The following is a 115,343-nucleotide window of genomic DNA, read 5'->3' as shown; positions in this document are numbered from 1 at the left end:
GCATACGGAGCATTTATTAAATCAGCTATGCAGGAAATTAGCGATTCACCACAATACCAAAATGTTCTTTGAGGGCCGTCCGTGCGGCGTGATAACCACTCATCCCATGCACACCGCCACCGGGAGGTGTTGACGACGAGCAGATATACATATTTTCCACGGCAGTACGATAAGGGTTCAATGCCAGGATCGGTCGGCTATACAACTGTGTAATATCCATTATTCCACCATTGATGTCACCACCAATGTAATTGGGATTGTATTGTTCAAGCTGCGCCGGAGATAAGGTGTGCTTCGCCATGATCGTGTCTTTAAATCCGGGTGCAAAACGTTCAATCTGATTTTCGATTGCTTCAGTATAATCATGTGTGCTCCCATTCGGGACATGGCAGTATGCCCAGCCGGTATGCTTCCCATCTGGCGCCCGGCTGGGATCGAAGGCACTCTGCTGCGAAAACAAGACAAAAGGCCTATCGACTTGCCGGCCCAAATGGCCCTGTTTTTCAGTTTCAGCAATTTCAGCATAGGTGTTCCCCAAATGTACAGTAGCTGCCTCCTGACAGCGTAGGTCTTTAAAAGGTGTCTTTTCGGACAAAGCCCAGTCTACTTTAAAGACGCCCATCCCCTGCCGATAGCGCTCAAGTCGCTTGCGATAATGAGCAGAGAACTCCACCCCTTTGAGTCGCAGCAACTGCTTGGGTGTCATATCGCACAGCAGTACCTTGTAGTAAGGAAGTTCGCGGAGGTCGTCCACCCAGCAATTGGTTTGCAATTCCCCGCCTAGAGATTGATAATACTGCAGCAGTGCATTCGCAATGGATTGGGAGCCACCCACAGGAATCTGCCAGCCGTATTTATTACCCACAGCGGATAGCACAATTGCAATAGCAGAAGTTGTCCAATTGGTCAATGGCTGGATACCATGTGCCGCCATCCCGGCCCAAAGGGCCTTCGCTGATGCCGTGGAAAAACGTCCTGCAGTCCAGCTTGCGGGCTGCAGCGCATCGAGGCCAAAAGCCGCCAGCTGAAGGGGATGTTTCGGCAACAATAGTGGCCCCATAATGTCGGTCGCAAGCTCATCCCAATGAATAATGACCTTTTCAACCAGCTGACGATAACGCTCCCCATCCGCCCCCAAACCCTTTATTGTTTCGAGCAGGCTATGATAAAGGATGCCCGTCTCCCCACTTAACAGGGGATGTGCAGCAGCATACCTAGGTTTGACAAAGGATAGGCCAAATGCATCCAGTGGCAGACTTCTGAAAAATGGAGAAGCCATGGCCATGGGATGAATCGCCGAACAGACATCGTGCTTAAAGCCTGGCAGCGTGAGCTCTTTTGTCCGCATACCGCCGCCAATTGTATCAGCACCTTCAATCAGCAAGGTACTAAGTCCTTGCTGCTGAAAGGTGATTGCAGCCGCCAGACCATTTGGTCCGGAGCCAATAATAATTGCATCAAATTTTCGCATAAATTGTGTTTTAACCGCTACTAATCACAACCTGTATTAGGCTGATCTTTTTTTGAACGCTTTGATGAGGTTGAATCTGATTGCGTTTTGTCATGATCCTTTTTTTTACCTGCTGATCCACATGCCACGGTAAATGTCGTTAAAACAAATGCTAAAAGTCCGAGATTGATTAATTTTTTCATATATATGTTATTAGTTTTTAATATCTTCTTCACTAATATGCTCGTTCTCAAAATACTCCCGATACCGTTGTTTCAGCTCCTGACGCTGCGTACTGTCCAACTTAATTTTCGGATCGGTCTGGGAGACTACCGTAGAAACGACTTTGTGTGCCCCTTTTCCTTTTTCAATAAATAATACTGTCGGTGAGGATATTCGCTTAATGGAATCAATGCCCAGCCCATTATAAGGATTTAGAACAGCGTGAAACTTGTTTAGGATAGCCTCATAGCCCGGACTCCCAGCTTTGGTCGTGACGACTTTCCCTTCCTTATCCTTCTCTTTAAGATCCCGGATATCATGAATATTGAGATAATAAATCGCTAGTTTTTCCTCCTCGGCAAATTCCAATAAAGGCTCAATTGCATTGCGCAACCAAGGGCAACTTGGCCAGCCAAAAAGAACAATACCATTTTCGAGTTTAAGGACTTCCTGTTCAGTTGCATAGACAATCCGTGCGCTATCCGAAATATGTACCGCAACTTTATTCGTATTATTCAAGCTTTCAAGTTCATGCTTAAAACGGACAGCATCTTCTTTTTTTAGCAGCAGATGACTATTCTTTACAGCATCCTTTGTGTCGTGTCTGGATTGACAGTTAGTTACATTCAACAGTACGATGATCGCAAAGAGCATGCTTCCAATTAATTTTAAATCTTTCATCTTGTAACGGGTTTTCATTGTATTTTTTGTTAGTTCTTCGATTGCTTGTATTCTTTGATATGTTCTCCCACATCCCATACGCGGGTTCCGGGAGCCAATTCATTGATCAGGCTGCTGGCTATTGCCGAGCGGTAGCCCGAGGCACAATGAACGACAATGATCTTATCCAAGGGGAGTTCGGCAATATGTTGCGTTAATTCAGCTAGTGGAATATTGTGTGCCTCTTTAAATACCGGTTCTGCCTTTGCCTCCGCTACCGTTCGCACATCCACAATAAAATAATCCGTCTGATTCCGGTCAAATGCTGCCTGATCAAATGTTGCTGACTTCTGTCCTTTGTAATCACCATAGATGACAGCCGCTTTTACAAACTGTTCGTAACCGATTTTTGCGAGCTTCTCAAGTTGTAACTGCACTTCCTGTTTCGTGTCAGCAACTAGATAGAAACTTTCTTGTGGTGCTATGAAAGTCCCGATCCAGGACTCAGATTTGCTGCGCTCGGGAATATTAATGGCCTCCGGAAAGTGGGATTGTCTGAATTGTGCAGCCTTACGTGTATCTACTACTTTACTTTCTAAAACTTTCGCCACACTTGCAGCAATAATGGGGATTCCCGACAAGCTAGTGTGTAGTGCAGCAGCTCCCTTGCGGTTCAGTGCTACATTGTAAGGAAAATATACAGGGATGGGCGATCGGTCGCTCAAAATCAGCTGTACAAATTCCTCTTCCGATCGTTTCTGAAAGGCAAAATTCTGTTTTCTTTCTGCGCCAATCGTACTTTGCTTCAGGTCCTTTATCGCATTTCCACAGAATGAGCCCCCTCCATGCGCTGGATAGAGTAGCACATGATCAGCAAGCTTTAAATAGCTGTTGTTGACCGTATGAAAAAGCTGGCGCGCCAGCTTTTCACGCTGTGAAGCCTGTTGGCCAGAATATTCCCGCAAGTCGGGCCTCCCAACCCCACCGATCAGCACCGCATCGCCAGAAAAGATAGCGACATCGCTACCCCTATCTTTTAGCAACACCGAAATGCTATCGGCTGAATGTCCCGGTGTATTGATTGCATGCAGTATAATATGATCAGAGATCTTTAACGTGTCGCCATCATCAAACGTTTGGTGCGGATAAGTTGCTTGCAGCAATTTACTTACATACACAGGTACGTTCTGATCCTGATGAATTTCCAGATGGGAACTCACAAAATCAGCATGCGAATGGGTTTCTACCACCGCTATAATTTTTGCCCCCTGCTCCTTCGCGTAAGCGTAATAAGGAGCTGGATCGCGGGCAGGATCCACAAGTACAATTTTCCTGTCGGCCAAGATTGCATAGGAGAATTGGACTAGGCCCTCATCTTCAAATTGCTTAATGGTATAGCCAAGCTCTTGTTTATCGGTATTCCCAAAACAGGACGCCCCCTGCCCGGCTGAAGCAAGCGTAAACAGGATCGCTGAACGGTGAATAAATAATCTTCTATTCATGATAGTACTTCCTTTAAATCAATTAATATGTAAAGAGTGTATTTTTCATATACCATTCCTTACCGGTGAGATAGGATTCTTTGATACGGTCAAGGGTGATTTCAACGTTGTTCCCTTCAGTATCCAAGCCTTTGAGCTTGATCCGTTCCCTGCTTGGCCGCTCATAAGCCCATTTCAGGATATGCAAACTATCCCCCTTTGCTTTTCCATACAGCGCTTTAAGGCCTACATCCAATTTTTCATCCAAAAGTTCGCGTAGTTCCTTACTAAATTTTTGATTTTTATCGATGAGGTAAAGACTATGATCTAGGGAGTCTATCTCATAATATAAATAACTCTTACCGCCCGCCCTGCCCGTAAACTCGTACGTCTTGAGGACATCGTTCAGTGCGGGGGTACCATTTCCCAGATCGATCGGATTAGCCTTGTTGACCTTATATACCAGTGTCGAGTAGCGCTCAAAAAAGGCTTCGTGCCAGCGCACCGAATCTTCGGGCGAATAAGGAATAACTTTTCCGTTTAACAGAAAGCTCGAAACCTCATAATGCCCTGCTGCCTGTGTCAAACCGGGCAGCACCGGTTCCTTCAGGCGACCTTCATCGTAGAATCGTTCGTACCTAAAATAACCGTACACAAAGATGAACAGCACGACAATCGTAGCCTTAATTCCCAGGTACAGCGGATTGTTCCATTTCCGCAAAAACCTGGGAACATAATAGTAGCTGCTGACGGGCTCGCGCAGGATAAAGAGCTTCCAGATTGCGGGAAAATATTGCAGCAACAAAAACAAAGAAAGCAATACAAAGTATGAACTGTATACATGCACGGCACCATCGTAAGCCAAATTGGCATGGGCGATGTTAAACAGTACGCCGGCATTGATAATAGCCCCTATCACCACCGTAGGCCGAAAGAAGAGCAGGCTTCCGGCGGTGATCTCCAAAACACCTAAGAAGATCTCATACTTATAGGAAACACCGACAATCTGCCAGTACAGTTTAAAAGGTGCATATTCACCAAAGTCTGTATTCAGATTGGCAAGTGATGGAAAAGGCATCTGCATGGGAAAGAATTTGATAAAACCAAATGCAATCAGTCCCAACGCAATACGATAACGTACCAATACCCGTAGCCAGTAGTAAAGCACATCATACTGCTTTACTTTGCTATTTCGCGCCAATATGGTCCAAATAGCAGCGCCGAGTACAGCGATCAGGCCATTGAGCCACCAGGAGGTGTAGGATGCAAAGCCCCACTTGCCACTTTCGGTATCAATTTCAATCCAGCCCGTTCGAGATCCCCCAGCTACAGAGGCCATAAAATCATACAATGAATCAGGGACAAACACCTTCTCATACCAGTCCCAATCCAAGGGAATGACCATGAGAATAAAAAAAATAAATGTAAACCGAAAACCTACTTTTTCCCAGTACTTCCAGTCCCTGTCTTCTTTAGTTGTGAGGGTTCCCTCAATATGTTGAATAGTTACCATAACCTTAATCTAAATTTGAATCGGTTAATAAATACGGATTGGTTTTCTACGGCCTTCATGCAGCAGATATTTTTTGTTCACTTTTTCAAGCCGTACCTGCAGTGTGTCTCCGGACTGATTTGTTCCTTCGAGCAGCAGCGTCCGTTTGTCAGGCCGGTTTACGACAAATGAAAAAGTATGGTCTTGGTTGATCTTTCCGACGAGCTCAATGACTGTCGGCTGTTTTTCGCCACCTTTTTTCAGGCTATAGCCAAAGAATTCACGGCCGCTATTGCCCAGATACTCGTAATTGCGTTCCCTATTAAAGGCGATCCGAGGTTTAAGGCTATCCACTTTTACAGGCTGGTTTCCACGAATGCTAATGGTATTCCACTTTTCGAAAACCACATCCTTCCAACGGATCCTATCGGTCAGTGAATATGGCAGTGTATCCCCCTTCCATACAAAATCTTTCACGTCGTATACACCGGCAGCACCTGCCAGACCTTTTTCATCGGGGAATGGATAATCCGAATTCTTCCAGCTCAAGTAAGCCTGCACACTAAATACTGCGATCAGGAGCAACAACAAAACCTGGAGATAAGGACGGATGATGGCGATCCTGCGCCCGTATACCGGCCAAAAACCGTCGGGAATAGTGGCTGTCTTTTGGATCAGCAGACGGTAAAAACGGGGCCAGTCATAAGCGAAAATAACGATCGCCAATAGCAGTAGGAAAGAGCTGTATACTTGCTCTCCGATCTCATACACATAGTTGACGATCACCACATTGAGCAATACCGCCAGTAGCAACCCTGCGCCAATGACTGCTGTGCGGCGGTTGAGTAAAAAGAGCCCGCCCACAATTTCCAGGGCTCCGATCACCGGCAGATAACCTGCGGTCGCAATGCCATTGGTCAGGTAATAGAGTTTCCAGAGCAGAAAATCGCCGTATTCCGTATGTAATTCACTGATGGTCGGTTCAGGCAATTGTATCGGAATTATTTTCACAAGACCGATGAAAGTCATTGCCAGTGCCAGGCGGTAGCGCAACAGGACACGGAGCCAATAGAATAAGGCATCATCATCAGCTTGGAGACCTTGCTTCAATTGTCGCCCAAAGACCAAAAAGACCAACAATGCTAGCCCGAGGGCAATCGCCCAATTGTAGTAGCCACGCACATCGGTCCCGACCAAGGAGCTTTCGGGGATAAAAGACGTACGATAAGTAGCCAGTGCAAACCAGTTCTCCGGTGAAAACAACTCTCCGAATGATGTACCCTTAAAAAGATTAGGGTCATAAGGAATGCTGAGCAAGATAAAGAAGATCAGGCTGATATATAAGATATTCGAGCGATAACGCTGAAAAAAATGAGTGTCTGTTAATGTGGTCATTTCAATACGATTTAATGGAAAAAAAACAGGTGAACCAACTGATCAATCCAAACCCGGGTTTTGTTGCAAATCTGGATCTATGGATACCTGCGCATAAGGAATCGGAAGCAGCAGCCTATTCACAGAGGAAATATGGAGTACCTGCTGTGCCCGACCTGTTCGCAGCAGATCATACCAACGGTGGTTTTCTAAGGCAAACTCTACCCTATTTTCATCTTCGATGGCCTGTAGCAGTGCCGCGGCGCCGAGGCCAGCCAGCGGTTTGATATTGGCCCGCGAACGTATGGCATTTAAATCAGCCAAGGCTGCGTTCAGATCCCCCGTTCCATTACGCTGGGCCAGGGCTTCGGCGCGGATCAGATAGAGTTCGGCCGTGCGAATCAAAAACGCAGGATCGGTACGGTCTGTCCGGTAATACAGATTGCCAATTAGGATATTCGGGTCTGTCGAAGACGACGTTTTGGATACGAGGGCCGCCCTATCCCCTCCAATATTGGGATCCACCAGCAGATCATAGATCGCTTGTGCCGGTCTTATCCAGGCCGTTCCACCATTGCTTCCGGCCAGCCACTGGCTTGCCTGACCACTGGTATTGTTGATATCATACACCAGTTCGAATACCGATTCTTTGGTATTGGAGGTATTATTTGCGTAAAACGAGCGATAAGGCGTCACCAAACTATAGTTCGTATTGTCGTCGATGATATACGAAGCATATTTGATCGCTTCGGACCAATTTTTTTGATAGAGATAACATCGGGCCAGCAGTGCGCGTGCCGTTTTCTTGGTCGCCCGGATGCGATTGGTTTCATTGGGCAGCAGCTGTTCCGCTTTCTGTAGATCCTGCAGCACTTGTGCATAGGTTTCCGCGAGGGAGCTTCTTTTGACCTGTGGCAGACTACTGGCCGAGGTGGTCGGCTGCAGGACGATCTGTACACCGCCCCAGGTCCTTGCCAGGTCAAAATAGGCCAATGCCCGAACAAAATAGGCCTCCCCGACCAGCTGATTCCGCAACGCTTCGGTAAACGTGTTTGTCAATGCCAGATTCGGGACCTTCGCGATGACATGGTTGGTGCGGTTGATCGTCGCGTAGACTTGATTCCATACGGTGGCAAGCACGGCCAGATCAGATTTAACCGTATGGTTGGTCAAAGTCTGATGAACTGTCTGACTGCCGCGATACTCGATGTTATCAGCCGAAAAGAAGCCCAAAAGCTGAAAGCTGTAGCCATAATAATCGTTTGATCGCAGTGCCGAATAGATACCACGAACAGCAGTTGTGGCCGAACTTTCATCTACAATGGTTACTTCATCCGATACAGAACTCTTGGGCTCCACCTCCAGAAAAGAGCTGCAGCCTGTCAGCTGAAACACGAGTACCGGAAAAAGGAGATATATAATTTTTTTCATGAGCTTAATAGATTAAGATTAATGCTTTATAAGGTGACATTTAGGCCGAGCTGAAAGGTGCGTGGTTGAGGTGGTGTTCCAAAAGAACCTATCCCCTGTGCATTGGGATTGCTGGTCACATTCGATTCCGGGTCGCCGGTGTATTTACTCCACAAAAAGAGGTTGGTGCCCACAAAATACACCCGCGCAGCTGTCAGCCTTGCCTTCTCCACCAGTTCCTTGGGCAATTTATAGCCAAAAGACAGCTGTCTCAGCTTTAGATAGGAAGCATCTTCGAGGTAACGGCTATTTGCATCGATGGTATAGTTCAACCCCACTGATGTCAAGCGAGGTACATCGGTGATATCACCGGGTTGTTGCCAACGGTTCAGCACATTTTTATACACACCACCGCTACTTGGGTTACGCTCCCGGAAATAACGGTTGAGGTTAAGGGCATAATTCCCATATTGAAAACTAAAATCAACGCCCAAATCAAAGTTTTTATAGGTGAACGTGTTGCTTATACCGCCATAAAACTTAGGGTAAGCGTTGCGAAATACCTTCCGCGCCGAAGTTGGCAAAGAGCCATCGGCCAGCTGTCCCTCGAAAACAGCATTACCCGTTTGAGGGTCAACAGATAGCTGCTCGTAAAGCCAAAAGGAATTGAGCGAATAGCCTTCTTTGAGGATGACCCAATCACGGGTATACTGAGTGATCTGTGTCGGCAGTTTTTCCACTTTATTTTTATTCCCTGACAGGTTTAAACTTGTATTCCAGGCGAAATCCTTTGTTTTCACATTGAGTGAATTGATCAGGAGTTCGTATCCTTTGTTGCTGATTTCACCGACATTTGCCCAATATTTGGAGAATCCGGAGATCCCGACGATGGGGCGTTCGAGCAGCAGGTCAGAAGTATATTTATGGTAGAGATCGACAGTGATGGACAGGCGGTTTTTGAATAGGGCCAGATCCAGTCCCAGATCCGCCTGCGCTGTTTTCTCCCAGCGCAGGTCATCGTTGCCCAGCTGGAAAGGCCCCGTAGCTGGCGAAACTTTACCGAAACTATCCGCATATTTTTCATTGCCCGTCCATAGGCCCCGGGCTGCAAAATTGCTGATACCCGCCTGATTGCCTGTCAATCCGTAGGAAGCCCTTATTTTCAGGTCGCTCAGCCAAGTTTGATCAGCCAGGAAAGCCTCTTGGCTCAGGCGCCAGCCCGCCGAGAAAGCAGGGAAATAGCCCCAGCGATTATTTGCTCCAAATTTGGAAGAGCCATCTGCCCGCAGGGTTGCCTCCGCAAAATAGCGCTCCGCATAACTATAGCCTACCCTACCAAAATAAGAAGAAATGGTATACTTGCTCCAGTTATCAGAACCGATAATATTCGCTGCCGAAGAAATCTGTTTGAAGGAGTCATTGGCAAAACCATTTCCTTCTAGATAGTTGTAATCAAGCACATTGCTCTGCAGCGTATTCCCCAAAATACCAGTCAGGCTGTGTTTTCCAAACGTATGCTGATAGGACAAAGTCTGTTCATTGATCCAGGTACCATTTCGGGAAATACCTGAAGTCGCCTGATTATTGTTTGCTATCCCAATACTGGTCTTGCTGTTCCAATATTGCGATTCATCGTATACATTGTAATCGGCGCTGAAACTCGATTTGAATTTCAGTCCTTTCAGAATTTCAATTTCCGCAAAAGCACTTCCGACATAGCGGAGACTTGTGGTATTGACATCATAATTGTCAACCAAGGTGTAGGTATTGTCCGTTCCATTGAGCGATCCATCCGTATTGAAGATCGGAACATTCGTTGCTGAGGAAACCGCCGAATTGAAGAGGCTTACCTGTGGTCCGTCGCCTGTACGTGCCTGATTACGGTAAGTTCTTGAAAAATTATTCGTGAGGCCGATCTTGACGCGGCTGTTGATCTGATGATCGAAATTAAACTTTAGATTGGTCCGGGAGAAATCGATTACTTTAATAAAGGCTTCCTGTCCGGTGTACCCAGCACCAATGTAAAACCTGGATTTGTCACCGCCCCCCTGAATACCAATATTATAATCCTGCAGCTTACCATGTCGCAGCAGAAAGCCCAGGCGGTCATAGGTCGACTGCTCTTCGGGATTACCTTTACCCCCTTCCGAAACCGGACGGTAAGGCCTGTTAGCAAAGGTTTGTTTTAAGGTTGGATTGTCCAATCCGGAATTTATCCACCACTCATTGGCTAAGGTTGCTGTTTCAGGTCCATTTGCAAGTTCAGGTAGTAAAGATTTATTCGCTTCTGCCCAGCCAGCTTGCAGATTGAGGTCAATTTTGGTACGGCTGCCATAGCTTCCTTTTTTTGTAGTAATGATAATCACCCCATTGGCACCGCGGGAGCCATAGATTGCCGTTGCCGAAGCATCTTTGAGCACTTCAATGGATTCGATATCCGCCGGATTGATATCTGTCAGTGGTGAACTGGTCCTTCCGCCGAGACCGATATTCTGGAGTGAGGTATTATTTAAGAATACGCCATCAATAATGTACAGTGGATCGCTGCTGGAGTTGATGGAAGTCGTTCCCCGAACCCGCAAAAAGATACTTTCTCCGGGTACGCCCGAATTTGTCGAGACCTGTACGCCAGGGAGCTTACCCTGCAACTGTGCGTCGAAACTCGCGACTGGAATTTTGTTGACTTCGGCGGCATCGATCTTGGCGACCGACCCCGTTAAGTCCTTTCTTTTTTGGGTACCGTAACCGACGACGACCACTTCGTCCAGATCCGATACTGCCGGCTGCAGCAGCAGTTGGATCTGGGCTTCGCGAGCCGTAATCTTACGGCCTTTATAGCCCAAAATTGAAGTGGAAAAGGTCAAGGGAAGCCGTTGCCCCGTGACAAATTGAAATCTTCCCGACGCATCGGTTTTTACTTGGTGTGTAACACCTTCGAGCTTAATCGTCACGCCTTCAATCGGCTGATTCGTGATTGAATCCAATACTACGCCTTTCAACGTTGCGTTAATGAGCGGCTCCGATTGCTGCGAAAATACAGGCAATAGCAAACCATGTGACAAAAAAATTGTCACGGCGTACTTCCATACGCTATTTTTCATAGGTAAAATTTTAACAGTGAATAATTACAAGTGCCAACGCCAATTGATTACTTGTCAGTAAAGCTGCATTCCAAAGAAAGATTACTTTCTTTTAACCTCAGCTACACATTCGCATATTCATGTCGGAGCAATAGGATTTACAAAAGCGTTGATATACGCTTTGTTGGGAAAGGTTCGAATAAAATCTGTGGTTCATAAATAACAAATTAAATTAAAAATGCTGTTGATTACTCACGGAAGATGCTGCTTTAGGAAGGCCATAAAATTATTTATTGCCCCTATTTTATAAGCTTGTCTCCTAGGTTGATAAACAAATATAGTAAACATAAAATAAAATCTATAATATTAGTAGACTTTATTCTAATTATATGATAGATTTTACAAAGAGCCTTACATAGAAATACGGATTGCAATCTAAGACACCTAAACGCTCTATTAAATTCGCTATGCGATACAGCTCCTGCCATTAAACGATTTAATACAAGCGGATCTGCGATAAAAGTATATAAAGGATAACGCATGCGGAGCATTAGCTGGGTAAAGCTCACTACAACATAGCAAGATAATCACCTGTAATTCAACGGTACGTCCCTGTCGGCATCAGCCTTTGAGCAGACCAGGAGCCATCGTCTTCATAAGGCCGAGGATTGACCCTTCGACTATGCTCGACAGCGGATGTACAGGTTTTGCCGCTGCCGATCAATAGCATACAGCAGACAAGTATTCTCATCTTCTTACCGATCATAATTGCCAGCTTCAAACTTACCGGGAGAAATTTTATAATCCCTGATGGCTCGGTCTAGTATGACATAAATAGAATCTCTATGTTCATCAATACCAGTTAAAATCACCCGATTTCCACCGTCAATTATTTTATAGGCAACCACAAATCTTTCGCGTATTTCTTTTGCTGCCAGTTCATCCGCTTTTGCAAATTCGCGAAGGCGCCGCGCTGTCCGCGCAGGTTTGGCGACATAATCGGCCTCATCTCCCAAGGAAGCTTTCACCTTAGCAGGAATCCAATCGGCTAGTGAAATCGCCGGGCGCTTTTCTTCAGGTCCTTTTGCCGATTTGAGGTAGTTGCGCACACCACCGTCTCCCCCCTCGCCAGCAGTGACGTTCCGCTGATCGGGTATCAGTTTATACTTATCTTCCAGGTACAAATGCTGATTTACCGTATCCACATAATAGTGAAAGGCACGCTGTCCACCGGCGACACCCGATATTTCAAATGTTCGGTTGACATCTCTTTTTGGATCACCGCCACCATTGGATAGATCCAGTTTTAAGGGTTTATTCACTTTAAAAGTAAACGTTGACCATTTTTCAAATGTTGCGGACTGCCAGCGTAGGCTATCGTAAGGATTAAAAGGCCGCAAGACCCCATTTAGACGAAATTCCGTGACCTCATAATTACCACGCAATTCCCGAACACCAGCTGTGGAGGGTTGTTTGTAGGGATCGTACCGAAAATCAACATATTGCAGATAGAAGAAAACGATCAAAAAAATAAAGATAATGATGCCTTTCAACCCGATTCTAATTTCATTTAATCTTCCTTTGAAGCTTGGAAAAAACAAGGCGATACGTGCTGGCTGTTCGCGAATAAATACCTGGTAATAGGGACCAAAATAAGGAACCAGCAGAAAAAGACTTAACAGTACGAAATAAGAACTATACACATGCACACCTCCGTCGTAGGCAAAGTTGACCACGACAATAGCGCCCAGAGCCCCGACTAACAAGGTCGCACCGACAGCCACCGTACGCCGAAAAAGCAACAAGGTACCGGCTGTTACTTCCAGTATGCCAGCAAATACCTGATACCAGGGTACTATCCCAAAGGAAAGCCAAAAAATCTTTTGGGCGGTCAAATCGCCATAGTCCGTATCCAGGATGCCATAAGATGGGTAAGGCATCTGTACCGGAAATAGTTTGGTAAAGCCAAACCCGATGATGCCCAGGCCAGCACGGTATCTAACAATGACATTGAGCCAATAATATAACCTGTTATAACTGCGTTTCTCCTTTTTTAGCAGTTTGGCCAGCCCCGTCCATAGCAAACCCAAAAGGACCGCAAAAAAGAACGTATTTACCCAGATGCTGTACCCTTCCAAACGACTGCCAAAGGTCGTACGCCCAAACCAGCTGACACCCGAGCCAAAACGGCAGATATCATAGAGGTCCCTGTAATCCAGATTAAACCAGTTTATGGCAAACACATGCTTGTACCATAAAGGACTATTCGGAATGGAAATAATGATAAAAAAGATAAAACTTATGCGAAAGGCAATCCGTTGAAGGAGCGTCCATTTCGGTGTAGGTGCAACTTTTGCTCCTACCCTTTCTGTTTGTATTTTTTCAGCTATTTGCATGATATTTCGATTTAAGCTACCGTCAATTATAATTTAAAGCCCAGCCGGTCACGGCCACGTTTGCCAACTTCATAGAGCAGATACTTCTTATTTACTTTCTGAAGAGCTATGGAAAGTGTATCCCCTGTTGAATTGGTGCCATACAGCTGGATATGCGTACTGTCCGGCCGCAGCAGCTGTAGCCGCAGGCTATCGTTTGGATAGGCCGGATTCGGATTTTTCAGCAGGATAGTCCGATTGGGAGCAGTGGTATATCGATAGTATAACCGTCCCCCCACCTGTGTATACTCATAATCCCGCTGTTGGTCCGCCAGGAATTTAGCCGGCGCGGCTGTCTTTATAGCATCATTCATCCGTACACTTAAGGTATTCCATTGTTCAAAAACGACATCCCGCCAACGCTGTTTATTGGCTGGCGAAAATGGGATGGTATCCCCATTGATAATAAATTCGTCCACCAGATACTTACCAGCGATACCTGGTAAGCCCGGTTGCTCTGGGTAATATAGCGATGCCGTCTTACTGACCTCATACGATTTGAAACCTGCGAGACCGATAAATAGTAGCACAAAAAGTAGTTTAAAAATCCAGCGGGAATAGCCCAGGTGTACCTGCGACCAATCGAATTGCCAGCGTTGCGGAGAGGTGTAATCAAATTGGATCACCAGTTGAGCCAACCGTCTGGCATCGTAAAAGAAGATGGGCAGCGTCAACAATACCGTGAAAGCCGAGGCAAGATAATGGCGTCCGCCATAAGCCAGATCAGCGAGAAACACATTTCCATAAAATGGAATGATGATCAGAACGGCCAAAAAGGAAGTTCGCCGAAAGAGCAGCAGCACAGTGGCCAGTAATTCGATAACACCCAAAAAAATGACATATGCAGGTGCTGCAGACAGACTGAGATAAAGCTGTTTCCAATCTTCAAAATAACCATAAGGTGTATTCAGATGGCTCAGTGAAAGTGCTGGTGCAAAAATGGCAAATAGTTTCGTCAGTCCTGCCACAGACAGTATAGCAGCTAGGCGAAAGCGAACGAATATGCGTAGGAAATAGTACAGTGAGGCTTCCCGTCCGGGATCGACACGACCTTTGACAGTCCATAGTCCTGCCACAAGCGCAGCTATGGCAAGCAGCAGAAACCAATCCGCAAAGCCCGATATGTCCCCAAAAAAATGAGGCAAGAAAATAACTAGGTTAAAAAGGTCGCTCAGTAGATATTGCCAGCTGATGCCTAGCAATTGTTGATAAAAATCAACTTGTAAGGGCACACTGAGCAAAAGGATAAAAACAATGCTCAGCCGCAGTAAATATCTTTTCCAAAAGGGAATGCCCGGAAGCGTTTGTATGGTAGTCATGGTATCTGTTTTTTAGCGTGAATAACCTGGGTTCTGTTGCAATACGGGGTCGGCCAACAACTGGCTATAAGGAATGGGCAGCAGCAGGCGAAAATCCTCCTGAATTCCCAAAGTCTGCTTGGCACGACCTGTACGGACAAGATCAAACCAGCGGTGCGCTTCAAAAGCAAATTCCAGCCGGCGTTCATCTGCTATCCATTGTAAAATCTGTTCTTTGGCTGTCGACGAAGGACGCGCGGTCAATGCCGCGCGTGTACGGATTCGGTTGAGGTCCGTCAGGGCCTGCGTATAGTTGCCCAGCTGCGCACTAGCCTCGGCCCGAATGAAAAGAATTTCAGCAATGCGAATGATATAAGTAGGATCTTTGGCCGGATCGCGATAGTAGAGATTGCCATACCACCTCCCCTGATTATCCTTTGCAATGAGCTCACTACGTGCGCCCCCAGTCTCGGAGCTCGTCAACAGTTTGATCAATGCCGCGTTGGGCGCCCATTGCCTTGTGCCGCCGTTGGTTTGTGGCTGCCATTGTGTGCGGTGCGGATTCGGTTCATTGGCACTGTAAAAAAGTTCAAATATAGACTCCTTGGTTTCGGTAAGGTCGTTTTTAAAGAAACTATAATAAGGATTCAGGAGTTCGTAATCCTGATCCGCAGCAAGCACATTCGCATATTGAATGGCCTGTTGCCAATCCTGGCGATAGAGGTAATATCTCGCTTTGAGGGCCAGGATTGTTTTTTTGGTAAAAGCCGTACGGTCGGTGGTATTACTCAGCAAGCCTTCCGCTGTGTTCAAATCTTCAATTACACGCGCATATACCTGATCCGAGTTACTCCGTGCGATCCCCATATTCTCCCCGATCTTGGCAGTCGGGGCCGTGACAATTGGTACACCACCCCAGACCCGGACCAGGTCAAAATAATTCAGCGCACGGATGGCATAGGCTTGACCAAGTATATTTTGCTTGACCGCATCGCTGATATTCTGCTTGTCATAGTTTGTCAAATCCCGGATCACATTATTCGCCCGGTCGATGGACTTATAAATACCGTTCCATGTAGCCGCCAGGGTCGCATTTTCGGCATTGACCTTATGATTGATAAATTCCTGTATCTGTGATTGCGAGCCCGTCCACTCGATATTGTCTCCGGAGAGGTAGGCGATGGATTGATAGTTGACACTGTAATAATTCCGCAAGGCGGCATATACACCGTTCAATGCCGCTTTGGCAGAGGTCTCATCGTTGATCACCTGATCGCCGGCTATGGAGGTGCGCGGGTCTACATCCAAAAAGGAAGAACAGGACGAAAAGAAAACAACGGCCAATAGAAAGAGATAATATTTTTTCATGCTGTAGTTACAAGGTTAGATTAACACCCAATTGAAAACTCCGTGGTTGTGGCGGCGTACCCAGGTCGATGCCCTGTTCGTTTGCCGAACTGCTCGCAGCAGATTCAGGATCCAAGCCAGTGTATTTCGTCCATGTGAATAAATTTGTCGCCTGGACATACAGCCGTAGTTTGGTCAGCGACAGTTTTTCAAGCGCTGCCGCGGGAAGGTTATAGCCCAGGCTTAGGGACCGGAACCGCAGGTACGAACCATCTTCCAGCCATCGTCCGCCCCCATCTTTATAATTGTTGTTGTTTATACCGTCTGTACGCGGTACATCTGTTAGATCACCGGGTTGCTGCCAGCGGTCCAGATTCGACTTAAAGATCACGCGGGCGGCGTCACGTGCACCACCGGCCTCACCAAAAAAGCGGTTGTGGTTATAGATCTTATTACCGACCGAAAAACTCAGAAAAGTGCTTAGGTCCCAATTTTTATATGTAAAATTATTGGTAATTCCACCAAAAAAATCAGGCCATATACTCCCTAAGAGCTGGCGATCATCTGTCGTAATTTTGCCATCCCCATTGACATCTTCATAGACAGCGTCGCCAGTCTGGGAATCCACATAAAGCTGTTTATAGACCCAAAAAGAATACATTGGACTTCCTTCTTTAAATAAAATCAGGTCGCGGCTGCCAAAGTTCATAGACTTGCTTAAATGTTCAATTTTGTTGACATTTCTGGCAATATTAAAGGCCGTGGTCCAGGTAAAGTTGTTCTGTTGTATGTTGGTCGAATTCAGGTTGAATTCAATCCCCCTATTACTTATCTCGGCCGCATTGTTTAAGTAATTGTCATAGCCCGTAGTCCCCGGCAGCACCGCTGTCAACAGTCCGTCCTTGGTCTGTTTATCGTAGTAATTAAAAGCGAAAGACACACGGTTATTGAAAAGAGATGCATCAATACCCAGATTAAACTGCGAAGTTTGCTCCCAGGTCAGTTTCTCGTCGGCCAATTGTTCAGGAAACATTCCAGCTACACCACGGTAAGCGCCATTCACGCCAGACCATAGCTGCCGGGAGGCAAAGGAATTGATCCCGCTCTGATTGCCCGTAATTCCATAACTACTTCGGATCTTGAGGTCATTGATAAAAGAAATATCTTTGAGAAAGTGTTCCTTATTCAGCCGCCAGGCCAGGCCCACAGCGGGAAAGTAGCCCCATTGGTAGCCCTTATTGAATTTTGAGGAACCATCTGCCCGAAGCGAAAAATCGATTAGGTACTTATCGGCAAAACCATAATCAATACGTCCGAAGAAAGAAGCCAAGTTATATTTGTCCCAATCCTGGAAGCTTGTGGTATTGGCCGCAGATCCGATAATTTTAAAATCATTAGAGGCAAAGCCTTTGCCCGTAGCCGAAGTGAGCGAAAATGTGCTGCTTTGTAAGGTATTTCCCAGGAGCAGGCCAAAGGAATGCTGCGTACCGAGGCGCTTGCGATAAGTCAATGTCTGCTCATTGATCCAGGTCGTGGCCTGGCTGATCGCCGATGTTGCTGAACCACTGGGGCTGCCCGCAATCAAAAATTTATTCCAATACTCATGCTCATCATAGTGGTTGTAATCCACACTGAAGGTCGATCGAAATTTCAGGTTTGGAGAGATCTGATATTCCCCGTATACATTACCGATATACCGTAGACTAATGGAGCCTACATCGTAATTATCCAATAGCAGGGTCAAATTATCAAAGCCCGCCCTCCCGACCAGCTCCCCTTGTTCATTGTAGGGCGAAAGGTAGGTTGGCGTATGCAAGGCCGCCTGCAAGATCCCGCCCTGTGGTCCATCTCCGGCCCTTCCCTGATTGCGTCCTGTTCGTGAAATTGCGTTGCTCGACCCTACTTTGAGCTGCTCGTTGATCTTTTGATCCAAATTAAACCGAAAACTTGCGCGGTCAAAAGCGATCGGACGCAGGATGGATTCCTGCTTATTATATCCGGCGCCCAGATAGTAAGTCGTTTTGTCACTACCGCCATATAACGAGAGGTCGGCATTATATACCCCTGCAGTGCGAAATGCCTCGGAAAGTCGATCGTAAGTCTGCTGTTCTGCAGGAAGTCCACGCCCACCTTGAGCCGTTGAGATAAAAGGTTCAGGCTTGCCGATATTACGGTTGTATTCGTTGACCAGCTCCGCATGTTCGGGGCCGGTTGTCAGTTCCCAAAGCTTTGCTGCTTTTGCCCTGCCAGCATACAAATTGACGTCTATCTTGGTAGACTGTCCATTTTTACCACGTTTGGTCGTGATCAGAATGACACCATTGGCTCCTCTTGAGCCGTATAATGCGGTCGCTTCCGCATCTTTGAGCACCTCCACATAGGCTATATCTGAGGGGTTTAGATCAGCGATTGGGGACGTTGCTTTTCCGCCCGTGTTTAAGGTCTGAAGACTCTCGGAGTTAACAAACACCCCATCAATTACATAAAGCGGGTTGTTGTTGGCATTGATGGAAGTTGCTCCACGTAGGCGGATATTTAAAGCCTCGCCCGGCACACCGGTACTGCTACTGACCTGAACTCCGGCCACCTTGCCTTGCAATTGCGCATCGAAACTGCCCGTAGGGATTGTACTCACCTCCTTTAAGTCCACTTTTTCCACTGAGCCGATCAGATTCTTCTTGCCGACCGTGGTGTACCCCACTACAACCACTTCGTCTAGGTTGTCCGACGAACGTTGCAACTTGATCAAGGCCGGAGAAGAATTGACGACCAATTTCATACGCTCATAGCCAACATACGATAGCATCAGCGTAAAAGGGAGCTTCTGACCGGTCACAAAATGAAAGTTTCCCTTTTCATCTGTTTTTACGCTATGCGTTACAGCCTCCAGCTGTACAGTGACACCTTCCAGCGGTTCACCGGAGATAGCATCAACAATTTTTCCTTGCAGGGTTGCATTAATAATAGGCTCACCGGCTATCTGGGCAACTAGCTTGACCGGAATAAAAGCCATAGTGAGCAGGATACAAAACAAAATATGTTTTGCATGCTTGATTTTTTTCATGAATGAGCGTTTAAATAGTGTACTGAATAAGTGCCAACGCCAATTGATCACCTATGATTGTCATCTGCTTTTCAAAAGAACTTGTTGTCTTTTGAAATTCATCGGAAAGCTACTTCAGCGACACATTCGCCCGTTCAAATTCAAGCTATGATCATTAAAAGATTGTTTTTTAAAAGAATACAAGGAGTAAATTATAGTATTCATGCGGTCTAGTTGTTTAATTAGTAACTCTGTTTAATATCGTTGCCAACGCCAATTGATTCAACGGATATGTAAATATAGAAAAGTTAATAATAAATTCTACTAAACTTATAGACTATTTTTTTTATAAGGCCGCTTCTTATATCTCAAGCAGCAGTTACCGCTCAAAAATATTATATAATTCACCTACTTAATAGATAGCTAACGTTGCCTCTTGTCTCAGATTTTTCTTAAATCCGCTATTTACCGAACAACTCCAGTGCTTTTATTATTTTACGGTCTTTTCTTAAATCTTCGAGGTTATCACCTTCCAGGACTTCAACATCAGGTAAAATATTGGATTTATAAACTTTTAAATTTCGGTCCACGACATAATCTGTCGACAGATTAATTCCTGCATGATCATTTATTTCAAATCCCTGTACTGCGGTGGTATAATTGGCTGTTGGTTCGCCTACAATCCATGTATTTTTCCTTCCTATAAAAGAAAGGGCGGTCATTTCACCTGCACTTGCCGTATAGCAACTCGTTAAAATAACCAATGGAACATCAGTTTGTATCGGATGGGACAAAGCTGTTTTTCTGTCCAGCACATTTCCATCAATCAACAATTTCCCTGCTTTGATTTCCCAATTTCCCGTAGGTTGATCTTGCCCATTCCTGAACCCACCGAATAGGATATTATTCCCGATAAATTCCTTGAGCCCCAATAGTATCGGGTACATATTGCCACCGGTATTTAATCTCAAGTCAATAATCCAGGCTTTGATTTGCGCGGAATTTATGGAATTGATATGCGATACGATATCGTTTGCCAGACTATCTACTTTCAGAAAGGCAAAATCACTGTTTCCAACAATACGGATATACCCTATTTTTTTATCAATGATCGCACTACTTGTTTTCTTTTCAACTTTTAACATACCTTTTAGATAGGCGTTTGTCATTACATCGGGATTGTTCCATCCATATGTTTTTCCTTTATATTTTAAACCGCCGTGATAATCATGAAGCTGTTTAAATACATCCTCATATAAGGGTGCCGTTTCATCAATGGAGTTTAGGTTTAATGATTTATGGTATAGATCACGTTTTATGGCCTCGAGGTTTTCCGTATGGATTGAGTTGAAGGCTATCAGTTCGATCGTTTTATCGATAAATGATTTTACGCTGTCATTCTTAAAACCTTGGGAAAAAGAAAATGTCGAAGATAATAGCAGCCATAGCAATAAAAAAAATCTGGTCATCATTGAGTGTTTATCGTGATTTTAAAAATAACTATTTGTTACTGAATTTAGCATTCTTTTTTACTTCAAAACTGTCCATTTTCGTACAAATACCGTTCGGGATCGAACAAAATCTCCCACACATAAAGAGATTAAAAAACTTATTTTCAATACATTAATCAATTGGCAAACGAATTGGTACAAGCTTCAATAAAAACCGATCCCTATGCTTCAAAATTATTTCAAAATAGCCTTTCGTCATCTTCTGAAAAACAAAGGTTTTACAGCAATAAATATTGTCGGGCTAGCGACAGGAATGGCTGCAGCTATCTTGATTATGCTATGGGTCAAAAGCGAATTTAGCTTTGACCGGTTTTATTCCAAGACCAGCCAGATTTATGCCGTGGGCATAAAAGATATCTGGGCAGGCGATGCTGTGCAGCATTTCTACACGCCTAAGCCGATGGCTGCTGCTTTGAAAACAGACTTTCCGGAGATCAATCGTGTTACGAGGGTCAACAAGGGTACCGGATTCCTACTGACGCGGGGCGAAACCAAACTTTCAAAAGAGCAGGGTGTTTTTGTAGACAGTACATTCTTAAAAATATTTGATTATAAAATTGTGGCGGGCAATCCTGCCGAAGCGCTGAAAAATCCCGGTCAGATCGTTTTGACCCGATCTTTGGCAGCGCGCTTATTTGGTGATACCGATCCTATCAACCAGAGCATCAGACTGGACAGCACCCAGATTTCAACGGTCTCGGCCATCATTGAAGACATCCCCGATAATTCCTTTATGAAAGGAACAGCTTATCTGGTCCCCTGGACATTGATGGAAAAAATAGGTTATTCGGATGATTACTGGGGAAATCAGTCTGTACAGACTTATATCGAACTGGACAAAAACGTCAATACCGACCAATTTCAGCAACGCATAAAAAGCTTTATGCAGAGACATACCGAAACCAAAGTAGAGAATTTTATTGCTCCTATAGCCGATAAATGGCTTTACAGTAACTTCACTGATATGGGCAGGCCGACTTCACAGCGCATCGGAATGGTCCATTCATTTATCGCAGTTGCCTGTTTTATTCTGATCATCGCCTGCATCAATTTTATGAACCTCAGTACGGCCCAGAGTGAAAAAAGAGCAAAGGAAGTTGGAGTCAGAAAAGTTATCGGTGCCAATAAAGGATTATTAATCGGGCAATTCCTGACCGAATCCATTCTGATTGCCTTCATTTCAGGCTTATTGTCCCTGCTGATCACCCAGAGCGCACTCCCCTTCTTTAACGAGTTAATTTCAAGAGAACTATCCATACCATTTAATGATGTGCTGTTCTGGTCAGTCTTTATCGGCTTTGTACTTCTGACCGGCATCCTCTCGGGAAGTTACCCCGCCTTCTATCTGTCGGCGTTTGTTCCCGTAAAAGTATTAAAAGGTAAGCTGCTCCATATCCAACGCAAATTTAATCCACGGAAAGTGCTGGTTATTGCGCAGTTCTGTATCGGCATCACACTGATTATAACCACACTATCGATCCGGAAGCAAATAAAATATGCACAAGACAGAGAATTAGGCTATAACAAAGACAAGCTTATCCATGTTATTGATCAGGGTGATATCCGTAAAAACAGGACGCTGATCAAAAATGCGTTGCTCCAGTCTGGCATTGCCACGGATATCGCCAGGACCTCCTCGCCACTCACCGAAAACTGGAGCAACAACTCCATGGGCTGGGACGGCAAGCCCAAAGATGACAATACCATTTTCGCGCGGATGGGTGTAGACGACAATTTGGTCCGTACCGCCGGATTGCAATTAGTGAGCGGACGGGACTTTGACCTGGCTAAATTCCCGACAGATTCTGCCGCCATGCTCATCAATGAGTCGGCCGCAAAGGTTTTTAATTTTGATGATCCGATCGGAAAGACAGTCGTCGACGGCAGGAACTGGCATATCATCGGTGTCATCAAAGACTTCGTTCAGGAGTCTCCCTTTAATCCTATCACCCCATTGGTTATCCAGGGCGCTTTTTCAGGCTCCAATGTGACCAATATCCGATTAAACAATCATATCGCAACAGCGGATGCATTATCAAGGATGACGGAAATTTTCAAAGAATATAATCCGGATTATCCATTTGAATATTCCTTCGTGGATGCCCAATATGCCGAAAAATTTAAAGATTTCCAGCAGCTGGGCAAGTTTTCCAGCCTCTTTGCTGTATTGACTATTTTTATTTCCTGTCTTGGCCTATACGGTCTGACCGCCTACATGGCCGAGAATCGGACCAAGGAAATCGGTGTGCGTAAAGTCCTGGGCGCATCTATCTTTTCCGTCACGAGGATGTTGTCAAAGGAGTTTATTGTTTTGGTCCTTTTATCCTGTCTGGTTGCATTTCCGATCGCCTATTATATCACTGAGCGTATGCTAAGCACGTATACCTATCGCATTCAGATGACCTGGGATCTTTTCTTTATTGCCGGAACGGGCGCTTTGGCACTGGCCCTGCTCACGGTCAGCTATCAATCCATCAAAGCGGCGATGGTCAATCCAGTGGATAGCCTGCGGGATGAATAGCAAACGGCGGCAGTTAACCGACGAAATCGTCGACCTCCTGCCAATCGTTTTATTTGGGCCAGTCTGTTGCTAAGTACATTGCAACCAGTGCACTTAGCAATAGAACTACCTCACATGGCCTAATTGCTGCTGTCTTCCAGCAGTGCATTAACGCACCAGAGATAAGGCGCCTGTCCATGATAATCGCCTGTATGGCGCGGACGATCATAATAATACTGTTTGTCGTTCTTTTTATTGGTCCCCACACAGACCTCGGATACAGCACCTTTATCGTCCACATATTTTGTCAATCCCAACCAAGCATTCCGGGCTACCGGGCTATATTGTTTACTATTGAGCCAGCCCTGCTTCACACCCGATATTATCGCATAGGCAAACATCGCCGATCCGGAAGTCTCCGCCCAGCAATCCGACTGATCGATCAATTGATTCCATAAACCACTTTTCGACTGGTATTTTTTGAGGCTCTTCATCATCTTCAGATAGCCTTTCAGGATACGTGGCCGATCACGGTGATCGCGGGGCAACATCCGCAATAATTCCGTCATACCTGCTGCCATCCATCCATTGCCCCGCCCCCAGTAGTAAGGGACATCCGGCGCATGATAGAACAAGCCATTGGGACGCTGTAAATCATCTAGATAAAGTACCATTTCTTTGGCCGCGCGATCCAGATACTTCGGGTCGCCAGTTGCTCTGAAAGCCGCTGCCTGTACAATTGTAATCATGTACATATCGTCAATCCAAAGACGCGTCTGCCAGGAATACCCTTTTTGTGCCCAGTCTTTTTCAGCCTGACTGGCGTTTTGCGGTACTTCCCATTGCGTATCAGCGTAAGGAAGCCCCAGATCTAGGTAACTTTTATCCTTAGTGAGTTGATAAAGCCGTAAAGGGAGACTTCCGAACATATTCAGGTCGACGTGATTTTTGATCGGCAACAGGTTTTGTTCCACTGACGTTAATTTAGAAAAGCGGTCTTTCATCGCCTGTGTCAGCTGCTGATCTCCCGTCAGGTGGGCGTAGTTAACAGCACCCGTCCAGTAAAAAGTCTCGGGATAGCTGATCCATTTACCCGCATGGAGCATATGTTTGCCCGTGATAAAACGGTGCGCAATCCGATAGCCTACTTCCTTTGGGTCTGCTCCCACAGGAAAATTTGTTAGCTCCGTTTGTCCAATACAAAATTTAAACGGAAGAAAAAGTAAAAACAAAAACACATTTTTTATCATAACAAAAGGTATTGATTTTTAATCTATTGAACTTTCAAAAACAGGCCTGAGCGATTCGCGTCTGTGCAAATCAGCTCGGACCCTATACGCCTGACTATTCTGCCTTGGCTTCATCCGCAACTGCATCCTCCCACTTTTCCCATACTGGAGTTGCCGCGTTATAGCCGTCGTAGCCATAATTTTGCTTTAATTGCCCTTTAATGTTGGAGGTAATTGCCACATTCGGAATTGGCCAGTACATATTCTTTTTATCCATGGTGTAGTTGATATCACTGAGGCCTGTAGCATTCACATGAATGACACCTTTATTGTACAGGCTGTAATGCACGATACGTTGGTACCAGTAGCTCCCACCGGTAGCATCTGTACCGCTCTGTTTATCGAAATTTTCCAGATTATACACGTTCCCCCATTCATCGGGTTTACCACTGCGGGCCAAGCACAGGGATACACGCTTCAGTTCGACATTTCGCCATTCCTCCCAATAGAGTTCACGTGCCCGTTCATTCATAATATCACCGATAGTTACGGCGCCCGGATACAGTTCCGTACATTTTGCCCGTTGACGCACCGCATTCAGATCATCTTTTATCGTCCCATCGGTGGGATTGATATAGTATTTTGCTTCAGCACGCAAAAGATAAGCTTCCGCCAAACGGTATAGATACCAGTCGGCAATACTACCGTTGGTTGCACCCCTTGAGCCGTCCGATCCGCTGATATTTGCCTCACTGACGGGATCATCCAGAAAAAACTTATAATGCGGTACGTCGTACCAACGGCGAATGGAATCTGTACATAACAATTTGCCTGTTTCCGGATCGTTCAATGTGATCGGTTTTCCGAAATCTTTTGACGCTTTATTATTTACCTTATAATCTTCCATGCGCACCCAATTCCCTACTTTGGAACTGTGGCGCAAGTCGCCATCATCCAGTTTACCGTTGACAGACCATACCCCCTTTGACTGGAAAGCCGTGGGCCGGAATGTTGCGATACCTCGGCCGAAAGCGCGCATATAGTCATATTTTGCATTATAATCCCCACTGTTCCGTTTAATATTCAGCAAGGCCTGCTGCCCATCGGTCGTCTGGATCCTGCTATCGAATACGAAAGGATATAGAATGCGCATGGTCAACATTTTGACAAAAGACTCCGCATCGGCACCACGGTTGGGCATGCCCATGATCACCTCCCGATTAGTCGGGATCAATTTGTTTTCGGGGCGGTGCATATCCCAGATGACATTGCGGCTAATGGGCCAGGTCTGCGCCTCACCCCCATCGTTGAACGTCCCAAAACTTTCGGTCATCAGGGAATAACCCGATTGATCAATCAGGATATCCGTCTGTTCTTTCGCCTTCTGATATTCTCCCAGGGCCAGGTAACATTTTGTGAGCAACATCCGGCAGGCCCCCTTATTGATCATGCCGATTAGGTTCATATTTTTTTGGTCGGGCACCCATTGGACAGCAAATTCCATATCCTTCGTGATCATCTGAAGAATGGCTTCGCGTTTGGTACTGCGGTAGTTTTGTTTTGGTCCATCAATAATAGTCGTGACCAAAGGGACATCTCCGTATTGAAATACCAATGCCATATACCGAAAAGCACGATGAAAATAAGCCCGTCCTTTGTAGGCATTTTTATCCTGTTCGCTCAAGGTCTCCACCTGATCCACATACTTGATAATCGTATTGGCATAACTGATGCCTTTATAGGTTTCCTGCCATAAATACCACATACTATTTGAGCGGTCCAGATTCTGCAGGGTGGAGTTGTCGCTGGTCGGCGTCAGCATGTTGGCGACGTCTGCCATCATACTGCGTTTGTCCGTATTACTTGCGACCATCAATTCGGAGAAAATGTATTCTGTCCCCAGGGTCAGCATTTCATTATTATCCGTGGCCCAATACCCTTTCAGATGACGGTCGCAGATGGCCATGGCCGACAGCAGTCCCGACTCGGTATTAAAGGTCTCATTGGGTAAATAGATAGACAGCGGGTCTGGCTGTAGAAATTCTTTCGAACAGCTGCTTACTGCCAGCGTACCGGCAAGCAGTAGGACGATACCCCTGCTGATAGATCCGGTTGTATTTATTGTATATTTCATAGCTATCAATTAATCAGGTTATAAAGATAAATTCACACCGAAGGTAAATACACGAGAGGCCCATCCCTGAGGGTTATTGCTGGGAAGAAATGTTTCGGGATCACCATATTCCCAGTCTTTGGTCCAGGTAGCCACGTTGCGCACCGTTCCATATAGTTTCACCCGGTTTAAGTGATACCTGGATGTCAGCGATGCCGGCAGTGTATAGCCCACAGAAATATTGTCCAGCCGGATAAAAGAGCGGTCGTAAAGCCGCTGGGCACCCTCTGCCCCGACAGGTCCTTTGGCTTCGATCCGGCCATAGCGATCCGTTGGGTTGTCCGGCGTCCAGTATTCCTTGGCCGGCAGATTGGCCAGCCCATAGGCCATCCGGCCCCCATCATCATCGTTGTTCAGGTAATTGCCTGATAGGCTTTTATGGCCCATCGACGAGTAGATGTTAAATGAAAAGCTCAGGTCTCTCCATAGCGTAAATTCATTGCGCATCGCCCAACGGAAGCGCGGGTCTGTCTGTCCCAAAAACACTCTATCGTTGTTGTTGTAAACAGGTTTTCTTCCGTCGGCATTCACCACATCATCAGCGGTATAGGGATTGGCTACCTTGGGGTCGCCCGGTGCCTGCCCATATCTCGCCGCTTCCGCAGCTTCATTGGCCTGCCAGATACCCGTCACCTGATAGTCCCAGATCGCGCCAATGGGCTGACCGATAAACCAGCCATTCGAAATCTCGTCCATTTCCTTGCGGCCTATCACATTTCCATTTGCGTCCAGCACATCTTCGTAGTTCTTATAAAGATGCACAATCTGGTTTTTGTTGTACGAGAAACTAAAGGTGGTAGACCATTTCAGGTTGTCCTTTTGCAGGTTGACCGTATTTAATGTCAGTTCAACTCCTTTGTTGTCCACTTGCCCCAGATTTGTCGTAATGCTGCTAAAGCCCGTAAAGTTCGGCAGCTTCTGCTCCATGATCATATCGTGGGTCTGCATCAGGTAATATTCCAGACTCCCGGAGATCCGGTTTTTTAAAAATCCAAAGTCCAGACCAAAATTCCATGCGGTGGTCTTTTCCCATTGTAGGTTGGGATTGGCCAGGCGGTCAACCATCAGGTAACGGTATTGGACCAGTTCGCCGGCAGAGTTGAGGTAGCCATGCATTTTTCCACTACCGGCATAGAGGTTCGCAAGCGCCAGATTGGGATCTGCAAGCTGGCGGTTCCCATTTTTGCCGTAGGAAGCACGCAGTTTACCATAATCCATGACATCCGTCCATTTAAAGAATTTCTCCTTGGAGAAGTTCCAGGCCAGCGCCACCGAGGGAAAAGTAGCATAAGGATTCGAAGTACCAAAAGCCGAATAACCATCCCGCCGGATGGAAGTGGTCAGCATATAACGGTCATCATAAGAATAAAACAAACGGGCCAACAAGGCATCAGCCGTTTGATGGCTATCGTAACTATCGAAGCTGCTATTTTCCTTTGATCCATTTTTGGTATTGTGGAAACCAAGCGCATCCGATGGTAAAATATTACGCGCTTCAATGCGGTCTTTCCACGATTGCTGTTCCTCAGCTTCCTGCACCAGGGTCACCATCAGACGGTGCTTATCCGCAAAGGTCTGCTCCCAGTTGATCGTGTTGTTGAGCGACCAGTCAAAACGTTTGGTTTGTTCCCGGTTGGCTCCCCGATCGGCAGGATTCGATCCGGGGAGTTCGGCCGACATAAAATAGCGGTCATGGAAATATTGCAAACGGGGCGATGCATTAAAGGAATACGTGATATTGAACGGCAGTTTTATTTTCGCATTGAAGATGGAATTCAATACCGTGTAGCCCTTATCCAGTTCAAGATAGTTCTGCAGAAAATCATAGTTATAGCCGCGCTGGCTAAACTGTTCACTCAGCGGATATTGCAGCGGGGTGCCGTTGGCATCCGCATAATCTGCGTAAGGACTATTGCGCAGCGTCTGATCCAGATCAATGTCTATATTTCCATCAGAGCGATCCTGAAAATTTACATTGGCCCCCAGCTCCAGCCATTTGTTTACATGCGCATTGATTTTCATATTGGCCCGGACGGCCCTGTAGGTGTCACTGATGACGGTACCCTCATTTTTAAGATAGCCCATGGACAGGTAATAGTTCACCTTATCACTCGCGCCGCTGATACTCGCATTATAATCCTGGTTGAAACCCGTGCGAAAGGTATGGTCGGCCCAGTCCACGGCCTTTCCGTTCAGGAAATTCTGTAGGGCATTACCTTGCAGCCCCAAACGGCGGCCCCAGATACTTTGATCAGACTCCCCATTCTCATTTGTTGAAAGCGCACGCCAGGAATCGAGCGATAAAGACGACGGTAGCTGGTCCGGATTAAGGTAAAACCCATAAGGCACCGCTAAGTTTCCGTTATCATCACGCGTCTGATAAGCTTCATATAGCCCTGTTTCGGGGTTAATGCCATAGGTATTCTTCGTATACCAATCCTCCCGATGCTGCATGTAAGCGGCGGGACTGAATCTTTTGCGGTAGTTGCTCAATTGCGTCGCACCGGCGTTCATCGTCATATTAATTGTCGGCTTGCCCTGTCTGCCTTTTTTTGTACTGATGATAATCACGCCACTGGCCGCTTTGGAACCATAAATCGCCGCGGCGGAGGCATCTTTTAAAATGTCGATCTGTTCAATGTCGTCCGGGTTGATTTCCGAAAGTTCACCATAGAATATCATTCCATCGAGCACAAGCAGCGGATTATTATGGCCGCTGTTACTATCGTAAACCGAACGTTTACCGCGCACCTCGATCGAGCCGCCTCCTTTTGCCGAAGCGTCATAGCCGATATTCATTCCCGCTGTACCGCGCAAGATATCCTGCACCGTTTTTGGGTTTTCATTGGCTATTCGATCCGGAAGGATCTGCGTCACCGAACCCGTCAGATCCTTTTTACGCATGGTGCCATAGCCCACCACCACGACCTCTTCCAACGCATCTGCTGATGGAGTCAAGACTACATCCAGTACCTTCGTCGAAGTAATCGGAACCTCCTGAGTTATGTAGCCAATAAGCTTGAAAACAAGCTTTTCTGCCCCAGGGGGTACCGTGATGAGGTACGAACCGTCCGCCTTCGAGGCTGCACTGATCCTACTTCCCTGCACATTTACAGTAACACCAGACAGCGGTTGGCCGTTGCTATCCGCTATTTTACCCGTAATTTCACGGTTTTGAACATTCAATCGATGGATTGATTGTGTTGATTCATTGGCTTTTAACGCTGCGATGGGGCTACCAAAAGCAACCAGGCACATTAACCAGGGAGAGGGCATCCATGTACGCTTTCCAGAGTCAAAAAAGCCGTTTTGTTTTAGTTTACAATTGTTTCTCATAAAGCAATATTCACTTCGAGTTATTTAGAAATTTTATAATTGGCTTCCTCTAATGGAGGAATTTTAACTGTAAAAGTGAAGATTAACATTAAGAAAAACAGGGCCCTATTGTCTCAAAAAACTACTATTTTGTCTCAATAACCCGATTTTCAATATAAAAATTTAAGCATAGTCGAATAAGATAGGCAAATTGAGCTACAAGATCCTATATAAAATAGCAGATCAAAAATTAACTACAACGTTTTCGTAATTTAACTACAACGTTTTCGTATTTTTAATATTACAATCGTTCAGCAGTGATCATCGGCGGATTTAGCCTCTTTCCATCTTTCTTTTCCGCAATACCAAGTTGACAATCCATACAATGAGCAAGATGCCCAAAATTGCACCACTTTTGGTATTCATGGTTGGGAAGAAATTATTAAGAGAATGAAATGCACTGACAGCGATAAGGGAACCCGTGCTGTCGGCGACCTTACCTATCCCCCAGCTTCCCAATACCAAAATCACAAAAAAGGATATTTGTATAGGCGTGAAATCAAAATTCAGATGCCATAAAAACCATAGCACAGACAATAAAAGTATATTATATAATGGTTTCAACGCTTTAAATTCCTGATAGAGAAAACCACGCCAACCTATTTCTTCCAACAAGCCGTAGATCAAAACTGAAGATATTGCTAAATAGGGTATTTTACCAAGTGTAACGTATGACACCATACTAATTAAAGCAATGGGGAATACCCAATAAAGAGCCATTGGGATCAGCATATTTTTATAATTACCTTTGAGCGACAGCACCGGTTTAATATTGAATATTAGAAATACTGCGGTAGCACCAATAGCAGGCCCAACTCCGGTAAGGATAGATTTTAGATATGGGCTTTCGAAACTGCTTAGCAATTCTGTTTTGTTGGTGAAATAGCGGCAGACTATCGCGATAATGTAATAAGTGACAATGGCCCCAAAGTTGATTTTTCTTTTCATAATATGTGTTTCGCATTTTTGCAATGCGCAAAAATAATTGCAATAAAGCCAAAAACACTTGACGAAAGTTAAGAAATCTTCTTTCTTATTCTACTCAGGCTCTCCGGGGCAATACCCAGGTAGGATGCGATAATTTTGAGTGGGGTGCGTTGAAAAATCTTCGGTCGTTCGTTTATTAATTTCCGATATCTTTCGGTAGGTGACAGTGTAAGGAGATTTATTTGTTCTGACTGTTTAGCTGTAAACATAATATCCGAAATAGCTTTGCCAATGAGAAGCGAGCGGTCAGATTTGTCGTATAGGCTTTGCAGATTCTTATAACTTACCGACCAAAGCTCCACATCCTCTATGCACTCGGTTTTGATGACCGTAGGTTTTTGAGATACAAAAGAAAGATAATCGCTAAATACCTGGTTTTCATAATACAAATTGATACAAATATCTTTGTCCTGATAAGGCACAAAATGACCGACAGAACCGGAAACCAAAATATTGATGAACCTTTCGGTTTTATCATAGGCTTTCACAACTTCATTCTTGGCAAAAGTGCGACATTCCACCACTTTAGAAAATTCAATCCAAAATTTGATGTGGACGGGATAATAAGCGTCAAAGATCTGCTTGATATTTTCTGGGCTCGGAATTTTCATACAGCTTTCATGCTTTTATAAGATGTATCGCTTAGCCGCTTAATGATTCTTTTCCCCTGTGCTGTTTGGTATAGAAAGGATACACCGCCACTGACGCCGTATAAATCCATCGTATTCAATGCTTCCACATTCAAGCCCAACCACATGACATGGAAGATACTTAAGCTATCTCCATGCGAGACGATGATCATATTTTCATCGGTACTAGCTATTATTTTTTCATAAAACGGTCCTATTCTTTGCCATACATCAAATCTAGATTCAGCATCCCTAAAGCATTTGTCATAGATCGATATTTCTTCCTTCTCAATATTCTCCTTTAGCCATTCTACAGATCGGCCCACCGCTTTTCCAAGATTTCGTTCTTTTAATGCGCTCGTGAACTGAGGCGTTATATTGAACTTCCTACCAATGATTTCAGCAGTCTCCCTTGTTCTACTCAGCGGTGATGAATACAATGAAAAGTTTATATCCTGAAACTCTGATTTTAAGTTGGTAGCGATACTTTCTGCCTGTTGGATTCCCGTTTATGTTAATTTCCAGTCGGTCCAGGAGCCAATCATTCCATTTTTATGATGAATGGATTCCGGATGTTGTACAGTAATGATATTTTTCTTTTTAAACATAGATTTTAGTCGATTAAAACATGGATGCAACAGATGCGATAACCCCAGACCAAGCAGTCGCAAAGAAAATTCGTTGCTCAGGTATGAGGAGCACTGCCCCCAGGCTCTCCGGCCTCTAGGTTGATTTGGCAATAGTCATTTCCCGCAATTTTCCACTTTAGTCCCCAATTATGGAGGTCCAAGATAATCTTGAGCAGCTCCTTGCCTTTCTCTGTTGGCCTGTAGCGAATCTGAGGGGGTATGGTATTTTCAATATCCTCGGTAACAACCAAAAATTCCTCCTTCAGCTCTTTCAAACGTTTACTCAACACTTGATCTGAGAGCGTTGGAAACATTTTTTTTAACGTACTGAATTGTGATACATTTTCTGCAATACAATATAAAATCTGCATTTTCCAACGCAGGGATATTTGCAGTAGTACTTCGTTCACATCGCATGCCTGTGCCAAAGTTTGGAGATTCTCTGTGTTTGTCGATTGCTCTTTTCTAGGTGTTGCCATTTTAAAATTAATTTATAACCACTCACTTTAGGATGAGTTATTGTGCGGACAAAAGCTTGGGTATACCTTTGTCAGATATTAAAAAACAGTATAAAATTAAAAAAAATGAAACAATTGAGAACTTTATTTCTGTTACTGCTGATGTTAAGCAGTACGCTAGCTGGCTATGCGCAAAGCCCAAATAGCCGGCCGACTTATGTTCTGGTCCACGGCGCTTGGCATGGTGGCTGGTGCTGGCAAAGCGTCGCACAAAGGCTAATTGATGCACACTACAATGTCTACTCTCCCACGCTCACAGGACTCGGAGAGCGCAAACATCTGATCCAACCGTCGGTAGATATCGACACCCACGTCCAAGATATCGTCAATCTGATCGAGATGGAAGATCTACATGAGGTATATCTCGTGGGGCACAGCTATGCTGGCGCCGTGATTGCCGGAGTTGCCGACCGCATTCCATCACGATTGCACAAATTGATTTTTCTGGATGCCATGATCATTGAAGACGGTCAAAGCCCTATTTCACTGCAACCAGAGGCTGTGCGTAAAGTTCAGCTCAAAAACATTCAGAAGAAAGAAAACTTTGCTCCTTTTGACGTTGCATTGTTTGGCGTGACAGCCCCCAAAATGGTCTCCTGGGTAAAGGAAAGACTTAGCCCACAACCCTATGGTACATTTGCTCAGCGATTGCACCTAAAAAACCAATATGGTAATGGATTGCCCTTGGTCTATATTGCCTGCACGGATCCACAGCTGCCCATTATGAAGGAGATGAGCGAAAAGGTGCGCGCTGATCAAAAGCTCTCCTGGGAATATCTGGAGATCGCCACCGGGCACGATGCCATGCTGACCGAGCCGAAAAAATTAGCCGATATGCTAATCGGTCTGGTGGATTAGCACATCTAAATTAACAGTGTATATATGCTGTACAAATCCACCAGCCAATTTACTGGTAGCGATCACCACCCAAATCCATTAAAAATGCAGCCCCATCGACAAGATACATTGCCGCAGGCTACCTGCTGTAATAAAGCCCCTTCCGCCATAATAATAGTGGGTGTTAAACAGGTTTTCAGCTGTAAAACGACATTGGAGCTGTCGATACGTATAGCCTATATTACCGTTACAAAGTGTATAGGCATTCGTATAAAAACTTCCAGCATTTGTGCTGTTGATTATTAGGTCCTGTCCCACGTAATTGCCCCCGAAACCGATGTTCCATTTACTGACCTTATCCACCGAAACTTCATAACTAGCATACCAGGTCGCAGACCATTTCGGACCAGCATTCACAGGCCTCAATCCTTGGACGGCGGCATCGCCAACCGTTATTTTACTGTTGTTATAGGCTGTACCAGCATGTAGAAAAAGATTTTGCAGAGGCTCAGTCTGTACATCCAGCTCTACGCCACGGCTGTACTGCTTCCCCCGCTGTAGGTATTTTGTGGCATCGTTCGGATCCGTAGTCACAGTATTGCTTACACTGATATCATAGTAGCTCAAGGTGAGATCCAGTACGTTATTGGGTACGGCGATTTTAATCCCCGATTCCCACTGGCTTCCATATTGGGGTTTAAAATTATATAAGATACCATTGCTGTTCATTGGTGCTATATTTTGGAATCCCCGCATATAATTCCCGAAAAATGTAACGGTCTCTGGAATAAGCTGATAGGTCAGTCCAATCTTAGGAGTAATGGAAGATTGCTTATAGTCAGCCGTTGTGATGGCCGTCAGCACATCCCGTGTTCCAAAGTTGATCAGCCTATCGTAACGCGCACTCAGCATGATTGTCAACGCATTGTTGGGCTTGATGACGTCCGAAACATAAGCCGAGTACGCATTTTGTGGAGCGACCGAGTTGCTGGGTTGTTTGGATAGCACGATATTCCGGACAAGGTCTGCATTAAATAAATTTGTTGCAGCCGAGTGCCCCGCAATAGATACCGTGTCTACATAGCCCGCACTCCTATAATTTGCAGCATAACTATAGCGGTGATAGTCAAGGCCAACAAGCAATTTATTGTCCCAGTTACCTACCTTAAAATTTCCGATAAAGTTTTGTTGTACCTGATTATTGCTCATGTCTTCTGCTTCATAGCGTAGTACCTTCCGAGCCACAGCAGCATTATTGTTGACCAACAAGTTTGTTTGGTAATCGCCATTTGAGGTACTATATGTACTTGCAAAGTTCGTTTCAGACTGCCAGTTCGGCGAAATCGCATAACTTATCTTTCCGTAAAAATTCAGTGAGGAGGTCTTCCACAACAGGCTGTTGTCCGTGTACGATTTTCGGTAGTCGAGCTCAAGCCCTCTTGAATACTGTACATTATCCGGTCCGGCAGCCGTTTTTGGATTAGCAGGTGTGAATAAGGGGCTATTTGTAGTGTTCCGGTTTAAGAATTCGGCTTCCATTCTAATCTTTAAATCCGGAGTAAGCTGGTAGCTGAAACTTGGTGCCAGGAAAAGGCTTTTATTTAAACCCTGATCCTGAAAACTACTTCTCGACGTATACGTACCAAACATCCGGAACAGTGCTTTATGACCGGAATCTAGCGGCATGTTTACTTCGATACTGGTTCGATGGAGCGCATTGTTACCCGCAGCCAGAGAAAAATTTGTAAAGGCACTATCAAGGGGAATAGCAGTGAGCACATTGATCAGTCCACCAAAGGCCATGTTGGTGCCGCCAAACAAGGTGCCGCTCGGACCTTTGATAACATCCAGCTGCTGGATGTTGCTATTTTCGTCGCTGTATTGCAGATAAGCATTCAGCCCATTTCTAAAATTACTTCGCGTCCGGAATCCGCGGATCGTAAAGTAGGGGGCCACCCCGGCCCAACTGGGTGTTACACCTGTGGCATTAGACAGCATGGCCGTTTGTGTAAAGTAATTCCTATTTTTGGTCAGGTTGGTACCCACGCTGGCCGTTACCTGTGGGTTTTCGTAATCACGAATATTTATTCGCGCAGACTGGAAACTCGATTTGTCTTTCGCCCTGAAATGTGATCTTATAAAAACGGAGTCGAGCTGTTTTGGCAATAGTGTATCCCTGGATTGGGCCTGTACAGTGCTTGTAAAAATTGTAAATATCAGTGTAAAAATTAAAAAAGGTCTTAAATAGCGGGTATTCAATAGCATTAGAAACTAAATTTGATCAACAATGAATGAGTCTTACTCGCCCCCGACAAGGTCCTGTACAGCAAATTCCAGCCATTGCTTGGTTGCTGTGCAAGAGATTATCATTTCTATCTTGAAAAATGGGGACTATCCAGCTGAAAAGGTGTAAAACAACTGTTATTGCTATTGCAATTTTGTTTTACCCATAAATCGCTGGAGCGATACTTAAAGTATACGAATTTATGCTATTGCTGAGCTGGGTGGCCTGAGCAGTTTGTTAAAGACTTCAAATTTGCGGAATATGACATTGCGTAGCGTATGATGATCTTTACGGAGTGCCGGGACATACGCTTTGTTTACGATCAAAGGAAAATAATGTCGGCAGAACATGACCGGTGTTTTGGAAAAGTTTTCATGAAAGTCTTTTTCCCGTTGTGCTTCCTTTTTGAGCATACGCATCAAAAAACATTTCCCGTCACAGTGTAACGACTGGTTATTTTTATTGATACAATATCTATTGGCGATATCAGTCTGGTTTGCATAAAAACTCACCACAATAAATACTTTGCTAAAGCTTAGCAGGAGAATGCAAAGCAATAGCAAACTTATGGTGCCTAATTTAAAAACGCGCGCGATCATGATTTACTGCCGCTAAGATAAATGTTTTTTAAACATTTTTTTTATGGATTACCGTTTCAATAGCAAAATAATGCATAACATGATCGTCAAAATCTGTTGCTTGAGCAAAGCGTACAAGTGTACGCTTTGCCGACCAAGCCTCAAGCCGCAGGATCAATGCCGATACCGTTCAAAGAATTCATAAGTCCGCAGCAGCTGATCGAGTCGCTGGCCGACGTTGCCCGAGCGTGTGATCTCATGATCCGCACCTGGATGTCGGACATATTCTGTCTGGCGGCTCAAATATTTGAGTTGCTTGTATAGAAAATCACTCTGCACGGGACCTGTGCGGTTGTCTTGCTCTCCATGAAAAATAAGTAAAGGTGTGTTTATCTGTTCGGCATAGGTGGTGGGAGACTGTGCCAAAAGGATATCGCGCGTACCCTTTTCCCACGGAAATCCATCAAAATAACGCTTCAACATGGGCCACACATTGGCGCTACCAAAAAAGACGTGGAGGTCATACACCCCCCGTTGGCTCGATGCCGCACGAAATCTACTGTCATGCGCCAAAATCCATGTGGTCAGATAAGCACCGTAGGAGCCGCCGGTGATAAACAGCTGCGCACTGTCCACAGTACCTGTCGCAAGCGATCGGTCGACTGCTTCCAGGACATCGCGTGATGGCCCCGCACCCCAGTCTTTAAAATTAGCTTTCAAAAACGCTTCGCCATAACCGCTTGAACCACGGGGATTGGAAAATAAAACAACATAGCCCCGTGCACGAAAGTACTGGTACTCGTGCCACATACTGGCATCCGCAGGTCCAAACATCGATGCGGGGCCACCGTGTATCTCTACCAACAATGGGTAGCGCTTTCCTTCCTGATAGTTTGCCGGCTTCAATAACCAATAATCGACCTCCAACCCCTTGTCATTTCGAAAATTATTTTTCTGTGCAATACCAATGTTTTTTCCCGATAGCCAGCCTGAATTGATGTCACTGATTTCAACCGCATTCTTAAAGTTGGCATCCGCCCGATACAGTTCCGATGGATTAGCAAAAGTCGTTTTGGTGAAGAAGGCTTTCTGGCCATTTACCCAATACTCACCGATCCCCTCTTCTACCGAACTTAAGGTGCGGATAATTCTAGTCTTTAAATCACCACGGTTGATCGTCCGACCACCCCGATCCGATGCTATAAAATAAACCGATTTTTCATCAGGCGAAAACTGCACATTGCTCAGACTACGATCTACGGCCAGGCTGAAACCTTTCCAATTCTGGGCATTATAGAGATAAAGTTCACCCACCGTCAGCGAATTCTGCCGTCCACGGTTCACCGCCACCCATTTTCCCGATGCAGATACTGCAGCAACCTGATAGCGATGTATACTGTCACTCAATATAGTTTCCCTTTTTCGTGAGTTCAGGTCCACTTGGACAAGATCAGTAGATACAACACGATCCGGATGTAGGCCATTTTCGGTCTCCACACTCAAAAGAACCTTATTATTCCCTAAGAATTCAGCACCGGAATAGCTTCGAAAGCCTTGCGTTAAAGGCATAGGCTCTGTTTTTGCGGCGAGGTCCAGGATATACCAATGAGTAAAACGGATTTCACCTGTCGTTGAATTCTCTGTTTGAAACTGCAATTTATTGGTCACTTTGGCAATACCCTCCCGTTCATCGTGTTTGAGATAGGCGTTTATCCCGGCGACATCTCCATCCGGATCCTCCTGCGCGGGCTCGCCCAACAACGATGCGTGATTGCGATCGCCCGGTTTTTCCGATGCCCATGGCGGCAACATGCCCGCAGCGTTGAAATCTTTACTTTTTGCAAGATCACCAAGGCTGTAGCTACTCGACAAAAGTACTTTTGAACCGTCAGGGCTGAACCTTACTGTGCCCAGCCCCTGGGCCAATGTCGTTATCTGTAAGGGCGGTTGGCCATCTGCCGGAAATGAAAACAGTTGCGAACGTTTGTTGCTGTCCTTGCCAATAGCCCATCTGCGTCCATCCCGACTATATAGGATTTGGGTAAATTGAAGATCTCCTTTCAATGGCTCAGCCCTTGCTGACGAGGCTATTTTATTCACATACCAAATCGTTTCATAGCGAAATCCCGCATGTTTGGCCGTATCCGCCACAGTTCCCTTTACGGCATAGGCCAATTCGCTACCATCTGGTTTCACCTGCAGATCAACAATATTTTTTATTCGTACAAGATCGCTTGCAACAATCAAACTATCATCTGCACCTGCCCTGGCAAAAAATGGAAAAATGCTCCCCAACAGAAACAGACAAATAAACTGATGTTTCCAACCTATGTATCTACTAGCTTTCATTCAGTTTTTCGATTAGTTTTTGTGCAGAAATGCGGGCTTTGCGTTGGATAAAATCGGGATTCGTGTTGTCGCCAATTTCATAGACCAATGCTTCGGCATTATAGTTTTTATACAAATAGCTGTATGCAGTGAAGGTCGGCCCACCCAGATATAAGGGTTTCACTAGGGGCTCATACCCCGGAATTGCTTCTTTGACACTCGCTATCCAGTTGGGAATGAAACCCGGAAATCGGCTTGGCAATGCAGGATCGACCGTATAATAAATATCACTTCCGGTCGAATGGAAATCAATCGCAAAATAGAGCTGTCGGCCTTGCTGCCCTATTTCTTTCTTAAAGTAATCGCGCAGGGCAATGGTCTCGGGCTGATTAAATTCGGACCAGTCCCGATTGAGATCCACACCATTCGCATTGGCACGCCAGTGTCCCAAATCTACACCGTCCGGATTAACGATGGGAATCAGATAAATGCGGTATTTCTCCCGAAATTCCTTTGCATCCGCGCTGTTGCCGAGCAGGTATTCGACAAAACTAGCATAAGCATAATGCCCCGTAATTTCGGGAGGATGCTGTCTTCCCAAGACGGCAATACTCTTTTTGCTCTCAGGATTCCCCGCCACATATACATTGAGTGCTTTGCCCAAGTCCGTTTTACCTGCTTCCGTTTTTTGGAGCTGGACAGCAGGATTTACCTGCTCAATCCACTGGTATACCGCCTTGGATGGAACATTTGCCTGGGCCGAAACCCAGGTGCGCTCACCGGAGACCGGCAAATCAAAAGAAGCACCACTCAGCTTATTCCAGCTCGTTCCGTCTTTGCTCACTTTTGGATCATAGCGATGGTGCACGCCTGATGGATAATCAAGCTGGATCCTTATCGTCGTATCCCGGGCAGCCCAGACCTGAAAACCATACCACGGGCTTGGATTGATCGGCGTGCGTTCCGGGGCCACTTGCACATGATACACGCCATCACTGGATTTCTGTACCCCATTCAACCGTGCTCCGTCATAATCGTTCGTAAAAAAAACACGTTTGTCCACCGAGAAAATACCGCGTTCTTGCTTCACAATATCCTGGGATTTTGTGGACTCATAGCTAATGGGATTTTGTCCTTTAAAATCCTTCTTCAGCCCCCCGATCTCCACTTTCTCCTGATTAAAAAGGCTGTCCAAAACTTTGCCAAGCTCCTCTCCGCGGACATTTTTGGCAATAATGGTCCCCTGTTCATCCACCAGAAAATTAGCTGGGATTGCACGCACTGCATAATCAGCCGCAATTTCGCTATTCCAGTATTTCAGTTCGGAGACATGCTGCCAGGTCAGGTGGTCATCCGCAATACCTTTTAGCCAAGCCTCTTTCTTTTTATCCAGTGAAATGGCATAAATCTCAAAACCCTGGGATTTATACTTTTGGTAGTTGGCCACAATATTAGGATTCTCCTTGCGGCATGGCGGACACCAGGAAGCCCAAAAATCAATCAGTGTATATTTGCCCAAGTGATCGTAGAGCGCCTGAGGATTGCCATCGGGATCATTAGCTACGATGGCTGGGGCTTTTTTTCCTACAGCGACCTGGCGGATGACCGCAATAATTTTTCGGAGGTCCTGTATGTAGCGCGATTGCTGCTGACGCTCGGAGAGCAATGCGATATTGACTTCAAGTTCTTCGGGAGACAGCCGATAAGACCATTCCCTATAAAGAAGGTAACTGGAAACAATACTATTCGGATATTTTTGAATAAAAGATCGAATATCCGCTTTACGCTGTGCCCGATATTCCTCAAAGAGCTGCTGGCTTTTTGAACCAGATAGCGACACCTTCTGCCTGTTCTCATCTGTTGCATCAATCGTCACTTTATTATCGCCAGCATCCAGGAACACATAGCTTGGCACGACATCCCGCTGTGTAGAAATACCATACAATTCAGGAAGCGGCAGCTGCCGCTGGAAGGAAAATCCGCCGTTTTTGACCTGGGCAGAATCAATGACCGTAAAAATTTTATTTTCAAAACGTTGCAGATAGACAACAGCTACCGCCCCGTTCTTCACCGTACCTTGGAGTGACAATGTCTGCTGTTGCGCCTGTAAGGATCCCCCACTGGTCAGCAGCAAAGGGAGGATGAGTTTAGTTGTATTATTCATGTTCAACTGATTTAATTAAAAAGTTTATTAGTCGCCAATTCTGTGTTAGGCGCCGGAAAAATATAGTTTTGAGCAATTGTAGGCACGCTTGGTGTCTGTATACTGGCATCCCCTTTAGCGGGCAACTCTTTTAAGTGGCGCAGGAGATCATGTCCGCGCAATCCCTCCCCGAGTAACTCAATACGCCGTTCTTTGCCAATTGCTTCCAAGATGGCCGTTTTGCTGGTCAGGGACGCACCTGGGAATACAAAACTTGCATCTGACCGCTGGTGGACTGCGGTTAAAAGCGCCCCGGCAATCGAGAGCTGTTCAACCTGTGCTGCAGCCTCAGCATAGTTTAATAAGACCTCAGCGTAACGGATTACCGGAATATAGTCAACATAGGGTGAGGCCTTGGCGTACTTTTTTAAATATTGTTTGCCCCCATTCGCTTGAAGGAGGCCACGCCGTTTGTCTACCGGATCCCATTGGGCGTCGTTTAAAATACCGGTGGGATTAAGATAATACTCTTTATTGACATTATAAACATAACCTATCGCAGACTGCCCCGAAAGCGCATCCGTTGTGCTCATGGGCATACTTAGAATAGATTCAGTCGTGGTATAATTACTTCCAAAGATAGCGGTAATATCTGCCTGCAATTCATGCGCAACGCCCTGTTGCGCTTTAAATGGAGCGGCCTGCTGCGGGACGATCTTTTTCGCTTCCTCCAGTACCTTTTGGTAGTTATTGATCGTCAGATACACCCTGGTTTTGAAAGCCCGGGCCGTATTTTTATGTGCCCGTGTCGTATTGAGCAGCGCAGTGGAATAATTTTCCGGCAAATCCTTTTCGGCCGCATCCAGGTCGCTCAAGATCTGTGTGTATACCTGGGCAACAGTACTCCGGGCCAGGTCATTGTTATTACCGTCGACTTCAGCCTTCAACCGCAGCGGTAAGCCCGGTGAAGCACCCTGATCTTTGTTATAGGGCTGTGCAAATACTGTCACCAGACTAAAATAGGACACTGCACGCAGCAACTTTGCTTCAGCGATATAGGCTTTAGCCAGATCCTGGCTGATGACTGCAGTACCTGGGCTAAGCGCATCAATCAGGATATTTGCGCCATTAATAGTCGTGTATGCAGCAGACCACAGGTTGTTGATGTCATTGGATCCCGAACTGTAGGAATTGTTCCAACTTTCATATGCTGTATAGCTGTTGGCCGTGACATTGATAAAATCCTCCCCTCGGACATCCTGGTAAAGGAGATAACGTCCACCATATAAACTGGCCGCTTTCAAGTTCTTATAAATACCATTGACCACACCTTCAATCCGGGCAGGGGTATCAAATACGTTTTTATCCGATATGGATGTGGTCGGAACCGGGAACAATCCGTCCTCCTTTTTACAAGAGTTCAGCGTGGACACCAATAATAATGCGCTGACCAGGCAGCTATATCCTTTTGCTTTAATTTTCATGTTTACAACTATTTAGAATGAGACATTTAAACCTGCCGTCCAGGTACGGCCCTGCCCGATGGAATTCTTTTCGATGCCAATCGAGGTATTGGAATTTCCGTTCGAAGAAGACTCCGGGTCGGTACCCGAATACCCCGTTATCAGGAAAAGATTCGACGCTTGACCATAAATACGGATACTGGAAAGACCGATTGTATTAAACAGGCTACCACGGAACGTGTAGCCAAGTGTAAGCTGTTGCAAACGTAAAAAATCAGCTTTCTCGGCATTTTGGTCAATGGAAAATCCGGCAGAACCATTAGATATCACATCGTTATAGACCAATCGCGGAACATCCGTCTGTTGTCCAGCCGTGGTCCATCGGTTGAGCACCTCGACTGAATTGTTGTAAAAACGCTGATCCAGCAGCGTACCCCTTGTACCATTCATTACCTTATTCCCGCCAGCAAAGGTGAAATTGACCGCCGCATCAAAAGATTTATAACGGAAGGAATTATTAAAACCGCCATACCAGGTCGGCAATGCCGTCCCCAGCACCTGATAATCCGCTACCGTGATCGGGCTGGCAACACGGCCGTCAAGATAAGTCCAATTACTCTGCCCTGAAGCTACGGCGGCACTATATTGTACCCGCTCACCATTTTTATTGATAAATACCCGCTGACCATTTTCCGGGTTTACCCCATCGGTGACAGCACCATACAGACTGCCCACAGCATAGCCTACCCGAGTAATGTTATTGGCTTCTGTTGTCGTATGCGTGTACCCGATAATATCCGCATTTCCTTCAGACAGGGATGTTACCTTATTTTTTACATGCGTGAAATTAAAGGATGAATTCCATGTAAAATTTCCTTTTCGAAGGATGTCGCCGCTGATGGCAAACTCGATACCCCGGTTATACATGCTGCCGACATTTTTGAGGATGCTATTGCCCGGAATACCTTTTGATGGCGACTGTGGCACATCTAGAATAAGGCCATTCACATTGTTCCTAAAGTAATCGATATCCACATGCAGACGCTTCTGCGCTAGATCCAGGCTCAACCCAAAATTGGTCTGTTCGGAAGTCTCCCAGCCTAGATCCGGATTACCTGCCTGGGAAATGCTCCATGTGGGCACCGTGCCATAGAGCGATGAGCTATACAGGTTGAGCGATTCATAAGCCGAGAGATTGCCATTGCCCACTTTACCCCAGCTCCCCCGGAAGCGTAAGTCGCCCAGCACATTTGCGAGGCGGCTATTTTTAAAGAAGTCCTCTTCAAAAACAGACCAGCCCAAGGACAGCCCTCCAAAATCACCGTACTTATTGTTGGCACCCAAGGCCGAATTGCCATCTCTTCTAAAATTAGCGGTCAGGAAATAGCGTTTGCCATAATTGTAGGTGGCGCGCACAAATGTAGAACGGTAGAAACGTTCGGAAATACTCCCTCCCGCCCCGGAAAGCGTAGTCCAATTGCCCTGAAAATTTTCAAAAAACGGATCCGATGCATTATTTTGCGATGCATTCCAGCTATCGTTGTCATATTTTTGGATATCGTAGCCCAGTAAAAGGGATAGCGCATGCTTTTCAGACAACACTTGATCATAACTCAAGCTATTTGTAAAGTTCCAATTATTGCGTAGACTGCTCACATTATTTACCGATCCACCATTCGTATATCCCGATGAGCCCAGATTAGGGCTTAGATACGTCTTGGTGGTGGACAGATTGCGGTCGACAGCATAAGTGGTTGTGAATTTTAAATTTTTTAGCAAGTTGACCGAAGCATGCACATTGCCCAGGATATGGTCATTCCCGGTAGTATATTTACTATAGGCAAAAAGTGCTTCGGGATTGTATAATGTATTGGTAAATAAGTTGGCTCCCGGTCCCAGTAACCCCGTACTACTTAAATTGTAGGTACCATCATCCTTATAGGCCGAAACATTTGGCGGTAGTACAAGTGCCAGCCGTGCGCCACCGATCAACAGCAACTGGCTGCTAGGCAGTGAACCCGAATTTTTGGCATCATTGAAAGTGTTGTTGTAGGTCAGGTTACTCCCTACAGAAAACCAATCGTTTACCTTATGTTCGATATTAAAGCGCAGGCCTTTGCGGTCAAAGCTATTTTTTGCAAAAAAACCTTCTTGATCCGAATAATTTCCCGAAAAATAGTACTGCGTGTTTGCATTGGCCCCACTCACTGAGAGACTATGGTTGTGGCTATATCCCGTGTTATAGACATGATCGTACCAGCTAGTTTCCACCAGATTGCCATTTGCACCGTACTGCGGAAAGAAAAGTTCACTGGCCACCTTGTCGTTATTTGCATTGCCCGACAAAATCTTGTTGTTCAGGACAGCTTCATTTTTGATCGCTATATACTGGCTGGCATTCAACAATTTGGGTAATCGTGCTGCTGTCACGGCCGATCCCCATACGTCATAGCTGACTTTTGCACGTCCCTGTTTTCCCTTTTTGGTTGTCACAATTAGCACACCTGCTGCAGCCCTCGAACCATAGATGGAAGTCGAAGCCGCATCTTTTAAGACGTCAATGGATTCGATATCCGACGGATTGATATCAGCGAGCGGGTTGTTGGCCACGTTGGACGAACCGATATTGCCGGTATTAACGGGAATACCGTCTATGACGATCAAGGGGTATGAACTGAGGGATATCGAATTCAGTCCCCGTACCCGTATGACCGGAGGATTATTGAGCAGGCCATTCGGCAGGGAAATACTTACTCCTGCAGCCTTGCCGGCCAGAGCCTGGTCAAAACTTTGTACCGGAACATCCTTGATTGCATCAGCAGCGATACTGGCAGCCGCACCTGTGAAATCTTTGCGTTTCTGTGTACCATAGCCCACGACGACAACTTCTTCCAGTGCCCGGTCCTCTCGGACCAGACGTACGGTGTCCCCCTGCTCCTGGATCAGTGCTATTTGTTCTTTATAACCGACGGAGGATACGACGACGCGTGCCGGTAGCTTTTGTCCGGTCACGAAAGCAAAGTTGCCCTTTCTGTCTGTCGTCACTGCATGCGTAACACCATAGAGCTTGACCGTGGCACCTTCAATGGCCTGTCCATTCTCGGCGTCAATAACCAGTCCTCTGAAGGAGGCATTGATAATTGTCTTTGGGGAATCCTGTGCATATGTGTAAAATGGCATTTCAGCCAGACCTGCCAATAATAGATAGGCAGAATAATGCAGTATTCTTCTCTTTTTCATAGGTGGAATAGAATAATTAAAAAAATAGATGTGCAGGCCATAAATCTATTTATAGCCGAGACAGCAACAATAAATAGCTTATCGCTCTTGTTGTCTGGAAAATTGGAGAAAAAGTACTAGCAACACATTCGTTGCGCAGAGAACGCTACATGTGTATCTGAGAAAAGTTGTTTACTTACGTTGAAAGGATGGTTTAGATAATGCTGTTTCATTTTTACTTTGTTTAGATAATGATTAGATCGTCGCCAACGCCAATTGAAACTACGATAATACAAATGTAAGAATAAAAACAAATAATGTATACTAATTTAGTAGATTTTTTTTCTACTTATTAGTCAAAGTCTTTTTGGTTATCGAACAGCGACTGCAGTTAAGAACTTTCAGTCGCTGACAAAAACGATGCATTAAACCCTCTGATCGCGATAAGATTAAGAATAGCGGCCTCATCGCGTCTTTTGGATCTAAACGTGATCGTACATAGTTTATCCTGCAAATCTGCTGAAATGTATTTTAAATCAGCAATATGCCGACTCAGATAGTTTATGATCTCAGTACGTTTGGTCAGCACCTGGGCCGAAACAGAAAAGGTAAGTAGGTAATATTTCATATTCCACGGAATTTTTGATCCATTGCAAAATCCATAGCTGCACGCTGGTTTTTCCGATCACCCTAGACGAACTATTTATTTGCAGCAGTAAATATAAAAACTTTTGACCAATAAACAAAAATAGTCAGGAGTAAAAAGATAAATTAATTCTACGTCGCTGATGTAAATGATAGGCAACATGCTCTGAAAAGAGCATGCAATTTCCGCCGACCAATCCTAACAGGGTTTAAAGTCTTTCCCCACATCCATGGATGTCGCAGCAAAAAGGGCTGAAGTAAATATTAATAATTTATTAATATTCGTAACACGCTCAGGTATAATTGCCTACTTACATTTGGTTTTTGCATAACTACCATGGCTAATTGTGAATTTATAACACTTACAGATCAGGAACTGATGGGCCTGGTCCAACTCGAGGACAATAAAGCAGCCTTTTCCGAACTCTATAACCGCTATTGGGAGCCATTGATCAATCTTGCAGGTAAGAGGACACGCTCACTATCTATGGCCGAAGAAATCGTTCAAGACGTCTTTGTGGATTTTTACTTGCGAAGAAAAGAAATCCAGGTTAAACATTCCCTTGCAGCCTATTTAAAAACGGCCATAAAATTTCAGGTATTTAAAACCTATCGGGCGCAAAAAATCCAGGATAAATATATCGAAACCGTATCCTACAGCGGGTATACCGCTCCTATTCAGCCCGATAATATACTCGAGGCCAAACAAATCCATGCCGAGATTTTTCAGATCACCGAAAAAATGCCGGCCACCTGCAAAGAGGTCTTTCTATTGAGCCGTTTCGAAAAACGCTCCAATCAGGATATTGCCGACCAATTGAACATTTCTGTAGCGATGGTCCGCAAGCACATTACCAAATCCATGAATATCATGCGCTCTGAAATCAAAGAGCATCAAATGGATATTTTCTATCTGGTGCTGCTGCTATATATGCAAAAAAATTAAGCAAAATTATTTTTTTTTAAATTCCTGTTCCCGCTTTCCAATACTTAGGGTACTAGTTAGTATAAAGCAAAGGAAATGGACGATCAAAATCAACAGATACTAGATATACTCGCTAAATACGAAGCAGGAACAATAACCGAAGATGAGCTTCAGCTGCTTGAAGATTGGTACGCTTCATTTGAAGCCAATCCGGATCTCATCGAACATTTAAGTTCCGAAGAACGCGCGGTCAGAAAAATACAACTGCAGGAGAAGATCTTCGATCAGATTGATCGGGAGACATCCTCAACGGCAGAAATGCCAAAAAAGCGATTTTTTCTAAATCCGAGCAATAGGTTATGGCAAGCAGCTGCCTCCTTAGCTCTCCTTTGTGCGGTTTCATTATACATCTTCAAGAAGCAGTCCGACAAGCTGCCCGTCAGCGCAAAAGAACAAAGCAATACGATTAGCCCCGGAACGGATCAAGCTACCTTAACTCTCGGCAATGGTGAAAAGATTCTACTGGATAACTCCAAAAACGGAGAGCTCACTGCCGAAGGAAACATTCATATCAACAAGCTAAAACCGGGCAATCTGGTTTATACGGCGGGTAAGAAGGTCAGCAAGGTATATTCCAATACACTTTCTACCCCGCGTGGCGGCAGGTACCAGTTAACCTTAGCTGACGGCACCCAGGTCTGGTTGAATGCCCAATCTTCGATCACCTACCCTTCAGCCTTCCGTGGCTCTTCACGGGAAGTGACCATCACCGGCGAAGTATACTTTGAGGTAGCACACAACGCTGCCATGCCTTTCCGGGTGAAGTCCGAAAATCAACGGATCGAAGTACTGGGCACACACTTTAACGTCAATACTTACAACGCTAAATCCATCGCCAAAACAACCCTTATAAGCGGTTCTATCGCCCTGACCAATATACATCAACGCATCATCCTTAAGCCCGGTGAACAGGGTATTGTAGCCGGCCGGTCCATGTCCGTAAAAAATGTGGATCCGGCTGAAGTAATCGCTTGGAAAGAGGGGTATTTTGATTTTACGGATGCGGATATTGGCAGTGTTATCGACGAACTGGGCCGTTGGTATAATGTTGACATCCACTATAAGGGCACCGCAACACAAGAAACCTTTACAGGGAGAATACCACGCTCCTGGCCTTTTGAAAAAGTATTGAATCTATTAAAAACGTTTAAAAGCATTCAGGTAGAAATGCAAGGAAGGAGGCTTATTGTAGAAACAAAATAATACACAACCTGATGCCCTATTCCAAAAAAAAGCCAATAGTGGTCGTAACACTACTGGCCGATAGCCGGAATAGGCAAATGAATTTCTCGATCCGATTTAACACATATTTCAGCTTAACAAATGTATAAAAAAAATACAAAAATAGTATTGAAAATGAAGCTCACCACCTTCATGACAGCTTTTGGCATGCTACAGATCAGCCTAGGGGCGGTAGGACAAAACATCAGTCTCTCCGAAAAGAACAGCTCCCTGGCCAAAGTATTCAAAAAAATAAGTACGCAGACAGGCTATGGATTTTTAGTCGAGGGCAGCCTGCTTAAAATGTCCAGACCGGTCACGATAGAAACCAGAAACACCGATATCAATACGGTATTGGCAGCCATCTTCAAAAACCAGCCCCTGACCTTTGTGCTACGGGACCAATCCGTGCTTGTTTCGGCAAAAAAGACAGCCCCCAGCCCCCTTTCACTATCCTGGGACGCAACGAACATGGCGGCGCAACAACGGGGAACGGTCACTGGAAGAATTACAAACGAAAATGGTGAAGCGCTCGCAGATGCCAGTATCAGCGTGCTCCAGACGGGCCAGTCCTTAAAAAGTAAAGCCGATGGAAGCTATACGTTGAACATCCCTGCCGGAACTTATACCATTGAGGTCAGTTACATTTCCCATCAGACAAAAAGGATCACTGACATCGTTGTCCATGCCGGGAAGCAGACCAGCCTCAGCATCGTTTTAAAAGATGCCGTAAAAAGTCTGGAGCAGGTGGTCGTCACCGGAAGTTATAAACAGGAAAGTATTGCTTCGCTCTATGCCAAACAAAAGAATGAAGCGACGATCTCCAACGGCATCAGCCGCGAGCAAATCGCCGTTCTACCAGACAAAAATGTAGGCGAAACCCTCAAGCGCATCGCGGGTGTCAGCACCAATGACAACCGCCGGGTCGTGATCCGCGGTATTGCCGAACGCTACAACCTTGCCATGATGGATGGTGCTACCCTCCCCAGTACCGACGTGCAGGTCCGGGACTTCGAATTTGATATCGTACCGAGCAACCTGATCGACAATGTCATTATCCACAAGACCGCATCGCCAGACCTGAGCTTTGGCTTTGGCGGTGGACTGGTCAAGATCAACACCCTGGCCATTCCATTGAAAAACTTTACTTCCTTTTCGGTGGGCAGCAAGTATATCAATGGATCAACGGGAAAAGATTTCCTGGGCTATGGCCGTGGCAGCTGGGACTACCTGGCCTTTGACGATGGCACACGGGGCAAGTTCCCGCGGGATCTGACCGTATTCAACGGCATCAATTATGATCCTGCCAACCCTTATAAACCTGTACCCGAAGGTGTGACGCCTTTTACCCCCGAAATGATCGCGGCACAGAACAAACGCATTGGTGGATTGGAACGTCTTGGTACACGAAAATATACCGCACTACCTGGACAAAACTATCAGTTCAGCCTGGGACGGAACTACAATACCATGAAAGGCATCTTTGGTTTTGTAGGCTCGCTCAGTTATCGCAATGAACAGTCTATTGATCACATCTCCAATTTCGAACGGGGCAACTGGCAAAAAACAGACGGGGCCACCTACGATATAAACACCGGAAAAGAAATCAACCCGACAATCTCCACACAGTATAATTTTAATTCGAGCTTAAGCGGATTGGTCAATTTAGGCTGGAACAGCAAAAATCATAAAATAACCTCCCGCAACTTTTATTCCCGCATGTTCAACAATCAGTTTTCCGTAATCGAAGGTTGGGGAAACGATATTGGGTATGGCTCGAGACCGGCTATCCGGGAGTACGACCGCCCCAAATTTATCGATATGCTCCAGAACAGGCTGGATGGGGAACATCGTTTCGGCAATTTTAAAGTGGAATGGAATATCGCCCGCAACCGGCTAAACAACCTGGAGAAAGATGCGACCGAGGCCTGGCTCGAACCCAGAGGCACCCTGAATGACACCCTATACAATGTCGTCCCTTCGCATTATGCCAATGCCGGTGACGGGACATTTACACGCTCCGAATACCATTATACGGAGACCAACAGCATTGCTGAGGCTGCATTGAGCTATCAGACGAACTGGCTGGGGCAAAAGCAGGCCCTGAAAGGCGGCTATCAGTTTATGGATCGGCATGGATTGTTCGAATGGGTCTCCCTGCCCATCGTTTCGGTCGGTGCAAATACCTTTTCCCCCGTCAATACCTGGTCGAAGTACCTTGAATTTAAAGATCCCTTACATGGGATGTTCTATTATCCTGCCGCCTTCTCCATCAGTGCCTATGAAGGGAAAAATATCAACCAGGCAGTCTATACCATGCTAGACAACCGCTTCAACTCCTGGATCAGATTGGTCTGGGGATTGCGTGCCGAATACTTCAAGTATAAAAGCCTGCAAAACGGCGACAACGACCTACAGATGGATGCACGCACCATTGCTATGCGCAAGCAGCGCTTTGTCGATCCCAAAACCGGCAAACTGGTGGGCATGACGGCAGATCCCGAGACCGAAGAGAAAACCTGGCGCTACCTGCCCTCGGCGAGCCTGACATTGACACCCGTACAGGATTTCAATATCCGCATGGCCTATTCGCAGTCGGTAGTCCGCCCCGCATTGATCGAAAACTCCAGGATGGTACGCCAGGATCCCGCACTGGGCGGAGCTTACCGCAGGAATGAAGGTGTACTGTCTACCGTCATAGACCATTATGACATGCGTTTGGAATGGTATCCTTCCCTCGCGGAAGTCATCTCCATCGGATTTTTCTATAAATATTTTCAGAACCCGATCGAATTGTACCGGCAGATGATGGACTCCTCACACCGTATCTATGTCACGACGAACAACTCCGAATGGGCCAAAGTAAAAGGACTGGAGTTTGATATCCGTAAAAACCTAGGATTTATACTTCCGGGCTCCCTGCTGGAGGATTTCAATTTCAGCGGAAACATCACGCTTCAAAGCTCCGAAGTACAATCGGCCGAATTCAGGGCCAAGGGCATCGACACGGATAAGTATGGAAATACCTTTGAATATCGGGAAAAACAGTTTCTGAAAAGCAAGCGCCCGCTCTATGGACAGATACCCGTCGTATACAATGCGGCCTTGCAGTATGCCGGAGACCGCTTAGGTGCCAACGTAGCCTTCAACCATATGGGCTACAAAACCTTTATGACGGCCATGAGCGAAGACTTTATCGAATACGAGCGTCCCCGGAATCAGCTGGACGCACAGCTGAGCTACAAATTATTGAAAAATAAAAATCTGGACCTCAAACTGAACCTGAGCAATCTGCTGAATAGCCCCTTCCGTTTTTATGTGAACAGGCCTGAAACCTACAAGATACAGGACCGATGGAAAGGCCTGTCAAACTCCGAATGGCCGACCCAGGAGTGGGATGAGATCTACGAGTGGAAATTCGGGTTTTCACAAAAATATGAGGAAGGTTACTACGAAACCTCAGCAGACGGAACCAAAAAGATGCGCATAGGCGACAAAGAAACTTTTAACCGCAAAGTGGGCAGTTCCTTTAGCCTATCCATTGGATATACATTTTAAATCAGCCAATATGAAAACGAAAATAATCCTATCAGCCACAGCGATCAGCCTTTTTCTGCTCTTCACCTTCCTGTCGTGCAATAAAGGCGGAGACGAGCTTTTGTATCATTCCAATATACATCTGATCAATTTAAGCGGTTATAATAACAGCAATGAGGAACTTATTCTCCAATTGGACACCTTTTCCCCTACGGTGACGCCAGCGTTCAGCAAAATTGCTTTTGGAGCCACCTATAATTTCAATGACCCGGGCAAACAGCACTTAAAATTTATCATGAAGTCCAAAGCGACCGATAAAATCCTGCTCGAACGGGAAATCAGGGCCAACGATACGACAGCTGAGACAAACCTCAATGTAATCTATATGGACGGAAAGGTAGGCGATTTCCCCGCGATTCCTGAACCCGTGGAGGGCAAGGTCCAACTGATCTATATGTTCCAGTCCAATATTTTAAATTACCGTGAACCGGTGGATATTGTATTCAAGAAATACTACTTTCTTCCCAAAGTGTTTGAAGAGGTCATCCGCATCAAAAATTTAAAACCCAATGAGTTCTCACAGCCCATATCTTTTACCCCCTTTCCCTTGGGCGTACAGGATTATAATGAGCAGAAAACACCGGTGCTGTTTCGGGCCCATATTTATAAAGCCGGTACAGACATCCCCTATACAGCTGGAACGTCCTATGAATTCAACCCGCTTACCTCGGTTGCTCCGGTACCCTCACCCACAAAGGCCGCTTCCAAGTTGTTTATCATTAACGAAGCTCCGGTGAATAATATCATACAGTTTAATAAGGTTTTAGAATTATAATTTATGAAAAATCTATTGACAAAGACATTTTTCCTATCCATTGCGCTGCTGCTGCTTGGAAGCCCCGTATTTTTCAGCGCCTGCAACAAAGAGACCCCTGAGGTCGAACGTGCGATGCATATTCTGATCAATGGCTACAATGGCGGTGATCATCCTTTGGTCGTGGCGATTGATACCACCGTATTTGATCATAAAGAGGGAGCATTTATTATCAAGCCCCAGAGCAATATCCATTTTACAACGGCCTTTAGCTACAAGGTACCAAAAAAACGGCTGGTTACTTTGACCGATACAGTGACCAAGAAAGTAGTTTATAGCGCTGAATTGCCTGAAAACACCATCAAAGTAAATTTCAACTACCTCTATTTTGACGGAAAGGTACAGGAGCTAACCCCGCCCGCTGCCGACCCCAATGTCAATAAATTGGGCTTTTACATTTATGATAAAAGCATAGATTTCCCGATTGATATTTCTTTACAAAAAGTCAATGCAACTTCGGGCGATGTACGTAAAGAGTACATTGCAAAAAATGTGCTTCCCGGAAGATGGTTCTATGTCGATTATCTGCCGCTCAAGGACTTTGACAAAAACGTCGATCTAATGAGTGCTACAGTCCATTTCACAAAGGCCAATACAGATGAATGGGCTTTTGAAGGCGACGAGACAAAAAGTAAATTACCTGCAGGTGGATTCTTTTTCCCAAAATTGAACGATAAGGGAAAGGTTCAGCCTTATTTTATTGCACCTAAAGTACCGAATCAAACCTTCAGCCGGCTTTTCTTCTATTTGGATTAACGGGATTCACAATTAATTATTGGCAGGAATGCGCTCCTGTCTGGGCGCGCATTCCTGCCAATACTTTTTTCAGCTTAAAAACGAAAATACGGCAACTCTTTGGAAACTCAGGGCACAGCAATGGCACGGTAGCCACATCACTTCCTTGAGGAGTACCTTAAAAAACGATATATTCCAGGCTGCAGTTTGCCTGCCTCTCTTTACCAGTGGGCCTTGATCAGGCTGATAGGAGCCCTAAATGAAGTCTTCATCCAGCTGAAGAGCGCTGATCGGGCTTTGTTAAATTTACGCAGCTAATTGATTTATTTACTGATTATGCGCCCTATTTTTTGCCCTCCGACAGGTCTAAGTTTTCACAAATACCGTTGATACCCTGTTTGTCCTCACCGATTAAAAGCGTAACTTAACGCCCTGTTCGAATACCAATTTAAAAAAGTCATGTGACTACCTCTGCTCACTAATTGGTAAAAAAATAGGTGTATAAAAAATGATCATAAAAATCTATCGGCCCCAGAGCCTCCTGTTGAAGCGTTATATTGAGTGTTTCTATATCCTGGAAAAATCCGCAAACGAGAGGCCCGTCACTTATTTTACCTTCCCCGGTATTTATAGCATTGTTACCATCAGTGCGCAGACCAGCACTTTTGTCACGCAAGACAAAATAATCACAAAACATTGTCCCAATGCATCCATAGAAACCAACCTTGTATGCGATTTTAACGAGCCGGTGCTGATTAGCTACGACGGGAAAATAAATGAAATCACAACATACTTCAAGCCCCTCGGCTTAAATGCTTTTATACCACATGACCTGCGACATTACAGCAGCGGAACATTTCCCGATTTCAATCCCCACGACGATTATAAAGAGGCTATGGCGGCCATTCTTTCCATCAGGGATCATCAGGAGCGTATCAAGGCCCTGGAAGCCTATTGGATCTCAAAACTACGCCCTTTTGCCGATCCTTTGCTGGAACATGTGCTCCGCGAAATGCTCGATGCTGGCAACCTCAATCAATCCATGACCAAATTATCGCATCAAATCGGGCGGTCACGGACAACGATAAATAAGCATTTTGATCAGCATATCTGTAAAAGTCCGTCCCAATTCAAAAAAATAGTCCGGTTCCGGGCGGCCATCCAAAGCCATCTTGACGATAAAAACAACATCGGCCAGTCCTATCATGTCGACTATTTTGACCAGTCACACATGATCCGGGATTTCAAAAAATTAACAGGCTTTACACCAAAAGTTTTCTTTTCCAGAATAGCGGCCCTTGAGCGGAACGAGATCAAGTGGATTTTTATTTAACGGGTTTACAAAAATACAATGACCGCATTTTTTTTTATGGTAACATTGCTGCATCATTCATTTATGCAACAATATGATGAAGTTTATTCTATTGATCTTCCTGTGTCCGGTTCTAGTTTTCGGCCAGCAGAGCACAGCGGCAAAACTGGCCAATTACATGCAGGCGCAGTCCACTATCAATCAGTTTAGTGGAACCGTCTTTGTCTCAAAAGACGGTATCCCTTTACTCAAAAAAGCCTATGGCATGGCAGATTACGAATGGAATATCAGCAATACCGTAGACAGCAAATTTCAGCTGGCCTCAGTGACCAAACAATTTACCGCCACAGCGATCCTACAACTGGTCGATCGGGGCCAATTATCCCTCGATGATAAACTCAGTAAATTTTTCCCTGATTATCCCAAATCCGACAGTGTCAGTATCCATATGCTCCTATCGCATAGTTCGGGAATGGCCATGGGTTTCAAAGAAATCGTTTTGTCCACTATCAGCAGTGATTCCGCCTATGCGGCCATCAAACAGATTCCCTATGCATTTTCACCCGGCACAAATACTGCCTACAGCAACATCGGTTATTATTTGTTGGCCCGGATCATTGAAAAAGTTTCAGGCGACAGCTATGCTGCTTTTCTAAAGAAAAATATATTTGAAAATGTCGGAATGAAGCATACGGGCGTCAGCAGCAATGATGCGATCGTGTCCAAAAAGGCCAAGGTCTATCGCCGTGCCCCAGATGGCTTTATCCATAATCCCTATATCAACTGGAACATCAATCTGGGCCATGATGGCGTTTATTCGACTGTCGAAGATCTGGCATTGTGGGACAAAGCGCTTTATGGCAGCACGATCCTGTCCGCTGAAATGAAGACAAAAATGTTTACACCCCATAACGCCGAAAACTGGGGCTATGGCTTTATCATCAACCCCTTTTATAACCATGGGCATCAATTGATTGCGCACGACGGTGGCTTTTTCGGCACCATGAGTTCCTTTAACCGCTTTACGGATGACAAACTTTTTATCACCGTCCTTTCCAATAATGAATCGCAGTCTCATATAATCGCTTATGGGCTTTCGGCCATTGCATTTGGAAAAGAGGTAGAACTTCCCTACCGGCATCATCGCGTACGGTCAGATACCGCGTTATACAAAAACTATGTGGGCCAATACGATGCGATTCAGATCCTAGAGGTGGATGGCAAACTGTATTATAATGATATGGAAAGGGAACTTATCCCCGAGTCCGGTACAAAATTTTTCAGATCAGACGATAACGACAGAACAGTTGAATTTGTGCGGGACAGAACAGGTGTCTACAATGCGATTATTTTAACAAAAGGCGGCGTGAAAGAAATTTTCAAAAGAAACAGGTCACAGGACAATAAAAAACGTCCCGCCAGATAATGCATAGCCCCAGAAAGTTAGCCACTTTCCGGGGGGCAGTCCATAGCGGGACATTTTCAGGAGAACTCCTTTGCTTTTTCAGGTTCCGGTGGTGGTGGGCAGTAAGCTGCCCGCTTCGAAGACCAAAAGCGGCATAAAGACCTATTTTTTCGAAAAGCCTGCCATGATATTCTTTGTTTTTAAGCTCTGAATTTTCACGGCTTCCGGTGCATCCGAGTTTAGCAGCTGCGTGCAGGCCTCCCCGATCGCAGTCCGCTGATAAGACAGCGGGAACCAGCTCAGTGCCTCAAGCGCCGTGACCCGGATATCCGACGAATTGCCCTTGTCAAGAGCTGTCGAGATCAATGTCGGCACCATCCGGTGGTAACGGTACAGTCGCATGGTACGGATTTCATTCATTCGCTCTTTTTCCTTTTCGTCTTTGTTTAAGATACTTTTTTCCAGCTTCTGTGTAGCACGCTCACCGGAAGCGACAATCTGCTCAAGCTTTTCGGCCAAAAGCTGGCCATTGCTCAAATTAGGGTTACGCCTGATCTGCCGATCTATTTCCTGTCTGGCCAATGTAGGATCCACAAAACTCAGCGAGGTACGCAGACGGTATCCCACACGTTCCGAATGCGGATCACTGACATACAGCTGGATCATGTCCTTCACAAAATCGTTGCCGCCAAACTCCGCCAGGTCATACACTGCCGAACGGCGGATAAACTCATACGAATCTGATTTCGCGGCATGCAATACCTCAAAATAATCCGGATTTTCCAATTGTCGTAACTGGATAAACGCCTGAGTACGTACCGTTTCAAAGGCCGACTGAAAGTAATACTGTTTTAACAAAGGGCTCAGCTCCTTTTCGGGCAATAGCCGTGAGAGGTAAACCAGAGCCAGCGCTTGCAGGTCAGCATCATTTTCTTTCAGCAGCGTCTTCCAGTAGCTGACACGCCCGTCATGTGTACCTATAGCCGTATTGATTTTCAGCCTTTCCCCGGCATCTCCCGCGAAATGATACGTCGGATCGCCCAGGATATGTGTCTCCAGATACGCCATATGCTTCATCCAGTTTCCTACCCGCACCCCGTGTTGCAGCAAGCCCATCAGCTCTCCGGGCCACAGATCCTGCAGTACGCCGACAGAATTTGCGACAGCAGCAATATTGTCGTTATCTGAAAAAGGATAATAGCCTGCCAAATAACTGGGCAGATGAAAAGAGCCTGTCAGACAGGAGTTCAAATACACCAGCGGTGCTTTGATATGCCCATCCTTGATATCATGGATCTGCATATCCATATCTTCGTTATAGAGCGAGTCTGCGGCAATGCTTTTAGGGTCAAAAGCATCCAGCATCCACTTATCATTTACCCCGAGTGATTCCATAAAGGATTTTTTTACCGCTTCCACATCCCGGCCATCCTCTTTCGCAGCGCGGAGCTTCGAACGCAGATACCGGGCCACATTTTCCATCGACGGCTGCGGATTGGATGCCAGAGGATAGCCGTTGAGCAGTTGCAGTGTCGCCGTTCCATGGCCGGTCATATAAGCAAAATCCAGTCCCTCCCGCTTCAGTTCATTCAGTAGGTTGAATTTAATAAAGGTATCCGAACGGAAATTGATAAACTTAACTGAATTTCCTGGGAGAAATAAGGCCGGCATCTGCGAGCGCAGTGCCAGCGCGTCACCAATGGTCGAATTGACCGAATTGGAGTTGTAACCATGACCTGTAGAGACCACCATATCCCTTAACGGCCTGGCCTGCGTTTTCTGCTGGACGACTTTTTTCAGATAGGCCTTGATTTTGACAATCGGGTCTTCGCCCTTTTCCACAGGCGGTTTAATGCGCGCCGAGTAGATATCCATCTGGATATATTGTGGCGAATTGGCATTCAGGCCATAGTAAAAATAATTGCTGCGCGACTTGGCTGTATCCTGCCTGATAAAATCAAACTGCAGGTCAAAATCATCGTAGAAACGGTCCGATGGTACCGAAGACTTATCCCAACGAATATTTTGAGACATCTTGAATGCAGAAGTCAGAAACTGTGCATCCCGGAGCATGGGAACAGGGATGTCACCGATCAAGACAGTCCCCTCCAAGGGCTGCTTTTTTTGATACAGACTTTTCAGTACCGTACGGATTTCATCAGGTTTATTCCAATGATGTGAAATTATATAGGTTCCCAGCCCGTCTTTTTCCACGGCTGCACGATAGGCGTCGATCTCCGCCTTTGCCTGATCATAAGTATGCTGGTCCACAATGATCGCAAAGGTGGTCGGACTCTTCACCCCTGGCTCCTGTATCGATTGCGCATAGAGCTGTGAACCAGCTAATAAGCTCAGCGCAAGGGTCAATGTTGTATATGTAAAATGCTTCATAGTATGATGAATAAAATACGCATAAAAATGCATACAAATGTACATGATCTTTATTTAAAACGATTAAAAATAAATTATTTTATGTCGAATATTGTTACTGAACATACGATTAAGCTAATTTAATTGAAACAATATTTTAAAATTCACTTATTTATAATAAATCTAAATACATATATTTGCAACATGATTTTGCTAACAGGCAAAAACAATTAATCATTAACAGCTAAAGGAATACCTATGAAACATGTTATCATTGCCCTGGCACTCTCCTGGGGAACATTGACCGTATTTGCACAACAACAGGCCCGCAGTCCGCTGGCGAAGGATCTACAGATAAAAATCGCCTTACAGGCAGCACCTGCCGACCAACGTGAGGGAGCCAAGGTACTCGGTTATAATGAAAAGGGTGAATTTGTCACCTTGCAGGAAGGCACAACCGCCAACAACCTGATCTGCCTTGCACCGGACTACAAATCATCGGTACTGTACGCCTATGCCTACCCTAAGAGTCTGGATCCCTTTATGGCCAGAGGTCGTGAATTGATCGCCGAAGGCAAACGCAAACAACGCGATGAAATCCGTGAGGCAGAACATAAAGCAGGTAAATTAAGCATTCCACAAACTCCTACGATCCTGTACGGCTATTGGGGACCATTGGCCAAATTAAATCAAACCACAGGTGAAATTGAAGGCGCACAGCGCCGTTATGTGATCTATGTGCCTTATGCGAAAGCAGCTGATATCGGTTTGTCGACCAAACCGGGCTTACCGGGCATCCCATGGTTAATGGACGAAGGGTCATACAAAGCACACATCATGATTAACCCCGAAAATATGGGACATAGCCATGGAAAATAAAGATACGCCATTGCTGATGCAACGGTCACTCCTATTTTTTGCCCTGCTGACTTTATCAACTGCTACGTTTGCCCTTCCGGCGGCAGGCACAACGCTATCGGTCGAAAGCACTTTTCAAGAAGGTGGCATCCGTGGCGTGATTACTGAGAAAGCAAGCGGCAAAGCATTAAAAGGCGCTACCGTGCAGATCAGCGAACTCGGCCTGTACACCAAGACCGACGAAAAGGGATTCTTTACCTTCAGCCGCATGCCGGCAGGTCAGTATACACTGGTAGTAAGCTACCTGGGCATGCTTACGGTTGAGCAATCCGTCACGTCGGGAAATCAGCCGATTGCCATCGCAATGCAAGAAAATTCAATAGCCCTGGCAGACGTGGTCGTTGTCGCCCGGGAAAACCGTAAGCAAGGTGCCACCTCCACCGTCATCAACCGCAAGGCCATCGAACATATGCAGGCCACCAACCTGGGCGAAGTCCTGCAATTGCTACCGGGTGCGATTACCATCAATCCGGATTTTACCAATGTGAACAAAGCCGGTATCCGAAATGTGGGCAATACCGACGGGACCAATCGTTCGTCGGATTTTATGAGTTCTCTAGGTACATCACTGATTATCAATGGCGCTCCGACATCCAACAATGCCAACCTGCAGTCCCTCGGCTCTGCGGCCATTGTGACGGGCACCTCCGGATCCAGCGGCTCAAGCGGAAGCTTCTCCACTGCTCAGGGACTGGGCGCCGATATGCGCCAATATACGGCCGACAATATCGAATCCATCGAAGTCATCCGCGGTATCGCTGGCGTTGAATACGGCGATATGACTTCCGGAGCCATCCTCGTGCAGACCAAGGCCGGCAAAGAAAACTTGCAGGTAAAAGGACGGATAAATCCCAAACTGACCCAGTTCTGGGCCGGACAGGGTTTCGATCTGGGAAGCAACAGTGGTACCTTATTTGTTGACCTCGACTATACCCGAGCCAACGACAAACAAACTTCGGCTTATGCAACGTATAGCCGGGTGACCGGATCGGCGCAGTATACCAAAACATTTGGCCAGGACAGGCCGCTTTATACCAATACCTATTTTTCCTTTGGCAGCAACCTGGACAAGGTCAAAATTGACCCCGATGCCAATGCCGTACCGGAGCTCAATAGGTCGCAGGAGTACAGCTATCGCTTCTCCACCAACGGAAAATGGAAACTCAACAGCGCACTGGCGCGTCAATTGAATTATACCCTATCGTTAAACTACGCACTTCAAAAATCCTACCTGGAGAATTCCGGAACTTCGGGCATCTCTGCTGTTGGCAGTTCCTATACCGATGGTACATTTGATGTCCCGTATTTACCTGCAAACTATACCAATAAAGCATGGGTGGAGGGAAAACCGGTCAACCTGTTTGCCAAACTATCCGATGAGTTTTATGCCAAGACCGGTCTGTTTACGCACCGTCTGCTGGTCGGTGCGGACTACCGGATGGATGTCAATACGGGGAGCGGAAAGACTTTTGATCCAGATTTCCCCTACCGTACCAATGGCATGAACGGTTACCGCTCCAGGGCATACAAAGATGTTCCGGCACTCCATCAGCTCGGCGCCTATGCCGAAGACCGCATGACAGCCCGGTTTGGCAAGCGCGAACTGTCCATCCAGGCCGGTCTACGCATGGATCAGCTGCAGCCCTTCCGCAGCGACAACAAAGCGGCGCTGTCACCACGGATTAATGTAAGTTATGACCTACTGCCCTCGTTCAGCCTACGTGCGGGATATGGTATTGCGACCAAGGCGCCGACGCTGAACCTCCTATATCCTGAAAATGCCTATTTCGACGTCTTCAGTTTAAATTATTACAAACAGGATCCCAACGAGGCTCTGGCGCTGATGACCACACGCGTCTATAATACAGAGAATGATCAGCTCAAATTAGCTAAATCATATAAAAAGGAAGTGGGTATCGATTGGAAAATCGGGAAAGACAGACGTCTCAGCATTACAGCTTATCACGATAAAATCGACAATGCCTACGATTATATGACCACCTTAAACAGCTTACAATACGCGCTTATCCCGACCTATACCGTGCAACAGGAAGTACCGGGCGGAAAACCGATCTTGAGCGATGTGGTAACCAATACGCCTTATGTGTTTAGCTATGCCACGCCGACCAACGATAGGCAGATCATCAATAAGGGCGCTGAATTTGACTTCGACATGGGGCGTTTTGACGCCATCCGTACCTCCTTTCAGCTCACGGGAGCCTACCAATCCACCAGATCGACCACCACCACACCCTACATCCTGGCACAGGAAGTACCCAATAAGCCCATGACACGCGTCGGCGTATTCGCTCCACGCGGTACGGAAGCCGAGCGATTCGTGACCTCACTACGGGCCATACACCATATTCCCGAACTGCGGTTTATCCTAACTTTGACGGCGCAGACCATCTGGCTTGACAAGGAACGGAATGTTGACTTCTCCAGTCTGCCCATAGGCTATATCCCTGTAGGACCGGGCCAGCCTATGGCCATTACCTATTTTTCAGAAGCCGAACGCCAGCAGATCACTTCCGCCGACCGGGATATCTACCTGAGCCTGAATGAGGGAACCTTCCGCACCGAAAGCTGGAAACCGCTTTGGCTTTTCAATGTGAAACTCACCAAGGAATTTGCCAAAAATATGGGCTTCTCGTTCTACGCCAATAATTTCATCAACAATAGGCCATTGGTACGGAGTACACGTTACCCCGAACAGTTCACAAAACGTAATATCGATATCTTTTTTGGGACCGAACTGTCTATTAAATTCTAAGAAAATGAAGAAAATCAGCTGTTATATCTACCTGATCGCATTACTAGCTTTATTCTGTGGCTGTCGTAAAGATTTCGCTCCGGTAAATACACTATCCTATACCATCGCCGTCCGTTATCCGGAAATCTATAACGAGCGCTTTGCCCAGGGAGCGGCAGTGACCCTTAAAAATACCTTTACAGGCCAGATCACCCAATTGACCAGCAATGGCAAAGGTGAGGTAGACCTGCATGATATCCTACCGGGAATCTATACGGTCACGGCCAGCCGCGAGATTACCGAAGCAGAGAGTATGGACATCACCGGGCGTGAGGGCAAGGCATTTTTGAATGCCGCCATTGCTTCGCTGCGTATCCAGGCCTCCGGAAGAACAGAAATTCAGCTGAGTGGCGGTGCTGTCGGTGGATTTGTAATCAAAGAGTTTTACTATACCGGCAGCCGGACGCCAAATAACGCTTCCTATCTGTATGACGGTTTTGTCGAAATCTACAACAACTCCACAGACACCCTATATGCAGGCGGAATCTCCTTTGGAGCCACAAAATCAGCATCACCGACGGCAACAAAATTTATCGAAGACCAGGACAACGTCTACCTCGCCTCCCTCTGGACCATTCCGGGTACTGCCGGAGAGGATCATCCCGTAGCACCGGGAAAATCCATTGTCATTGCCGTGGATGGCATCAACCACAAGACAGATCCCAATGGCAATTCCAGCGCACCAGCGGATTTAGGCGCAGGCATAGCGGATTTCGAAACCTACTTCAATCCACCGGGCAACAGCAACGATACAGACTCGCCCGATGTGCCCAATGTGACACTGATCCATAGTTCCTCGCTGACACTTTTTGACTGGCTGCCCGGTGTCAATGGATCCGGACTGGTATTGTTGTCTCCCGATGATTATACCGGCTACGAAACCGTTACCGAACCGGGAGCGACAGTCTCCACGCGCTACATGAAAGTACCGGCAGACAAGGTGATCGACGGCATAGACTGCGTTGCCAACAGTACCATTACATTGGACAAGAAACGCCTGCCGAGCAAGATTGACGCGGGTGTAGCCTTTGTCGGCGGCGGAGCCGGTACCGCAAAATCGGTGATCCGTAAAGTCAGGGACGAGATCAATGGCATTAAAGTGCTGATGGATACCAACAATTCATCCAGTGACTTTGCCATAAATGATACCCCCAGTCCCAAAAGTTATTCCAAATAAGCAGGAGCATCATGAACATAAAATATATTTTATCCCTGGCATGTACAGCCACCTTCGTGAATCTGCATGCACAGGAAAACCCCAATATCAGCTATTCTAAAGAAAAAGAAACTGCGCTGAAACTCCATACCAGTGCCTTCCTCGGAGAACTTGATTTACCGGCTGTGGGCAACACGGAATTGGGTTACTTTTATGAAGGCGGTGATTTTAGGCATCCCTTTACCGGCAAATCTAAACAGGGACTCAATTTTTCGACGGAAAAATTCCAGCGGACCGGCGATTGGACCCTCTACGGACGCTTTAATTTCACCACATTGAAAGAGAAGCAGCTGCCCTATGCATCTCTTGTCAATCCGATAAGGGATAATCCCTACCAGATTGTCGATTCGCTCAAGGGAGACTGGAATAAACAGTTTTACGCGATGTCCCTGAAGGTAGCGAGTCCCCGCTTCGCCGGAGGCCGCATGCGTGCCGGCCTTGACCTCTCCTATCAGGTTGCCACCGGAGCACGGCAGATGGACCCACGTTCACTTGATACCGAGAACAAAATCCAGCTGGCACCAAATATCAGTTACAGGATCAGCAAGCGGCATCAGCTCGGACTGGCGGGGATGTACAACTACCACAAAAATGATCTGAGGCTGACCCGCGCCAATGAAAATCAACAGTATAATATCTACAAGCTCTTGGGCATAGGCGAATATATGGGTGCCGCACCGCTCCTCATGACCGGAGACATCTACCGCAACTACATCACAAACGCGTACGGCAGTGAAGTGAGTTACCGTTATGAAGGCGATCAGCTGCGTTGGTTGCTGTCAGGCAGGTACCTGCATCATAATGAAAAGGTAACCGACGGAGTCACCTATCCGATGAAAGCCGGCAAGCATACTTCCGATCACTATACCCTATTGTCGGCCCTTGATCTAAAACGCGGCACCTACAACCATCACTTCGACCTCAACCTGTCGTATACTGATATTTCCGATACCGAATATCAGCAACTGCAGCGTGCGGATGACCGCAGCTACGAGACCATTTTTGAAGGCACATTGCACACGGCAGTCCGCAGCCAGGCTTCATTGGGCTATATGCTCGCCAAAGAGACAAGCGCATACCGTTCGAACTGGTTTGCCAAAGCTTCTGTAAGCTATTCAGGCTGGGACAACCGCTATGCCCTGCCCCAAAGCATGGAGATCATTGACCGGGTTGATATCGGCCTCCGATTCAACAAGGCACTGTCACGCTGGATCTTTGACCTGGCCTCCAATTACAGTTTTGCTGTAAAAAATGAGTGGAATTATACCGACAAAGACTATTCGAGCAATTTTGTCGCCAACAACGTTGCGCTGCCCATATACCAGTACTTATCGCAAGACAGAGTGATCAATGCGTTAAGTATACAATACCGGCTTGCCAGTTTCGGGAAGAATAATAATCAGCTCTATGTCAAGGGATCTGGCAGTTTGGAAACAGCCCTATCTGGCGCAACTGGCCCCTTTGAAAAAGGACAGTCGCGCTATATGGCCAGTTTAACTGTTGGCTTATTGACATTTTAGACCATTGGACAATTGCGGGGCTAAATATGAGCCCCCGCAATTGGTATTCAAAGCCGCTTACCGGATTTTTCAAGCTCCTTGACAAAATCCTTACCCCAATAATGGATATCGTAATGTTCAATATGCTCATACAGCCTACGCGCCCTGACCTGAGCCTCTCCAGGCTCCATGACCAGCGCTTTTAATAGCGCATCTTTCATGCTCTTGCGGTCATAGGGATTGGTCAATATGGCATAAGGCAATTCGACCGAAGCTCCTGCGAATTCCGAAAGCACAAGAATCCCCGGGGTCTCCAATAGCCCATGGGTCGCAATGTATTCCTTGGCGACCAGATTCAGCCCGTCACGCAAAGGCGTGATCCAGGCGATATCGCTCAGCGCATAATGCTTGACGACCTCCTCAAAGGGCAGTGCCCTGTAAAAATATTGGATAGGCGTCCAGTTCATTGTAGCGTATTTACCATTGATCTCACCCACAGCCTGGTTCACCTGATCCCGGATCTCATCATAGATCGTCATTCCTTGTGATGGCGGTGTACAGACATTGACCAGTTCGATTTTACCCCGAAATTCGGGATACTCGGCAAGAAATTCACCAAAAGCCTGAATTTTTTCCAATGGTCCTTTGACATAGTCCAGGCGTTCAATGGATATAATACGCGTTATTTCCGATTCCGCTTTGCTTTTTTTGAGTGTATTGATCTCCTCCGTAACGTGATCATCAGCCAAAATATGCTCGATATGATCCCTGTTGACACCGACCGGTTGTGCCCCTAGCCTGATCTGTCTGCCATCCACCTCAATGATCTTTGTCATCTGATCGACCCCGAGGGCACAGCTATAGGTCAGGAACTGATTGGCGACATCTACCTTTTTGACTACTTTAAACGGTGTATGGCTGCGGATCACATCTACAAAATTCTCCACATAACGCGGGATATGAAAACTGATAAAATCACAGAGCAACAGGCTGCCAATGATCTCTTTTCGCCAGGGAATAATATTAAAAATATCTGCTGCCGGAAATGCCGTATGGTGAAAAAAACCAATTTTCAGATCGGGGCGCATGGTCTTTAAAAAAGAAGGCACCATCCACAGATTATACTCATGGATCCAGACCAGCGCCTCCTCGTCGGCCTCGCGGGCGATCCGTTCGGCAAAGCGTTTGTTGATCATCAGGTAATGCGCCCAGTCCTCGTGGTTGAACTTTGCCCGGTCCACAAAGGAAAAGATCGTCGGCCAGAACGCCTCCTTGGAGAATACACGGTAGAACTTATCGATATCCTCTTTTGACAACGATATGGTGGAGGCGACCAGATTAGGGTACCGGCTTTCATCCACCAGCTGATTTGGAACAGGCTGTCCGTCCTGCTGGATCACTTCCTCTCCGATCCAGAGGCCAGACCTTCCCTTTTCGAATAGGCCCAGCAGCGAGGGAATGATGCCATTCGGACTTTTGGGTGCTACCCGTACCGTGTTACCATTGACCGATTCCTTTTCAAAAGGCAGCCGATGGTATACCATCACCAGCTGATCGGATTTTTTGGATTTTCTTTTTTGAGGTATTAATTTTTTTTCCCCGCGGATCAACTGCTGAAACGGGCGGTGCTTGCCCATATATTCCAGTATACCGCCCGCTCCGGCGGCTTCCGCGTTATAAGCCGTATCCAGCTCAGCAATCGCCTGCAGCAGACTTGGTTCGGATTTTCCGACGGCGACACCCCTAAAGCCGATCTGAAATAAGGCCAGATCATTTAATGTATCACCGGCCACCATCACATCATCCGGATCGACCGCCAGAAATTCAACCAGCTTCTTTAATGTAGTCCCCTTATTGACCCCTCTGGGGAGCAAATCCAGGTATTTATCGGCCGATGTTATAATGTCACATTCATACCTGTCGGCTACCTGCTGTACCAGGCTATGGTCTACCCCAGCTTCATAATAAAAGGAGCTGCGGCGCTGCTGTGGCACATGTTGGTAATTCAGCTGCGGGATTTCTTCCAGTGCTGCCCGGATCGCATACGTCTGCGGCCATTTTTCCTCAATCTCACTCTGCAACGGCTCAATCGCTTCCAGGCTATGGCCGTTAACGACCGTGGCACCCACATCCGCAATAATGAAGTCCGGCACCGGAATGAGCGGATCGCTCAGCAGCGGCAATACCGACTCCAGTCCCCTTCCGGTGACAAAAACCAGCTGCACGTTCGGGCTGGCCTTGATCAGTCTATATAATCTGAGGCGGTCTTCCATCTTTCCGCCTAAAAAAGTTCCGTCTAAATCTGTTGCTAATAGCATATTATCTTATATTTCTTTCTAAAAGTTTAAATTCATCCACTGCAGCCATATGGTTGTATAGCACCCGGTAGGCTGTCTGTAACAGGGGTAAATTGAGCCCGAGGCGCTTTACCGTCGCCATCAGCCCCCTGGTTGCAAAGTATCCTTCGGCGACCATGCCCATGAGCTGACGCGCCTCGAAAACCGAATACCCCTGGCCAAGATATTTACCGAACGCGCGGTTGCGGCTATGTGCGGAGTAGCCCGTCACCAATAAATCGCCCAAATAGGCAGAGCTCCCCAGCCGGGCATCGGGCGTGCCAACGGCACGCAGCAGCAGCCCCAGTTCGTCGATGGCATTGGACACCAGCACCGCCATAAAATTATCGCCGTAATGCAGTCCTTCGGCCATGCCACAGACAATGCCCACAATATTTTTGTAAATGGCGGCATACTCCACCCCCACCATATCCGGGCTGTACTTTACCTGCATATAACTTGAAGCAAACCAGTTTGAGATCTTGCCGATAAAGGTTTCATTAGAACTGCATAGGGTCATATAGGTTTTCTTGTTCCGTGCGATTTCCTCGGCATGGCAAGGACCCGCAATCATCGCCTGCTGAAAATCTTTCAGCTCAAAATACCGGGCGAGATAAGAACTAGGAAGTAGATTGTCAGGACCGACAGTCCCTTTTATGGCGGTGATCACAAATTTTTCGGCGAGGTCCTCTTTGGGAATTGCAGCGCAAACATTGTGCAGGTGCGCACTGGGCACGGCAAAAAGAACTACTTTCGACCGACCCACGATCTCGTCCAGTTGATCGGAGGCATAAATTTTTGTATTGTCAAGTTTTAAAAACGATAGGTAGTCAGGGTTAACAGCATCACGGTTTATCGAGCGCACCTGCTCGGACCGCCGCATATACCAGTTGACTTGGATGCTATTTTCTGTTAAAATTTTAACCAGGGCCGTGGCCCAACTCCCACCACCTATCACACTAATCTCATTCAAATTGTCGGGGGTTTTAAGACGCAAAAACAGAAAGTTTTCGCCATCTGGTTATCTATTAATTTACAAATATACATAAAAATTAATCAATAAGCAAATAAAACACAGAAAAGCCGTTATTAAAGGGTATTTACCACATAAAAAACCGTTTTTATATTTCTTTGTAAATTTGTCTGTTCATATGAAAAATTTAGACATGCTCAACTTCAGTGAACAACAATCAAGTTCAATTTATCAGTACATCTTCAATCTCTTTACGACATTAGGTTTACCCGAACAGCAGGCCCATATGGGTACGGCAGTAGGTTTACTTCTGGCTTTTGCCCTGCTGCTCTATGCATTGGATTACCTGATGCGCAACATCTTCTATTCGGCATTGAACAAAATTGCCCGGCGAACCTCGACCCAATGGGATGATTTTCTTTTGGCCAATAAGGTGCATGTGCAGCTGAGCCGGACCATATTGACGCTGCTCACCCGGCAACTGCTTCCGGTCATCTTTCTTGGCTTTCCGGTACTGACAGCCACGATTGTCAAATTTTTGGATTTGTTGGTATTGCTTACAGTCTATCATCTCATCAACAGCCTGTTAAAAACCTGCAGGGATATTTTTCGTACGTCAAAAGGATTCAAGGACAAGCCCATCGACAGTTACCTGCAGGTGGTACAGATTTTTTTGATTTTCGTCATCGGCACACTGGCCGTGTCGCTGCTGACCGGCAATTCGCCCTGGTCTTTTCTCGTTTCGCTGGGGGCGGCATCCGCCATCCTCATGCTGGTATTTAAAGATACTATTCTAGGCTTTGTGGCCAGTATCCAGGTATCGGCCAATGACTCGGTGCGGGTAGGCGACTGGATAGAAATGCCCAAATATGGTGTTGACGGCGACGTACTGCAGATCAACCTCAACAATGTGAAGATACAGAACTGGGACAAGACCATCGTCACCATACCGACCTATACCCTGCTAAGTGATTCATTCAAAAACTATCGCGGGATGCAAGAGACAGGCGGCCGTCGGATAAAACGGGCTTTGAACATTAAAATGTCTTCTGTACGCTATCTGAGTGCCGAGGAAATTACAGCATTAAAAAAAATCCACTTGCTGGCCCCCTATATCGAAAAACGGGAGCGTGAGATTGCCGATTACAACAAAACCTGGAATACCGACAGCTCCTCGCCTGTCAATGGCCGAAGGATGACCAATATCGGTCTGTTCAGGGCCTATGTACTTGCCTATGCTAAGCACAACCCCAATATCCATCAGGAACTGACCCTATTGGTGCGTCAGCTCGCGCCCAATGAATACGGCATTCCGTTAGAACTGTACATGTTTACCAAGGGGACACAATGGGTTTATTTCGAAGATACTATGGCCGATATATTTGACCATTTGCTGGCCGCCATTAAACACTTTCATCTACAGGTGTTTGAACTGCCCGCATCCGACGACCTGCGCATGCTCATGGCAGCACGCAATTTCAGTTAAATTTTAAGGCTTCATCAATCGCATACGGCAGACCATGGCTTAAATTATCAAAAGTACTTTTGCAGCCATGGTCTGCTGTCTTTATGACCTACTTTCAAGCGATATCCAAAACATTATTGAAACAAATCGGGCGAGCTACGCATCTTGTTAAAAAAAATACTTATTCTATGTTTTTTTAACCCCATATTGTACAAATAACACATATTAAAACTAAAATAATCGCATTATTCATAATTTATATCACCAATTTCAATCAAATCACTATAATCTATACGAAATTCAGGAAAGTATACTATATTTTAACTGCTTTTTACCTACTTTTAGTGCGCCTAAAGATTTAATTTTAAAATATGAACGATATAATCAATAAAATTTACGACATCATCTGGAGTGATGCTCTGGTATACCTATGTTTGTTGACTGGGATCTATTTTACGATACGTTTCCGATGCCCGCAGCTCACGCAAATTCGGGAAATGATCCGTTTGCTTTTTGATGGCAATAGTTCGGACAAAGGAATTTCCTCATTTCAGGCATTCTCGCTCGCTATCTCCGGTCGTGTGGGTACAGGCAACATTGCCGGTGTTGCAACAGCCATCGCCATGGGCGGTCCCGGAGCTATCTTTTGGATGTGGGTCATCGCTTTTTTGGGCAGTGCATCGGCTATCGTGGAGGCTACGCTCGGCCAGATGTACAAAGAGGTCAATGACGGAGAATACCGGGGCGGGCCAGCATTTTATATTCTGAAAGGGTTGCGTTCCAAGGCTTTTGCCTGGGCATTTGCTATCGTCACGATCATCAGTACTGGATTTTTACTCCCCGGCGTGCAGAGTAATAGCATCGGTGCGGCGGTTGAATCAGCCTTCAACTTGTCGCCGAGCGTCACCGGATTGAGCATAGCGGCCTTACTGGCCATCATTATTATCGGCGGTGTCAAGCGGATCAGTACCGTCGCTGAGTATGTCGTTCCATTTATGGCGGGAGCCTATATTCTGATGGCATTAGTCATTATCGGTCTCAATTTTACACAGATACCGGCCGTCATTTCACTGATTGTAAAAGCCGCCTTCAATCTGGAGGCAACCTTTGGTGCTGTGGCGGGTATGGCAATTTCATGGGGCGTAAAACGGGGCATTTACAGCAATGAAGCCGGTCAGGGCACCGCGCCACATGCTGCTGCCGCCGCCGAAGTATCGCACCCCATTAAGCAGGGGCTGGTTCAGGGCTTTTCAGTCTATGTCGATACCATGTTTGTCTGTACTGCGACAGCCTTGATGATCCTATTTACGGGACAATATAATGTGGAAAATCCAAACGGAGGGTTTATCGTACAGCACCTTCCCGCTACGGAAATGGGACCGGGCTTTACGCAGCAGGCCGTGTCACATCACTTCCCTACCATTGGGAACGCTTTTGTCGCTTTAGCCTTAGCCTTTTTCGCGTTCACGACTATCATGGCCTATTATTATATTGCCGAAACCAATATCAGTTTTGTAAGTCGCAAAAAACAGCACAAGACCATACTTATCTGGGTTTTGCGCCTGCTTATGTTAGTATCCACCTATGTAGGCTGCATCAGTACGGCAAAGTCTGCCTGGACGTTGGGCGATATTGGCGTTGGACTCATGGCCTGGCTCAACCTGATCGCAATTTTATTGCTCCACAAAAAAGTACTTGCCATTTATGATGACTATCGTGAGCAGCAGAAGGCCAAGAAAGATCCGATTTTTAACAACGATAAGTATAATTTTCCGAACATGGAACTATGGTCCAAAAAAAATAGCGACACGCTAAACTAGCTGATTGAAATAGTTGCATTTTTTTCTGGTGCTGTATTTTGCTTGTCACAAAACCTAAATAGCACATCGTCGCTGAATTTAAATGGCTACCTTTGCCTTTCTTTTTAAACAGCAGAAACGAATTGATGGAACGACTACACCTTAAAAAGCAGATCAACAAAATAGAAGACAAGAAACTATCTTTCCGTGTGTTTGACCTTGATGCCGAGCATTTACAGGCTTACACAGCGCCACATCAAAAAGACCATTTTTGCATCTTCGTGATCCAGGAAGGCGAACTACGACTACAGATCGAAGACCGACAGTACATCCTGAACAGCAGCCGGATTTCGGTCATCTTCCCGGATCAGGTGCATGCCATACAGGCTTTTTCTGATCAGGTGGCCGGCAAAATCATCTTGTTTGAAGAGGTGTTATTCTGTTCGGATATCCTCAAAAATGAGTTGAGCCCCTATAATATCAACCTGTCGACCCAACTCAACAATACGGTTTTGTCAACCGACGAATTTGCCGAGAGTATCCATACAATCAAGCTTATACAGGATATTTATCAAAATCCAAGTTTGGTCCGCAAAGAAGAAGCACGCTTTTACATCAAGATCCTGTTGCTCAAACTCATTGAATCCGTACATGGGCAGCACCCCGTTCTGGGAACTAAAACAGCAGACCAAAGCCTGTATATCGAATTCAAAAAATTGCTCAACGAAAACTACAAAGAAGAGCGCTCGGTACAATACTATGCCGATCAGCTTTACATCACACCAAAAAAGCTCAATGCCATTACCAAAAAACATTGTGGGGACACCGCGATCAATACCATCCACAACCGGATCATGACCGAAATCAAGCGGCAGCTCATGTTTGCAGACATTACCCACAAAGAAATTGCCTTTGACCTGGGGTTCAACTCCCCGGCAGCGCTGAACAAATTTGTGAAAGCAAAGCTCAATGAAACACCGACCCAGCTCCAAAATGAGTTGGCTCAAATGTATAACACGTAGTCCTGTTTGTGTAATAATGGAGGCTCATTGCCTTCCTATCTTTGAAGCATTAAATAAAAGATACAACAATGAGCAAATTATTTATTGCAGGAGAAGTATTCCACGGCGCGGGAAGCCTTGCAGAACTGAAGAATATTAAAGGTAAGAAAGCCTTTATCGTGACAGGGGGAAATTCGATGCGTCAAAGCGGAACGTTGGATAGATCAATTGCATTTTTACAGGAAGCAGGTCTTGAAACGTTTGTTTTCGATGGCGTAGAGGAAGATCCATCATCGGCTACAAGTTTCAAGGGAGCAGCAGCTATGCGTGAGTTTCAGCCCGATTGGATCGTCGGTCTTGGCGGTTGTTCAGCGATTGATGCTGCTAAGATGATGTGGGTATTCTACGAATATCCAGAGGCTGATTTCGATGCTTTGGTCAAACCTTTTACAGTACCTACCTTGCGCAACAAAGCAAAGTTTATCGCCATCCCATCCACCAGTGGTACCGGTACCGAGACAACTGGTCTGGCTGTCATCACCGACCGCGAAAAAGGCGTCAAATACCCGATTGTTTCGTATGAACTGACACCCGATATCGCTATTGTTGACGGCGAAGTCTGTGCGTCAATGCCGGCCCATATCACAGCCAACACGGGCCTGGATGCCCTTACGCACTGTGTGGAAGCCTATGTATCCAACATCGATGACAATTATGCCGATGTACTGGCTAAGGGTGGCTTAGAAATTGTGTTCAATAATCTAAAGGAAGCGGTCAACAACCCGACAAATATCCAAGCTCGTCAAAACATGCACGACGCATCATTCATGGCAGGATTGGCATTTAACAATGCCTGGTTAGGTATTGTGCACTCCCTATCCCATCAGGTCGGCGCACTGTATGGTATTCCGCATGGTGCTGCAAACGCGATCTTCTTACCCAATGTCATCCGTTATAACGCCAAGGTTTCCGCGCGTTTCCCTGATCTGGCGAAAGTGATCGGCAAAGAAACAGCTGAGGAACTGGCACAGGCCATTGAAACGCTACGTGCTGAGGTAAATAATATTTCGTCCATCAAAGAATTTGGAATTTCCAAAGCAGATTGGGAGAAAAATATCGATTACATGACAAACAACGCCTTGCTGGATCCATGTACAGGATTCAACCCACGGGTTCCGGTATTGGAAGATCTCAAGGCCATTTATAATGCCTGTTACGACGGTGTTATCTTTAATGGGTAATCACATTTAAGGGTTTTAGCAAACTGGAATTTCGATCGGATCATCGGCTCATTGGAGTCCAGTTCAGCAGCCACACTTTAAAGCGCACTACAGCAGTGCGCTTTATCCAATATACTTAAGCATCTTGCAATTTATCTCAAAAAACATTGAAAACACTATTCATTTCACACGAGCTTTTGGTGATAAAATAGCGTGTTTTCCTTGTCCAGTTCGGCGATACCTTGCGCGCTCGACATCGCTATTAACAATATCGTATGCGCATATGTTTTTCAGCGCATCATATTAAATGGTGCTCGCGTGCATATTTTAGCATTTGGGCAATCGTCTGGCAGCCGGCTTTAGCCATCATTTTGCGACGGTGTGTCACTACCGTATGTGGACTTAAAAAGGTTTTTGAAGCCGTTTCGGCCACACTGTAGCCATTCGAGAAATGTTGCAGCACTTCGATCTCCCGTGGCGTAAAAGTTTCCACTCTTTTGTCGTTGCTGGACAAGATATGTTCGAATTCCCTGCAGATGAAGGTCTGCCTACTATTTACTGCTGCCAAACAGGCCTGTATCTCCGCCAGTTCGCAGGATTTGCTCAGTAGACCATCCGGACGATATTGCAACATACTGGCTAACACAGCCGGCGCGGTTGCCCCAGTCAGAAAGATAACCTTTGCGGACCCATTGATACGCTTTATTTCTGTCAGTACGGAGAGTCCATTTTCATCTTGGAGGTAATAATCCAGAAAAACAAGCAGCTCCTCCTTTCCGAAAGCGTACAAAAATTGAAATAAGTCGTTACCCCTGTTAAAGGATTGGACCAGATCTATTTGACATTCACGTTTGAGCAACAGCTCAAACGAGAAGGCGACAATCTTTTGATCATCTAAGATGACTGCATGCCTAGAGGTCTTCATAATATTGGCTTTTTATTAATCTCGTAAACAAATCTAATCATTTGATATAACCATATCAGCGTGTTATTGCATTGCTGTAGCTCAAAAACTACATTCATCGCATATTCATGCGATATTGAAGCCAAACAATCGCATAAACAGGTGATATTCCCTTTCACGCTATCGTTTTGAAGCCATAAAGCCTTTTTTTTACATCAGAATTTAGTTTACGGCCCAATCACATCCGATGCGGCTGCTTAGGATTGAGCCAAAGTTTAAGTTCATGCTGAGCTAACGATAGTGCATAGTATTTACCCTTAATAAAACATATTATTATGAAAAAGAAACCTATCAAACTCCAGTCACGCAAACTGGACTACCAGGCACCTCAGATATGGGTGACTGAGGTATTATTGGAAAATGGCATCGCTGCGGGGTCCAACGCGCAGGCCTCAGGTGATATCCAACAGACCTGGGATAACGAAGAATCACAGACTCACAGCCAGAATGACGGCTGGTGGTAGTCATTCAATTCGCTGTTAATTTAACCAACTAAGAAAATGAAAAATCAGTTTATTCAAGCATTGGCGCTCTTTACCGTACTGTTTACTGCCTGCAGCAAAAATGAAAGCCCGGATCCTGTCGGAACGGAAGGAAAAGTAAGTATCAAAATCGGAGGCGTGTCCTATTCTGACGGGGGCACGGACCCCAAGTTAAAACTATCCAATACCAGCAATACAAACAGTCCTATAGCTATCCAGAAAGCTTCTATCCCATTTGGAGATGAACTAACTGTACTGGCGACACTGTCGCCGGAGACATCCAATCTATCCAATATTTTGCGCGCTTCAGCAGGGCTTAAAATGGCGACCAGCCCCGAGCCTCTGGGCACCGGCGCCAAATATGCGGTTGCCGCCTATAATTCCGCCGGCGATTATGTTAAAGATTCTGGCGTACTCACCTATACTGGGAGTGGTACAAACTGGAATCTTACGCTTGCCCCGGGTGCCTACACATTCGTTGCCGTCGCTGTGGCAAACGGCCAGATATTTCCGAATATCAATTTCAACCAGAACCTTGCCAACATCACATTTGATGCCCCAGGTGCAGACACGGATGTACTTTGGCAAAAACAGACGGCCAGCGTAACCGCAAATCAGACCCTCTCTTTGGATCTTATCCTCAGCCATTTATTTACGCAGATACAGGCTACTCTGGAGAGCACATCAGCCAATGTGGTGGGCAATATCACCTCCATTGTTGGTAGCAGCATGTCGCCAAATTACGGTACTGCCAACGTTCACTTGTCTGACGGCCATTTTACACAAGGAGGTTCTTCCACTGCCCGTAGTATCAGTTTCAGTGGATCAGGACTCCTATGGACAAGCAGCCCTGCGCTGATCATTACCGAGGGAACTAGCGCCGGTAAAGTCAGCTTCGGGACGGTCACCTTAAATGCAGTGCAGAATGGAGTAAGATCCGGACTGATCAACCTGTCGGACCTGAACTTACAAAAAGGCGTCAAATATAACTTAAAACTGCGCCTTGTCCCTAAAGGAGCAATAGATGTACCTAATTCCAATTATTATTGGAGTTCAGCCAATTTGACCGGTACATCGCCTATCACCCTGGCTGCTGCCCAATATTTGAAAGGTAGTGTTTATAGTGGTAACGGTTCTGCCTCTTATTGTGAGACGGCCATTGGTACCGGCTGGCGCACGGCAGCGCAAACTGAGTATCAATCTTTGATCAACCAAGGTACCGTACGCGGAAGCTACAATGGGCAGACCGGATGGTTTTTAGGCACTTCTATATTGCCGACAAGCAATCTGGACAATTACATGTTCTTGCCTGACAACGATTTTACCCGATCCGGTTCTGGTAACAACGATATTCCAACTAATGCTCTTGGGGTATATTGGGCAAGCCCGACCGTACAGGGTAATTCCAAGCCGGCATTGATATTGACAGCAACCAGCGTCTCGATCGTGAATATTCATCAAAATAATTGGGCTGCCATACGTTGTGTGAAAAACAAGTAGCCTGACCCAGATGGTCTCCATTATAACGAAAAAAGGGATCGTACAGTAACGCTATGCTGTACGGTCCCTTTTCATTAGTATGCACTACATTACCTCATATTCTGCTGCTCGGCCGCCCTCCCTTTTAATACACCGACACTGTACAGCTGGCCAGACATTCCGTCGGTCGTGATAATCGCTTGCATCAATTTCATGAACCTGAGTACCGCCGGGAGTGAAAAAATTACAGTAAAATAGGGCCATCGTCTTAAAGCTTATTAAAAAAAGAAACCGCGCCAAAAATGAATTTGACACGGCTTTCTTTAACCACCTAAATAAAATAGATACCTTTTCCTTAAGCACCTATCTATGTTGTTGTACAGGATAACATCACTTGACTTCAAACTCGTAGATCCCTACGGATACATCTTTGCCCATCTGAAACTTTAACCGGACTTTTTGTGTCGAAACGGTTTCAAAAGTAACGGTATTGGTCTTGTCTTGCTCGTTGGAATAAGCCGTCGTATTTTTTACTTGCACCCAATTGCCATTTGAGTCAAGATATTCTATATGCCAACTATCCGGAATTCTGCTTCCGCCCCAAGGTCGGTCGTCCCACCAATAGACACTTGCCTGGGAGATCTGCACTGGTTTTTCAAACGCATAAGCTATCCATTCCTGCGTTCCTTTCGCTGGCCATAATGCATAAAAAGAGACATCACGGTCCGAAGAGCTCTTCGGCCAATAGCCATCATTAACTTTCGCCAATGAAGCATTTTCACCTTTGGAAGATGTCACTTTTGCGCGTGTCGAATTTGTAATTGCGGGCAATGGCTTTGTATATTCGGCTGTTCTGGGAATCCAGACTTCCATCTCGCCAGCACCACGGTTGGCCCAGGCATAGTAAGGAATTGCCGTAAGCTTTTTGTCCTTCTCTACCATATTATTCTGCCCGTCCCGAGCGATACTTTTACCTTCCATTGCCAGGCTAACAATGCCATTAAGTTTATCGGGCTGATAGCTGCTCTTGACCACCACATCATCGGTAAGCACAGCATTCGAGACTTTACCATCATTGTCTGCCCATTCCAGGCAGTATACAATTGGCCCACGTTCCAATGCCACCTTTCCTTTATCATCTTTCACCTGATCATTCGCAATCGTACGTTTTACGTCCATTGGGAATACAATGTCGATGCGATCACCTTTTTTCCATTTACGGTTCAAAGCGGCATAGCCATTTGCCTTGACGGTATATTCAATCGGCTTGCCGTTTAGCTGGATTTCCACTTCTTTTCTTTCGGGCTTAACATACGTATAGAGCTCACTTGGAACCGGACGTTCCAAAGCCCAGCCGGGTATCCTTACCAATACGTCAAATGCAGCAGTTTTTTCCGGAGTGACGTGTATTGTCGTATGGCCTTCCCAGGGATAATTCGATTTCTGTGAAAGGTGGACCTTATTCGCGGGCAGGTCAATTGTCGTTTCGCTTTCCACAAAAAGATTGACATAGATTTCATTGTCCTTGTGCGCATAGGTATATCCCGGTATCGAAGGTATAAAACGACATACATTACTCGGACAGCAAGCACAGCCGAACCACTCGGCACGTGTATGCTGCCCCTCAGATGCTAAGGGGTTTGGATAGAAGAAACGGTCCCCTGAGAGCCCCACACCTGAGAGCACACCGTTGTACAAGGTGCGTTCGATTACATCATAATATTTCGACTCACCATGCATCAAGAATTGGCGATGGTTCCAATACACATTTCCAATGGCAGCACAGGTCTCACAATAAGCTGACATATTCGGTAATTCATAGTTATCACCGAATGCTTCTCCATGTCCCCGTGCGCCGATTCCGCCGGTAACATAGTACTTTTTATCAACCACATTGTTCCATATTTTGTCGATTGCATTTAAGTAAGCCTTGTTACCGGTAAGTGCTGCGACGTCAGCCATACCAGAATACATATACACTGCGCGCACGGCATGCCCAACAGCTTCGTCCTGTTCGATGACCGGTTTATGGCTCTGCGCATACTCACCCCGGACACCTTTTCCTTTCAAGTCAAGAAAATATTTCGCCAGATCAAGATATTCCTTTTTTCCGGTCACACGATACATCTTTGCTAAGCCCATTTCTACGATCTGATGTCCGGGTTCATATTTCAATCCCCCCACCAAAAAGTCCTTTACCAGAAGATCGGCATTCTTAATGGCTATTTCCAATAATGTACGCTTTCCGGTGGCCAGATAATGTGCTACAGCAGCCTCATATAAATGTCCAGAATTATAAAGTTCGTGACTCAAATCAGGATCTTTCTCCCAGCGATTCTCTCCAGTCCATGGGTGTAGCTTTCCAGGCTCGGCAGCTGTACGCGCGGTATACAGGTAACCGTCAGGTTCCTGAGCCTTTCCTATAAAATAGATCAGTGAATCCATCTGTTTTTCCAATTCCACGCTCGGACTGGTCTGTATCGAATAGGCCATTCCTTCTATTATTTTATAAATATCCGTATCGTCAAAGGTATATTCGGTATTGAAGTATCCCTTCATCAGGCCGCCAGCTTTCTTGAAGTTATCAACTCTTCCGGTGGAGTAACACTGTTGGAGTGCGATAGGTATCGTCACCTGTTGGTTGATCTTGAGTCTAGGCGCCCAAAATTTGTCGGTAAACTTCACATCCACAAAAGAAACAGGTTTGATGGGGTAATCGTATTGTTTTACCTCCTTGGTCTGCCCCTGACTTTCAGCAAAAAAGGCAATGGCCAACAGCGACGTCAGTATGGCATAGCATTTTAGTTTTTTCATCTTAACGTTCATTTTCCGTTTCACCTTTATTACTAATATCCAGGGTTTTGAACCAGGTTTGAATTGGTGTTTAAAGCCGCTCGTGGAATTGGAAACACGTTACGCGTTGCATTCTTGGTTGCCTTATGAGAGAGCCACGATTTAGTGCTGAAAACGCCAAACCGGATCAAGTCTGTGCGCCGGTGTGCTTCCTGGTCAAATTCCCAGCCCAATTCATCCAAAAATCGACCGTATTTGATATCAGCTCCCCCCTCCTTGGTACTTCCGTCGCTGTCACGCTGACCGTAATCATAGGTACTTCCCCCCTTTAGCTGGCTTCCCGTAACAATTGCTTTGGCAGGCTGATCTGGAAAAGCCCGCTGCCTTACTGTCGTTACAATCTGCGCCGCTTCATCGGCCTTTCCGGATCGCAAGAGTGCCTCCGCTTTCATCATCAAAACCTCGGCGTACCGGACGATCGGATAATCATTACTGAGTTGTACCGCCGCCCCTTGCTTTATTTCAAATTTGCCCAAGCGGAAACCGTGGATGGTTTCGGAGGCATCAATCGAAGGAACCTCATTGATCAAATTCAAAGGCTTGTCCTTATATGCGCCGAGTCCGACAACAAGTGGTTGTCCCGAAGAAGAATATTGCTGTCCCTGAATCCAGTTACGCTGATTCCGACTATCATCTTGATCAAAAGAACGAATAAACTGAGGTGTCGCGCACATACCGCCCCATGGTGCCGAAAGCAGGTTGTAGGTCGCCTGACTTTCCGAAGGAAGTGACTGCATATGAAGGTCAAATGCATTCCAGTTATTGGTGTAATTTTCATCCAACGGCAGGGCAAAAACGATTTCTTTCGAATTCTGGTTTTCGGTGACAAATACATTCTTCTGGTTATTTTCCAGTATATAGCCTGCACCCGAGTTGATAATTGCATCGCAGGTGGCAATTACTTTCTGCCATTGTGCCGTACCACTATACACCTCGGCATTCAGGTACATACGTGCCAACAATGCATTTGCTGCCCATTTATTCAATTTACCATACGTACTTTTGTCATTCTTTTCGCTGAGCAAACCGCTATTGGATTCGATTTCCTTGACGACAAAATCATACACCTCCTTCCGCGAATTTTGTTTCGGGAGAAAGCCTTCGGGGAGGTCAAACTGCGTCACAATAGGAACATTCCCAAAGGCGTCGCATAAAATCGCATAATAAGCCGCCCGGAGCACTTTCAGTTCCGCAATGACAGCCTCCTGATTTTCCGCCACGGGAATCATACCGGATTCGATCTGGTAGATGATCCGGTTGCAGTTTGTAATTCCTGCAAACGTTCTGTTCCAAGTTTGCACCACTATACCTTCATCAGCAGTCCATGTATGCTGATGGATACGTTTATATACGCCACCGTCTACCCATCCATTCGGTCTTGCCGGAATGACTTCCTGATCACCGCTGAGTTCCTGAGCCCGCCATAAGCCATCCCAGTCGAGTAGCAAAAAGCGCCAGTTGGAATACGCTGTTCCCAAAAGTGAGGCCAGGTCATCTTGTGTCGGCTGGAATTTATTGGAGATAATAGTGGTATAGGAATCATCTTTTAATTTTGTACAGCTGCTGACCGAAAGAAAAGCACAGCCAACGAATAAAATCTTTGCTAAATTATTTCTTTTCATAATTGACATCTTTTAAGAACTAAAAACTGACATTGACTCCAAAAGTGAAGGTACGTGTGGTCGGATACTTGTCACGGTCATCATTACCCGGAGCCAATCCCAAGCGATTTACTTCAGGATCGATACCCTTGTATCCTGTGATGACAAAAGTATTCAACGAACTTGCATAGATACGGGCATTATTCAGCCACTTGCTTTTCATATTTCGGAAAGTATACCCTAATGTAATATTGTCTATCTTCCAATGGTCTCCATCTTCAATGTAATAACTATTGAATTCAAGCGGAGCCGTTAATTTTGCTTTGCCAAATACCAAATCCTCCGACGATGCCAAGCGGTTATAATTCTGCAGGCTAGGATTTTCAAGATACATACGCTGGAAATTAAGAATTTGATAGTCAAATGCGCCGCGCATGGTGACGGAGAGGTCAATATTTTTATAGCGGAAATTGTTGTTCCAGCCTGCATAGTATTTTGGGAGACCATTTCCGAGTACTTTTTTATCCTCAAAGGTATGCCCAAAATCGTTGTATGCTACGCGTGCAGCATCGGCACCTTCATAGATCCATTTTCCGCTATCGTCGATATCCACAACTTTAAATCCGTAGAAATCACCGATCTGCTGACCGATATAGACAATATTTGTAAAGGTCTGTATCGGTTCGCCCGTACCGCCAGTTGTAAAGTAATCATTTGTCGTTTGGTACAGTTCATTGGACAGGCTTTTCAGCTTATTGGTATTTGTCGAAAACAGCAAGCTGGTATTCCATTCAAAATTAGGTTTACGCACCGGCGCTATATTGAGCAGCACCTCTATCCCGTTGTTGCGCATGGTTCCCACATTAGCTCTTGTTGTCGTAACCAAATTTGGGGGGCTCGGTACTTGATAATCATATAACAGCCCTTTAATATCCCGGATATAATAGTCAATATTACCACTGACAAGGCCTTTTAACAGGCTGAAGTCGAGTCCAAAATTACTTTCCCGTTTTTCTTCCCATCGGATATTGGGGTTAGGATTGGAGGTTGGGCCAAGCGATTGTACCCAATGTCCATTGGAATAGATGTAACCACCATAGCCCAACTGAGCCTGTCCCAAAAAGAGGTTAGATGGCGGATTTCCCGTTACCCCATATCCGGCGCGCAATTTTAAGTCATCAAAGACTGTTTGATCTTCCATAAAAGATTCGTTGGAAATCCGCCAGCCTCCGGAAATCGCCGAGAATGTACCCCATGGACTTTTTGCGCCTACCAGCTGGCTTGCCCCTTCATGACGGACACTGGCCAGTAACAGGTAGCGATCGTCGTAGCTATAGGTCAGCCGGCCGAAAAAGCTGATTAGATTGGTCTCAAATTTATCGCTACCGATTGCCCCCTTACCATCTTTTATTGCATTACCTAACCCGATATTATTGTAACCAAACACATCGGTCGGAAAATCCCAGTTTTGGATAAAACTGCTCGAATTTTCATTTTCCTGGTAACCATAACCGCCCAAAATACTCCCGCGATGCTTTCCGATGGTCTTGGTGTATTCTGCTGTAAGCTCCATCAGGCGATCGATGATCAATCTATTCCCAAGCGCCGCATAACCATTTCGACTATCCCTTAAATTGGAAATATGGTTTTTGGTCTCGGAATAGCCTGCCGTGATGTTATTTCTCGAGTACGAAAAGAGCGAACTTAATTTCAGATCAGCAATTGGATTATAGGTGATCGTACCAGCCATCCTTGAGTTTACGCTACGGGTCTGGCCGTCACTCTCATAGAGACGAGCGAGGGGATTTTCATAGTTGAAATTACTGGGCTGTTCAAACCAGTCCCCCTTGTCGTTGTATACAGGCGATGTTGGATTAAATATCAGTGCCTGCCTATAGGTATATCCATTAAAAGTTCCCCCATCTTGTGTCTGCGTAAAGCTATTGGTCTGATTGAGCAGGCTCAGATTGAATTTAAGCTTATTGTCTAGCATCGAATGGTTGACATCTATTCTTCCGCTGAATGTTTCATTATCGGAGCGTTTCAGAATTCCTTCCAGGTACCGGTAATTCGCCGATGCCAGATAATTTGTTTTACTGCTTCCGCCGCGAAATGTCAAATTATGAATATGCGTCAGTGGGGTCTGTGAAATTTCTTTTAACCAGTCGGTATCCGAACCTAGATCCCAAGATGCATCACGGGTACCTTCTTTGATCTGTCTCCGGTAGTCGGTGGCCGTGAGGAGTTGAGGCTGGCGCAAAATAGACTGTGTACTCACTGAACCGGCATAGTCAATGACATTTGTTTCCTGACCTTTTGCCCTTTTTGTCGTAATGATAATGACGCCATTGGTACCCCTGACCCCATAAATGGCCGCTGCCGAACCATCTTTCAGCACATCGATGGATTCAATATCTTCGGGGGCTACGGTATTTAATGTTCCTGGGATTCCATCAATAATAACCAAAGGGTCACTATTTGCACCGAACAATGTTGTATTTCCGCGTAGTAGGATCTGGCTACCCCCTGTCGGATTTCCACTTGTTGTCCCTACGCTTAAACCGGCGACCTTGCCCTGCAGCAGCTGGCCCGCATCCTGGACAGGAGCTTTTACAAAATTTTCGGATGTCACCGTCGCAACCGAACTGGTCAGGTCACCTTTACGCTGCTGACCATAACCAATGACGACCACTTCGGAGAGCTGTTCATTATTGGGAATTAATTTGATCACAAGATTGGATCTTCCGCCAACGCCTACTTTTTGCGTGTCGTATCCGATAAAACTAAATGTCAATGTGTCTGCGGCAGCAGACGGAATGGTAAACTCGCCATCATTGGTTGTAACGGCACCTTTGGCGGTAGATTTCGAGTAGACACTGACTCCCGACAGCGGCTTACCCTGCTGGTCCTCGACCCTACCCTTTAATCCCGGCTGTGCCTGCGCGTACCCCTGGGAAGGGAACAGCACACCTGTGAAAATGACCAATCCATACCAATTGATCCATTTTTCCTTCGCATTTCTGAAGCTCATAAAAGTTTATTTAATTGGTTTGATTTATCCCAACATTTTTAAATGTTAAGATGACGTTTATTAAGGCAAAATAAATATCTCCACATCAGCAGAGATCAGCATCAGCATCGTTTTACGTTTATCCTCGGTTATTAGATCAATTTTAAGAAAAAAATAAATGTAAAACAAACATTTAATATATCTTTTCGAAATCACGCAGTGAAGCGCTGCCTCATCTTTTTTTACTCCTATCCATACCGTGCTCTATGCATGTCTCCGGGCGGCATGCATGGAGACCCTCCCATTGCGCTGCCCTACTGCATGATGTTACAGGTTGTTCGCTAAATCCAACATAAATTGACTTTCCTAAAAATAAACCCTAATTTTGGCTAACCGACACTTAACTAAGCCATCACGATGAAAGTAGCCCATGTCCGACAATTGTTTACCCAGCTTTATGAAGAAAACTGGGTCAAGCTGTATGTGCATGTTTTTCGGATGCTGGACGACCGCGATGAGGCCCGTGATATCGTGCAGGAGATCTTTGCGAATCTCTGGGACAGGATGGAGCGCCTCGAAATCGAGCATTCCTATCAGGCCTATCTCTTCCGTTCGGCACGCAATCTGGTGATCAACCGTATCGCCAGCCGTGACGTGGGACGCAGGTACGAAAGTTACCTGGAGCATGCCGGCCCTGCCCTGGAGGTCATGCCCGATGAGCTGCTGCGGGAGAAAGAACTGGCCCTGCAGATCGAACATGCTATTGAGAAGCTGCCCCGTAAAATGGCACTGATCTTTAAGAAAAGCCGTTACGAACAGCGCAGCTACCGCGAGATTGCCGAAGAACTCGATATTTCTGAGCAGACGGTTAAAAAACAGATTTACAACGCGTTGACGCTCCTCAGAAAAAAAATACGGACTATTTTCATTTTTTTCTACCACTAAGCTGCCCCTTTCCTGTCTTCCAAGCAGCAAACACAACAACTGCCCATGAAGAAACCGCTATCTAGGTCATTGCTGCAAAAGTATCAGCAGGGACTATGCAGCCCTGAGGAGACTGCGCTTGTCGAAAGCTGGTACAACCAGCTCAGCAAAGCAAACAACGCAAAGGAAATCCCCGAACTTGATCTTGCGGCCGAAGACCGCTACTTCAGGCAGACGCTCTTTGCCGACGAACTGCTGGCCGGGCAGAGGAAGCGGGCCTATCTGAAAGTCGCGGCCAGCATCGCTCTTTTTATCACGGCAGGACTGGCGATTTACTTTTTTTCCGGTCCGCCGCAGCCACAGCCGGCAGCGCCCTTTAGCATCGGCCAGTTCCAGGCCGAACTGCTGATCGGCAATCAGGTAGTCAGCCTGGATGAGCGGCAGCCCCCGGGCTCCGCATGGATGGACCAGCACAAGGGCAACAAAGTGGCCCTACAAACCAAAAAAGGACAGGAATACCGGATGCAGCTGCCCGACGGCACCACGGTGTGGCTCAACGCCGACAGCAGGCTGGAGATCGGCAAGGACTACAACCAGCAGCAGCGCTCCGTCTACCTGCAGGGCGAAGCCTATTTTAAAGTAGCCAAAAATAAAACTGTACCTTTTATCGTCCATGTGGGCAGCACAAGCATACAAGCACTGGGTACAGCCTTCAACGTAAGGCAGTACGAGAGCGACGGGCAGCTGCTGAGTACAAGGCTTGACGAGGGCAGCGTACGCGTCAGCAATGCTGGCCGGCAGCAGGTGCTGTTGCCCGGACAGGCGGTACAGGTGAACCTGCGGCAGGGCAGCTTCAACCTGCAGCAGCAGAGCGGCCAGCCCGAAGGGGGACAGTGGAAAGACGGTTACTTTATCTTTGAGCAGACACCGCTGCCCGAGATCATGGCCGACCTGGCCCGCTGGTACAATTTTACCTATACCCTGTCGCCGACCTATGAAAAGAAAATCCTCAGCGGAAAGATCAGCAAAAAGAAACCCTTTGCAGAGGTGCTCCGCATATTGCGGTTAGCCGGCATCAATTACACGATCGACAAGGACCAGCTGCTGCTCGCACCCTGACCAACGAACTAAACAAACGCATTTTTAATCTAATACCCTATGAAAAACTCCGTAAAAGCAGTACTGTTCATGCTGATGCATGTCAACGGTTATGCCTTTAGCCAGCATCCGGCCGGTGCGCCAGATCAGATTCAGTTCAAACAGCTCGTCAAAACCATCGAGCAGCGCAGCGACTACCGCTTTGTCTATGACCCCAGCGAAATTAAGCCCGAACTGAATCTAGCTGTGAACCTGGACAATACCAATATTCCGGAACTGCTCAGACAGGCCTTTACCGCCAAGGGCATCCGCTACAGCATTGTCAACAATACCATTGTGCTTCAGGGCAAAGCGACTGGCAGTCCCCAGCAAACCGCCGTCAGCGGTCGTGTGCGCAATGCCGCCGGTGCCGCCCTGGAAGGCGTGAACGTCCGTGTCAAAAACAAAGTGACCAGCACCGTCACCGATGCAGGCGGACATTTTACTTTACATGGGCTGCAGGCCGGCGACATCCTGTCGCTGAGCTATGTAGGCTACCGCAGCAAAGAAGTTAAAATTGCCGGCAGCGACCCCCTTGAGCTAAGCCTCGAGGCCGATCCCGGCAATCTCGATGAAGTGGTGGTCATCGGTTACGGTACCTCCTCCGTCCGCAAAAACACAGGTTCGGTATCCAGTGTGACCAGCCGCGAGATCGGAACACAGCCCGTACTGGATCCCCTCGCCGCACTTCAAGGCCGTGTCGCCGGCCTCAGCATTGCATCCAATTCGGGGCTGCCCGGCAGCTCGTTTCAGGTGCAGCTACGTGGCGTCAATTCACTGAGCAACGGCAGCAGCCCGCTCTACATCATCGACGGCATTCCCTTTTCGGACGAAAGCATGAACCAGTTTGCCCTGGCCAATGGCAATCAGAGTCCCCTGAGCCTGATCAACCCCAAGGACATCGAACGCATAGACGTGCTCAAGGACGCCGATGCCACGGCCATCTATGGCTCCCGCGGCGGCAACGGCGTGATCCTGATCACCACCAAAAAAGGCAATAAAAGCGGGCTCAAAATAGACTTCAACGCCAGCATCGGTTCGGGCAAAGCCATCCGTAACCTCAAGATGCTCAACACCGAACAATACCTACAGATCCGTAAGGAAGGCTTTGCGAACGACCAGTTTGAGCCGACGGTAGATAACGCACCGGACCTGCTGACCTGGGACCAGCATGCCTACAGCGACTGGCAGAAAGCATTTTACGGTGCCAGCTCACCCTTCTCGAGCTACCAGCTGTCCTTTGCCGGAGGCAACGAGCATACCCAGTATCTCGCCAGCACCAACTTCAACCGGCAGGGCGATCCCCTGCCCGGTAACAAGACCTATCAGCGCGGCGGAGCCCTGCTCAATCTGTCCACCCAGTCCCGGGACCAGCGCTTCAAACTGAACAGCAGCTTCAACCTCAATCTGGACCGCAACAACACGGTACCGACCGATATCGCACAGTTTTATAACATTTCCCCCAACTATCCGCTGTATGACGAAAAGGGCGACTATTACTGGTTCCAGCAGAGTCAGCAGAATCCCGCGGCCTATATGGAGCGCTCAGGGCTGTCGAAGTCCAAATCGCTGCTGGCCAATCTTTCTGCCGAGTATGCGATCCTGCCCGAGCTGACGGCCAAGATCAGCCTGGGCTACAACCTCAAAAGCATGGACGAGACGCGCCTGCTGCCCAATGCCGGATTCAATCCAGCAACCAGTACCGGCTCGATGGCCTCTTACGGCAACTCGGACTACGAGTCCTACATCGTCGAGCCCCAGCTCAATTACAGCAAAACATTTGGCAAGCACGACGTCAGGCTGCTCGCCGGCGGCACCTGGCAGCAGCGGGTCAGCGAGGGCAAACACATCGACGGCAGCGGCTACCCGAGTGATTCGCAGCTTGAAAACATGACTGCAGCCGGAGTGCTCGCGGTCCGCAACAACCAATACACGGACTACCGCTACCAGTCCGCCTTCGGCCGGATCAGCTACGCCTACGATGAGCGCTACCTCTTCAATGTCAGCTACCGCCGGGACGGATCCTCGCGCTTCGGTCCCAACAACAAGTACGGTAACTTCGGATCAGTGGGCGCGGCCTGGGTATTCAGCAGCGAGGAATTCCTGCGCGGGCAGTCCGTACTGAGCTTCGGAAAGCTAAGGGCCAGCTGGGGTGTCACCGGCAATGACCAGATCGGCGACTACCAGTATCTCGATACCTGGGGCACCAACTTCGCCTACCAGGGCATCACGGGCCTGTATCCCACCCGAGTTTACAACCCCAATTTTGGCTGGGAAGAAATCAGAAAGAAAGAGCTGGGCCTTGACCTCGGATTTTTGAAGGACCGCATCTTTATGACCCTCAACTACTACAACAATAGATCCAGCAATCAGCTGATCAATATTACCCTGGCGCCACAGACGGGCTTTACCTCCTATTTTGGCAATCAGCCGGCAAAGATCGAAAACAAGGGCTGGGAACTGGAGCTCAGCAGCACCAATATCCAGCGGGAACAGTTCAGCTGGAACACCAGCTTCAATATCACCTTTCCGTCCAATACCCTACTCGAATATCCGGGACTTGAAAGCAGCAGCGATGCCCGACGCTACGTTATCGGCGAGTCCACACGCATCGTGCGCGGCTTCCAGTTCACCGGTGTGAATCCGCAGACCGGCATCGCCCAGTTCAGGGATGTGGACGGTGACGGCAAGATTACCGATTTGAATGACTACGTGACCCTGGGCTCGCTCATGCCCAAATACTATGGGGGCATCAGCAACAACCTGAGCTACGGTCCGCTGAGCCTGGGCTTTATGCTGCAGTTTGTCAAGCAGGAAGGCCCTTCCATCGGCTATGGGCCACTGGCGACCGGCATCGGTTCCATGGCCAATCTGGACGAATACGTACTGGGCCGCTGGCAGCAACCCGGCGACATCACCGACATCCCACGTGCCACTGCCAATAGTGCCAACGAGGCCAATGTGGTGTACCGCAACAATTACCGATACTCCTCTGCCGTGTGGGACGACGCCTCCTTCATCCGGCTAAAAAATGTGTCGTTCAGTTACGATATCTCCCGATGGGCGCAAAAAATCCACATCAGCCGGGCCGCCCTGCAGTTTACCGCGCAAAATCTCCTGACCTGGACCAGCTTCAGGGGCATGGATCCCGAGATGCCCGGTTTTGACCGCAGCAATCTTTCGGATGTCAACCCCTTCGGGTCTGTACGCCCCAGCGCCACGCCGTCCCTGCGTACCTATACCTTCGGTGTGCAGCTTACTTTTTAATGAATCATGAAACGACCAACGAACTATCCCATGAAAAAATATATTATCTACAGCCTCTTTGCCACGCCGCTGCTCCACCTGTCCTGCAGCAAATTTTTGGAGACCGATCCCCCGCGGACCGAAGTATCCGCCGGTGCGGCTTTCAGCGACGCCAAAACCGCCAGTGCAACAGTAGCCGGGCTGTATACCAGCATGAACAATTACAACAACCAGTTTGCCAGCGGACTGATGACCATCGTCCTGTCCAGTCTGGCCGACGAGTACAATTCAGCCTTCACCACTTATGATGAGTACAAATACAATAAACTCAGTCCCGCCACCTCTTATCTCGACCGTCTCTGGTCCCAGCCTTTCAGCTATATCAACCATAGCAACAAAATTATCGAAGGTCTGGAAGCCTCGGCGCTGAGCACTGAGGTCAAAGCACAGCTGTCTGCCGAAGCCCGTTTTACGCGGGTCTTCTGCTACTTTTACCTCAGCAATCTGTTTAATAAAGTCCCTTTGATCACGGACACCAAAAATCTGGAACTCAACAACCAGAAAGGTCCTGCATCCCGTGAAGAGCTTTATGCCTTTATGGTGGAAGACCTCAAGCAGGCTGCTGCGGATATCCCCGATACCTACATCGGCACTGAACGCATCCGCCCCAACCGCAAAGCAGTGGAAGCCCTGCTGGCCAGAGTATACCTCTACCGGTCGGACTGGGCCAATGCCGAAGCCACAGCCGACAAAGTCATTGGCGACAGCCGTTATGAGCTCTCCCGCGATCTGAATACCGTGTTCCTGAAAACCAGCAAAGAAGCCATCTGGCAGCTGCAGACCGTCAACCTCTCCACTGCCGGCGTCAATACCTGGGAAGGGTTCAGCATCGTTCCCGCCGTGGCCACAGCGCGGAGCTTTTATCAGTTGTACAACAGCACACTGGAGGATTATGAGGAGGGTGACCTGCGTAAAGCCAACTGGCTGAAGTCCTATACCGTCGGCAGTGAGACGCGTTATATGCCTTATAAGTACAAGGTTCGTACCAGCACACCCGTCACCGAATACAATACCGTGCTGCGTCTGGCCGAACAGTATCTGATCCGTGCCGAAGCCCGTCTCAACCAGAACAAGCTCGGCGCCGCCATCGACGATATCAACCAGATCCGTGAGCGTGCCGGACTCGATGCCCTGCCCCACACGATGGCCAAAGCCGATATTGCAGTGGCTCTGGAAAAAGAACGGCAACTGGAGCTGCTCGGCGAATGGGGGCACCGCTGGTTTGACCTGGTCCGGACCAACAGGGCCCTGCCGGTGCTTACAGCAGCCAAAACAGACTTTAGCGAAAGCGACTTAAAAATACCGATCGCAAGTACTATTCTATTGACCAACCCTAATCTCCAGCAGAATGATTAAGCTACTCAACCTTTCGCTGCTGCTCGTCCTGTTGCAAACAAGCCCGATACTGCGGGCACAGGTCAGCATTGTGCCGGCAAAAGCCGCGGCCGGTGATACCGTGACGATCAGCTTTGATCCCCGCGGCAGCGCTGCACCCAGTGCCGCAGGCCCCTTTTTCGTAGACTTCGGCTACTCCAACTTTTATGAGCTGCCCAACCGCATACCCATGCAGCAGCAGCATGGCCGCTGGCAGGTACAGTTTAAACTGCCGCCTTATGCCAACTTTTCCTGCTTTACCATTTCCGATAAAGACAAAAAATTTGTGCAGCAGGCCAGCGACAGCAGCCAGTACGAAATTTATATCTATAAACAGGGCAAACTCATTGCCGGCAATTACCTGGGCAAGTCCTATAGCCTGCCGGTACAGAACAAGACTTCCGACCGTATCGTCCCCCTACAGGAACATTACTTAAAGGAAGAGCTGCGGCTGTATCCCGACAACTATGAGGCCCGGCTGCGGCTGATTGCTCTGCAGATGAAGGAGAGCAGTCCCGCCCGGCAGGCGCAGCTGCTGAAAGAGGGCCTGGCTGTGATCGAGAAAAAATTCAGGAGCAATCCCCTCTCCGAGGGCAATCTCAACAAAGTGACGATGGGCTATCTGATCCTGGGGCAGAACCAAAAGGTGGACTCGATCCGCCGTGTGGTGGTGGACGAGTTTCCCAACGAAAAGATCGGGATCTCCTACCGGCTCAATACGCTGCTGCGTGAGCCGGACTCGTCCGCTGTGGTGGCTGGGATACAGCAGCTGCTGGAGCGCCGAAACGACAGCAACAAGGAGGCCTTTGGCAGTGCCTACGAGTACCTATTCAGCTACCACGTGCAGCGTGGCGACAGTGCAGCGGCACGTACTTACCTGCCCCTGATTACCACCTGGGAGCCGGATCCCTACAAATGGCGCGCGTACCGCAACTATGTGCAGCTGATGCTGGATCACCAGATCCTGCTGCGCGAAGCCTCCAGGCTCAATTTGTATGTTCTGGATAGCGTCGCGGCGTATCCCGTGAGCCTGATCCGCTATTTTCCCGAGACCGGCTATCTGGTCGCCCACGATCCCGCGCGGTCCGACAAGATCGAAGCAGTCAAGGCGGAGATCATGGCCAGCCAAGGGCTTCTGGCAGCCCGGCTGAACCAACCGGAAGCTGCCCGGCAGTGGTTTGCCCGGAGCATTCCCATGCTGAAGTCTCCGGCACTGCTGCGTGCCGTCGCCGGGCAGTACCAGCAATGGAATGATGCGGAAAGTGCCTTACCCGTACTCGAAGCCGCCTATCAGCAGGCCCCCTTTGACCCCAAGATCCGGCAGCTGCTGGAGGATGCGATCAGCCAGCAGGGGATCCGTACCGCCGACCGACAGGCCTATTTCAGCAAGCTCGACAGGCAGTGGAAGCAGCATTACTATCAGGAATTTGACAAGACCATCGGCAGCAGCCCCTTTCCGGCGGAGTTCAGCATCGTCGATATGGCGCGCAGGCCATTGGGCCCGCAGGATCTGGAAGGCAAGATTGTGGTCATTGACTTCTGGGCAACTTGGTGCAAGCCCTGTATTGCCTCCTTCCCCTACCTGCATCAAGTGTACAAAAAGTATGCAGATGACCCCAGAGTCAAGTTTGTCGTGCTCAATTCAGGCAGCGGCAACAGCTGGGACGATGCCTACAAATGGGCGCAAGCCAACCCGCAATTTGACTTTCCCTTTTACTACAACCAGGATAAGAAACTGAGCAACAAGCTCGGTATCACCTCCATTCCGACCACGCTGATCCTCGACAGCAAAGGCAATATCCGTTTCCGGAAAGTGGGATTTGAAGGCGAAAAGCTGCTGCAGAGTCTTGATGCCATGATCGAATACCTGAAAGAACAGGAATAACCTTCCCGCGGCAAAGCCGAGGAGGGTAAACCAACAGCGGGTATCCGAAAGTTCAGATACCCGCTATTAAAAGGCCCCATTGTTAGTAAAGCCGCCAGACCAAGGACTGACGACACCTGGATGATGTATCCGCTTTTCTGCTCCCCCGTAGCAACATCCCGCGGCGAAAAGCTCACCCCGATAAAACAGCCTAACACCGATACCGAAATGCGGCATCCGAGCGATTTAGCAAGCTGACATCCATCATTTATGCTATAAATCAAAAAAATCTACAAAAATAGTAGACTTTATTCTTTACTATTTTTATATTTGTTCATCGTTTCTCAATTGGCGTTGGTCACGTTGTTATTTTTTAAATGTAGTTTTCACAATTAAATTTCTATGAGCAAGTATTATTTTAGACAAATCTTTCCAAAAAACAGTCCCCTGTTGAATCCATTATTTTTCAAGAAAAAACGAATGTGCATGGCGTGATGCACGTGCCCGATAGCTGAATAGCTGTTGTTTTTTTGAATTCAACATCAACCTAATCTACTGTTTTAATCATGAACATAAACAATTGGAAACGATTGTCTGTGGCGCTATTTGCCTCATTTCAGGCCAATATAGTGCTCGCACAGCAGCCCGTTTCACCCATTATCAATGCAGATCTTATTGGTACGCTGCTTGATGCACGAACCAATAAACCCATCGCAGGGGCAACAGTGCAACTAGATGCTGTCACACACCGTGTACAGACCGATACCTGGGGGCGCTTTTCATTCCGAACCGGTCAAAAATTGCCTTTTAAAATTATTGTGAGCCATCTGGGCTACCGCTCGGATACCTTAATTGTACAGCGCTCACCCGTTGAAATCAAATTGCAGCCCAATGACCGGCAGCTCGACGAAATTGTTGTCGTCGGATACGGAACGACAAAAAAGGGGGATGTCACAGGAGCATTGTCCCAGATCAAGGGGCAGGACCTCAATGACCGGCCAATAGCGAATATCGTCCAGGGCATACAGGGCAAAGCGAGTGGCGTGGACATTACCTCAAATAACCGACCTGGTGGCGTAGGTACCATACGCATCCGTGGTAACCGCTCCATAAATGCCTCCAATGAGCCGCTCTATGTAGTCGACGGAATTCCGATATCCGCAAGCGAAGCATCTATTATCAACCCCAAAGATATTGCCTCCATTGAAATTCTGAAAGATGCTTCAGCAACAGCAATCTACGGATCACGTGGTGCAAATGGTGTGATCCTGGTCTCTCTTTTAGAAGGAAAAAAGGGACAGATATCCGTGCAATATAACGGATCATTATCTTTGGATCAGATTCATTCGACGACTGACTGGATGGATTCAAAGGCACTTTTGGACTGGCAACGGCAGAGTCACATCAATGGAGGTACCTATACCGGAAAATACGGTACAGCACCCGATCCTGATTTCGATATTCAAAATTTTGGTGGTGGCGAAACCTACGGTATTGAATCCATCCGCAAGGCCTACAGTTGGGGAGCAGACGGCAAAGTACTGCTGCGCGATGCTACTGCAGAAGAGATTGCACGTGGGTACGCACAGCAAGTGCCCGTATATAACGGCGGCAACCTCCTCAATCAGGATTGGACAGATTTGGTGACACGCCTTGCAAAAACCAACAACCACAGCATCTCGCTCTCTTCGGGTAATGAAAAATCCAGCCTTTACCTGTCTGCGGGACTGCTCGATCAAAAGGGCGCCATGATCGATCAGGATTATAAGCGGTATACCACAACATTAAAAGGCGATGTTTCGCCCCGAAAATGGCTGAAGCTGGGCATATCCATGATCGGCAGTTATTCCGTCCAAAATTATGGCATGGCTGACAACAGCTCCAATACGGGTGGAAAAGATTCCTATGGCCAGGCCCTGGCACTCATGCCCTATGCGCCAGCCTATGATGAGAACGGACTTTTGTTGAATACCAATCGCACGGGTCTGTCGGCGCATAATGTACTCCTGAATATTGAAAATAGTAAAAATGAAAATACGCAATACAGTGTGCTCTCCAATGCTTTTGCGCAGCTCAATTTTACACCTTGGTTAAAATACCAGCTCAAATTTGGGGTGCAGTATACGGGAACGGAAAAAGGCTCGTTCTATGGCCCCGATTACACAAACCCCTTCTCTGCTGTGGGTACAGCTCCATTGATCGGCTACAATTCCCACAACAAGCGACTGTCCTGGGTATTTGAGAATATGCTGACCTTTGATAAGAAATGGGACGATCATTCCCTGAAAGTGGATGCCTTGCAGTCTTCACAGGAAAATAGATCCAATGGTATTAATATCCGGGCGCAGGATATTACCTTCCCTTCTTCGCTGTGGTACAACCTGAGTGCCAATGATCTTGGCATCCCCATGAGCTATGGGACGTCCTTTAGTAAATCTACCTTGCTATCTTATATGTTAAGGGCTAATTATGCCTTGAAAAATAAATACCTAATGACGGCAACGGGACGTTGGGACGGGGCGTCGGTGCTGGCTCAGGGGCATAAATTTGATTTCTTCCCCTCTCTGGCCCTGGGCTATAAATTAGAAGAGGAACCTTGGTTGAAAGCGGTGGATTGGATTGATCAGTTCAAGCTCCGCTATGGCATCGGTGTAACGGGAAATTCTTCTGTATCGCCCTACACCACCTCAGGGACAATCGCTGGTGCAGCCTATGTTTTTGACGAAACGCAGGTGCCGGGCTACAAATCATCCTCCATGCCAAACGCAGCGCTCGGTTGGGAAAAAACAGTACAGCATAATATCGGGCTGGATTTCGCATTTCTGAACAACAGCATATCAGGTGCTGTGGAATGGTATAGAGCAAATACCAAAGACCTCCTGCTCAATCGATCCATTCCCCCCGTACTCGGGTACAACAGCATATTGGGCAATATCGGAAAAACGAGCAACAGTGGGCTAGAAATCTCTGTTTCAACGAAGAATATCGACCGACCGAATTTCTCCTGGAATACAACCTTGACCTGGAGCAGAAACCGGGAGAAGATCGTCGAATTGGTCGACGGTAAGGTAGACGATGTGGCCAACGGCTGGTTTATTGGGCAGCCTATAGCCGTATTTAGGGATTATGTCTATGACCGATTGTGGCAACAGACACCCGATGACCTCCGGCTGATCGAACTTTACCGAAAAATTGGAAATATCACGGCTTTACCGGGGCAGGTAAAAATCAAAGATCAGCAACTTGTGGAAGTACAGCCTGGTACAGACGGTGCAAAATCGGTCACCCTAGCATCCGGCGAAACTGTCACCTATCTCGACAATGGCTTTGGAACCATCAACGACAGTGACAAGGCAATCTTGGGCAGCAATAGACCCAAATGGACAGGCGGGATTGTCAACGCTTTCCGGTACAAAAACTGGGACCTCTCCTTCTTTATCTATGCACGTATCGGCAGCAGCTACTATGGCGCGCTACAGACCTATGGCCGCCGTACGGAAACAGCGATATGGAGCCCTGAAAATACCTCGGCGGCATTTCCGCAGCAGACAACAGCGACGTTCACAAACTACAATGCGGTACGCAATTACACGAGTGGCAGTCTAGTGTCGTTGCGCTATATTTCCTTGGGCTACACGTTTAAACAACCTGTGCTCGATCGACTTAATATCGGAAGCCTACAGGTGTATGCGCAGGTCCTCAACCCAGTCATCTGGGGCGGCGAAGCGGTAAAAATTGGCCTTAATCCGGATGATGTCAACGGCTGGGATAGTGCCGCCGCAGCGCAGAGCGGTGGACAGACCGCCAACAGCATCTTATTGCGCAGTGCCGTTCTCGGATTGAGAATCGGTCTTTAATCAATAGCACCAACGTAACATGAGACTTGGAAAATATAACAGAAAAACATTCGCCCTTTGGGCAATAGCTATCCTATCGACAGGAGCGGGATTAAGTTCATGCAAGGACTTTCTCCAAGAGGAGATGGTCTCCACGATAACTCAGGATTATTTTGAATCCGAAAAGGGACTGGACGAACTTGTCGTCGCCAATTACAACATCCTACGGTGGAAATATGGATTTATGGAAGGTCCCTTCCTTTTTGAAACGGGCAATGATATCACTGAACCACTGGATAATGCCTGGGCTACCTTCAGTCCCGCAGTATGGTCGCCATCAGGAGCTGCCGGTGAATATGCCAACAACCTGATCGGGTATTTTCAGACCCAGCTACTGGGTGCTTATCCGATTATTAATGATTGCAACAAAGCTATCGAAATCATCATCGAACGTGCTCCCGGCAAATATGCAAGTGATGCAGCTTATGCCAATCAAAAGCTTGCTGAGGTCTATTTTCTACGGGCCTATGCTTATTATTTATTGGTCACACAATTGGGGGATGTCCCTTTTCCACTGAAAAGCAACAACAGCCTACCGGCTAATTTTTACCTGCCTAAAACAAATTCGGCGACCATCTATGCCAAATTAATTGCTGATCTACGCTTTGCGGAGCAGTATTTACCTGCGGCCGGACAGACACAGCGCGGCCGGATTACCCGCAACGCGGCCCTGCATTTCCTGGCCAAGCTTTATCTGCAGCGCCATCAGGCAGCAGCCTTTAAATCATACCGCAATGCAGACGGGACGATAGATCCCACAAGTCCCAATGCGTACCAAGGACTATTGTACAAGGGCGAGGGAACGGCAGATTTGGATTCCGCCATTTATTATTCCACACAGGTAATCAACTCCGGGATCAGCCTCGCCTCAAATTATTGGGACCTTTTTGCCATTGAGAAAGGCAATTGGAGCAACGAAACGAATTCCGAAATTATTCTGCAGGCCTCCTATGGTAATAATTTGGAGAATGGTCGCTACGGCATGCGTACCAACGCCGCCTTTACCGCCGATTACCGCAACTCGGCCTGGAATATCCCAAGCTGGACCTGGTCTTACGGCCTGCTAAAAGGTCAGGGATTTCTGCCTTCGGACTGGGGCTATGATGTATTTACCGATAAAGTGAACGATTCCCGTTTTGAAAAATCCTTCCAGCTTGAATATGAAAGTGCCGCCTTCGATAATGCTTCCCAGTCGGACGGTCCCGGCCTAGCTTATACGGATGCAAAAAATGCTTCCCTGGCCTGGCAAACAAATGAAGCCGATTTCTTTAACAGCAATATCAAGCCTAACTATAAACGTCCCTCATGGAATGGCCGGAATGCCGTGGCCGGACAGCGGAAAATTGGGAAGGCTGACCTGGGACTTGTTTTCCTGGAGAACACCAAGGAAACGGCCATTGATCTCACTGAGGCCCTCGCACAGCCTTATGTGCTCTATCCGCGGTGGATCAAGGACAATGGAAAATATTATTACAGAAAGACCGGTGCAGACCGCTACAGTGGGAATGCTGGACTGCTCCTGAACCGAAAGGTACGCCCTTCGTCACGTAAGTTTATCGATCCAAATCGCAGTACCGTCGACAACCATTTCGGCACACGTGACGTGGCCATCTTCCGGCTTGCCGAAACCTACTTGATCCGGGCAGAAGCCTATGGCCGGAAAGGAGACTATGCAAAAGCTATCGTCGACATCAATATCTTACGCAACCGCGCCGCCTATAAAGCTGGCGAAAATCGCGCCGAGGTCTTGGCCCGCTTATACCCTGGTGCCGAATCATTGCGCACCGAAGAACGCTCCTACCCCTATCCTTCGGCGTCAGCCACATTCGATAAAATTAGAGTCGATGCTTCCTATTGGGATGGTAGTTCGGCCAAAGCCAAGGCTGAGCAGTATCCGCCCGAGGCAAATTCCGAGTTGAAACGTTTTGTGCATTTTATCTACAATGAATATTCCCGGGAGTTCAATACAGAGCAGGTCGTATACGAGGGGATACACCATGCAGGTATACAGCTGGAGCGGATGTTGCATCACGCACAACTGGCCTCTGGCCGTACTGGCAGCTGGTCCAGATCTGATAATCCATCTGGAGTGAATGGGCAGGATGGAAATGGCAAGGGAACCTTTTCAGCAACGCATACGTTCAAACCCTTTCCGCAATCTTTTATCAGCATGCTAACAGACAAGGATGGCGTACTACTTGATGAAACAGCCCGCCGATCCTATCAAAATCCCGGATATTAGCCCTTAAAAAATGAGTTAAATAGTATCTTTCGTTTACCAGCGCATGTGCCGTCCGATTGGTGGCCGGTCAGCGATAACTCCAATCAATCACAATGAAAAAATATTATTACCTATTGCTTTGCTTCCTGAATGCTGCGCTATGTTTGCGAGGGCAATCGCAACACAAACGACCAGTAGATTCAGCCCCAAAAAAATATAATGTACTGTTTCTGATTTCAGATGACCTGCGAACAGATATGGGCATATATGGACATCCTTTGGCACAGACACCCAACTTAGATCGCCTAGCAGCGAAGGGCGTATGGTTTAAAAATGCGTATTGTCAATATCCATTATGCAATCCCTCCAGGTCATCCCTGTTAACAGGAAAACGCCCGACAACAAGTGGCCTTTACGGAAATAGAGAATGGTTTAACGCGTCATTCCCGGATTGGATCAGCCTCCCTAAATATTTTAAGCAAAACGGATACACCACGATCCGAAGTGGTAAGGTCTTCCATGGCGGCATAGATGACACCGAGGCCTGGGATATCGGAGGAGAAAAGCGCCAATACGGCACCGTGATCAATGGCGCTCCCCCGGCTGCAGTGGATTCCCAATCTTATTGGCAAGAATACAGCAATTCACCACCCCGTATTGACCCCTATGCCGCATCGACACCATCAGACAAATGGGCAGCCTTAACGGGTGAAGAGGCCAGGCAAATAGGTGATACGAAAGTGGCGGACCGGGCCATCCAATATTTAGAAAACCATAAGCAGACCGAGCAGCCCTTCTTTTTGGCCTGCGGTTTTTCAAAACCGCATACCCCGTTTGTCGCTCCAAAGGAATTCTTTGATCTATATGACCTCGACAGTATCGCCCTACCGCCTGATTTTTCATCGATGCCCGGTATACCCGTGGGATTTCCTGCCGGGTCCATTCGCCGGAGAAATGCTGATTTCTTTGTCAATCGGACCGCATCGCCGCAGGAAGCCAAAGAATACATTAGAGCTTATCTTGCCTGCATCAGCTATATGGACTGGAATGTGGGTCGGGTGTTAAAGAAGCTGGAGGAATCCGGATTAAAGGAAAACACCATTGTGGTCTTTTGGAGTGATCATGGCTATCAACTGGGTGAAAAAGGAAAGTGGTCCAAAGCCGGATCATTGTGGGAACAGGGTACCCGTGTACCCTTTATCATCTACGATCCACGTGCTGAAGGCAACGGGCAGCCTTCGCCACGTGTCGTGGAACTGCTGGATATTTACCCAACCTTAGTCGACCTCTGTGGACTACCTGGCTACGAGGGCCTCGAGGGGAAAAGCTTAAAACCATTACTTTACCAACCGGATCAAACTTGGGAAAGGCCAGCATATACCGTTTGGAGCGAAAACGGAAAAGGTGTGACGGGAATTACCGTTCGTACGGAAAAATGGCGGTATGCAGAATTTTTCGGACATGGTGCCGGAAAATCACTCACAAATGCCCTTACCGATCCCCATCAAATGATTAATCTCGCAAACGATCAACACTATGCAGACATTGTCGACTATTTCCACCGCCTGGTTATGCAGCAGGTAAACGGAAAGGTAGAGCTACCTCCTACGGACAAATAACATATTTTTTATAGAATAACAAAGGGTATTTCATGCGATAGGAATACCCTTTGTTATTAAAGCCAAGCCTTTTGCTACTTCTCTGGGCCTTTAAGTCGCCAGCTTCGGAGTAACCCAGACCCAGGCATACGCATGCGCTAAGCGCACGGCAACACCGTGTGCTTAGCTCATGTAACTGCGCGATACCTCAGCTAACTGAGACACCGCTATTCCACCGGATAAACCCTTGAAATTGAACTGATTTTTTTCTTTTTGCCTATTCTTTCACTGTTGCGGATAATTGCCTGATTTATCCAGTTCACTTTCTGCATGTCAAACTTTTCCACCCGGCGATCATAAGTCACCAACCCATTGATTTCATGCTCCACATCTGAAGTCTGTGTAAAGATCGCACAGCTTAAACCGCTGTACAGCATACGCTGTTCGATCTCATTGAGCAGGTAAACGTAGGTATCCGAGAGTATCTCTTTATTGATCAGGATCTCGTAAGCGTTATTTGCCACAGGCCACATGTGGTCGCGCACAAAAAGCCCTTTTCCGCCGAATTCGCCCAACGATGCAGCCCGGTTTTCATCCGGCTGCGGGAACGCTTTATCTTCCATCTTTCCATAGTGATGCTTATCCACGAAGTCGCCATTACCGGGGTCACCTTGCGCAGGCCGGTATCCCGGTGCGTAATTATAGCCCGAATTGCCATTGACTAAGCGCGTAGGATCATATTCTTTTGTCCATTTGGTTATATCTGCCACTTCAAATGCGCCCCAGTTTTCATTGAAAGGCACCCAAGTGACGATCGAGGGAACACTTGACAGCTGATCCATCATTTGCTTCAGTTCGGTCCTAAACTGTTTACGTACCGCTACTGAATCCGTATCGTCCGGATACCAAAGGTTGGGCATATCCTGCCAGACCATCAGCCCAAGCCGGTCACAGTGATAGTACCAGCGCATGGGCTCCACTTTGATATGTTTACGGATGACGTTAAATCCAGCCTTTTTCGCCAGTTCAATATCGTAAAGCAAAGCCGCTTCGCTCGGCGCCGTAAAAATGCCATCAGGCCAATACCCTTGATCAAGCACGCCGATCTGAAATTGAAATTTACCATTTAACAAGGTTCTATTGATGCCGTCCACCTTGCCAATACCGATTGAGCGCATCGCGAAGTACGAGTCTACCTGATCCACCGTACGCCCCTCTTTATCTTTAAGTTCCACTTTCAGCTGATATAGAAATGGATCTTCGGGACTCCATAGGTGCGGATTGCTTATATTGAGGTAAAATGCTTTGTGATCCGTTCCCGTCGCTGTCGCCACCTGCTTTTTATCCGCATGTGCGGTGGCAACCACGGTGAGGTCTTTGCCTTCAGTGAGCGCCGTGAGCTGCAAGCGGTTATTTTTCAGCTCAGGAATCAGTTTCAGCTGAGTGATGTGTTTTTGCTGTACAGGTTCTATCCAGACTGTTTGCCAGATGCCCGAGCTAAAGGTATAATCACCTTTATCGCCATTCTTTCCCGATGCTGTTTTACCATCATTCGCATCGTAGGCTCCCACGACAAGGCTATTGTCCCCCGCCTTTAGAAAATCCGAAATATCGAGGCTAAAAGCATGGTATCCACCTACATGATCACCTACCTTCTTACCGTTCACAAAGATCGCCGCATACTGGTCCACCGCACCGAAATGCAATAATATACGTCTGCCCTTCCATGCTGATGGAATGTTGAGACCACGTCTGTACCACAGAAATTTCTCTCCGCTCCGGGCAATTCCGGATAGTTCCGACTCAGGAGCAAAAGGCACACGGATTGATTCGGTTTTTGCCGGAAACAGCGGTGGCGCTCCAGCCTGACGCGGATCCAACAGCGCACTGCCGCCCATATAATCCCATCGTCCATTGAGATTCTGCCATTCGCCACGCTGCAATTGTGGGCGAGGATATTCCGGCAGCGGTGTTTCGGCTTTCAATGCCTCGGCCGTCCAGGGCGTGGGTAGTGTAAAATCATCAAGGGACTGCGCTTTTGCCACTTCGAGTGTCAAATAAGCTATGATCAGGATCATCAGTCGACATTTCATTCCGTTCATCATTTCAATTTAGGTATAAGCAAGATTAGTTGATAACCCAAATATAAGAAAACAAGGGACTAAATCGAATTATTAGGTCAATTAACGCCCTAATTGGCCAAGACCAAAGGCCAAAGCCCCGGAACTAGGTGCGTTTACAGCCATTTATCGATCAGCCGATTTATCACACTACATAACAGCAGAATTCCGATCCAGACGAGGTATACCAGCCCAATGGAATAACCATATTGCGTTAAAGGGCCTGCCGACGTATAAGACCTTGAAGTAATCAGCATTGCTGCTGGATCTTTTCCGGTTAGCCAAAGTAAAACCATTGCCAAGAAATGAATTAAAAATGTACTGAACAGATAGATAAACAAGGGCCTTCTACCCAACGCATAAAACAGGAAAATTTTGTCGCCCCGGCAATTTGTCGAGTAGCCCAGGAAAAGAAATACAGCAGCCAACGTGAGCGAAAGGTAGGCCAAGGAAGCCGGATATTTTGTCAGATTTAGAAAAGATAGCACTGATTTCACTGGATCCGCATACGTATTCCACCCGACAGGATCGCCATATGCATTCGTGAAACGAACGATAAAAAACAAAGCAAGACTTGCATAACCCATAATAAGCAAGACAGATCTGCGCTTTGTCGGGTCTGCCTGGGGTACAAATAGCTTCCCCATACCATAGCCCAGCATCAGCACGCCCAACCAGGGAATAAGCGTATAATTTACGATAAATAAACGATCCGGAAGGGGAATAAATTTCTGCTGATGCAGCAGGTACCAGCAGATTGATCCGAAGGAATTCCCTTCGAACTGGATTCCATCCAGCAAATGATGCCCTGATAGCATCAGCAGGCTGATAACGAACAGCGACTTAGACCCCAGATACTGCAATGCGGCCATACAAAAAAAACAGAGGCCGAGCAGGCCGAGAATAAACAGACCGATGGTCCGATAGTAGGGATCAAAGGTGTACAGAAAATTATTGACCACAAGTTCCAAAGCCAACAGTAGCACAGCCGTATAACACAAGGCTTTTGTTAATCTTGCCGATCCATAGCGCTGACCGTACTGATAAATTTCTACCCCCAACAGCAATAAAATGGTGGGTGCGAAAAAATGAGAAAGGAAACGTGTTAGAAACAGCAAGATGCTGGTCTCCCCGATCGCTGTCGGGTTCTCGTTCCAGTAATAAAAAAACATCCGGGTATGATCCAGCATTGCGAAGGCGAGCACAATCCCCAGTAAAAGATTGCGTGGATCCTGTTTTGGATAGGAAAGTCTAATCCACATAAGCTACTGATAGTAAAGTATAGCAATCCATAAATCGCTTGTCTGAAGCTTATCATTTGGTTTCCGGGAACAGGCTGTTCCCAGAAACCAAAGAAATTTAAAACTTATAGGCTACACTGGCCATAAAATTGAATGGCTTTTGCGGACGGGCATAGTAGCCGTCGCTGACCCAGTATTTTTTATCCAAAATATTATTCGCCTTTACGCGGACACTATATTTTGGGCGGTTATAGAAAACTGTTGCATCCAATAGATTATAAGCACCTAAAGTAAAGGTATTAGCGGCATCCAGAAAAGCTTTGGAAATGTAGGAATTACCGACACCAAGGCCAAGACCTTTGGCCCTACCATCGGTCAAGGCATAACTTGCCCAGATGTTCAACACATGCTCTGGCGTACCCAATGCCCTTTTACCTGCTGCCGCACCATTGACAAATTCATTGTCGTTGTACCCATAGCTGGCCACATAATTAAAGCCTGTGAATGGCTTACCGATTAGTTCGACTTCAAATCCTTTGCTTTTTTGTTTTCCATCCTGTATTCTGCTTGTCCCATCAACACGGATGCTATTGGTGACATCAATATTGTAGTAACTGGCTGTTGCATTGAATACATCAGACAATTCGACTTTAACCCCACCTTCGAGCTGGTTGGCCCGCTGAGGTTTAAATACCTGGACAACATTGTCTACCGGGTTGATGTAATTAGGTACATTTTTAAAACCATTCATGTAATTGGCAAACAAGGAAACCTTGTCTTTCAGCACTTCATAGACCATTCCAAATTTAGGAGATAGTGCCGTTTGGTTATAATTACCCGACTGTTTCCGGCTCAGCGTATTCGTCGTCCCTTCACTGATAAAACGGTCCACCCTTAGGCTAGCCATGGCCGATAAACGGTCGGTCACATTAAATACGTCTGATACATAAGCACTATAACTGGCTTCCTTGGTCACATTCTGGCCCGTATTACGTTTGGCCAGCACGGCATTGACATCTTCGATCCGGATCACCGGTGTGGCGGGAAGGTTATAGAGCTGCGCTGGCGCAAACACTTCGCCACCGTAGCCCAGTCCGTCGTAACGTGTCTTCCTATAATTCGACATATAATCCAGTCCGATGACCATTCGATTCCTAAATTGGCCGATCTTAAAATCACCAATAAAATTTTGCTGGAAATTTTTACGGGCAGATTCTTCATCGGTAAATGTGCGTAGAATCCTATTCACCAAACTATCTGTTTTCCAGATCATATCAAAGATATAGAGGTCATCGTAGCTACCACCACCCCAGGCATATTTGGTCTGCGACTGCCATTGATCCGACAGTTTATAATCGGCCTGAAACAAGATATTGCTGGAAGACTGTCGGCTTACCAGCGAATTATCGTTCAGCGACTGTCGATAATCGAGGTGTAGCTGGTCAAAGCTTGTTTTCCCAAGCTTCGGATCAATCATCCATCCTGCAGGTGTAATTCCTTTTACCGCATAGAAATCAGCATCCAGGGATAGTTTGAGCCGATCATTGACCTGATAAGAAAGGCTTGGTGCGATCAGCATAGTGGCATTATTGCCCTGGTCCTGAAACGTATTTTCTTTCTGCCTTGCGAGGTTCACGCGGAAGAGCAAACCCTCTTCGGCCGCGATCGGCGCATTGATATCGGCCGTCAGCCTATTCATGTCCCAACTTCCCATGCTGTACCCCACCTCGCCGCCAAATGTTTCATAAGGCTTTTTTGTAATGTAATTCACAATCCCACCAAAGGACGTCATTTGTGCACCAAACAGTGTTGAAGTCGGACCTTTAATGGTTTCCACGCGTTCTACCTGCGCCAGGTCAATCCCAGTACGCAAATAAGTCGCCATACCGTTTCTAAAATTTTCACTGGTCTGAAAGCCGCGAGAAAAGAAAGAAGGCATTCCGGCTCCCGTCTTGGATGGCGCCGCTCCTGGCACATTGCGAAACGACTCCTCCAACGTGAGCGCCATCTGCTCCTTGATCAGTTCCTTGTCCACCACACTATATACCTGCGGATTTTCAAGATTTTTGAGCGGCAAGCGCGCCACATAGTCACTTTCCTTTTTGGAGGTAATGGCATATTTCTGGCCAATGATCAGGATCTCATCCAGTGTCTTTCCATCCGCAGATAAGACAAAATCCGCCACGGCAGTTTCCCCTACCGCAACGGATAAGGTCTGCGACTGCTCCGGTAAACCCACAAAGCTCACCGTGACCACATACGTTCCGGGGTTGAGATCGCGAAAGGTATACCGCCCCTCCTTATCGACCCGCGCACTCCTTCCATTCGAAAGTTTAATGGTGCTGTAGGCCGCAGGACTCCCATCACGGGTGGTCACCTGTCCCTGGATAAGGTTATTAGTGTTCTTCTGTGCCACTACATTTCCCGCAAATAGGAAAGCAAGCAAACACAAAAGAAAAGAAAATGATTTACTGTTTTTCAAAGATAGATACATGGTTTTTTGATGTTTTTATTTATTGTTTTTAAATTGAGCAATGGGATTGATGAGTATACCGACATTCGTGCGTCCGTTATAGGGATCTTTTCGGTCGCGCAGCTGCCTATTGTTGCGTAGCTGCATCCGGTTTAAGGCATCTGAATGAAAGGAATCCACAAAGAAATCATACCTTTCGTAAGCCGGTTTAAACTCCGGATGAGCCTCCTGATAAGCCTGTATGCAGGCAGCGACATTTTTCCAGAAGGCTTGCTCCGGATACCCCGCCTGTTCCACCAGGACCGCGGCAACAAAGCGGAAGATCGAATCAAATACCTGGGTAAATATAGGCAGGGTCTTGTTTTCTTCCAGAACCGAAACCTTCAGGCGTTCCGCAACCTCCGGGACTTCCAGATCGCTGTTCAGCAAGGAAACCTCCTCGCCGATATCTTTCATAATTGCCCGCACGGGGACATGGTTTTCCAGCACCAGAATCAGGTTTTCGCCATGCGGCATAAAGACCATATCCCATTTGTAAAAGCAATGCAACAGTGGACTTAGGTAAACCTTAAAATAAGCCCTTAACCATTCGTCAATGGATAATCCCGAAGCCTGAATCAGTGCCGGCAGAAAAGCCTTGCCGTCATCGTCCACATGCAAGAGGGCTGCCATGGTCATTAATTGCTGCCCTTCACGCAGCACACTGGCCGGGCTTTCCCGCCAGAGGCAGGCCAGCATTTTCTTATAAGGGCTATCGATCGACAGTGCCTGTTCAAAATAACTGTGGCTATAGCTGACACTGGCCACTTCCCGCAAGATGCAAAACCCTACATCCTGTAGATAGGCATCCTCCAGCGTGAGCTCGTAAATCCATTGGTTGATCCCCGGATTGGTCCGCATGAAGAAGGGCGACAAGCCCCGCACATACCCCATATTCAGGATAGACAATGCCGTCTTTGCATAGAATCTTGTTGGATTGCTCACATTGTAAAAAGTTCGGATAGACTGCTGCGGCAGGTAATGATCTGTACTATAGCCCAAGCATAGCAAATGACCAGTGGCAATGGCGGGCGAAAAAATATTGGCCAGTTTATTAAACCACTGCCAGGGATGTACCGGAAAATAATAATAGTTTTCCGGTGCAAAGCCCTTCGCTTTAATTTTTTCGGAAAACTGCGCCAACAACTCCGGTCCCAGTTCCTGTTGCATCACTTGATCGTAATCAAGGTCCGCAATGCCGGTAAACTCACCGCCGCTTTTATGGCCTGCAAGCCACAATAAGGGAAAGGGACTGGCGGCCTCCGGTGCATAATACTGATAATCCGCTGCATCAAACCCCACACGTCCATTATTAGCCGCGAAACGCGGGTGCCCCGTCATGGTCCCTTCGATCTCCTGATACGAAGAGCCGACGAGTTCATCCGCCGATTTTTTGCCCTGAAAATAGGTGTAAGTACTTCCGGACAAGGTGCTGCTGATCTCCTCCATATACACGGGCAACATCTCCTGCTCAATCCCCATCTCGCTATTAAATTCGACCACAAAGGCCAAACTGTCCAGCGGCACCGGCTGGCCCGACTGCTGTTTGACGATCGAATCCGGGTCAATGGACCAGTGGTTGAGTGCCAGTATGCTGGCGTCAAAATAATAGATGACCTCCGGTTTGGAAGGCACCGCTAGCTTGTAGCTTCCCCCCTTTGCATGATTGCGGAGGAGCTGGGGCAGAATAATCCCTTCATGGGCAAATTCGGCCAGTATTTTTCGGATATGTCGTCGGTTGATAAGCTGCCAGCTGTCCGCATTTAAATGCGCGACAGCCTGCTTTGGTTGAATCGGATAAGCTATTTTCATAATTTTAGAAATGAGAGTCTGCATCAAATAAGCGTTGTTTTGTATACCGCAAGTGGATTTTTGAGATTTCCGGCAAATTGCTGATGTTTAAATGGATTGGAGCCGTCGATCATCTTTTTATTGTTTTTCAGCTGCAGCCTATTCAGGCAGGTTTTAGGGATTTCGGCCGCAAAAAGATCATATCGGTCAAAGCGCTCCTGCAGTTCTGGAAATTCTTGTTGGTAAGCCAGGATACATTCGGTAACAAGTTCCCAGAATTCCGATTCCGGAAAATCGGCATGCGCCACCAGCACCTGATTTAAAAACCGGAAGAAGCAGTCGAAGGCCTGTGTAAAGATGGACAGAATCTTGAGTTCCTCCGGTACCGGGATGCGGATGCGTTCCACATCAGGCGGTAAGGAAACTTCCGGCGACAGCACCGCCACCTCCTCGCCGATATCCTTCATGATCACCTTGACGGGGACATGGTTTTCCATCACCAGGATCAAGTTTTCACCATGCGGCATAAAGCGCATATCGTGGTAATAGTAACAATGCAGTAGCGGACTCAGGTAGCTGTTCAGGTAATGCCGCAACCAATCGGCGGTGCTTAAACCCGAGGAGCGGATGAGCGCTGGCAAAAATGCCTTTCCATAAACGTCAATATGTAATAATGCCGCCATGGTCATCAGCTGCTGTCCGTCATTCACGACGGTAAACGGGCTTTCACGCCAAAGTGTGGACAGCATCTTTTTATACGGCGTATCGATCTGCATCGCTTCCTCAAAATAAGTATTGGTATACCCCACCGTCGCAAATTCACGCAGCAGGGTGAAGCCCCGGCGCTGCAGATAAGCATCATTGGCTACCAGGTCATACACCCAGGTATTGATGGCCGGTGTTGTCCGCATAAAGTACGGAGATAGCCCGCGCATAAAGCCCATATTGAGGATCGAAAGGGCAGATTTGACATAGGATCGCTGCGGATTGCTGACATTGAACAGTGTCCGTACCGATTGCTGTGGCAGATAAAGGTCATTAGAATAACCGAGACAGACCAATTTTTGGCTGGCGATGTCCGCCGCAAAAATGTGCGACAGCTTGTTGAACCATTGCCAAGGGTGCACCGGAAAAAAGAAATAGTCCTGCGGATCTAAGCCTTCATCGGTCAACATTTTGCCAAATGCAGTCACATGCTCCGCTCCTAATTCCTGGAGGATGGTATGGTCATAGGATACCCCCGCTATACTGGTAAATTCGGTACGGTCACGATGCCCCGCAAGCCATACAAGGGCCAGTGGAGATGCCGCTTCGGGCGCATAATTCTGATAATCCATGGCATCAAAACCGATCCGCGCGCTATTGGCTACAAAACAGGGGTGCCCGGCAGACATGGCATGTTCGATCACCTGATAATCCGATTTGATCAATTCATCCACGCTCATTCGATTCTGATCACGCATATAAGCGTAAGTAAACAGGACGCTGATGATCTCCTCGAGATAGGTCCCTATATTTTCCTGCTCCAGCCCCAATTGATCGGCAAATTCAACAATAAATGCGACAGCATCCAGATCAGCAGCCTGACCATTGTCGACCTTGCTGATGGAAAACGCATCAATATCCCAATGATCCAGGCTCAATACACGTGCTGAAAACCGGTAATAAACCGGCTTTTCAGTATGTTTTACCTCATAGACATCCCAGCCGCCCTGCTGGGCGATGAGCTGAGGAAGGATAAGCATTTCATGGGAAAATTCACTGAGCATCTTTTGCAAGAGCTGTATATTCACGGATCGCCATACCGCCGGTGAGAGATGTGCTGTGGCAAGATCCGCTTGATAAAGTAAGTTATTCATGTCTGTGGTTGTGGTTTTAGAATTTGGCAATCTTTCCGTAATGGTCTTCGATGATAAAATAAGGGTTGTCAGGATGGGTCATCTCGCGGATCTGCAGGAGGTTGGTTTTGCTCATCATGCGCAGCATCTGCCGTCGTTCACATTTGACCCATTCGCCACCGACCTGCTTCATGCCAGCTTGAAAGGCCGATCGCCCATGCGCACAGAGGTGATTGTTGACAAAGACCAGATCTCCAGATTGGGGAATAAAATCCGTATAGATATAGCCTTTCGCCTCCGCCCAAAAGCGGGAAAGAATCTCCAGTGCCTCCGAACTCTGCCCAGCATCAGCGTTGTACAGCTGTTCGGCAGCATCAAAACGAATAAAAGGCGTCTGTCTGTTTCCATACAGAATACTGGTCATAACATCTGTCTCAGCTGCCTTTTCATCCTTGAAATTGGCGTCTTTCGGGCATTTAAAAATTGGCCTGAACAACTGCTCCATATCTGCGGTAATGGCCGGATGGGAACGGATCGAATACAGGGTAGACTGTACCTGCTCCTCATTGCGCAGGTAAAGAAAACTTAGAAAATCAGCCTGATTAAACAGGAAAGCATCCTCAGTGTGCACAAAAAGATCTGTTTTCGATCCTGATCCTGTCTGTGACATACTCATGGATTCATCCGGAATAATTGGGTGTAGCAAGCCGCCCCCCTTACGCTGTACGTAATATTGTACCGGTTTGGCCGGTACTGCGCCATGGAGCAAAGAGCAGATAAAGCCATACAACAGCAGTTTCTCCGGATCGTAAGCTTTCCAAGACGGCGGCGTCGGTCCCAATTTTTCCTGATCCACTTCGACAAGTCCACGTAAGACAAGGGCCCCATATTGGCTTGCCGAAAAATCAGCCCCAAACTGTGTCAGCAGCTTGGCAATACGTTGGGGCAATAGCTGATAAGCGTATAAATGTAAGGTTTGGATATAAGTCGGATCTTCATAGTGGCCGAATTCATCAGCGAGTTGCCGCGCTACTTTCATCAAGGCCATTTTTTCCTCATACTTAATATCAATTAGCTGTGGCGCGCTGGGCGCTGGAGCGGGCATTAACGGATTTTTGTCCGCTAAATACATTAGGCTGCCCTGGAATTGCATTGGTTGCATAAGTCTTGCTTATTTTTTTGTAAAACATGTAAATTGATTAGCACCACTCCCTTTTCCAACTGTAAAATCTTAAAAGACAATACATTAAAACAAAAAATACTTATCGAGAAATGTCAAAATTTTATTTTTTTCTTGCATTATTCCATTCTCGCCTTATCTTTGTTTCACCTTTATATGTAATCAGTCTAAATAAGAACTATAAAAACAAATGTATTTGCAAAAATTGAAAACAGCAAATTTTTTTTTGAAAATCTTAAATAAAGATTAAAAAAAATATCATTATGAAATCTTCTTATTCACTGAATTCGACCCCAAATCAGCCATCTCAAGAACGTGCAGCAATTGTAACAGCTGTCATCCGGCAGCGCCGCAGTATGTATGCCGACGCTTACGATAAAAAAGAGATTAGTCCGCAACAATTGGAAGAAATTTTGATTAACGCCACCTGGGCTCCAACCCATAAAATGACCGAACCCTGGCGTTTTGTTGTCCTGTCCGCTGAGCAGCGGTCAGACTATGGCCGGTATATGGCCGAATATTATCGGGATCACTACCCAAACCTGTCGTCACAAGAGCGACAGCTCAAATTCGAATACCTGCGTAGCTATCCGCTCCGTGCAGCAGCGATCATTGCCATTATCTTTCAGCCCAGCACGCGGATCGCCCTACCTGAATGGGAAGAGATTGCCGCCATTTCTTCGGCTGTCCAAAATATGGCATTAACCTGTACGGCGATGGGCCTAGGATCCTATTGGGCTTCTGGAGGATCTGCGATTGACTATGTCAGATGCTTTATCCACCAAGATCGGGAGCAATCCTTTGGGCTGTTCTTCATCGGCCATCCCGCTACGGGCAAGGCCCCAGCAAAAAAAAGAAGAACCCCAATCAGCGAAAAAGTCACCGGCTTCACCCCTCATCCATCAACAACAAATCCCCAATAAAAACCCCTTACAAAAACTTAAATCATGGACCACAACACAATTCAGTTATCATCCGTCGAAGCTATTGCCACGCAACTGCCTGAACAGTCTTTTTTTGCAGACATCTTTAGCCAGCATAGCAGTGCAAGCTACAATGAGGCCATAAACCAAGCAAAAGAGCTCGTTATCAATTTTTTAAACCGACAGAAAAAGCCCTTCAGTGGTATCACCCCGGCCCAGCTGAACCTGCTCTTTGAACAGGTAGACCTCAATACCCCCCTGGCCTCCTATCAGGACCTTTTTCAGGAAGTCGATCAACTGTATGTACAGCATGCGACCGCATTTCATTTACCCCATTACATTGCCCATCTCAACTGCCCCGTTGTCATTCCGGCATTAGCAGCAGAAGTACTGGTCAGCGCCATCAATTCATCGCAGGACACCTATGACCAGAGCGCAGGCGGTACCTTGATGGAACGTCGCCTGATCGACTGGACTGCACAACAGATCGGTTACGCCCCCGAGGCCGATGGGATATTCACGGCAGGTGGCTCCCAAAGCAACCTGATGGGGCTGCTTCTTGCCCGTGATCATTTTGCGCTCAACCGCTATGGGCACAACATCAAGCAGGATGGCAACCCACTTGCGGCACACCGTTTCCGTATTTTCGTATCCGAAAAATCCCATTTTAGCAATCAGAAAAATGCAGCATTGATGGGATTGGGTGAGCAGAGTATTGTTTCGGTAGCGACCGATAGCCGGTTTCGGATGCGCATCGACGCCCTGGAAGCGGCCATTGAAGCAGAAATCGCCCTTGGCAATATTCCCATTGCCATTGTCGGTACCGCCGGCACCACCGATTTTGGGAATATTGACCCCCTGAGCGACATTGCCGATCTCGCCGCCCAATATGGCCTTTGGATGCATGTCGATGCAGCCTACGGATGTGGTCTGCTGCTGACCGATAACCACCGCTACCTGCTCAATGGCGTCGAACGCTCCCATTCGGTGACCATCGACTACCACAAGTCTTTCTTTCAGCCGATCAGTGGCAGCGCCTTTATTGTGCGCGACAAAACATTGCTGCAGATCATCAAGCATCATGCAGATTACCTCAATCCCGAGGATCAGGATTACGAAGAGTATCCCGCCCAGATCAACAAATCGATTACGCAGAGTACCCGTCGTTTTGATGCCCTTAAACTCTGGTTCACCCTTCGGCTGATGGGACGCAACAAGCTTGGTGAATACATCGAAACCCTGATCAGCCGCTGTAAAGAAGCGGCTGAGATCGTCAGGTTTGATCCCGACCTGGAGCTGCTGAGCGATTCGGATATCAGCATCCTGCTGTTCCGCTACGCCCCCGAAAGCCTGCCCGAGGAACACCGCTGTGCCGTCAACCAGCAAATCAAAAAACAACTGTTTCACAGTGGGCAGGTTCTGCTTGCCAGCACCAAGGTCAATGGCAAGTTTTACCTCAAATTCACCATTTTCAACCCGCTACTGACAACGGCGGACCTGCACGATATCTTTCACAAAATCAAAGCAACAGGACAGCAGCATGGACAGCAATCAAATTAAATTCGAGGGACTGCTCAATGCTTACTGTCGGCAGTATTCCAATTGGACCCGTTATCGGGGAATTCCGCGATACGATACTAAACTGGCCCATTACCTGGCGAAATCGAAGACAGAAATGCATATACGGATCGATTTTCCAGAAACATCCACCGAGGTTTATATTCCCCTGGTCTATGATTCGGCCCTGGGCCAGCATCAGTTTCAGTTTCCGGCTTTTGAGCGCCAACTTGTCACTAAAACCATCACTGCATTGACCCTGGCCCGCTTTTGTACCCTCGCGGGTGTAGCGGCAGGCGCTGAACAAGCAGCAGCAGTAATCCCCCAGCCCCGCGCTGATACCCCTGCGATTGCCGCTTTGACCTCATCCCACCTGCCTGAGGAGCAGTTAGCCCCTGCACTCCGGTATATCGAGCAATACAGCGCAAGCCGACGGCTCCACCGCCGGGACGCCGTGTTGCACTGGTTTCACCAATACCTCCGGATTTTGAGCTACAGGCAGCTGGACGCCGTCCTTACGGTCGATGAAAATGGATTTCCGGCAGCAATCGAGGGGAAGGAAATATCCGGCGACGATCCCACGGCCAGATCCCAATGGATTGAGCTCGTCCTTATTGGTCATCTGTTCCCGTTGATCGGTCTGATCGGTCGGCATGGCTTACAGGATGAGGAAGCCCTGATCACATTGACTTATCAGTATTATCAGCGGCGATCCCGCAAGCAGCAAGATGAACGAGCCGCCTTTCTTATTGCCGCGCGTCATTTTAACATCCGCGACCGCTTCGCCAAGGATTCCGCAACGGTCAGCTGCAGCATTCCCAATCCACTCCAGGAGGTCTATTGGGATGCCGCGCTATTAAGACCACAGGGACTTGCGCCGGTATTTTCCAAAACTTACGCCAAGGAGCAGGTGACGGTCAGCATTCGGCCCTTTGATCTGGACCGCGATCTGGAGATGGTACACCGCTGGTTTCACCGGGATCATGCCAAAGCCATCTGGCAGATGAACTGGGATCTCCCCCGGCTGGAGCAATTTTACCGCAGTCTGCTTGCCGACAAAGCCGGTCATGCTTACATCGGCGAGATCAACGGCATTCCGACCTTCAATATGGAGGTCTATTGGGCTACCCGCGATGTCGTCGGCAACTATTTCGATGTGCTGCCAACAGATTATGGCACCCATCTTTTTATCGCCCCCACAGACAAGGAGAAAAAGTTCCCCTCGCTGACCATGCAGAGCATCCTGAGCTGGCTGTTCGCCCAGCCCAAAGTAGGCCGCCTGGTCGGCGAAGGCGCCATCGAATCCATGGCCGCCCTGATGAATAAAATTCATGTCGGGTTTAAGTTGCAGGGTGTTATTGAGATGCCCCATAAAAAGGCACATCTCAATTTCTGCTACCGGGAGTGGTACTGGGAGAAATTTCCGGCCAACAAACCCCAGGAACCGGAGCCCG

71 protein-coding genes (1 of these 71 only partly in view) are annotated in these 115,343 nt (G+C 47.0%); 30 read left to right on the top strand and 41 right to left on the bottom strand.

Annotation, left to right across the window (positions count from 1 at the left end; all coding sequences use genetic code 11):
- Positions 1-37: 37 nt before the first annotated feature.
- From B4G94_RS00975 to B4G94_RS00910, 14 genes are all read right to left on the bottom strand, one after another.
- A complete protein-coding gene (locus B4G94_RS00975; protein ID WP_104381420.1) occupies positions 38-1,471 on the bottom strand; it encodes a phytoene desaturase family protein in 1,434 nt (477 codons plus the stop codon).
- Positions 1,472-1,491: 20 nt separating this feature from the next.
- Positions 1,492-1,653 (bottom strand): hypothetical protein, encoded by a 162-nt coding sequence (locus B4G94_RS00970; protein WP_158655597.1) that lies wholly within the window; start codon positions 1,651-1,653, stop codon positions 1,492-1,494.
- 10 nt (positions 1,654-1,663) lie between these two features.
- The gene (locus tag B4G94_RS00965) at positions 1,664-2,353 is read right to left on the bottom strand and encodes a hypothetical protein (RefSeq protein WP_286856586.1); all 690 of its coding nucleotides are present in this window, start codon (positions 2,351-2,353) and stop codon (positions 1,664-1,666) included.
- Positions 2,354-2,382: 29 nt separating this feature from the next.
- Entirely contained in the window at positions 2,383-3,834 is a 1,452-nt protein-coding gene (locus B4G94_RS00960) for an MBL fold metallo-hydrolase (RefSeq protein ID WP_286856584.1), read from the bottom strand.
- A gap of 22 nt (positions 3,835-3,856) precedes the next feature.
- Positions 3,857-5,326, bottom strand: a complete 1,470-nt coding sequence (locus tag B4G94_RS00955) for a hypothetical protein (RefSeq protein WP_286856583.1) — start codon at positions 5,324-5,326, stop codon at positions 3,857-3,859.
- A 24-nt stretch (positions 5,327-5,350) separates the two neighbouring features.
- The gene (locus B4G94_RS00950; protein ID WP_286856582.1) at positions 5,351-6,700 is read right to left on the bottom strand and encodes a beta-carotene 15,15'-monooxygenase; all 1,350 of its coding nucleotides are present in this window, start codon (positions 6,698-6,700) and stop codon (positions 5,351-5,353) included.
- Positions 6,701-6,742: 42 nt separating this feature from the next.
- Positions 6,743-8,110: a RagB/SusD family nutrient uptake outer membrane protein gene (locus B4G94_RS00945; protein ID WP_104381415.1), complete on the bottom strand. Its 1,368-nt coding sequence runs from the start codon at positions 8,108-8,110 to the stop codon at positions 6,743-6,745.
- 26 nt (positions 8,111-8,136) lie between these two features.
- Entirely contained in the window at positions 8,137-11,190 is a 3,054-nt protein-coding gene (locus B4G94_RS00940; RefSeq protein WP_104381414.1) for a SusC/RagA family TonB-linked outer membrane protein, read from the bottom strand.
- 577 nt (positions 11,191-11,767) lie between these two features.
- Positions 11,768-11,920 (bottom strand): hypothetical protein, encoded by a 153-nt coding sequence (locus B4G94_RS00935; protein ID WP_158655594.1) that lies wholly within the window; start codon positions 11,918-11,920, stop codon positions 11,768-11,770.
- Between the two features lie 4 nt (positions 11,921-11,924).
- Positions 11,925-13,565, bottom strand: a complete 1,641-nt coding sequence (locus tag B4G94_RS00930) for a hypothetical protein (RefSeq protein ID WP_286856580.1) — start codon at positions 13,563-13,565, stop codon at positions 11,925-11,927.
- Between the two features lie 26 nt (positions 13,566-13,591).
- Positions 13,592-14,923: a hypothetical protein gene (locus B4G94_RS00925; protein ID WP_286856579.1), complete on the bottom strand. Its 1,332-nt coding sequence runs from the start codon at positions 14,921-14,923 to the stop codon at positions 13,592-13,594.
- A gap of 12 nt (positions 14,924-14,935) precedes the next feature.
- Entirely contained in the window at positions 14,936-16,270 is a 1,335-nt protein-coding gene (locus B4G94_RS00920; RefSeq protein ID WP_286856578.1) for a RagB/SusD family nutrient uptake outer membrane protein, read from the bottom strand.
- Positions 16,271-16,277: 7 nt separating this feature from the next.
- Positions 16,278-19,313, bottom strand: coding sequence for a SusC/RagA family TonB-linked outer membrane protein (locus B4G94_RS00915; RefSeq protein WP_286856577.1), 3,036 nt, complete (start codon positions 19,311-19,313; stop codon positions 16,278-16,280).
- Positions 19,314-19,753: 440 nt separating this feature from the next.
- A complete protein-coding gene (locus tag B4G94_RS00910; protein ID WP_104381411.1) occupies positions 19,754-20,764 on the bottom strand; it encodes a S41 family peptidase in 1,011 nt (336 codons plus the stop codon).
- A 202-nt stretch (positions 20,765-20,966) separates the two neighbouring features.
- On the opposite strand from B4G94_RS00910, the gene B4G94_RS00905 reads away from it, so the two are divergent.
- Positions 20,967-23,324 carry an ABC transporter permease gene (locus B4G94_RS00905; RefSeq protein WP_286856576.1) on the top strand — a complete coding sequence of 786 codons (2,358 nt, stop codon included), beginning with the start codon at positions 20,967-20,969 and terminating at the stop codon, positions 23,322-23,324.
- 119 nt (positions 23,325-23,443) lie between these two features.
- Here B4G94_RS00905 and B4G94_RS00900 read toward each other — a convergent pair whose 3' ends face one another.
- The 7 genes from B4G94_RS00900 to B4G94_RS00870 all read right to left on the bottom strand — a co-directional run bounded on the left by B4G94_RS00900 (position 23,444) and on the right by B4G94_RS00870 (position 32,804).
- Entirely contained in the window at positions 23,444-24,472 is a 1,029-nt protein-coding gene (locus B4G94_RS00900; protein ID WP_286856575.1) for a glycoside hydrolase family 88/105 protein, read from the bottom strand.
- A gap of 175 nt (positions 24,473-24,647) precedes the next feature.
- Complete coding sequence (locus B4G94_RS00895; RefSeq protein ID WP_286856574.1) at positions 24,648-26,666, bottom strand: RagB/SusD family nutrient uptake outer membrane protein; 2,019 nt, start codon at positions 26,664-26,666, stop codon at positions 24,648-24,650.
- Between the two features lie 18 nt (positions 26,667-26,684).
- On the bottom strand, positions 26,685-30,041 hold the full coding sequence (locus B4G94_RS00890; protein ID WP_286856573.1) for a SusC/RagA family TonB-linked outer membrane protein: 3,357 nt from the start codon (positions 30,039-30,041) through the stop codon (positions 26,685-26,687).
- Positions 30,042-30,353: 312 nt separating this feature from the next.
- The gene (locus tag B4G94_RS00885) at positions 30,354-31,028 is read right to left on the bottom strand and encodes a CPBP family intramembrane glutamic endopeptidase (RefSeq protein ID WP_165307606.1); all 675 of its coding nucleotides are present in this window, start codon (positions 31,026-31,028) and stop codon (positions 30,354-30,356) included.
- 68 nt (positions 31,029-31,096) lie between these two features.
- Positions 31,097-31,678 carry a Crp/Fnr family transcriptional regulator gene (locus B4G94_RS00880; RefSeq protein ID WP_286856572.1) on the bottom strand — a complete coding sequence of 194 codons (582 nt, stop codon included), beginning with the start codon at positions 31,676-31,678 and terminating at the stop codon, positions 31,097-31,099.
- On the bottom strand, positions 31,675-32,199 hold the full coding sequence (locus B4G94_RS00875) for a histidine phosphatase family protein (protein WP_286856748.1): 525 nt from the start codon (positions 32,197-32,199) through the stop codon (positions 31,675-31,677). The genes B4G94_RS00880 and B4G94_RS00875 overlap by 4 nt, the downstream gene beginning before the upstream one ends.
- 182 nt (positions 32,200-32,381) lie before the next feature.
- Positions 32,382-32,804 (bottom strand): winged helix-turn-helix transcriptional regulator, encoded by a 423-nt coding sequence (locus B4G94_RS00870; RefSeq protein WP_286856571.1) that lies wholly within the window; start codon positions 32,802-32,804, stop codon positions 32,382-32,384.
- Between the two features lie 42 nt (positions 32,805-32,846).
- Here B4G94_RS00870 and B4G94_RS00865 point away from each other — a divergent pair, with 42 nt between their 5' ends.
- Positions 32,847-33,701 (top strand): alpha/beta hydrolase, encoded by an 855-nt coding sequence (locus B4G94_RS00865; protein WP_286856570.1) that lies wholly within the window; start codon positions 32,847-32,849, stop codon positions 33,699-33,701.
- A gap of 78 nt (positions 33,702-33,779) precedes the next feature.
- Here B4G94_RS00865 and B4G94_RS00860 read toward each other — a convergent pair whose 3' ends face one another.
- The 7 genes from B4G94_RS00860 to B4G94_RS00830 all read right to left on the bottom strand — a co-directional run bounded on the left by B4G94_RS00860 (position 33,780) and on the right by B4G94_RS00830 (position 46,323).
- Positions 33,780-35,945 carry a TonB-dependent siderophore receptor gene (locus tag B4G94_RS00860; RefSeq protein WP_286856569.1) on the bottom strand — a complete coding sequence of 722 codons (2,166 nt, stop codon included), beginning with the start codon at positions 35,943-35,945 and terminating at the stop codon, positions 33,780-33,782.
- 219 nt (positions 35,946-36,164) lie between these two features.
- A complete protein-coding gene (locus B4G94_RS00855) occupies positions 36,165-36,563 on the bottom strand; it encodes a hypothetical protein (protein WP_286856568.1) in 399 nt (132 codons plus the stop codon).
- A 153-nt stretch (positions 36,564-36,716) separates the two neighbouring features.
- Positions 36,717-38,891: a S9 family peptidase gene (locus B4G94_RS00850; protein WP_286856567.1), complete on the bottom strand. Its 2,175-nt coding sequence runs from the start codon at positions 38,889-38,891 to the stop codon at positions 36,717-36,719.
- Positions 38,881-41,034, bottom strand: coding sequence for a redoxin domain-containing protein (locus B4G94_RS00845; protein ID WP_286856566.1), 2,154 nt, complete (start codon positions 41,032-41,034; stop codon positions 38,881-38,883). Before B4G94_RS00845 ends, B4G94_RS00850 begins: the two co-directional genes overlap by 11 nt.
- Before the next feature lie 11 nt (positions 41,035-41,045).
- Positions 41,046-42,497 carry a RagB/SusD family nutrient uptake outer membrane protein gene (locus B4G94_RS00840; RefSeq protein WP_286856565.1) on the bottom strand — a complete coding sequence of 484 codons (1,452 nt, stop codon included), beginning with the start codon at positions 42,495-42,497 and terminating at the stop codon, positions 41,046-41,048.
- A 12-nt stretch (positions 42,498-42,509) separates the two neighbouring features.
- Complete coding sequence (locus B4G94_RS00835) at positions 42,510-45,716, bottom strand: SusC/RagA family TonB-linked outer membrane protein (protein ID WP_286856564.1); 3,207 nt, start codon at positions 45,714-45,716, stop codon at positions 42,510-42,512.
- A gap of 370 nt (positions 45,717-46,086) precedes the next feature.
- Positions 46,087-46,323 (bottom strand): hypothetical protein, encoded by a 237-nt coding sequence (locus B4G94_RS00830; RefSeq protein WP_165307624.1) that lies wholly within the window; start codon positions 46,321-46,323, stop codon positions 46,087-46,089.
- 354 nt (positions 46,324-46,677) lie between these two features.
- On the opposite strand from B4G94_RS00830, the gene B4G94_RS00825 reads away from it, so the two are divergent.
- From B4G94_RS00825 to B4G94_RS00795, 7 genes are all read left to right on the top strand, one after another.
- A complete protein-coding gene (locus B4G94_RS00825) occupies positions 46,678-47,286 on the top strand; it encodes an RNA polymerase sigma factor (protein WP_286856563.1) in 609 nt (202 codons plus the stop codon).
- 75 nt (positions 47,287-47,361) lie between these two features.
- Positions 47,362-48,528: a FecR family protein gene (locus B4G94_RS00820; RefSeq protein WP_286856562.1), complete on the top strand. Its 1,167-nt coding sequence runs from the start codon at positions 47,362-47,364 to the stop codon at positions 48,526-48,528.
- A gap of 153 nt (positions 48,529-48,681) precedes the next feature.
- Positions 48,682-52,104: a TonB-dependent receptor gene (locus B4G94_RS00815; protein WP_286856561.1), complete on the top strand. Its 3,423-nt coding sequence runs from the start codon at positions 48,682-48,684 to the stop codon at positions 52,102-52,104.
- A 10-nt stretch (positions 52,105-52,114) separates the two neighbouring features.
- Positions 52,115-52,918 (top strand): hypothetical protein, encoded by an 804-nt coding sequence (locus tag B4G94_RS00810; RefSeq protein ID WP_286856560.1) that lies wholly within the window; start codon positions 52,115-52,117, stop codon positions 52,916-52,918.
- Positions 52,919-52,921: 3 nt separating this feature from the next.
- The gene (locus B4G94_RS00805; protein WP_286856559.1) at positions 52,922-53,713 is read left to right on the top strand and encodes a hypothetical protein; all 792 of its coding nucleotides are present in this window, start codon (positions 52,922-52,924) and stop codon (positions 53,711-53,713) included.
- Between the two features lie 487 nt (positions 53,714-54,200).
- On the top strand, positions 54,201-55,025 hold the full coding sequence (locus B4G94_RS00800) for a helix-turn-helix domain-containing protein (protein ID WP_286856558.1): 825 nt from the start codon (positions 54,201-54,203) through the stop codon (positions 55,023-55,025).
- Between the two features lie 73 nt (positions 55,026-55,098).
- A complete protein-coding gene (locus B4G94_RS00795) occupies positions 55,099-56,430 on the top strand; it encodes a serine hydrolase domain-containing protein (protein WP_286856557.1) in 1,332 nt (443 codons plus the stop codon).
- 141 nt (positions 56,431-56,571) lie between these two features.
- On the opposite strand, the gene B4G94_RS00790 is transcribed toward B4G94_RS00795, so the two are convergent.
- Positions 56,572-58,800, bottom strand: a complete 2,229-nt coding sequence (locus tag B4G94_RS00790) for a HEAT repeat domain-containing protein (protein ID WP_108633556.1) — start codon at positions 58,798-58,800, stop codon at positions 56,572-56,574.
- 237 nt (positions 58,801-59,037) lie between these two features.
- On the opposite strand from B4G94_RS00790, the gene B4G94_RS00785 reads away from it, so the two are divergent.
- From B4G94_RS00785 to B4G94_RS00770, 4 genes are read left to right on the top strand one after another with little or no spacing between them, the layout of a single operon-like run.
- Positions 59,038-59,658 (top strand): hypothetical protein, encoded by a 621-nt coding sequence (locus B4G94_RS00785; protein WP_108633555.1) that lies wholly within the window; start codon positions 59,038-59,040, stop codon positions 59,656-59,658.
- Entirely contained in the window at positions 59,648-62,470 is a 2,823-nt protein-coding gene (locus tag B4G94_RS00780; protein ID WP_286856556.1) for a TonB-dependent receptor, read from the top strand. Before B4G94_RS00785 ends, B4G94_RS00780 begins: the two co-directional genes overlap by 11 nt.
- A gap of 4 nt (positions 62,471-62,474) precedes the next feature.
- Positions 62,475-63,686, top strand: coding sequence for a DUF4876 domain-containing protein (locus B4G94_RS00775; protein WP_286856555.1), 1,212 nt, complete (start codon positions 62,475-62,477; stop codon positions 63,684-63,686).
- 11 nt (positions 63,687-63,697) lie between these two features.
- Positions 63,698-65,245 carry a DUF6850 family outer membrane beta-barrel protein gene (locus B4G94_RS00770; protein WP_286856554.1) on the top strand — a complete coding sequence of 516 codons (1,548 nt, stop codon included), beginning with the start codon at positions 63,698-63,700 and terminating at the stop codon, positions 65,243-65,245.
- 47 nt (positions 65,246-65,292) lie between these two features.
- On the opposite strand, the gene ggpS is transcribed toward B4G94_RS00770, so the two are convergent.
- Both ggpS and B4G94_RS00760 read right to left on the bottom strand, forming a co-directional pair.
- A complete protein-coding gene (gene ggpS, locus B4G94_RS00765) occupies positions 65,293-67,542 on the bottom strand; it encodes a glucosylglycerol-phosphate synthase (protein ID WP_286856553.1) in 2,250 nt (749 codons plus the stop codon).
- 1 nt (position 67,543) lies between these two features.
- Positions 67,544-68,533: an NAD(P)H-dependent glycerol-3-phosphate dehydrogenase gene (locus B4G94_RS00760; protein WP_286856552.1), complete on the bottom strand. Its 990-nt coding sequence runs from the start codon at positions 68,531-68,533 to the stop codon at positions 67,544-67,546.
- A 178-nt stretch (positions 68,534-68,711) separates the two neighbouring features.
- Between B4G94_RS00760 and B4G94_RS00755 the strand changes: the two genes are divergently transcribed.
- From B4G94_RS00755 to B4G94_RS00740, 4 genes are all read left to right on the top strand, one after another.
- The gene (locus tag B4G94_RS00755) at positions 68,712-70,019 is read left to right on the top strand and encodes a mechanosensitive ion channel family protein (RefSeq protein ID WP_286856551.1); all 1,308 of its coding nucleotides are present in this window, start codon (positions 68,712-68,714) and stop codon (positions 70,017-70,019) included.
- Positions 70,020-70,369: 350 nt separating this feature from the next.
- Positions 70,370-71,818: an alanine/glycine:cation symporter family protein gene (locus B4G94_RS00750; RefSeq protein WP_286856550.1), complete on the top strand. Its 1,449-nt coding sequence runs from the start codon at positions 70,370-70,372 to the stop codon at positions 71,816-71,818.
- Positions 71,819-71,943: 125 nt separating this feature from the next.
- The gene (locus tag B4G94_RS00745; RefSeq protein WP_286856549.1) at positions 71,944-72,819 is read left to right on the top strand and encodes a helix-turn-helix transcriptional regulator; all 876 of its coding nucleotides are present in this window, start codon (positions 71,944-71,946) and stop codon (positions 72,817-72,819) included.
- A gap of 68 nt (positions 72,820-72,887) precedes the next feature.
- On the top strand, positions 72,888-74,039 hold the full coding sequence (locus tag B4G94_RS00740) for an iron-containing alcohol dehydrogenase (RefSeq protein WP_286856548.1): 1,152 nt from the start codon (positions 72,888-72,890) through the stop codon (positions 74,037-74,039).
- Between the two features lie 277 nt (positions 74,040-74,316).
- Here the strand turns inward: B4G94_RS00740 and B4G94_RS00735 are convergent, their stop codons facing one another.
- Complete coding sequence (locus B4G94_RS00735) at positions 74,317-74,943, bottom strand: response regulator transcription factor (RefSeq protein ID WP_108633531.1); 627 nt, start codon at positions 74,941-74,943, stop codon at positions 74,317-74,319.
- Between the two features lie 314 nt (positions 74,944-75,257).
- Here B4G94_RS00735 and B4G94_RS00730 point away from each other — a divergent pair, with 314 nt between their 5' ends.
- Positions 75,258-75,446, top strand: coding sequence for a hypothetical protein (locus tag B4G94_RS00730; RefSeq protein WP_108633530.1), 189 nt, complete (start codon positions 75,258-75,260; stop codon positions 75,444-75,446).
- A gap of 36 nt (positions 75,447-75,482) precedes the next feature.
- Positions 75,483-76,964 (top strand): hypothetical protein, encoded by a 1,482-nt coding sequence (locus B4G94_RS00725; protein ID WP_286856547.1) that lies wholly within the window; start codon positions 75,483-75,485, stop codon positions 76,962-76,964.
- A gap of 369 nt (positions 76,965-77,333) precedes the next feature.
- On the opposite strand, the gene B4G94_RS00720 is transcribed toward B4G94_RS00725, so the two are convergent.
- The 3 genes from B4G94_RS00720 to B4G94_RS00710 are packed head-to-tail and all read right to left on the bottom strand — an operon-like array spanning position 77,334 to position 84,428.
- Positions 77,334-79,757 (bottom strand): glycoside hydrolase family 127 protein, encoded by a 2,424-nt coding sequence (locus tag B4G94_RS00720; protein ID WP_286856546.1) that lies wholly within the window; start codon positions 79,755-79,757, stop codon positions 77,334-77,336.
- Between the two features lie 32 nt (positions 79,758-79,789).
- A complete protein-coding gene (locus tag B4G94_RS00715) occupies positions 79,790-81,418 on the bottom strand; it encodes a RagB/SusD family nutrient uptake outer membrane protein (RefSeq protein WP_286856545.1) in 1,629 nt (542 codons plus the stop codon).
- Positions 81,419-81,437: 19 nt separating this feature from the next.
- Positions 81,438-84,428 carry a SusC/RagA family TonB-linked outer membrane protein gene (locus B4G94_RS00710; RefSeq protein WP_286856544.1) on the bottom strand — a complete coding sequence of 997 codons (2,991 nt, stop codon included), beginning with the start codon at positions 84,426-84,428 and terminating at the stop codon, positions 81,438-81,440.
- Between the two features lie 396 nt (positions 84,429-84,824).
- Between B4G94_RS00710 and B4G94_RS00705 the strand changes: the two genes are divergently transcribed.
- The 8 genes from B4G94_RS00705 to B4G94_RS00670 all read left to right on the top strand — a co-directional run bounded on the left by B4G94_RS00705 (position 84,825) and on the right by B4G94_RS00670 (position 100,748).
- Positions 84,825-85,352 carry an RNA polymerase sigma-70 factor gene (locus B4G94_RS00705; RefSeq protein WP_286856543.1) on the top strand — a complete coding sequence of 176 codons (528 nt, stop codon included), beginning with the start codon at positions 84,825-84,827 and terminating at the stop codon, positions 85,350-85,352.
- Positions 85,353-85,397: 45 nt separating this feature from the next.
- On the top strand, positions 85,398-86,450 hold the full coding sequence (locus tag B4G94_RS00700; RefSeq protein WP_286856542.1) for a FecR family protein: 1,053 nt from the start codon (positions 85,398-85,400) through the stop codon (positions 86,448-86,450).
- Positions 86,451-86,489: 39 nt separating this feature from the next.
- Positions 86,490-89,735 (top strand): TonB-dependent receptor, encoded by a 3,246-nt coding sequence (locus B4G94_RS00695; protein ID WP_286856541.1) that lies wholly within the window; start codon positions 86,490-86,492, stop codon positions 89,733-89,735.
- 30 nt (positions 89,736-89,765) lie between these two features.
- Entirely contained in the window at positions 89,766-91,130 is a 1,365-nt protein-coding gene (locus tag B4G94_RS00690; protein ID WP_286856540.1) for a RagB/SusD family nutrient uptake outer membrane protein, read from the top strand.
- A complete protein-coding gene (locus B4G94_RS00685) occupies positions 91,123-93,033 on the top strand; it encodes a TlpA family protein disulfide reductase (RefSeq protein WP_286856539.1) in 1,911 nt (636 codons plus the stop codon). The genes B4G94_RS00690 and B4G94_RS00685 overlap by 8 nt, the downstream gene beginning before the upstream one ends.
- Positions 93,034-93,578: 545 nt before the next feature.
- Positions 93,579-96,869, top strand: a complete 3,291-nt coding sequence (locus B4G94_RS00680) for a SusC/RagA family TonB-linked outer membrane protein (protein ID WP_286856538.1) — start codon at positions 93,579-93,581, stop codon at positions 96,867-96,869.
- 19 nt (positions 96,870-96,888) lie between these two features.
- A complete protein-coding gene (locus B4G94_RS00675) occupies positions 96,889-99,150 on the top strand; it encodes a RagB/SusD family nutrient uptake outer membrane protein (protein ID WP_286856537.1) in 2,262 nt (753 codons plus the stop codon).
- Positions 99,151-99,242: 92 nt separating this feature from the next.
- Positions 99,243-100,748 (top strand): sulfatase, encoded by a 1,506-nt coding sequence (locus B4G94_RS00670; RefSeq protein WP_286856536.1) that lies wholly within the window; start codon positions 99,243-99,245, stop codon positions 100,746-100,748.
- Between the two features lie 206 nt (positions 100,749-100,954).
- On the opposite strand, the gene B4G94_RS00665 is transcribed toward B4G94_RS00670, so the two are convergent.
- From B4G94_RS00665 to B4G94_RS00640, 6 genes are all read right to left on the bottom strand, one after another.
- Positions 100,955-102,832 (bottom strand): glycoside hydrolase family 2 protein, encoded by a 1,878-nt coding sequence (locus B4G94_RS00665; RefSeq protein ID WP_286856535.1) that lies wholly within the window; start codon positions 102,830-102,832, stop codon positions 100,955-100,957.
- 131 nt (positions 102,833-102,963) lie between these two features.
- Positions 102,964-104,109 (bottom strand): heparan-alpha-glucosaminide N-acetyltransferase domain-containing protein, encoded by a 1,146-nt coding sequence (locus B4G94_RS00660; RefSeq protein WP_286856534.1) that lies wholly within the window; start codon positions 104,107-104,109, stop codon positions 102,964-102,966.
- A 97-nt stretch (positions 104,110-104,206) separates the two neighbouring features.
- Positions 104,207-106,582 carry a TonB-dependent receptor gene (locus B4G94_RS00655; protein WP_286856533.1) on the bottom strand — a complete coding sequence of 792 codons (2,376 nt, stop codon included), beginning with the start codon at positions 106,580-106,582 and terminating at the stop codon, positions 104,207-104,209.
- Between the two features lie 15 nt (positions 106,583-106,597).
- The gene (locus B4G94_RS00650) at positions 106,598-108,412 is read right to left on the bottom strand and encodes an IucA/IucC family protein (RefSeq protein WP_286856532.1); all 1,815 of its coding nucleotides are present in this window, start codon (positions 108,410-108,412) and stop codon (positions 106,598-106,600) included.
- A gap of 23 nt (positions 108,413-108,435) precedes the next feature.
- Positions 108,436-110,250: an IucA/IucC family protein gene (locus B4G94_RS00645; RefSeq protein WP_286856531.1), complete on the bottom strand. Its 1,815-nt coding sequence runs from the start codon at positions 110,248-110,250 to the stop codon at positions 108,436-108,438.
- A 16-nt stretch (positions 110,251-110,266) separates the two neighbouring features.
- Positions 110,267-111,391 carry a TauD/TfdA family dioxygenase gene (locus tag B4G94_RS00640; protein WP_286856530.1) on the bottom strand — a complete coding sequence of 375 codons (1,125 nt, stop codon included), beginning with the start codon at positions 111,389-111,391 and terminating at the stop codon, positions 110,267-110,269.
- A gap of 281 nt (positions 111,392-111,672) precedes the next feature.
- Here B4G94_RS00640 and B4G94_RS00635 point away from each other — a divergent pair, with 281 nt between their 5' ends.
- The 3 genes in view from B4G94_RS00635 to B4G94_RS00625 are tightly spaced (at most 24 nt apart) and all read left to right on the top strand, a layout consistent with a single transcriptional unit that may run on beyond the window.
- The gene (locus tag B4G94_RS00635) at positions 111,673-112,332 is read left to right on the top strand and encodes a nitroreductase family protein (RefSeq protein ID WP_286856529.1); all 660 of its coding nucleotides are present in this window, start codon (positions 111,673-111,675) and stop codon (positions 112,330-112,332) included.
- 24 nt (positions 112,333-112,356) lie between these two features.
- Positions 112,357-113,892 carry a pyridoxal phosphate-dependent decarboxylase family protein gene (locus tag B4G94_RS00630; RefSeq protein ID WP_286856528.1) on the top strand — a complete coding sequence of 512 codons (1,536 nt, stop codon included), beginning with the start codon at positions 112,357-112,359 and terminating at the stop codon, positions 113,890-113,892.
- Positions 113,873-115,343, top strand: partial view of a GNAT family N-acetyltransferase gene (locus B4G94_RS00625; protein ID WP_286856527.1) — the 5' portion only. 41 nt of this gene lie beyond the right edge of the window; only the first 1,471 of its 1,512 coding nucleotides appear in the window; the start codon lies at positions 113,873-113,875; its stop codon lies off the right edge, out of view. Before B4G94_RS00630 ends, B4G94_RS00625 begins: the two co-directional genes overlap by 20 nt.

Origin of the sequence: Sphingobacterium sp. UBA7625, assembly GCF_002484085.1 — a bacterium.
Lineage (GTDB): Bacteria > Bacteroidota > Bacteroidia > Sphingobacteriales > Sphingobacteriaceae > Sphingobacterium > Sphingobacterium athyrii.
This window is presented reverse-complemented; position numbering and strand designations above follow the sequence as displayed.

Coding starts and splice junctions, on each gene's coding strand:
- B4G94_RS00650 (WP_286856532.1), bottom strand. CDS start 108,412: ATGAAAATAGCTTATCCGATTCAACCAAAGCAGGCTGTCGCGCATTTA.
- B4G94_RS00730 (WP_108633530.1), top strand. CDS start 75,258: ATGAAAAAGAAACCTATCAAACTCCAGTCACGCAAACTGGACTACCAG.
- B4G94_RS00810 (WP_286856560.1), top strand. CDS start 52,115: ATGAAAACGAAAATAATCCTATCAGCCACAGCGATCAGCCTTTTTCTG.
- B4G94_RS00735 (WP_108633531.1), bottom strand. CDS start 74,943: ATGAAGACCTCTAGGCATGCAGTCATCTTAGATGATCAAAAGATTGTC.
- B4G94_RS00720 (WP_286856546.1), bottom strand. CDS start 79,757: ATGAAAAAACTAAAATGCTATGCCATACTGACGTCGCTGTTGGCCATT.
- B4G94_RS00700 (WP_286856542.1), top strand. CDS start 85,398: ATGAAGAAACCGCTATCTAGGTCATTGCTGCAAAAGTATCAGCAGGGA.
- B4G94_RS00895 (WP_286856574.1), bottom strand. CDS start 26,666: ATGAAATATACAATAAATACAACCGGATCTATCAGCAGGGGTATCGTC.
- B4G94_RS00645 (WP_286856531.1), bottom strand. CDS start 110,250: ATGAATAACTTACTTTATCAAGCGGATCTTGCCACAGCACATCTCTCA.
- B4G94_RS00705 (WP_286856543.1), top strand. CDS start 84,825: ATGAAAGTAGCCCATGTCCGACAATTGTTTACCCAGCTTTATGAAGAA.
- B4G94_RS00805 (WP_286856559.1), top strand. CDS start 52,922: ATGAAAAATCTATTGACAAAGACATTTTTCCTATCCATTGCGCTGCTG.
- B4G94_RS00885 (WP_165307606.1), bottom strand. CDS start 31,028: ATGAAAAGAAAAATCAACTTTGGGGCCATTGTCACTTATTACATTATC.
- B4G94_RS00635 (WP_286856529.1), top strand. CDS start 111,673: ATGAAATCTTCTTATTCACTGAATTCGACCCCAAATCAGCCATCTCAA.
- B4G94_RS00660 (WP_286856534.1), bottom strand. CDS start 104,109: ATGTGGATTAGACTTTCCTATCCAAAACAGGATCCACGCAATCTTTTA.
- B4G94_RS00675 (WP_286856537.1), top strand. CDS start 96,889: ATGAGACTTGGAAAATATAACAGAAAAACATTCGCCCTTTGGGCAATA.
- B4G94_RS00920 (WP_286856578.1), bottom strand. CDS start 16,270: ATGAAAAAATATTATCTCTTTCTATTGGCCGTTGTTTTCTTTTCGTCC.
- B4G94_RS00975 (WP_104381420.1), bottom strand. CDS start 1,471: ATGCGAAAATTTGATGCAATTATTATTGGCTCCGGACCAAATGGTCTG.
- ggpS (WP_286856553.1), bottom strand. CDS start 67,542: ATGCTATTAGCAACAGATTTAGACGGAACTTTTTTAGGCGGAAAGATG.
- B4G94_RS00750 (WP_286856550.1), top strand. CDS start 70,370: ATGAACGATATAATCAATAAAATTTACGACATCATCTGGAGTGATGCT.
- B4G94_RS00680 (WP_286856538.1), top strand. CDS start 93,579: ATGAACATAAACAATTGGAAACGATTGTCTGTGGCGCTATTTGCCTCA.
- B4G94_RS00780 (WP_286856556.1), top strand. CDS start 59,648: ATGGAAAATAAAGATACGCCATTGCTGATGCAACGGTCACTCCTATTT.
- B4G94_RS00665 (WP_286856535.1), bottom strand. CDS start 102,832: ATGATGAACGGAATGAAATGTCGACTGATGATCCTGATCATAGCTTAT.
- B4G94_RS00840 (WP_286856565.1), bottom strand. CDS start 42,497: ATGAAAATTAAAGCAAAAGGATATAGCTGCCTGGTCAGCGCATTATTA.
- B4G94_RS00785 (WP_108633555.1), top strand. CDS start 59,038: ATGAAACATGTTATCATTGCCCTGGCACTCTCCTGGGGAACATTGACC.
- B4G94_RS00905 (WP_286856576.1), top strand. CDS start 20,967: ATGCTTCAAAATTATTTCAAAATAGCCTTTCGTCATCTTCTGAAAAAC.
- B4G94_RS00710 (WP_286856544.1), bottom strand. CDS start 84,428: ATGAGCTTCAGAAATGCGAAGGAAAAATGGATCAATTGGTATGGATTG.
- B4G94_RS00630 (WP_286856528.1), top strand. CDS start 112,357: ATGGACCACAACACAATTCAGTTATCATCCGTCGAAGCTATTGCCACG.
- B4G94_RS00640 (WP_286856530.1), bottom strand. CDS start 111,391: ATGCAACCAATGCAATTCCAGGGCAGCCTAATGTATTTAGCGGACAAA.
- B4G94_RS00950 (WP_286856582.1), bottom strand. CDS start 6,700: ATGACCACATTAACAGACACTCATTTTTTTCAGCGTTATCGCTCGAAT.
- B4G94_RS00715 (WP_286856545.1), bottom strand. CDS start 81,418: ATGAAAAGAAATAATTTAGCAAAGATTTTATTCGTTGGCTGTGCTTTT.
- B4G94_RS00745 (WP_286856549.1), top strand. CDS start 71,944: ATGGAACGACTACACCTTAAAAAGCAGATCAACAAAATAGAAGACAAG.
- B4G94_RS00925 (WP_286856579.1), bottom strand. CDS start 14,923: ATGACTACCATACAAACGCTTCCGGGCATTCCCTTTTGGAAAAGATAT.
- B4G94_RS00915 (WP_286856577.1), bottom strand. CDS start 19,313: ATGAAAAAAATCAAGCATGCAAAACATATTTTGTTTTGTATCCTGCTC.
- B4G94_RS00940 (WP_104381414.1), bottom strand. CDS start 11,190: ATGAAAAATAGCGTATGGAAGTACGCCGTGACAATTTTTTTGTCACAT.
- B4G94_RS00845 (WP_286856566.1), bottom strand. CDS start 41,034: ATGAATAATACAACTAAACTCATCCTCCCTTTGCTGCTGACCAGTGGG.
- B4G94_RS00960 (WP_286856584.1), bottom strand. CDS start 3,834: ATGAATAGAAGATTATTTATTCACCGTTCAGCGATCCTGTTTACGCTT.
- B4G94_RS00835 (WP_286856564.1), bottom strand. CDS start 45,716: ATGAAAAAGAGAAGAATACTGCATTATTCTGCCTATCTATTATTGGCA.
- B4G94_RS00955 (WP_286856583.1), bottom strand. CDS start 5,326: ATGGTAACTATTCAACATATTGAGGGAACCCTCACAACTAAAGAAGAC.
- B4G94_RS00755 (WP_286856551.1), top strand. CDS start 68,712: ATGAAAAATTTAGACATGCTCAACTTCAGTGAACAACAATCAAGTTCA.
- B4G94_RS00935 (WP_158655594.1), bottom strand. CDS start 11,920: ATGAGAATACTTGTCTGCTGTATGCTATTGATCGGCAGCGGCAAAACC.
- B4G94_RS00945 (WP_104381415.1), bottom strand. CDS start 8,110: ATGAAAAAAATTATATATCTCCTTTTTCCGGTACTCGTGTTTCAGCTG.
- B4G94_RS00860 (WP_286856569.1), bottom strand. CDS start 35,945: ATGCTATTGAATACCCGCTATTTAAGACCTTTTTTAATTTTTACACTG.
- B4G94_RS00725 (WP_286856547.1), top strand. CDS start 75,483: ATGAAAAATCAGTTTATTCAAGCATTGGCGCTCTTTACCGTACTGTTT.
- B4G94_RS00970 (WP_158655597.1), bottom strand. CDS start 1,653: ATGAAAAAATTAATCAATCTCGGACTTTTAGCATTTGTTTTAACGACA.
- B4G94_RS00815 (WP_286856561.1), top strand. CDS start 48,682: ATGAAGCTCACCACCTTCATGACAGCTTTTGGCATGCTACAGATCAGC.
- B4G94_RS00890 (WP_286856573.1), bottom strand. CDS start 30,041: ATGAGAAACAATTGTAAACTAAAACAAAACGGCTTTTTTGACTCTGGA.
- B4G94_RS00685 (WP_286856539.1), top strand. CDS start 91,123: ATGATTAAGCTACTCAACCTTTCGCTGCTGCTCGTCCTGTTGCAAACA.
- B4G94_RS00850 (WP_286856567.1), bottom strand. CDS start 38,891: ATGAAAGCTAGTAGATACATAGGTTGGAAACATCAGTTTATTTGTCTG.
- B4G94_RS00820 (WP_286856562.1), top strand. CDS start 47,362: ATGGACGATCAAAATCAACAGATACTAGATATACTCGCTAAATACGAA.
- B4G94_RS00690 (WP_286856540.1), top strand. CDS start 89,766: ATGAAAAAATATATTATCTACAGCCTCTTTGCCACGCCGCTGCTCCAC.
- B4G94_RS00965 (WP_286856586.1), bottom strand. CDS start 2,353: ATGAAAGATTTAAAATTAATTGGAAGCATGCTCTTTGCGATCATCGTA.
- B4G94_RS00670 (WP_286856536.1), top strand. CDS start 99,243: ATGAAAAAATATTATTACCTATTGCTTTGCTTCCTGAATGCTGCGCTA.
- B4G94_RS00740 (WP_286856548.1), top strand. CDS start 72,888: ATGAGCAAATTATTTATTGCAGGAGAAGTATTCCACGGCGCGGGAAGC.
- B4G94_RS00870 (WP_286856571.1), bottom strand. CDS start 32,804: ATGGCAACACCTAGAAAAGAGCAATCGACAAACACAGAGAATCTCCAA.
- B4G94_RS00880 (WP_286856572.1), bottom strand. CDS start 31,678: ATGAAAATTCCGAGCCCAGAAAATATCAAGCAGATCTTTGACGCTTAT.
- B4G94_RS00655 (WP_286856533.1), bottom strand. CDS start 106,582: ATGTATCTATCTTTGAAAAACAGTAAATCATTTTCTTTTCTTTTGTGT.
- B4G94_RS00795 (WP_286856557.1), top strand. CDS start 55,099: ATGATGAAGTTTATTCTATTGATCTTCCTGTGTCCGGTTCTAGTTTTC.
- B4G94_RS00770 (WP_286856554.1), top strand. CDS start 63,698: ATGAACATAAAATATATTTTATCCCTGGCATGTACAGCCACCTTCGTG.
- B4G94_RS00930 (WP_286856580.1), bottom strand. CDS start 13,565: ATGCAAATAGCTGAAAAAATACAAACAGAAAGGGTAGGAGCAAAAGTT.
- B4G94_RS00910 (WP_104381411.1), bottom strand. CDS start 20,764: ATGATGACCAGATTTTTTTTATTGCTATGGCTGCTATTATCTTCGACA.
- B4G94_RS00825 (WP_286856563.1), top strand. CDS start 46,678: ATGGCTAATTGTGAATTTATAACACTTACAGATCAGGAACTGATGGGC.
- B4G94_RS00790 (WP_108633556.1), bottom strand. CDS start 58,800: ATGAAGCATTTTACATATACAACATTGACCCTTGCGCTGAGCTTATTA.
- B4G94_RS00855 (WP_286856568.1), bottom strand. CDS start 36,563: ATGATCGCGCGCGTTTTTAAATTAGGCACCATAAGTTTGCTATTGCTT.
- B4G94_RS00695 (WP_286856541.1), top strand. CDS start 86,490: ATGAAAAACTCCGTAAAAGCAGTACTGTTCATGCTGATGCATGTCAAC.
- B4G94_RS00775 (WP_286856555.1), top strand. CDS start 62,475: ATGAAGAAAATCAGCTGTTATATCTACCTGATCGCATTACTAGCTTTA.
- B4G94_RS00830 (WP_165307624.1), bottom strand. CDS start 46,323: ATGAAATATTACCTACTTACCTTTTCTGTTTCGGCCCAGGTGCTGACC.
- B4G94_RS00800 (WP_286856558.1), top strand. CDS start 54,201: ATGATCATAAAAATCTATCGGCCCCAGAGCCTCCTGTTGAAGCGTTAT.